We start from the raw sequence: 112,517 nt of genomic DNA, 5'->3' as shown, positions 1-112,517 counted from the left end.
GGTCCGCGATCCGTACGTCGTCCGAGGTGGCCCCCGGGGACCAGGGCAGATGCGCGGTGCGCGGATAGTGCGTACGCATGATCGATGCCCCTGATGACGACGGCGTGCCCGGCCGGCCACTGTAGGGGCGGGGTCGTACGACGCTCGACCGAATTACGAATGAGCGGTGCCCGGCACTGCTCCCGCTGCGCGCCCGCGTTTGACCGAGCGACCACGCGGGGTAAGATCCTCCGCCCGATTGGCCAGGCTCACGCCCCGTATGGCACACTGACCAGGTTGCTCGGTTGAGCGTCAATGCTGCGCGCCTCCCGCCGGGAGGACCGGAAGCGAGTCCCACAGTACTCGTCGACCCCCTGCGGGTCGGACGTACGGGAATCTTCCGGGAAGCGTCAGTGGGGCACCGGCCAGGCACCCGGTGGGTGTTCCGCCCCCGGTCTCGCGGTCCTTGGGCCCGCACCCCCTTGGTTGGGAAATCCTTCGGGAGATCTGCGTAGAGGGGATGCGACACGCCCGACCGCGTGGGTCGGAGACGGAGTCCTTAGAACCCCCGGGTTCCAGAGCGTTACGAGAGACAGGACTACTAGTAGCCATGGCGGGACAGAAGATCCGCATCCGGCTCAAGGCCTACGACCACGAGGTCATCGACTCCTCGGCGAAGAAGATCGTCGAGACGGTGACCCGCACTGGTGCGTCGGTCGCGGGCCCGGTGCCGCTGCCCACTGAGAAGAACGTGTACTGCGTCATCAAGTCGCCGCACAAGTACAAGGACTCGCGCGAGCACTTCGAGATGCGCACGCACAAGCGCCTCATCGACATCCTCGACCCCACGCCGAAGACGGTTGACTCGCTGATGCGTCTCGACCTGCCGGCGGGCGTCGACATCGAGATCAAGCTCTGAGGTGACGCGCGAGATGGCTAAGAACATTAAGGGCGTCCTGGGCGAGAAGCTCGGCATGACCCAGGTCTGGGACGAGAACAACCGGGTCGTCCCGGTGACCGTCGTCAAGGCCGGGCCCTGCGTCGTCACCCAGGTCCGCACCAACGACAGCGACGGCTACGAGGCGGTCCAGATCGCCTTCGGCGAGATCGACCCGCGCAAGGTGAACAAGCCCCTCAAGGGCCACTTCGCCAAGGCCGACGTGACCCCGCGCCGCCACCTGGTGGAGCTCCGCACCCCTGACGCCAGCGAGTACACGCTGGGCCAGGAGGTCACTGCCGAGGTGTTCGAGTCCGGCGTCAAGGTTGACGTCACGGGCAAGAGCAAGGGCAAGGGCTTCGCCGGTGTGATGAAGCGTCACAACTTCAAGGGTGGCAAGGCGTCCCACGGTGCCCACCGTGTGCACCGCATGCCCGGCTCCATCGGTGGCTGTGCCACCCCCGGCCGTGTCTTCAAGGGCATGCGCATGGCGGGTCGCATGGGCAACGAGCGTGTCACCACCCAGAACCTGACCATCCACGCGGTTGACGCGGAGAAGGGTCTGCTCCTCATCAAGGGCGCAGTCCCCGGTCCGAACGGCGGCCTCGTCCTGGTCCGTACCGCGGCCAAGGGGGCTTGAGGTAATGAGCACCATTGACATCCTTTCGCCGGCTGGCGACAAGGCCGGTACCGTCGAGCTCCCCTCGGAGATCTTCGACGCGAAGACCAGCGTTCCGCTGATCCACCAGGTCGTTGTCGCACAGCTGGCAGCTGCCCGTCAGGGCACGCACAAGACCAAGACCCGCGGCGAAGTCCGTGGTGGTGGCCGCAAGCCGTACCGCCAGAAGGGCACCGGCCGCGCGCGCCAGGGTTCGACCCGTGCGCCGCAGTTCGCCGGCGGTGGCGTCGTCCACGGCCCGCAGCCGCGTGACTACTCGCAGCGGACCCCGAAGAAGATGAAGGCCGCCGCCCTGCGCGGTGCCCTCTCCGACCGGGCACGCCACTCCCGTATCCACGTCGTCACCGGCGTGGTCGACGGTGCAGTCTCCACGAAGGCCGCGAAGACGCTGTTCGGCAAGATCTCGGAGCGCAAGAACCTGCTCCTGGTCGTCGACCGTGCCGACGAGGCCGCGTGGCTGTCCGCCCGCAACCTGCCCCAGGTGCACATCCTGGAGCCGGGCCAGCTGAACACGTACGACGTGATCGTCTCTGACGACGTGGTCTTCACCCAGGCCGCCTTCGAGTCCTTCGTGTCTGGCCCCCAGACCGCTGAGACCGAAGGGAGCGACGCCTGATGAGCGAGGCGACCGTTACCAGCAAGACCTACTCGGACCCGCGCGACGTTCTCGTCAAGCCGGTCGTTTCCGAGAAGAGCTACGCGCTGCTCGACGAGAACAAGTACACGTTCATCGTCGCGCCCGGCTCCAACAAGACCCAGATCAAGCAGGCCGTGGAAGCGGTCTTCTCGGTCAAGGTCACCGGGGTCAACACGATCAACCGGCAGGGTAAGCGCAAGCGCACCAAGACCGGTTTCGGCAAGCGCGCTGACACCAAGCGCGCCATCGTGACCCTCGCCGAGGGCGACCGTATCGACATCTTCGGCGGCCCGACCTCCTGACGGAGGTCGAGTCGTCCGGAATCGGACGAGGACTGAGAAATGGGTATCCGCAAGTACAAGCCGACGACCCCGGGCCGTCGTGGCTCCAGCGTCGCCGACTTTGTCGAGATCACGCGGTCCACGCCGGAGAAGTCGCTGGTCCGCCCCCTGCACAGCAAGGGCGGCCGTAACAACGCCGGTCGTGTGACCGTTCGCCACCAGGGCGGTGGCCACAAGCGCGCCTACCGAGTGATCGACTTCCGTCGTCACGACAAGGACGGCGTGCCGGCCAAGGTCGCGCACATCGAGTACGACCCCAACCGCACCGCGCGCATCGCGCTCCTGCACTACGCGGACGGCGAGAAGCGCTACATCATCGCGCCGCGTGGCCTGACGCAGGGCGACCGTGTCGAGAACGGCCCGGCCGCCGACATCAAGCCCGGCAACAACCTGGCGCTGCGCAACATCCCGGTCGGTACGACCATCCACGCCATCGAGCTGCGGCCCGGCGGCGGCGCGAAGTTCGCCCGTTCCGCGGGTGCCTCCGTGCAACTGCTGGCGAAGGAGGGCACCATGGCCCACCTTCGTATGCCGTCGGGTGAAATCCGCCTGGTCGACGCCCGCTGCCGCGCCACGATCGGCGAGGTCGGCAACGCCGAGCAGTCGAACATCAACTGGGGCAAGGCCGGCCGCATGCGCTGGAAGGGCGTTCGCCCGACCGTCCGCGGTGTCGCGATGAACCCGGTTGACCACCCGCACGGTGGTGGTGAGGGCAAGACCTCCGGTGGTCGCCACCCGGTCTCGCCGTGGGGTCAGAAGGAGGGTCGTACTCGCTCGCCGAAGAAGGCATCGAGCAAGTACATCGTCCGCCGCCGCAAGACGAACAAGAAGCGCTAGGAGCGGGTTTAGATGCCGCGCAGTCTCAAGAAGGGGCCCTTCGTCGACGGCCACCTCATCAAGAAGGTGGACGTACAGAACGAGGCAGGCACCAAGAACGTCATCAAGACCTGGTCCCGTCGCTCGATGATCGTCCCGGCCATGCTGGGTCACACCATCGCGGTGCACAACGGCAAGATCCACGTCCCGGTGTTCGTCACCGAGTCGATGGTCGGCCACAAGCTCGGCGAGTTCTCGCCGACTCGCACCTTCCGCGGCCACGTCAAGGACGACCGGAAGTCGAAGCGCCGCTAACCGCGGGGTGGAAACGACTATGACTTACACCGAAGGGACAACCATGGAAGCCAGGGCCCAGGCGCGGTACATCCGCGTCACGCCCATGAAGGCCCGCCGCGTGGTGGACCTCATCCGTGGCATGGATGCCACGGAGGCTCAGGCGGTCCTGCGTTTCGCCCCGCAGGCCGCGAGCGTGCCGGTTGGCAAGGTGCTGGACAGCGCCATTGCCAACGCCGCACACAACTACGACCACACCGACGCCTCTTCGCTGGTCATCAGCGAGGCGTACGTGGACGAGGGCCCGACCCTGAAGCGGTTCCGTCCGCGTGCTCAGGGCCGTGCCTACCGGATCCGTAAGCGGACCAGCCACATCACCGTGGTCGTCAGCAGCAAGGAAGGAACCCGGTAATGGGCCAGAAGGTAAACCCGCACGGGTTCCGGCTCGGCATTACCACGGACTTCAAGTCCCGTTGGTACGCCGACAAGCTGTACAAGGACTACGTCAAGGAAGACGTCGCCATTCGTCGCATGATGACGAAGGGCATGGAGCGGGCCGGCATCTCGAAGGTCGAGATCGAGCGCACCCGCGACCGCGTCCGCGTTGACATCCACACCGCCCGCCCGGGCATCGTCATCGGTCGCCGTGGCGCCGAGGCCGACCGCATCCGTGGCGAGCTGGAGAAGCTGACCGGCAAGCAGGTCCAGCTGAACATCCTCGAGGTCAAGAACCCCGAGGTGGACGCTCAGCTGGTGGCCCAGGCCGTCGCCGAGCAGCTCTCCTCCCGCGTCTCCTTCCGTCGTGCCATGCGCAAGAGCATGCAGAGCTCGATGAAGGCCGGCGCCAAGGGCATCAAGATCCAGTGCGGTGGCCGCCTCGGCGGCGCCGAGATGTCCCGCTCGGAGTTCTACCGCGAGGGCCGTGTGCCCCTGCACACGCTCCGCGCGAACGTCGACTACGGCTTCTTCGAGGCCAAGACGACCTTCGGCCGCATCGGTGTGAAGGTCTGGATCTACAAGGGCGACGTCAAGAACATCGCCGAGGTCCGCGCCGAGAACGCTGCTGCCCGCGCAGGCAACCGCCCGGCCCGTGGCGGCGCTGACCGCCCGGCCGGCCGTGGTGGCCGCGGTGGCGAGCGTGGCGGTCGCGGTCGCAAGCCGCAGCAGTCCGCGCCGGCAGCCGAGGCCCCCAAGGCCGACGCTCCCGCCGCCGCTGCTCCGGCTGAGAGCACCGGAACGGAGGCCTGACCGAAATGCTGATCCCCCGTAGGGTCAAGCACCGCAAGCAGCACCACCCGAAGCGCAGCGGTATGTCCAAGGGTGGCACGCAGGTTGCGTTCGGCGAGTACGGCATCCAGGCGCTGACCCCGGCGTACGTGACGAACCGCCAGATCGAGGCAGCTCGTATCGCGATGACCCGCCACATCAAGCGTGGCGGCAAGGTCTGGATCAACATCTACCCGGACCGCCCCCTGACGAAGAAGCCTGCCGAGACCCGCATGGGTTCCGGTAAGGGTTCTCCCGAGTGGTGGATCGCGAACGTCAAGCCCGGTCGGGTGATGTTCGAGCTGTCCTACCCGAACGAGAAGATTGCTCGTGAGGCGCTTACCCGCGCTGCTCACAAGCTTCCGATGAAGTGCCGGATCGTTCGGCGCGAGGCAGGTGAGTCGTGATGTCGGCCGGTACCAAGGCGTCCGAGCTGCGCGAGCTGGGCAACGAGGAGCTCCTCAACAAGCTCCGCGAGGCCAAGGAAGAGCTGTTCAACCTCCGCTTCCAGGCGGCGACGGGGCAGCTCGAGAACCACGGCCGGCTCAAGTCCGTCCGTAAGGACATCGCCCGGATCTACACCCTGATGCGCGAGCGCGAGCTGGGCATCGAGACGGTGGAGAGCGCCTGATGAGCGAGAAGACTGTGACTGAGACGAACACCGACCGCGGTTTCCGCAAGACCCGTGAGGGTCTGGTCGTCAGCGACAAGATGGACAAGACCGTCGTCGTCGCTGTCGAGGACCGTGTCAAGCACGCGCTGTACGGCAAGGTCATCCGCCGTACGAACAAGCTCAAGGCGCACGACGAGCAGAACGCCGCCGGCGTCGGCGACCGCGTCCTCCTGATGGAGACCCGGCCGCTGTCCGCCACGAAGCGGTGGCGCGTCGTCGAGATCCTCGAGAAGGCCAAGTAATTCCTGAGGGGCATTCCCCTCAGGCAAGTTCCGCCAGGCTCGGTGGGGGTCCGCTCCGGTAACGGAGTGGCCCCCGCCGGGAACCGGCAGACGATCAGGAGATAGACGTGATCCAGCAGGAGTCGCGACTTCGCGTCGCCGACAACACGGGTGCGAAGGAAATCCTCACCATCCGTGTTCTCGGTGGTTCGGGTCGCCGCTACGCGGGCATCGGCGACGTCATCGTCGCCACCGTCAAGGACGCGATCCCCGGTGGCAACGTGAAGAAGGGTGACGTCGTCAAGGCCGTCATCGTTCGCACCGTCAAGGAGCGTCGTCGTCAGGATGGCTCGTACATCCGCTTCGACGAGAACGCCGCCGTCATTCTGAAGAACGACGGCGACCCCCGCGGCACCCGTATCTTCGGCCCGGTGGGCCGTGAGCTGCGCGAGAAGAAGTTCATGAAGATCATCTCGCTCGCGCCGGAGGTGCTGTAAGCATGAAGATCAAGAAGGGCGACCTGGTTCAGGTCATCACCGGTAAGGACAAGGGCAAGCAGGGCAAGGTCGTCGTGGCCTACCCCGCTCAGGACCGCGTCCTCGTCGAGGGTGTCAACCGGGTCAAGAAGCACACCAAGGCCGGTCAGACCGCTCGCGGTTCGCAGACCGGTGGCATCGTCACGACCGAGGCCCCCATCCACGTGAGCAACGTTCAGCTCGTCGTGGAGAAGGACGGCAACAAGGTCGTCACGCGCGTCGGTTACCGCTTCGACGACGAAGGCAACAAGATCCGCGTTGCCAAGCGGACGGGTGAGGACATCTGATGGCTACCACCACCACTCCGCGTCTGAAGACGAAGTACCGCGAGGAAATCACCGGCAAGCTGCGTGAGGAGTTCTCGTTCGAGAACGTCATGCAGATCCCCGGCCTGGTCAAGATCGTGGTCAACATGGGTGTGGGCGACGCCGCCCGCGACTCCAAGCTGATCGATGGCGCCGTGCGCGACCTCACCACGATCACCGGCCAGAAGCCGGCTGTCACCAAGGCCCGCAAGTCCATCGCGCAGTTCAAGCTGCGCGAGGGTCAGCCGATCGGCTGCCACGTCACCCTTCGTGGTGACCGGATGTGGGAGTTCCTGGACCGTACGCTGTCGCTCGCGCTGCCGCGTATCCGTGACTTCCGTGGTCTGTCGCCGAAGCAGTTCGACGGCCGTGGCAACTACACCTTCGGTCTCACGGAGCAGGTCATGTTCCACGAGATCGACCAGGACAAGATCGACCGGGTCCGGGGCATGGACATCACCGTGGTCACCACGGCGACCAATGACGACGAGGGTCGTGCCCTCCTTCGTCACCTCGGCTTCCCGTTCAAGGAGAACTGACCGTGGCGAAGAAGTCCCTGATCGCTAAGGCCGCCCGTAAGCCGAAGTTCGGCGTTCGCGGGTACACCCGCTGCCAGCGCTGCGGCCGGCCCCACTCCGTCTACCGCAAGTTCGGCCTGTGCCGCGTGTGCCTTCGTGAGATGGCTCACCGTGGCGAGCTGCCGGGCGTGACCAAGAGCTCCTGGTAATTCTCCTTCGCCCTTTGGGCGTTGGGAATTGACGGAAGCTCTCGGTAAGCATCTGGTCGGCAGGAGCCCGCCCTCACATGCCGTAGGCTTGTGGGGTTGGGCGCCTGCCGCCCTAGACCGACTTACTACGCCGTAGGTCCCCGCACCGCACCCGTCCCGCCACTGAGTGGGGAGAGGGATGGCGCATACAGGAAACCCCGGCGAGAGAGGCCGAAGGCCAATTCATGACCATGACTGATCCCATCGCAGACATGCTCACGCGTCTGCGTAACGCGAACTCGGCGTACCACGACGACGTCGTGATGCCGCACAGCAAGATCAAGTCGCACATCGCGGAGATCCTCCAGCAGGAGGGCTTCATCACGGGCTGGAAGGTCGAGGACGCCGAGGTCGGCAAGAACCTCGTCCTCGAGCTGAAGTTCGGCCCGAACCGCGAGCGCTCGATCGCCGGCATCAAGCGAATCTCGAAGCCGGGTCTGCGTGTATACGCAAAGTCCACCAACCTGCCGAAGGTCCTCGGCGGCCTGGGCGTGGCGATCATTTCCACGTCCCACGGTCTCCTGACCGGCCAGCAGGCCAGCAAGAAGGGCGTAGGTGGGGAAGTCCTCGCCTACGTCTGGTAGTCGGGAACGGAGGAATAGCTCATGTCGCGAATCGGCAAGCTCCCCATCCAGGTTCCCGCCGGTGTGGACGTCACCATCGATGGCCGTACGGTCGCGGTGAAGGGCCCCAAGGGCACCCTCTCGCACACCGTTGCCGCGCCGATCGAGGTCACCAAGGGTGAGGACGGCGTTCTGAACGTCGCCCGCCCGAACGACGAGCGTCAGAACAAGGCCCTTCACGGCCTGTCCCGCACGCTGGTGGCGAACATGATCACCGGTGTGACCCAGGGATACACCAAGGCGCTCGAGATCAGTGGTGTCGGTTACCGCGTCCAGGCGAAGGGCTCCAACCTGGAGTTCGCCCTGGGCTACAGCCACCCGATCCTGATCGAGGCCCCGGAGGGCATCACCTTCAAGGTGGAGTCCCCCACGAAGTTCTCCGTCGAGGGCATCGACAAGCAGAAGGTCGGCGAGACCGCGGCCAAGATCCGCAAGCTGCGGAAGCCTGACCCGTACAAGGCCAAGGGCGTCAAGTACGCCGGCGAGGTCATCCGCCGCAAGGTCGGAAAGGCTGGTAAGTAGCGATGGCATACGGCGTAAAGATCGCCAAGGGTGACGCGTACAAGCGTGCCGCCCTCAAGCGTCGCCACATCCGCGTCCGCAAGCACATCTCCGGTTCGCCGGAGCGTCCGCGCTTGGTCGTGACGCGTTCCAACCGCCACATGGTCGCTCAGGTCATCGACGACATCGCGGGCCACACGCTCGCGTCGGCGTCGACCCTGGACGTGTCCATCCGTGGTGGCGAGGGCGACAAGAGCACCCAGGCCAAGCAGGTCGGCGCCCTGGTCGCTGAGCGCGCCAAGGCCGCAGGCGTCGAGGCCGTCGTGTTTGACCGCGGTGGTAACCAGTACGCCGGGCGGATTGCCGCTCTGGCTGACGCCGCCCGTGAAGCCGGGCTGAAGTTCTAAGCCCCGGTTCCTACGCACAGCGGACGTAACAGAGAGAGGTAAATCCAATGGCTGGACCCCAGCGCCGCGGAAGCGGTGCCGGTGGCGGCGAGCGGCGGGACCGGAAGGGCCGTGACGGCGGCGCAGCTGCCGCCGAGAAGACCGCGTACGTTGAGCGCGTTGTCGCGATCAACCGCGTCGCCAAGGTTGTGAAGGGTGGTCGTCGCTTCAGCTTCACCGCGCTGGTCGTGGTGGGCGATGGTGACGGCACCGTCGGTGTCGGTTACGGCAAGGCCAAGGAAGTTCCCGCGGCCATCGCCAAGGGCGTGGAAGAAGCCAAGAAGAGCTTCTTCAAGGTTCCGCGCATCCAGGGCACCATCCCTCACCCGATCACGGGCGAGCGGGCCGCGGGTGTCGTGCTGCTGAAGCCGGCTTCCCCCGGTACCGGTGTTATCGCCGGTGGCCCGGTGCGCGCCGTTCTGGAGTGCGCCGGCGTTCACGACATCCTGTCGAAGTCGCTTGGCTCGTCCAACGCGATCAACATCGTGCACGCGACCGTGGCGGCCCTCAAGGGCCTGCAGCGTCCCGAGGAGATCGCGGCTCGCCGTGGTCTGCCCCTCGAGGACGTCGCCCCCGCGGCTCTGCTTCGTGCACGTGCGGGAGCGGGTGCGTAATGGCTCGCCTCAAGATCACGCAGACGAAGTCGTACATCGGCAGCAAGCAGAACCACCGCGACACCCTTCGTTCGCTCGGGCTCAAGCGCCTGCACGACGTGGTTGTCAAGGAGGACCGCCCCGAGTTCCGCGGAATGGTGCACACCGTCCGCCACCTCGTGACGGTTGAGGAGGTCGACTGACATGGCGGAGAACAAGCCGCTGAAGGCCCATGACCTCCGGCCCGCCCCGGGCGCCAAGACCGCCAAGACCCGTGTGGGTCGTGGTGAGGCGTCCAAGGGTAAGACCGCCGGTCGTGGCACCAAGGGCACCAAGGCCCGTTACCAGGTTCCGGAGCGCTTCGAGGGTGGGCAGATGCCCCTCCACATGCGTCTCCCGAAGCTCAAGGGCTTCAAGAACCCGTTCCGCACCGAGTACCAGGTCGTGAACCTGGACAAGCTCGCGACGCTCTACCCCGAGGGTGGAGAGGTCACCGTGGCCGACCTGGTCGCCAAGGGTGCGGTGCGCAACAACCACCTCGTCAAGGTCCTCGGACAGGGCGAGATCTCCGTGGCACTGCAGGTTTCGGTTGACGCCGTCTCCGGCTCCGCCAAGGAGAAGATTGCCGCCGCCGGCGGCACCGTCACCGAGCTCGTCTGAGACAACTCGATGGCCTGAACATCCGACCGGGGATGCCTCTCATTTGGGGCATCCCCGGTTGGTCGTTCCTAGGTGGGCATGGTCGCCGGTAAGGTGGCGTGCGTTGTTGTGTGGTAACCCCCTGGGCGCCTGCCCGGGGACCTTTGACTGTTACGTATTCGTCGATCCTCAAGACCGTCACCTCTACGCATTGCGCGGGGGTCGCAGGAGGCACCGTGCTCACCGCGTTCGCCCGGGCGTTCAAGACGCCCGACCTGCGCAAGAAGCTGCTCTTCACGCTCGGCATCATCGTGCTCTACCGGCTCGGGGCACACATCCCGGTACCGGGAGTGAGCTACGAGAACGTCCAGACCTGTGTTGATCAGGCCAGCAAGGGCAACAACAGCCTCTTCGGCCTGGTGAACATGTTCAGCGGTGGTGCACTGCTGCAGATCACGATCTTCGCGCTCGGCATCATGCCGTACATCACGGCCAGCATCATTCTTCAGCTGCTGACCGTGGTGATTCCCCGACTCGAGGCGCTCAAGAAGGAGGGGCAGTCCGGCCAGGCGAAGATCACGCAGTACACGCGTTATCTGACCGTCGCGCTCGCCATCCTCCAGGGCACCGGCCTGGTGGCCACCGCCACCAGTGGCGCGCTGTTCAGCGGCTGCCCGGTCGCCGACCAGATCGTGCCGAACCAGTCGATCTTCACGACCATCGTCATGGTGATCACGATGACCGCGGGTACCGCGGCCGTCATGTGGCTCGGTGAGCTCATCACCGACCGTGGCATCGGCAACGGCATGTCGATCCTGATGTTCATCTCGATCGCCGCCAGCTTCCCCGGCGCCCTGTGGGCCATCAAGACCAGCGGCAAGCTGGCCGACGGCTGGATCGAGTTCGGCACCGTCATCCTGATCGGCTTCGTGATGGTGGGCCTCGTCGTCTTCGTCGAGCAGGCCCAGCGCCGTATCCCGGTGCAGTACGCGAAGCGCATGATCGGCCGCCGGTCGTACGGCGGTACGTCGACGTACATTCCGCTGAAGGTGAATCAGGCGGGTGTGATTCCCGTCATCTTCGCTTCTTCGCTGCTCTACATCCCGGCCCTGATCGTCCAGTTCTCCAACTCCACTGCGGGCTGGGCGACCTGGATCAAGGACAACTTCGTCAAGGGCGACCACCCGTACTACATCACGGCGTACTTCCTGTTGATCGTCTTCTTCGCCTTCTTCTATGTGGCGATTTCGTTCAACCCCGAGGAAGTCGCCGACAACATGAAGAAGTATGGTGGCTTCATCCCGGGTATCCGGGCTGGTCGACCTACCGCCGAGTACCTGAGCTACGTGCTCAACAGGATCACTTGGCCGGGCTCGCTGTACCTGGGTCTGATCGCTCTCGTGCCGACGATGGCGTTGGCAGGCTTCGGCGGTGCCAACGCGAACTTCCCGTTCGGCGGGACAAGCATCCTCATCATCGTGGGTGTGGGTCTGGAGACCGTGAAGCAGATTGAGAGTCAGCTCCAGCAGCGCAATTACGAAGGGTTCCTCCGCTGATGCGAATCGTCCTCGTCGGGCCGCCCGGTGCCGGCAAGGGAACGCAGGCTGCGTTCCTTGCCAAGAACCTGTCGATTCCGCACATCTCCACGGGCGACCTCTTCCGCGCCAACATCAGCCAGGGCACGGACCTTGGCAAGCAGGCCCGCGCCTACATGGACGCAGGACAGTTGGTGCCGGACGAGGTCACCATCGCGATGGCCAAGGACCGTATGTCCCAGCCGGATGCCGTGAACGGCTTCCTGCTGGACGGCTTCCCGCGCAATGTGGGTCAGGCCGAGGCTCTTGACGCGATGCTCAAGGACGAGGGCGTGAAGCTGGACGCGGTTCTCGACCTGGAGGTCCCCGAGGACGAGGTCGTCAAGCGGATCGCGGGCCGCCGGATCTGCCGCAACGACAGTGCGCACGTCTTCCACGTGACGTACAACCCGCCGAAGACGGAGGGCGTCTGCGACACCTGCGGCGGTGAGCTGTACCAGCGCGACGACGACTCCGAGGAGACGGTTCGCACTCGGCTGGAGGTCTACCACACGCAGACCGAGCCGATCATCGACTACTACAGGGCCCAGAACCTGGTGGTCACCATCTCCGCGCTCGGCAAGGTCACCGATGTGACCGAGCGGGCTATGGAGGCTCTCAAGTCCAACCAGGACTGAGAGAAAACCCCGCAGTACTTGTGCAGTCGGCCGCGGCGCCCATGGGCGCCGCGGCCGACTGTTTGCGCCGTATCGTTGAGTACGGCCGCACCCGTCACCGTTCGATGCAGTCCGATGCAGAGAGGCGCCGCGCAATGGTGCAGATCAAGACCCCCGAGCAGATCGCGAAGATGCGTGAGGCGGGGCTGGTGGTCGCTGCCATTCACGCGGCCACCCGCGAGGCGGCGGTTCCCGGCGCCACCACGCTGGACCTGGACCAGGTCGCCCGCAAGGTGATCGCCGATCACGGTGCGAAGTCGAACTTCCTCGGGTACGGCGGGTTCCCCGCGACCATCTGCACCTCGGTCAATGAGGTCGTCGTCCATGGCATCCCGGACGACAAGACCGTCCTCAAGGACGGCGACATCATCTCCATCGACGCCGGCGCGATCGTCGACGGCTGGCACGGCGACGCCGCATACACGGCCTTCGTCGGCACCGGTCACGCTCCGGAGCTTATCGAGCTCTCCCGGGTCACCGAGGAGTCCATGTGGGCCGGTATCGCCGCGATGAAGGTGAACAACCGCCTCGTCGACATCTCGAAGGCGATCGAGTCCTACATCCGCCGCCAGCCCCGCCCTGCCACAGGCAAGTACGGGATCATCGAGGACTACGGCGGCCACGGCATCGGTACCGAAATGCACATGGACCCGCACCTGCTGAACTATGTCGCCCGCAAGCGCGGCAAGGGCATCAAGCTCGTGCCCGGCGTCTGCCTGGCCATCGAGCCGATGGTCTCGCTCGGTACGGCGCAGACCGAGGTGCTCCAGGACGACTGGACCGTGATCACGACGGACGGCACCTGGTCCTCCCACTGGGAGCACTCGATCGCCCTCACCGAGCAGGGCCCGCTGGTCCTGACGGCCCCCGACTGCGGCAAGGCGAAGCTGGCCCAGTACGGGATCGAGGCGGCTCCGGACCCACTGGGCTGATCACTCGCCCGGCGGACGGAGTCCGTTGCAGCCGGCCGAAGCTTGTGAGGCGCCCTGGCGCCGAGCCCGCGAGGGCTGCGTGGGGGAGGGGTCGGGATCGAGGCCGCGCCGGCCCCTTCCCCAAGGTCTTAAGGACCAGGGGAGACCCCACAGGTCGATTTGCCCCCCTTGTGGAGGTCTAAGGATCTCCTGGGGTGGGCAAACTTGACGGATTCGTCTTTTGAGGTCCGCTGACGTAGACTGACTCGTCGGCTCTCGTGCATCAGTGTGTCCACATGTCCACATGCGATGCCGAAAGTCGATCAAGGTAGCCGATTCGAAAGGCGAAGCGTGGCCAAGAAGCAAGGTGCCATCGAAATTGAGGGCACCGTGATCGAGTCCCTCCCGAACGCCATGTTCAAGGTGGAACTCCAGAACGGTCACAAGGTCCTCGCGCACATCAGCGGCAAGATGCGGATGCACTACATCCGAATCCTTCCGGATGACCGGGTCGTCGTGGAGCTCTCTCCGTACGACCTGACGCGTGGCCGGATCGTCTACCGCTACAAGTAGATCTTGCCCGCACCTCGCTTCGGCGTGGTGATGGCACTGACCCGGAGAACCTGACATCCCATGAAGGTCAAGCCGAGCGTCAAGAAGATCTGCGACAAGTGCAAGGTGATCCGCCGTCACGGTCGGGTCATGGTCATCTGCGACAACCTGCGCCACAAGCAGCGCCAGGGCTGACGCACGACCCCCTGCATCTCGCAGCACTTCGCGCGACGCACGTAATACGTACATACGCAGAGTCCGTCCAAGCTTCGGCTGACGACACCTCCGGCGGGGGCCGGGGACCCGGGCGTACCACCTCTCGTCACGAGAGGTCGGCGATCGGGAGTGGCGCTGCGGAAGACCCCCGAATTAACAACTGGAGCCATTGAATGGCACGCGTTTCAGGTGTTGACATCCCGCGCGAAAAGCGCGTGGAGGTTGCCCTCACCTACGTCTTCGGTATCGGGCGCACCCGGTCCAAGGAGATTCTCGCCACCACTGGCGTGAACCCCAACACCCGCGTTCGCGACCTGGCCGAAGAGGACCTGGTCAAGATCCGCGAGTACGTGGACGCCAACCTCCGCACCGAGGGTGACCTCCGTCGCGAGATTCAGGCCGACATCCGCCGCAAGGTCGAGATCGGCTGTTACCAGGGTCTGCGTCACCGCCGCGGCCTGCCGGTCCACGGCCAGCGCACCAGCACGAACGCTCGTACCCGCAAGGGCCCGCGTCGCGCGATCGCCGGTAAGAAGAAGCCGGGCAAGAAGTAGTCCTCAGCGGACGCACTGCGGGCATCCGGGCCACCGGCCATCCGCAGCAACCAGCGGTCTTCGCTGTAGGACCGATCACCTCCCCTCTCCATCTGGAGTCAAGACATGCCCCCCAAGGGTCGTCAGGGCGCAGCCAAGAAGGTGCGTCGCAAGGAAAAGAAGAACGTCGCTCACGGCCACGCGCACATCAAGAGCACGTTCAACAACACGATCGTCTCGATCACGGACCCCTCGGGCAACGTGATCTCCTGGGCCTCCGCCGGCCACGTCGGCTTCAAGGGCTCGCGCAAGTCCACCCCCTTCGCCGCGCAGATGGCCGCCGAGTCGGCCGCCCGCCGCGCGCAGGAGCACGGCATGCGCAAGGTTGACGTCTTCGTCAAGGGTCCGGGCTCCGGCCGCGAGACCGCGATCCGTTCGCTCCAGGCCACCGGCCTGGAGGTCGGTTCGATCCAGGACGTCACCCCCACTCCGCACAACGGATGCCGGCCGCCCAAGCGCCGCCGCGTCTGATTCCGTCTGAAGCAACGGAGACAACTGGAAAATGGCGCGATACACCGGGGCCGACTGCAAGCGTTGCCGTCGGGAGAAGCAGAAGCTGTTCCTCAAGGGCAGCAAGTGCGAGAGCGCGAAGTGCCCGATCGAGATCCGTCCTTACCCCCCGGGTGAGCACGGACGCGGGCGCACCAAGGACAGCGAGTACCTTCTTCAGCTTCGTGAGAAGCAGAAGTGCTCGCGGATCTACGGTGTTCTTGAACGACAGTTCGTGAACTACTACAAGGAAGCGAACCAGAAGACCGGCAAGACCGGTGAGAACCTTCTGCGCATCCTTGAGACCCGCCTCGACAACGTGGTCTACCGGGCAGGCTTCGCCAAGTCCCGCGACCACGCCCGTCAGCTGGTGCGTCACGGACACATCGCTGTGAACGGCACGAAGACCGACATTCCGTCGGCCCGCGTCGCTGTGAACGACGTCATCGAGGTTCGTCAGAAGTCCAAGGCCCTGACCCCCTTCCAGGTGGCCCAGGCCGAGGCCGGCGAGCGCACCGTACCGGCGTGGCTCGAATCCGTGCCGTCGACGATGCGGATCCTCGTGCACTCCCTGCCCGAGCGCCAGGTGATCGACACCCAGGTGCAGGAGCAGCTGATCGTCGAGCTCTACTCCAAGTAGTAGTTCGTGGGTCCGGGCGGTACGGCTCTTTCGGGTCGTGCCGCCCGTACCCTTGTCAGTATCTGGGGGCGTCAAATAGTGGGCGCCCACGACTGAAGGAACGCAACATGCTTATCGCTCAGCGTCCGTCGCTGACCGAAGAGGTCGTTGACGAGTTCCGCTCCCGGTTCGTCATCGAGCCGCTGGAGCCGGGCTTCGGCTACACCCTCGGCAACTCTCTTCGCCGTACGCTCCTCTCCTCGATCCCCGGCGCTGCTGTCACCAGCATCCGGATCGACGGTGTCCTGCACGAGTTCACCACCGTGCCGGGCGTCAAGGAGGACGTCACCGACCTCATCCTCAACATCAAGCAGCTGGTCGTCTCCTCGGAGCACGACGAGCCGGTCGTGATGTACCTGCGCAAGCAGGGTCCCGGCCTGGTCACCGCTGCTGACATCGCCCCGCCGGCCGGTGTCGAGGTCCACAACCCGGACCTGGTCCTGGCCACGCTGAACGGCAAGGGCAAGCTGGAGATGGAGCTGACCGTCGAGCGCGGTCGCGGCTACGTCTCCGCCGTCCAGAACAAGCAGGTGGGCCAGGAGATCGGCCGTATCCCGGTCGACTCCATCTACTCGCCGGTGCTCAAGGTCACGTACAAGGTCGAGGCGACCCGTGTCGAGCAGCGCACCGACTTCGACAAGCTGATCGTCGACGTCGAGACCAAGCAGGCCATGCGTCCCCGTGACGCCATGGCTTCGGCCGGTAAGACCCTGGTCGAGCTGTTCGGTCTGGCGCGCGAGCTCAACATCGACGCCGAGGGCATCGACATGGGCCCGTCCCCGACGGACGCCGCGCTCGCTGCCGATCTGGCGCTGCCGATCGAGGAGCTCGAGCTCACGGTCCGTTCGTACAACTGCCTCAAGCGCGAGGGCATCCACTCCGTGGGTGAGCTCGTGGCTCGTTCCGAGGCCGACCTGCTCGACATCCGCAACTTCGGTGCGAAGTCGATCGACGAGGTCAAGGCGAAGCTGGCCGGTATGGGCCTGGCGCTCAAGGACAGCCCGCCCGGATTCGACCCGACGGCCGCGGCCGATGCGTTCGGCGCGGATGACGACGCGGACGCCGGTTTCGTGGAGACCGAGCAGTACTAGTACGCCTCCGGCTGGGGTGCCCGGGTTTGCTGGGTGCCCCGGACCGGGTGAGGCTTTGTCCTCAATCGCCGGACGGGCTTGATTTTGGGCTCGGGCGTGAGGGCGTTGTCCTCGAACGCCGGACGGGCTCGATTTCGGCCGATGACCGGCTTCATCTGCCGGATCGATTGCCCGATCGGCTCTTGATCTTCCGTGTGGCGTCCGCTGCACGGGAACTGACACCGGTACCTGATACGGCCGGTGCAGCACACAAGGAGAAAAACCATGCCGAAGCCCGCCAAGGGTGCCCGTCTGGGCGGCAGCGCTGCGCACGAGAAGCTTCTTCTCATCAACCTTGCGAAGTCGCTGTTCGAGCACGGCCGCATCACCACGACCGAGGCCAAGGCCCGCCGCCTGCGTCCGGTCGCCGAGCGTTTCATCACCAAGGCGAAGAAGGGCGACATCCACAACCGTCGCCTGGTGCTGCAGTCGATCACGGACAAGAGCATCGTGCACACGCTCTTCACCGAGATCGCCCCGCGGTACGAGAACCGCCCCGGTGGTTACACCCGCATCACCAAGATCGGCAACCGTCGTGGCGACAACGCCCCGATGGCCGTCATCGAGCTGGTCGAGGCGCTGACCGTGGCCCAGCAGGCCACCGGTGAGGCCGAGGCCGCGACCAAGCGTGCGGTCAAGGAAGACGCCCTCAAGAAGGACGAGGCTCCGGCCGAGGTCGTCGAGGACGCCAAGCCGGCCGAGGCCGACGCGGAGTCCAAGGACGCCTGAGCGTTCTGAGACCACTGGACGGGCCCGCATCACCCTTCGGGGCGGTGCGGGCCCGTTCCGTATGTACTGGCAGAAAAGGATCCTTCGGTGAGTGACGAGGTAGAGCCCGGCTTCGTACGGGTGCGGCTGGACCTGGCGTACGACGGCAAGGGCTTCTCCGGCTGGGCCAAGCAGACCGGCAGGCGAACCGTCCAGGGGGAGATCGAGGACGCGCTGCGGACCGTGACGCGGTCCTCGCGGACGTACGACCTGACGGTCGCCGGGCGCACCGATGCCGGGGTGCACGCCCGGGGGCAGGTCGCCCATGTCGATCTGCCGGACGAGGTGTGGGCCGAGCACGCGGACAAGCTGCTGCGGCGGATGGCCGGACGGATGGCGCCCGATGTGCGGATCTGGCGGATCGCCGAGGCACCCGCCGGGTTCAATGCCCGGTTCTCGGCGCTGTGGCGGCGTTACGCGTACCGTGTCGCCGATCGTCCCGGTGGGGTGGATCCGCTGTTGCGGGGTCATGTGCTGTGGCACGACCGGCCGTTGGACGTCGACGCCATGAACGAGGCGGCGGCCCGGATGGTCGGGGAGCACGACTTCGCCGCGTACTGCAAGAAGCGCGAGGGTGCGACGACCATCCGTACGCTGCAGAAGCTGAGTTGGGTGCGGGACGAGGCGTCCGGGATCATGACGGCGACCGTGCAGGCCGACGCGTTCTGCCACAACATGGTGCGGGCGCTGATCGGGGCCGCGCTGTTCGTCGGCGACGGGCGCCGCCCGGCCGAGTGGCCCGCACAGGTGCTGGCGGCACGGCTGCGGGACCCCGGCGTGCACGTGGTCCGCCCCCATGGGCTGACGCTGGAGGAAGTGGCCTACCCGGCCGACGAGTTGCTGGCCGCCCGCTCCAAGGAGGCGCGCAATGTGCGCACGCTCCCCGGAGCCGGCTGCTGCTGAGAACCGCGGGCCGGGCCGTCAGCGCTTGCGGGCGATCCGGACGACCCGGCTGAGCAGGCCCGGCTTGCGGGACGGCGTCGCGGGGGTGGCCGGCTTCGGCGGATTGGGGACCTCGACGCGCAGCGACAGGTCACGGTGCGGATCGGTCCAGTACGGGGTGATGCGGAGCAGCTGCTCGGTGAGGTGCGGTACGGCGGTGAGCACCTCGAACTCGTCCGCCCGGCATCGTCTGCCGCAGCATCGAGTCGACCAGTGCTTCGATGTGGCTCCCCGAGTTGTACGTCGGGGCCACCACCGTGACGGCCCTTGACCGCCATCCCACCCACGCCTTCAGCTGCGCACAACCCCGTCGCATCGGACCCGCAGACCCTGCGCGGGTGGGCTCGGAAGCGTCGACGCTCTCATTCCGAGGCTGCTGCGGCCCCGCCGCGTGCCCGGCGCCGTTGCCGCCAGGCGCTCGTCAGCCGGGCTGACGTGTACAGGGCCGCGAGTGTGGCCGTCGTCGTCCGGAGTGGGCGGTCGTCCGGGGTCGACCAGGCGTGGACCGCGGCTGCCGTGAACAGCAGCAGACCCAGGATGCGCAGCAGCCACCAGCTCGGTGGGCGGGGTTCGTGGCCGTCCGGGGCCGGCGGGTGTTCGCCGTCCTGGGTGGTCATCGTGGACCGCATGCCGGCCAGCAGGCCGCGGCGGGTGAGGACCCGGGCGTCGGGGAGGGTGTCGAGGACTTCCGGGCGGTCGCCGAAGCCCGGGGGCAGCGGGGGCAGGGACAGGGCCGCCAGGAGGTCGGACTGGTGGCGGGGCGGGTTGCCCGTGGAGCGGAGGATGTGGGTCAGCGGGCGGGGGTCGGTGAGGGCGAAGGCGCGGGACAGGGCTTCGGCCGTGGCGGCGACCGTGGCGTGGTCGGGGGCCGGGGACGTGGCGTTCCACTCGTGGGTGGCCAGGGGTCTGCCCTTGCGGAACAGGGTGAGCCCGCAGCGCTCGGGCGCGCGGCGCAGGACCAGCGTGGGCCACTTCTCGCCGGTGGTGAAGTTGTCGGCCGCCGTGGTCAGCGGGTCCTCCGTGGAGAGGACCGAGCGTTTGGCGGGCCGGGCTTCCGGGACGGCCTCGACGTAGGTGTGCGTGGCGGTCGCCGGGGCGGTGCGGAGCGAGACGCCGCACATCAGTGCCGCCTGTGCCACGTCCGCCGGGCGGGCCGCCGCTATCGCGACCGCGCACGGAGCGCCCGGTGTCCAGACGGGGGTGGCGGCGTGGGCGGTACGGGGCTGCGGAGGGCGGCCGAAGAACGGGGTCCGTGTCGCCACGTGGATACGGACGCCCGAGCGGGTCTCCAGGAACTCCTGGCGCGGATCGTCGCCGAAGTACCCCCAGGGGTACTTGGTGGCATGGACGCCGATACTGCGGAACGCGTCCAGCGCTTCGTCCCAGCGCTCCGTACGCAGCAGCATCAGGGCCAGGTGGTTGCGGAAGCCGGCCGCCTCATGGCTGCCCGGTCCGTACGCGGCCGAGAGGTCCAGTGCGCGGGCGACCGCCGCCGCGACGCGGGGCGCGTACGGGTCGGGGCCGGCGGGTGTGCCGGGAGTGGGGGACACGACCACGTACTCCAGCGCCGCGGACAGCGGCAGCGCGTGCAGCTTCGAACCGGGCGGAGCCGTATCGGCCGCGCTCTCGGCGAAGCCGAACATCTCCTCGTGCGAACCCCACCACTTCGCACACAGGTACTGGAGGGCCGCGGCATGGCATCCGTAGTGGTGCGGGTCGCGTGCCAGGGCCTGCGCCCAGTACTCGTCGAAGACATCGCGCGGGACCTGGCTGCCCCGGGCGTGGGTCAGGGCGATGCGCCACGGCACGGGGTCGGCGGGGTTGAGTTCGGCCGCCCTGCCGATCACCGGGGCCGCGTCCTCCAGCAGCGCGAAGAAGGCCCGGAACTGCTCGCGCGAGACATGCTTGGCGCGTTCTGCCGTACGTATCTCCCAGGCCCGGTCGATACAGAGGTCCGCCCGGACCAGAGCCGCGTCCGGGTCCTCGGGGGATTCGGTCAGCCAGGCGTCCAGCCAGCCGGGGTTGTGCAGGGCGGCCTCGGCGAGACGGGACACGTAACCGTCTCTCAGCTCCCACTGGGTGTGCTCACGGGTCGCGGCGAGCAGTTCGCGAGCGGGGCCGTGGTCGCCCTCCGTGGCCGAGGTCAGGGCGGTACGGAGTGCGGTGTCCGAGGCGTCGACGACCACGGCCTCGTCCGGCGGCAGATCGGCGCCGATGGCCGCGCTGTGGCGCAGCACGCGGGGCAGGGTGAGGAGGAACGGAAGGCGCACGAGAACCCCGGGCCGTGTCAGGCGGCGGGTGCGGCGGCCGCCGCCGATGCCTGGAGCTCGCCGCGGTGGCGGATCTGACGGAACGTGAAGTTCGTCAGGTCGTCACCGGTGGCGAAGGCGTTCTTGTCGGCCTTGGTGATGTTCTTGCCGCTGGTGAACCCGCTGATGGCGAAGTAGGCGTAGCGGCCGTAGGAGTTGGCGGTACGGCGGCAGACCGATCCGGTGGGGCAGAAGGCCGGCACACCCGCGCCGCTCAGCGTGGCGATGCTGCCGCTCGACTGCCGGGCCGCCTTCTTCGCCTGGGCTTCGGTCTCGAAGACCGCGAGGCCGACGGTGACGGCGACGCCGTCCTTGCTGTACGTGGCCCGGATGACCTGGTCGCAGCCGTTGTTGACGAGGATCGAGCCGAGCGCGCCCTTGGTGGTGGCGGCGCAGTTCTTCGTCTGCTGCGTCGCGCCCTTGGCGTAGACGCGGTCGCCCATCGTCAGCTTCTTGCCGGGGAAGAACGCGTCGACGGTGATCGGCGCCCTGTCCTTCTTGACGTCGGATATGTAGTCCTTCGGGTCCGGCGGGGGCGGTGGTGCCACCGAGGAGAAGGACGGCTCGGGCTCGGCGGTGTTGTTCGGCAGGTCGCTCGGTGCCGGCAGCTCGCTCCCGTTCTTGCCGGAGCCGGTGGAGCTGGTGCCGTTGTTGGTCGAGATGACCGCCGTCGCCACGATGGCGCCGACCGCCGCGGTGGCGAGCACGCCGCCTCCGATCAGCAGCCACTTCTTGCGGCGGCTGCGCGTGGCGGACTCGTCGGCCAGCGCAGCCCAGTCCGGAGTCTGTGTGCCCCCGGGCCCCCAGGAGGGCCCCCCTTGCCCAAAGCTCATGCGGCGAATCCTAGACGGAACACAAACCGGTTGGGCCAGGGCTGCGCGGCCCGTGACAATGCTGTGCATGGGACATCTTGAAGCAGGCCATCTGGAGTACTACCTACCGGACGGGCGGGTGCTGCTCGGCGATGCTTCGTTCCGGGTCGCGGACGGGGCCGTGGTCGCCCTCGTGGGGGCGAACGGCGCCGGAAAGACCACGTTGCTGAGGCTGCTCGCCGGGGAGCTCCAGCCGCACGGCGGGTCCGTGTCGGTGAGCGGCGGGCTCGGGGTGATGCAGCAGTTCGTGGGCTCCGTGCGGGACGACCGTACGGTCCGGGATCTGCTGGTCTCCGTTGCCCAGCCCCGTATCCGGGAAGCGGCGCTGGCGGTCGACAAGGCCGAGGAGCTGATCCTCACCGTCGACGACGAGGCCGCGCAGATGAAGTACGCGCAGGCCCTGAGCGACTGGGCGGAGGCCCGCGGGTACGAGGCCGAGACGGTGTGGGACATGTGCGCCATGGCCGCGCTCGGTGTCCCGTACGAGAAGGCGCAGTGGCGCGAGGTGCGCACGCTGTCCGGCGGTGAGCAGAAGCGGCTGGTGCTGGAGGCGCTGCTGCGCGGGCCGGACGAGGTGCTGCTGCTCGACGAGCCGGACAACTATCTCGACGTCCCCGGAAAGCGGTGGCTGGAGGAGAAGCTGAAGGAGACCCGCAAGACGGTCCTCTTCGTCTCCCACGACCGGGAGCTGCTGTCCAGGGCCGCCGAGAAGATCGTCAGCGTCGAGCCGAGCCCGGCGGGCAGCGACGTGTGGGTGCACGGCGCCGGTTTCGATACGTATCACCAGGCCCGCAAGGACCGGTTCGCGCGGTTCGAGGAGCTGCTGCGGCGCTGGGAGGAGGAGCACGCCCGGCTGAAGGCGCTGGTCCACCGGCTGCGGCAGCAGGCGGCGATCAGCCCCGACATGGCGTCCCGCTACCGGGCGATGCAGACCCGCTTCAAGAAGTTCGAGGACGCGGGACCCCCGCCGGAGCCGCCGCGCGAGCAGGACATCAAGATGCGGCTGCGCGGTGGCCGGACCGGGGTGCGGGCCGTGACCTGCAAGGGGCTCGAACTGACCGGGCTGATGGAACCGTTCGACCTGGAGATCTTCTACGGGGAACGGGTCGCCGTCCTCGGCTCGAACGGGTCGGGCAAGTCTCACTTCCTGCGGCTGCTGGCCGGGGAGCCGGTGGCGCACACGGGCGAGTGGAAGCTGGGCGCGCGGGTCGTGGCCGGGCACTTCGCGCAGACGCACGCCCACCCGGAGCTGATGGGGCACACGCTCGTCGAGATCCTGTGGACCGAGCACGCGAAGGACCGGGGCGGGGCCATGTCCGTACTGCGCCGGTACGAGCTCGAGCGGCAGGGGGACCAGCCCTTTGAGAAGCTGTCCGGCGGGCAGCAGGCGCGGTTCCAGATCCTGCTGCTGGAGCTGGCGGGGACCACTGCGCTGCTGCTGGACGAGCCGACGGACAACCTGGACCTGGAGTCGGCGGAGGCGCTGCAGGACGGTCTCGAGGCATACGACGGGACCGTGATGGCCGTCACGCACGACCGGTGGTTCGCGAAGTCGTTCGACCGCTACCTGGTGTTCGGGTCGGACGGGGTGGTGCGGGAGAGCGCGGAGCCGGTCTGGGACGAGCGCAGGGTCGAGCGGAAGCGGTAGGGCCGGCGCGTTTTGACCCGTCCCGGGCGGGGCGGGTACTGTCGGGGGTTGTTATACGTATCGGCTTCGTCGTTCTCACGCGAAGAGCCCTTACGTAGGTTCTCTGGAGCAGTTACCAGTGGCTCGCATACGGACAGCGTTCCCGGCATTGTGGGCCCCAGCTGCATGATCGCTTCAGGGGTGCCATGTGTCTGGACCTCATCCACTGAAGAAGCGAAGGCTACGAAGTGCGTACGTACAGCCCCAAGCCCGGCGATGTGACGCGCCAGTGGCACATCATTGACGCGCAGGACATCGTCCTGGGTCGTCTGGCCACCACGGCTGCGAACCTCCTCCGCGGCAAGCACAAGGCGATTTACGCCCCCCACATGGACATGGGCGACTTCGTCATCATCATCAACGCCGAGAAGGTTCACCTCTCCGGCAACAAGAAGACCCAGAAGATGGCGTACCGCCACTCCGGGTTCCCGGGTGGTCTCCGCTCCGTCCGTTACGACGAGCTGCTCGCCAAGAGCCCCGAGAAGGCTGTCGAGAAGGCCATCAAGGGCATGATCCCCAAGAACACCCTGGGCCGTCAGATGCTCTCGAAGCTCAAGGTCTACGCGGGCGACCAGCACCCGCACGCTGCTCAGCAGCCGGTCCCGTTCGAGATCACCCAGGTCGCGCAGTAGTTCCGGCCTCCCCCTAAGACCAAAAGAAAGATCTGAGGAGAATCGTGGCCGAGACCACTGTTGAGAACCCCGTCGAGGGCACCGAGGGCGAAGAGGTTTTCGCCGAGGTGACCACCTTCGAGTCCGAGGTTCCCGTCGAGGGCGAGTACACCAGCGAGTCGCTGGCTTCCCGCTTCGGCGACCCGCAGCCCGCCGCCGGCCTTGGCCGTCGGAAGAACGCCATCGCCCGCGTCCGGATCGTTCCGGGCACCGGCAAGTGGAAGATCAACGGGCGCACCCTTGAGGACTACTTCCCCAACAAGGTGCACCAGCAGGAAGTCAACGAGCCCTTCAAGGTGCTCGAGCTCGACAACCGCTACGACGTCATCGCCCGCATCTCGGGTGGCGGCGTCTCGGGTCAGGCCGGTGCCCTGCGCCTCGGTGTGGCCCGTGCGCTGAACGAGGCGGACGTGGACAACAACCGCGCCCCGCTGAAGAAGGCCGGCTTCCTCTCCCGTGACGACCGTGCGGTCGAGCGCAAGAAGGCCGGTCTCAAGAAGGCCCGTAAGGCCCCGCAGTACAGCAAGCGCTAAACCGCCTGCTCATCTGCTTTACACGTTCGCCCCGGCGGCACACCTTGTGCTTGCCGGGGCGTTCGTCTATCGGCACCCTCGGGCGTATAACGGCATAAGACGTTCATACGCTCGCGTACGCAGCGTTGTGTTGCGTTGCCCGGCGACGGACGAGCCGCGTTGTGCGCATCGTGTTGCTGTGTTGCGTCGGTTTGCTTTGGTTTGGTTTGCGGTTTCTGAGCATCTTCGGAGGACACCAGTGGGACGACTCTTCGGCACGGACGGTGTGCGCGGTGTCGCCAATGCGGATCTGACGGCTGAGCTGGCGCTCGGCCTCTCGGTCGCTGCGGCGCATGTGCTTGCCGAGGCGGGCACCTTTGAGGGGCATCGGCCGACAGCCGTGGTGGGACGCGACCCACGTGCGTCCGGAGAGTTCCTGGAGGCCGCCGTCGTGGCAGGCCTCGCCAGTGCGGGCGTGGACGTCCTGCGGGTCGGTGTGCTGCCCACCCCTGCGGTGGCGTACCTCACCGGCGCGCTGGGCGCCGACCTCGGTGTGATGCTCTCCGCCAGCCACAACGCCATGCCGGACAACGGTGTCAAGTTCTTCGCCCGTGGTGGTCACAAGCTCGCCGACGAGCTGGAGGACCGGATCGAGACGGTCTACGAGCAGCACCGCACCGGTGAGCCCTGGGCGCGTCCGACGGGTGCCGGGGTGGGCCGGGTCACCGATTACGCCGAGGGCTTCGACCGGTACGTCGCCCATCTCATCGCCGTCCTCCCGAACCGGCTCGACGGGCTGAAGGTCGTCCTCGACGAGGCACACGGCGCGGCCTCCCGGGTCTCGCCCGAGGCCTTCGCGCGAGCCGGCGCCGAGGTGATCACGATCGGTGCCGATCCGGACGGTCTGAACATCAACGACGGCTGCGGCTCCACCCACCTGGATCTGCTGAAGGCCGCAGTCGCCGAGCACGGCGCCGACCTCGGCATCGCGCACGACGGCGACGCCGACCGCTGCCTCGCCGTGGACGCCACGGGCGCGGAGGTCGACGGCGACCAGATCCTGGCCGTGCTCGCCCTCGCCATGCGCGAGGCCGGGCAGCTGCGCAAGGACACCGTGGTCGGCACGGTCATGTCCAACCTCGGCTTCAAGATCGCGATGGAGCGGGAGGGCATCCAGCTCGTCCAGACCGCCGTCGGCGACCGTTACGTACTGGAGTCGATGAAGGCCGAGGGCTTCGCGCTGGGCGGCGAGCAGTCCGGACATGTCATCGTCCTGGACCACGCCACGACCGGCGACGGCACGCTGACCGGCCTGATGCTGGCGGCCCGGGTCGCGGCCACCGGCCGTACGCTCGCCGAGCTGGCCGGGGTCATGCAGCGGCTGCCCCAGTTGCTGATCAACGTCCCCGACGTCGACAAGTCCCGGGTCGGGACCTCCCCGGAGCTGGCCGCGGCGGTCGCCGAGGCCGAGCGCGAGCTGGGCTCCACCGGGCGCGTACTGCTGCGCCAGTCGGGCACGGAGCCGCTGGTACGGGTCATGGTCGAGGCGTCCGACATCGACCAGGCGCGGGCGGTCGCCGAGCGGCTGGCCGACGTGGTGAAGTCCGCACTCGGTTAGTCGCGCGCGGCCGGCCTGTAGTCGGCTGGGCCGGAGTTGGCCGGTGCGGGCTCGGCAGGTCCCGGCCCGGCCGGGCCGTTCGTCGGACGGGTCCGGTTGGGTCGGCCGTGCCGCTCGCTGTCCGCGGACGGGCTCGCAACGCAGCCCGTCCGGCGGCGGTGCGCCGCCCACAGGACCTTCTGGACCAGCAGCGTCAACGTCCCCGCGACCACGATGCCGCCGAGGTTCGCCAGCAGCTGGGCCGTGGAGCCCGACATCTGGCTGTAGTCGCTGTAACTGAACGCCACCGCCGCATTGGCCGCGGCCGGCACGGTGGTCACCGAGATGGCGACCCCGATCAGCGCACCGGACTTCGCCGAGGTGAGCGAGAGCGTCCCGGCGATCCCGGCCAGGAACGCCACCACGAACGACATCGCGTCCGGCTTCCAGATGAACGCCGTGTTGGGCCGGGCCGCCTTGATCATGGAGCGGTTGAACAGCCCGAAGGCGTCCATCAGCCAGGCGAACCCGGCGGTCAGTATCATCGCGACGGCGAAGCCGCCGATCAGCGCCACGAGCGACCGCCACACCAGCCGCGGAGCGCGCTGCACCAGGGCCGTGGAGATCCCGGCCAGCGGCCCGAACTCCGGACCGACCGCCATCGCGCCCACGATCAGGATCGCGTTGTCGAGCATCACACCGCAGGCGGCGAGCATCGTCGCGACCGCGAGGAACGCCACATAGGTGATGCTGAACGTCGACTCCTCGTGGGTCGCCTCTGCCAGCTCCTCCCACAGCACCGCGTCCGCGCCCTCGCCCGGCGCCTCCTCCTCGGCCTTGTCGGCGTGCGCGGAGAGCGTCAGGTCCATGCTCTCGACGGTGATCGAACCGGACTTGTCGATGCCGAGCCTGCGCAGCGCGCCGATCAGCTCGTCGCCCGCCTCGCGGGCCACATCGCACAGCACCATGTCGCCCGCCGGGTCACGGGCGACCCCGGACATCACCACGAGATGCGTCGTACCGACGGTGCTCTCCAGCAGGTGCACCACCTCGTCCGTACGGTCGGTGGGGACGATCAGGCGCAGATGCAGCACGCGGTCACTCCCAGGAGTCTCGGAGAATCAGAGTTTGCGCAGGGACAGCCGCTGGACCTTGTGGTCCGGCCCCTTGCGCAGTACCAGAGTGGCACGGCCCCGGGTGGGCGCGACATTCTCCACCAGGTTGGGCTTGTTGATGGTCCGCCACATCGTCGCCGCGTACTCCATGGCCTCCTCCTCGGAGACCTGGGTGTACTTGCGGAAGTACGAGAACGGGTTCTGGAACGCGGTCTCGCGCAGTGTCCGGAACCGGTTGAGATACCAGGTCTCGATGTCCTCGGTCCGCGCGTCCACGTACACACTGAAGTCGAAGTAGTCGGCGAGTCCGACCCTGGTCCGTCCGTCCTTGCCGGGCAGCGCGGGCTGAAGCACGTTGAGCCCCTCGACGATCAGGATGTCGGGGCGGCGTACGGTGAGCCGCTCACCCGGCACGATGTCGTAGATCAGATGCGAGTAGACGGGCGCCGTCACCTCGTCCTTGCCGGCCTTGATGTCGGCGACGAAACGGGTCAGGGCACGCCGGTCGTACGACTCGGGGAACCCCTTGCGCGACATCAGCCCGCGCGACTGGAGCTCCTTCATCGGCAGCAGGAACCCGTCCGTGGTGACGAGCTCCACCCGGGGATGCTCGGGCCAGCGGGCCAGCAGCGCCTGGAGGATACGGGCGCTGGTGGACTTGCCGACCGCGACACTGCCCGCGACCCCTATGACGAACGGGGTGCCCCGCTGCGCACCGTGTCCGTTGCCCGCGTCCCCGAGGAAGGTGTTCAGGGCGCCGCGCAGGCCCGAGGTGGCCTGGACATACAGGTTGAGGAGCCGGGAGAGCGGCAGGTAGACGTCCCGTACCTCGTCGAGGTCGATGACGTCCCCGAGCCCGCGCAACTGCTCCACCTCGGCGGCGGTCAGCGGCAGCGGAGTCTTGTCGCGCAGGGCGCTCCACTCGGCGCGCGACAGGTCGACGTACGGCGTCGACGCGTGCTCGGTGCGTCGGTGGGTGCTCCGTGGCGGCGAAGTGATCACGTGTTCATTGTTGCGGGAGTTTTGACGGAGCGGGGGGTGGGGTCGGTCACGTGGGGGCGGTGCTCGTTCCGGGCTGCCGGTAGCGATTACGGCTGTGTGTTCACTTTCCTGAGCACACAGAGTTCTCCGCTGTCGGGGTCACCGATGAAGGTCCACACCCCTGAGTGCTGGGCCGGCGGGCCGACATCCGGCAGCGACATGATGCACCCGCTGGTACCTGCCGCTGTCGGTGGGGCCGGTGTCCGCACCCCTGTGGCGGACACCGGCCCCGGTTCGCGGCTACTGGTGGCGTCTCAGGGCTTCTCGCCCTTGGCGTCGACGACGGCGGCCTTGACCCGGGCTTCGCTGATCAGGATCTGCCCGGCCTTGAACTTCTCCGTCGGAAATTGCACCTTGCCGGCGGAGGGCGTGTACTCGTAGTCCTCGGTGACCACGAAGCGCATCCCGGCGTACCTGAAGTCGTGAGGGTCGAGGAGGATCTCCCGCTGTTCGTGGCGGCCGTCCTCCTTCCGGGTGATGGCGATGACCTCGCGTCCGGCGGCGTCCTTCACCAGGTGGTCGGTGACATGGACACCGGGGACGGTGGCCAGGGCCCGGTAGATCCGGGCGAGGGCGGCCGGTGCGATCGGGTACGCCTGGACCATCAGACTCATCGCGCGGAAGCTGTGCTGGGCCTCGGCCTCGGGCGGGCTCTCGGCGGTGTTGCCGGTCGGGTAGAACGAGCGGACCTTCGCCAGCAGCCGTGCGGGGTCGTCGGGCAGCTCATTGGCGGCCCGGTAGACCTGGCGGGACGTGCGGTAGTCGTCGTCCTTCCCGTTCTTGGCCGCGGCGGAGTTGTCGTACGGAACCCAGTTGTCGGGGTCGTACGTGAAGCGGCCGGCGGCCGAGCCGTTCTGGGGCGGCTGGGCCATCACCGTCTTCGTGTAGATCCACTGGTCGTCGCGCGGCTCCGGGGCCGCCTGCTGCTTCTCCAGCACGTCGGCGGCCCGGTTCAGCACCTCGGCCGGGCTGCTCAGCCGCAGGGTTCCGGTGGTCGCAGCGGGCCCTGAGCGGTCGGGGGCGGCGGCATCGACGAGCTGGGTGCCGAGCACGGCAGCCACGGTGATTGCCGCTGCCGCACCGATCGAGGCGATCCGCCAGTCTGCCTTCAGCCGACGGGCACGGCGGCCCGAGGCGACGGTCTCTGTAAGCCGCAGCCGGCCCGGAGCGAGTGCGGAACGGTCGGGAACGGGCGCGTCCGCGCGCAGCTCCCGCAGCTGGGTCATTTCGTCCATGACGGGGTCAGCTCCATGACGTCGGGCGTGAACGAGGGATCCATGCACAGCGCCTCACGGACCTTGCGGCGGGCGCGATTGAGCCGGGACCGCACGGTGCCGAGCGGGATGCCCAGCGCCTCGGCGACCTCCTGGTACCCGAGGTCGGCCCAGGCGACGAGCAGCAGCACATGGCGGTCACCGGGCGAGAGCGAGGCGAGCGCCCCGGCCAGCGGCGCCTGTGCGGCGATCCGGTCGTCGGAGCGGTCGCTCCAGGACGCGGCCACCGGGTCCTGACCGGTACGGGCCAGGGCCCGCAGTCCCCTCTCCTCGCTGCGCCGCTGCTTGCCGATGAGATTCGCGGCGATGCCGTACAGCCATGGGCGGGCGTTGCGATACGTGCGGTCGTAACGGCGCCGGGAGCGGAAGGCGATGAGAAAGGTCTCCGCCGTGATGTCGTCCGCCGCGCCCTCCCCGAGGCGGCGGGCGGCATAGCGGTGGATGTCCGGGGCGTGGCGGTCGTAGAGCCCGGCGAAGATCTCGGGATGCTCCAGCGACTGCGCGATGACCTCGGCATCGTCGTCGGGACTGGCTGGTGGTCCGGTCACATCGGCTCCTGGGGGCTCGGCGGATGAGCGTGTCATCCCTTGTTGCCCGCAGGGCCCGGAAAGGTTCACAGGATACGGAGAGCCTTGGCGCGAGGACTCCGGTGCGGCGGCCCGATGCCACGGCTCCGGCGACGCGGTGAGCCGGCACCGCTGCCGCAGCCGGCGATTTCGTCGGCGTGAGCGGTGCCGCGCCGGTGCCGTGTCGGTGTCGACCGGTCGCGGGGCGTCGGCACGGCAGACGGTGCTCCCGCCATGCCCCACCACGGGGTGTGTCGGGAGAACGGCCGTGCGAGCAGCGGGGTTGGGCTTGGGAAGTTTCTTCTCTCCAAAGCCTTAAAAGCCTTTGACGTCGGGGCCCGCCGGGTCGCGGTTCACCGGGACGTGACACACCGGGTCGCGACTGTCACGATCCGGTGAGGGCTACCTCCGCCGGGGGAAGGGCCCCACTTGCACGCCCCACCGAATGGCGATCGCCTCGACGAGCAACAGCCCGCGCCCCGCCTCGGAGTCGTCGTTCCGCTCCGGAAGGCGGGGCAGTACGTCTCCGCGAGCATCGGCAACTTCGATACGGAGCGTGTCCCCGGTGACGGTCAGCATGATGCGGAAGTCCCGCCCCGGCACGTACCCGTGCAGCGCGGCATTGGACGCCAGCTCGGCGATGACGTGCCCGGCGTCGTCCAGCGGCAGCCCCCAGGACCGGAGTTGCTCGGTCGCGAGGAGTCGGGTGAGTCGGGCACCCCGACGGGTGGCGGAGAGCTGCACGGCGAATTGGCCGCTGCGGGCACGCGGTTGGGTGATTTCTCGGTTCACGTCACTCAGCGTGGCCGGAGATGCCTACTCTGAACAGCAATGACGTGCGTACGGACAGTGACTGTCCAGTGGTTGTACGGGTCTGTCCATCCAGTACGGCGTCGAGCGCGAAACGGTGCGGGCACGGGTGGAGGCGGGTGTCGTATGGCGGACGAGGACATCAGGGGCAACGGAGACAACACGGCGGACGGCCCTGACTGGGAGTTCGACGTCGAGGACGACTCGGGCGCGGTGATCGCGGCGGTCGGCCGACAGATCCGGCTCTGGCGCGAGGCGGCCGGCCTGCGTGCGGCGGAACTGGGCACTGCGATCGGCTACGGGGAGAACCAGGTCTACAAGGTGGAGGCCGGGAAACGCATCCCCAAGCCGGAGTTCCTGGAGAAGGCGGACGAAGTCCTGGGAGCGGGCGGCAAACTCGCCGCGATGAAGAAGGACGTGGCAGAGGCGCGGTACCCGAAGAAGGTTCGAGATCACGCAAAGTTGGAGGCGAATTCGATCGAGTTGGGCGCGTACGCCAGCGTCGTCGTGCACGGTCTTCTCCAGACCGAGGAGTACGCCCACGCCCTGTACAAGGAACGACGCCCCCCATACACCGAGCACCAAATCGACCATTTGGTAGCCGCGCGCATGGCGCGGCAGTCGATCTTCGAGCGGCAGCCGGCCCCTCTGCTGACGTTCGTCCAGGAAGAAGCGACACTGCGGCGGCCGACCGGGGGCAGAATGGTGTTGCGACGCCAGCTCGAACACCTGCTGGAACTGGGCACGTTGCGGCACGTCGAGATCCAGGTCATGCCGACGGATGCGGAGGAGCATGCCGGGCTGGGCGGTTCGCATCAGGTGCTTAAGCTGATGGACGGCTCGGCTGTGGGGCACAACGAGGTACAGCTCACCAGCCGCCTGATCACCGATCCCAAGGAGGTCCAGATCCTTGAGATGCGTTACGGCATGATCCGGGCCCAGGCGCTCACGCCTCGGTTCTCACGGATCTTCATCACGAAACTGCTGGGAGAGACATGAGTGCCAAGCGCTCGGCCGGAAACACCTCCGGGCTGACCTGGTTCAAGAGCAGCTACAGCACGAACGACGGCCCTGAGTGCGTCGAGGTGGCGGAGACCGCGAGCACGATCCACGTACGCGACTCCAAGAACCTCCCCGGCCCGCACCTCGGCTTCGCGCCGCGCGCCTGGGCGGAGTTCGTCACGTACGCCTCCGGCAACTGACCACCGCGCCCACCGGCGCCCGCCTCGTTCCCCTTCCTCCTGGGGGAGCGGGGCGGTCATGCTGTCGGCAACGCCCCTGGTCCGACGACCGCCGCGAGTTCCCGCACTCCGGAGACTCTGGGGTGCCGAGAGATGAGCTCGCCAACGATTCGCGAGATTGCCGGGCGATCGCGGACTTCACCGTGACTGATACGGGCTGCAAGCAACAACTGCTGGGTGGCTTGTTCCGGCTTGCCCCACTGCCAGAACGCCCGCCCCAGGTCAGTGGGCAGCCGGGCTTGTCTCTCGGGTGTCTTGAACTGCCCGGCTCGCAGTCCGCGGCCGGCCTCCAGCGCCGCCCCGGCATCACCCAGCGCCCAGTGCACGCCCACGGCGTAGAGGCGAACAGCAGCCGGTGCAACGGGGAACAAGCGGCCTACAGGTGCTTCGTTCGGAAGGTCGCGAGCGGCGCGGCCTGCCTCGCTGATCATCGCCAGGGCGTCACCACGGTTTCCGGCCCGTGCCGCTGTGTACGACGTCGTGCACAGCATCTGCGCGTACGCGGATGCCTGCGCATCGGTCTTCAGGCCGGTGCTCTCGACACGAGTCACAGCATCGAGGATGTGCCGTTGCGCGGCGGTCGGCTGGTCCTGGTGGCGGAGCACGATGCTGAGCTCGCGAGCCGCCGCGGCTGCCACAAGGGGGGAACCGGACCAGTCGGCGTACAGCGTGGCTCGCTCCGCCGAAACTCTCGATTGCTCGTACCGCCCGATCTTCGTCAGCAACTGACTCGTCAGGCTGTACGTGGCCGACAGCCGGGCGAGCGCGATCTCCGAACGGTCTTCCGCGGCCTGGTGGCTGTCGGCCAGAAGCCCTGGAAGGGCCTCCAGGAGCTTTGCGTGCCGACCCCCGTCGAAGTAGCTGCGCGCCCTGGCGAGGCGCCCGTTCAGCGGAGCAGGAGACCCTGTCGGGTCGGGCGTACTCGCGAGCGCGGTCTCCAGACCCATGAGCAGCGTGGCGGGAGCCGCGAGGCCGGCGGCGGTGAGTAGCGTGCGGCGACGCATCGAGTCCTCCTCGGCACACGGTGGCCAATCCGTGGCAACCCTAGTGCTTGCGGAAGCGGACAACCCCAGAGCCGCCGCTAGGACATTTGTCGGCACTCCGACCTCGCGTGCCGCGCCCATGATCAAGGCGATAACTGCGGGACGGCCCTTCTTCTCCATCCTGGACACAGTCGAAGCCGAGCAGCCGATGCGCGCGCCGAGGTCTGCCTGTCGCCAGCCCCGCCTTTCCCGCCCCACACGGATGAGGCCGCCCGGGTCCTGTTGGGCGACGAACGATCGGACTGTGTCTGAGCTCCAGAGGTGATCAACGCGCATCCGGCCTCCCACCCGCCGGTAGCCGAAAGGGCTGCTGTCCACGGTATGGGCTGATGAGTCGCCCGTATATGGCGTGTGCAGAACCTGCAAGCGCCCTGCATGCGGGGGCAATTGATCAAAGAAACGCTGTGGCCGACAGTTCTCTGGAGGGGCGAGCCCCGCTGAGCGCGGCGGGGCGCCGACCACGGAGGACAGCATGGCTGCAGCAGTGGAAACCAAGGCGCGAGACCCGCGCGACTACGTGAAGCCCGATGTCTGGGACCGAGAGATCGCACTCCTCATGCGAGACCACCCCTTCGACGAGGTCATGGCCGAGCGGCTCTTCGGCGCTGCCATCTCCTACTTGGTCAGCGCGATCGAGCACTGGGGCCAGGGCTTGGAAATGTGCTGCGGCCGACTGGTGGACACGGCCGTGCACGTCTTCATCGTCGACACGCGGAACTACCGTGAGTGGTGCGCCGACCACTTCGACGGCAGGTTCTTGGAGCACATCCCCGAGGTCGAGTTCAAGTACGACGGATCGGTGGAGAGGACCGCGCAGATCATCGCCGCCAATGGCTTCGAGGTGGACTGGAAGCTCTGGGAGCGGGACTACGCCAAGTGCGGCCCCTGCCGCCCCGGTGAGAACTGCCACTGACATCGACGAGGCGGGGCTCGGCTGCGCGGATAAGCAGCCGGGCCTGGCCCGTGTACATAAGAGCGCGGCCGGGTGAAAACGCGTCAAGGGCACGTAGCGGCCGTCGCGCCTGGGTACGGTGTCCAGCCTGTCGGGCACCCCCAGGAGGCCAGCCATGCCGCGCGAGTCCACGAACCTCCCCGAGTACTGGGACACCTACAAGCCTCATCGCGGGGAAGGGGAGCAACCGGCCCCCGAAGCTGACGTGTTCGCATGGACCCAGTACGACGGCCACGGGCCGGGAGAGGAGTTCCTGGGCGCACCGCGCACCGCCCTGGAGCTGGGTGCCGCCGAAGGCAGGGAAGCCGTCCACCTCGCCCGTAAAGGTGTTGATGTGGTCGCCCTGGACTTCTCCGCCGCTCAGGTCGCGCGGGCCCGCCGATGGTGGGGGGAGGAACCGAACCTGACCTTCGTCCAGGCGGAGGCCGTCGACCACCTCACCCACACCGAGGCGACGTATGACGCGGTGTTCTCCATTTGGGGTGCGATCTGGTTCACCGATCCCGAGCCCCTGATCCCGCTGATCGCCGAGCGACTCAACCCCGGCGGCGTGCTCGCCTTCTCCCAGGCCGAACCGATCGAGGGCTTTTACGGCCCCCAGCCCATGTACGGAAACGGCCTTTCCGGTCGCAAGCTGACCTTGCTGCGCTGGTCCTACAGCCCGCAGTGGTGGGCGGATCTGCTGAAGCGTCACGGTTTCGCCGAGGTCGACGCCCAAGTTCTGGCGGCACCGAACCCCGAAGACGTGGGCACGCTCATAGTGCGTGCCCACGTTCCTCAGTAAAAAGGCGGGCAGCATCCCTGAAGTAGGAATGGTTCAAAGTTTGCGCCATTCCTACTTTACGGCTCACTGTCAGACCCCGACTGTGGGTTCGGCTGCCGAGCCGGCCCCCGCGCAAGGCCGAGAACGCCAACCGTTCCCGGCGCCGGCGGCTCATTTCCTGGCCCGCCACCCGGACCCGCCCGCTGTGGTCGATTTCGCGCAGGAGACCGCGGGGCGGATCGACGATGCCCGTCGACTGGTGGCGGTCCACGCCGCGCTGAGCCGGCTGGGCCGACAGGAGCGCGAGGCCCGGCCCTGCCCGAGGCGGCGTGGTGCCGCGCCCGGAACGGCAGGCGCGGCCGGCGGGTCCCCACGATTCCGATTTGCGGCTCGAGCGCCCGGCCGCACTCTGGACTGGGGGCCCGGCAGTACATCCGAGAGGACAACACGCATGCCCACGGTGACCACACGTGACGGTGTCGACATCTTCTACAAGGACTGGGGCCGCGGCCGCCCCGTCGTCTTCATCCATGGCTGGCCCCTGAGCGGGGACGCCTGGCAGGACCAGCTCAAAGCGGTGGCGGACAACGGGTTCCGCGGCATCGCCCACGACCGTCGCGGTCACGGCGGCTCCACCCCGGTCTGGGACGGCTACGACTTCGACACCTTCGCGGACGACCTCAACGACCTGGTCACCCAACTGGACCTGCGGGACGTCACGCTGGTCGCGCACTCGATGGGCGGCGGCGAACTCGCCCGCTACATCGGCCGCCACGGCACGGACCGGATCAGGTCCGCGGTGCTGCTCTCGGCGATCTGTCCGCTGATGCTCCAGGGTCCCGACAATCCCGAGGGCGTACCGCAGTCGGTCTTCGACGGCATCAAGAACGGCATCCTCGCCGAGCGTTCGCAGTTCTGGAAGGACACCGCGGTCGCCTTCTTCGGCGCCAACCGCGACGGCAACAAGGTCACACAGGGCAACCAGGACGCCTTCTGGTACATGGCCATGGCCGAGACCATCGAGGGCGGCGTCGCCTGCGTCGACGCCTTCGCCGCCACGGACTTCCACGAGGACCTGAAGAAGTTCGACATCCCCACGCTCGTCGTGCACGGTGACGACGACCAGATCGTCCCCATCGACGCCACGGGCCGCAAGACCGCCCAACTCATCCAGGACGCGACCCTCAAGGTCTACGAAGACGGCCCCCACGGCATCGCCGTTGTCCCGGGCTACAAGGAGAGGTTCAACAAGGACCTCCTGGAGTTCCTCAAGCGCTGAACCACAGGGTGTGGTCAGGGTGACCGCCACCGGCTCGGACGGGCCCGAGGCCGCGACAGCGGAGGCGATCTCCTGGTAGGTCGCGGTCCTCGCCGACCGAGTCCGCAACGCGCGCACTGCCCGCATCTGGCTCCCGCTCGGCCACGCCTCGTGGGAGGCGCACCACGCGAAGGAGTTCGGCATCAGCCGCGCCCAGGCGTACCGGCTCCTCGACGTCGCCCGCGCCCTGGGCGGAAGGTGGGGCCGCCTTCGATGCCTTCCGCATGCGGGCCCAGGTGTGGGCCCCCGCAGAGCTGGACGCGGCCATACGGGGGCCGGACACGCTACGGTCGGTCGTCGTCGTGGCCGCAGGCCCGGTGTCGTCCGCCGTGCACCGCCGCGTACGCCGCCGGGCGGGGCGCGGCGGCGGCCCGGTCGAGTCGCGCGACCGCGGCCCGGCCCGCCGAGGAGTGCGAGTCGTGGACGACCCGGCCGCCCACCAGGGTCAGCTCGACACGGGTGTCACTGATGTCCGCCACCGGGCATTCCGTCACATCACGGTCGAGAACGATCAGATCCGCCGCCAGTCCGGGCCGGACTGTTCCCGTCAGCCGGTCCATGCGCAGCTGCCATGCCGTGCCGTGCGTGTGCATCCGCAGCGCCGAAGTACGGCTCAACCCCTCCAACTCCCGGTAGAGCGGCCCCTCGCCCTCCGCGCCCGTGCGGTCGATCGCCGTGCGGATCTGGTTCCACACCTGGAGCGGGTCCACCGGCCAGTCCGAACCGCCCGAGAGCCGGGCCCCGTGCCGCTCCAGGGAACGGGCAGGGTACATCCACCGGTGCCGCTCGGGTCCGATGTATGGCAGGAGCGCCTCCATCGTCCACGTGTCCTGTTCCGCCCACTGGAGCTGCATGCAGGCCACCACGTCCAGTGCGGCGAACCGCCCCAGATCCGCCGGGTCCACCAGCTGGAGGTGAGCGATGGTGTTCCGGGCACCGCGCAGCCCGGTCGCGCGCCGGGCGTACGCATACCCGTCGAGCGCCGTGCGCACCGCGCGGTCACCGAGCCCATGGGCATGCATCTGCCAGCCGGCCCGGTTGAAGACCGCGGTCAGCCGCCCGTAATCCTGTCCAGAGACATACAGCTCACCGCGGTTGTCCGTCGGGTGCCCCGAGTCGTCCAGATACGGCGCCAGGAGCGCCGCCGTGTGCGCCGGGTACTCGATCACCCCGTCGAGGAACACCTTGATCGTCCCGAACCGCAGCCCAGGTACGTTACGGAAAGAGCGCTGCAGCCCGCGCGCATACGCAAGCGCCGCCTTCGGGTCCTTCGCCAGGTCTGCGTCGATCCTGATCGCGGGGACGATCCGCTGCGGCAGCGTCCCCGCGTTCGCCAGAGCCTGATACGTCGCCAACTCGCTCTGCCCGACCATCGCGTCCATCATCGTGGTTACCCCGGAGGCCGCCGCCTGGGCGAGGACCCGGGAGCAGGCGGCGACCAGCTCGACCTCGCTCGGCTCCGGGATGTGGCGTGTCACCAGGGGCTGGGCGTCGTCCTTGAGCACCCCGCTGGGCTGCCCGTCCGGCCCCTTCACGATCTTTCCACCCACCGGATCGGGGGTCGCCGCGGTGATGCCGGCGATCTCCAGGGCGCGGGCGTTGACCCAGATGTTGTGGCCGTCGCCCCCGAGGAGGGCGACCGGGCGGCGGGTGGGAAGAGTGTCGAGCAGGGAGTGGTGGGGGAGGGTGCCATGCGGCAGCAACCCGATCGGGTTCCAGTCCGAGACCACCAGCCAGCCGTCGGGCTCCTGGCCGGGCGTGTCCTGGAGGAAACCGGTGAGGATCGCGAGGAGTTCCTCGGCGGTCGTCTCGGCGCCCTCCAGGGAGGGGCGCAGTGAGCGGTCGCCCGCGCCGAGCGGGTGCACATGGCCGTCGTGGATGCCGCTCATCACGGTCGCCCCGCGCGCGTCGACGATTTCGGTGTCCCGTCCGGCGAGGCGGTGCAGTTCGCGGCCCCGGCCAGTGGCGAGAATCCGGCCATCGTGCCCGACGGCCACGGCCTCGACGGGGCGGGCGCCGGGGAGCCCGGTGAACACCCGTGCGTTGTGGATGACCAGGGCCGCGGCACGGTGGTGCGCGGCGCCCCGCTGCGCGGCGGCCGCGGGGCCTGCCGCCGCACCCACCAGTCCGGCCGCGCCCGCGGCGAGCACGCTCCGCCGAGCGAAAGAAGAAGTCATGACCACTCCAAGGGTTGGGCTGCGTTGCTGTGGCCGGACCCTCATTGATTAACGCCGTAACCAGAACCCACCCTGGACGACGGAATCCGCACCGCAATCCATACGATGGCGCCATGTCAGGGCCCACCCTCGCCGATGTCGCCCGCGCGGCGGAGGTCTCCACCGCCACCGTCTCGCACGCTCTCAACGAAACCGGCCGGCTCGCCCACGCCACGCGCCGCCGGGTCCGTGAGGTGGCCACCGCGCTCGGCTACGGCGCCAGGCGGACCCCGCGGACCGGGGGGACCCTGGGCGTGGCCGTCACGACCTACGCCGGATCGGCTTGGAACTTCATCGAAGTCCCGTACTTCGCCCGGTTCTTGACCGCCGCCACCACCACCGCGCACGCCCATGGCTACGCCCTGACCATCCTCCCCGCCGCCCGCGGGGCCGAGACGCCGTGGCACACCCTCACCGTGGACGGCATGCTGCTCCTCGACAGCCCCACGGACGACCCTGTGCTGCGTGCGCTGCGCGCCCGGGGCATCCCGCTCGTCTTCGACGGCCGCCCCGTCGACCCGAGGCCCGGGGACGTCTGGGTCGACAACGACCACATCGCCACCACCCGCGAGGTCCTCGGCCACCTGGCGGCCTCGGGCGCCCGGCGGATCGCCCTGCACGCCGGGTATGGCGACGAGCACTACACCCGGGCCGTGACCCGCGCGTACGAGCAGTGGTGCCACGAGCACGGCCGGACGCCACTGCTCCTCACCTTCGACCCGTACGACGCCCCGGGCCACGGCTTCGACGCGGTCTTCGCCGCCCGCGCCTGCGACGCGGTCTACACGGTCTACGACCCCGGCGGCCGCCAGGTCCTGGCCGCAGCGGCCCGCCATGGCCTGCGGATCCCCGACGACCTCCTCCTCGTCTGCGCCAGCGAAGACCAGGCATACGCCGAGAACGATCCGCCGGTGAGCACCGTGACCCTGCACCCCGCGACGATCGCCGAGACCGCGGTGACGGCCCTGGTCTCCCGCCTGACTCCCACCGCCCCGCCACCACCCCCTGGCGCCCTGATGGTCCCGGCGGTCCTCCACCCCCGCCGCTCCTCACGCCTCCGGGCCCGGCCCGGCTGTACTCGGCCGGGAGACCGGTGAGACACCCACGTCGGTTGTCGGCCATGGAAGGACCTACGGGCGTAGTGCCTTCTCCGCGCCGAGATCAGCAACAGCTTCCCGGCCTCCGTCACAGGACCCGACTCCCCAGCAGGCAGGCAGCCTCGATCGCCGGAGGGGCTCGATTTTCTGCCGCCCCGTTCACCTTCTGCGACGATGCGGAGAAGAGGGGCGGGCGACCAGGAAGGGAACGGTATGTGCGGAATCGTCGGATACGTCGGTGGACAGTCGGCGCAGGACGTCGTTGTCGCGGGTCTCAAGCGCCTCGAATACCGGGGCTACGACTCGGCGGGAATCGCCGTCCTCGCGGACGGCGGGCTGGCCGCCGCGAAGAAGGCCGGGAAGCTCGTCAATCTGGAGAAGACGCTGGCCGAGGCGCCGCTCCCGGCCGGGACCACCGGGATCGGGCACACCCGCTGGGCCACTCACGGCGCCCCCACCGACGCCAATGCCCACCCGCACCTCGACAATGCGGGCCGCGTCGCCGTCGTGCACAACGGGATCATCGAGAACTTCGCCGTCCTGCGCGCCGAACTTGCCGAGCGCGGCCACGATCTGGCCTCCGAGACCGACACCGAGGTCGTCGCCCATCTCCTCGCCGAGGCGTTCTCGTCCTGTGCCGACCTGGCGGAGGCGATGCGGCAGGTCTGCCGGCAGCTGGAGGGCGCCTTCACCCTCGTCGCCGTGCACGCGGACGCGCCCGACGCGGTGGTCGGGGCCCGGCGCAACTCGCCGCTCGTGGTGGGGGTGGGGGAGGGCGAGTCGTTCCTGGCCTCCGACGTGGCCGCGTTCATCGCGCACACCCGATCCGCGATCGAGCTGGGGCAGGACCAGGTGGTGGAGCTGCGCCGGGAAGGTGTCACCGTCACCGGCTTCGACGGGCGGCCCGCCGAGGTCCGTGAGTACCACGTGGACTGGGACGTCTCCGCCGCCGAGAAGGGCGGCCACGCCTCCTTCATGCTCAAGGAGATCGAGGACCAGCCCAAGGCCGTCGCCGACACGCTCCTCGGGCGGATCGACGGCGCGGGCCGGCTCCACCTCGACGAGGTACGGATCACGCCCCGCGAGCTCCGGGAGGTCGACAAGGTCGTCATCGTCGCCTGCGGTACCGCGTTCCACGCAGGGATGATCGCCAAGTACGCCATCGAGCACTGGACCAGGATTCCCTGCGAGACCGAGCTGGCCAGCGAGTTCCGCTACCGCGACCCGATCCTCGACCACCGCACCCTCGTCGTCGCGATCTCCCAGTCCGGCGAGACGATGGACACTCTGATGGCCCTGCGGCACGCCCGCGAACAGGGCGCGAAGGTCCTCGCCATCTGCAACACGAACGGCTCCACCATCCCGCGGGAGTCCGACGCCGTGCTCTACACGCACGCCGGGCCCGAAGTCGCCGTCGCCTCCACCAAGGCGTTTCTCACCCAGCTCGTCGCCTGCTACCTCGTCGCCCTGTATCTGGGACAGATCTGCGGTACGAAGTGGGGAGACGAGATCCGGACCGTCATCCGCCAGCTCTCCGAGATCTCCGGGGCGGTCGAACGGGTCCTTGCGACCATGGAACCCGTACGCGTACTCGCCCGCTCCCTGGCCGACCACGACACCGTGCTCTTCCTGGGCCGCCATGTCGGCTATCCCGTAGCCCTGGAAGGCGCGTTGAAGCTCAAGGAACTCGCGTACATGCACGCCGAGGGCTTCGCCGCCGGTGAGCTCAAGCACGGGCCGATCGCGCTCATCGAGGACGATCTGCCGGTCGTCGTGGTCGTGCCCTCACCTCGCGGCCGGTCGGTGCTGCACGACAAGATCGTGTCGAACATCCAGGAGATCCGGGCCCGCGGCGCCCGCACCATCGTCATCGCCGAGGAGGGCGACGAGGCGGTCGTCCCGTACGCCGACCATCTCATCCGGATTCCCGTTACGCCTACGCTGCTTCAGCCGCTGGTGTCGACCGTGCCGCTGCAGGTATTCGCCTGCGAACTGGCGACGGCCCGCGGCAACGATGTGGACCAGCCGCGCAATCTGGCGAAGTCCGTGACCGTGGAGTAGCGAGCAGTGAAGGAACACGCGTGATCATCGGGGTCGGGATCGATGTGGCCGAGATCGAACGGTTCGACGCGGCGCTGGAGCGTACGCCGCAGATGGCCGACCGGCTCTTCCTGAAGAGCGAGTTGCTGCTGCCCAGCGGCGAGCGGCGCGGTATCGCCTCGCTCGCCGCGCGGTTCGCAGCGAAGGAGGCCCTCGCGAAGGCGCTCGGCGCGCCGAGCGGCCTGCTCTGGACGGATGCCGAGGTGTACGTCGAGGACAGCGGGCAGCCCCGGCTGCGGGTGATCGGCACGGTTGCCGCGCGCGCGGCCGAGCTGGGCGTACGGCACTGGCATGTGTCGCTCAGCCACGACGCGGGGGTGGCGTCGGCCGTGGTGATCGCGGAGGGTTGAGCACATGCGTACTGCGTACAGCGTCCAGACCGTACGGGCCGCCGAACGGGCCCTGATGGCCAAGCTGCCCCAGGGCGCCCTGATGCAGCGGGCCGCGGCGGGGCTCGCGGCGGCCTGCGCCGATGTGCTGCGGCGGCGCGGCCGGGTGTACGGGTCCCGGGTCGTCCTGCTCGTCGGCAGCGGCGACAACGGGGGCGACGCGCTGTACGCGGGCGCCCGGCTGGCCCGCCGCGGCGCGGGCGTGCGCGCCGTGCTCACCTCCCCGGGGCGCGCCCATGAGAGCGGGCTCGCGGCGCTCCGCGCGGCGGGCGGGCGCGTGGCGGAGGGGGACGCGGCCACGAGCGCCTGGGGCGGACACATCGATCTCGTCGTGGACGGAATCACCGGCATCGGCGGGCGCGGGGGGCTGCGTGCGGAGGCCGCCGAGCTGGTGCGGGCCTTCGAGGCGACCGGTGCGGCCTTCGTCGCCGTCGATCTGCCCAGCGGGGTCGAGGCCGACACCGGTGAGGTGCTCGGTCATGCGGTGCGCGCCGACGCGACCGTCACCTTCGGAACGTACAAGCCGGGGCTGATCATCGACCCGGCCGCCGACCTGGCGGGCGCGCTGCACCTCGTCGACATCGGGCTCGGGCCCGAGCTGCCCGACGTACCCGACCTGGAAGCCCTGCAGTACGCGGACGTCGCCGCACTTCTGCCGGTTCCCAGCAGCGAGAGCGACAAGTACCGGCGTGGTGTCGTCGGCATCGTTGCCGGGTCGGCGCGGTACCCGGGGGCGGCGGTGCTGGCCGTCTCCGGGGCGCTGCGGGGCGGTGCCGGGGCCGTGCGGTACGTCGGTCCCGGCGCCGGCGCGGTGATCGCCCGCCATCCGGAGACGCTGGTCCATGCGGGGCCGCCGTCGAAGGCGGGTCGGGTGCAGGCATGGGTCGTCGGGCCCGGGCTCGGTGACGGTACGGAGGCCGTCGAGGCGGTCCGTGGCGTGCTGGCCGCGGACGTTCCGGTGCTCGTCGACGCGGACGGGCTGCGGCTGCTCGACGCCACCGCCGTACGCTCGCGCACCGCGCCGACCGTCCTCACCCCGCACGCCGGTGAGGCCGCAGCCCTGCTCGGCGTCCCGCGCGAGGAGGTCGAAGGGGGGCGGCTCGCCGCCGTACGGGAACTGGCCGCCCGCTACCGGGCCACGGTCCTGCTCAAGGGGTCGACGACCCTGGTCGCCACCGACACCGGAGACACTCCCGTACGGGTCAACTCGACCGGCACCGCCTGGCTGGCCACGGCCGGCAGCGGCGACGTCCTCTCCGGCCTGACCGGCTCCCTGCTGGCCGCGGGCCTCGCCCCGCGCGACGCCGCGTCCGTCGGTGCGTATCTGCACGGTCTGGCCGCCCGCCACGCCTCGAACGGTGCTCCCGTCGCCGCGCAGGACGTCGCCGAGGCGATGGCGGCGGCGTGGCGCGACGTACGGGCCTGAGTGATCCTGGGCGCAGGCAGACGCCGACACGGGCTGACAGGGGTCGACAGGAGGGCCGATCGTGGGCAGCAGCAGCGATGTGCGTGTACGCCGGGTGTACGACCCGCAGGAGGACGGCGACGGCACCCGCGTCCTCGTCGACCGGCTCTGGCCGCGCGGTGTGGCCAAGGACCGGGCCCGGATCGACAAGTGGCTCAAGGACGTCACCCCGTCGAACGAGCTGCGCGCCTGGTACCACGAGGACCGCACGGGCACCCGCTACGACGACTTCGTCGACCGTTACCGGGCCGAGCTGGCCGACCCCGCCCACACGGCGGCCGTCGGGGAGCTGATGGAACTGGTCCGCGCGGGCGGCCCGGTGACGCTGGTCACGGCGGTCAAGGACGTACCGCACAGCCATGTCCCGGTCCTCGTCGACCATCTGGAACACGAGCTGCGCCGCCACTGAGGTGTACACACCCAGCACGGCGGGCGACCCCGGCTGCGGGCCCTTCCCGACCCGCCGCCCGAGGGCCCTGTCGTACGCCTCTGAGAGACTGGGCGCGATGAACGAGACAGCGTCCTTGAGAGCCCGTGCCGAGATCGACCTCGCCGCATTGCGCGCCAACGTGCGTGTACTGCGCGCGCGGGCGGCCGGCGCGCAACTCATGGCCGTCGTCAAATCCGATGCGTACGGGCACGGGGCGGTGCCCTGCGCCCGGGCCGCACTGGAGGCCGGGGCGACCTGGCTGGGCACCGCGACGCCGCAGGAGGCGCTCGCCCTGCGGGCTGCCGGGCTCGGTGGCCGGGTGATGTGCTGGCTGTGGACGCCGGGCGGCCCCTGGCGCCAGGCGATCGAGGCCGACATCGACGTGTCGGTGAGCGGGATGTGGGCCCTGCGCGAGGTCGTGGCCGCGGCCACGGAGGCCGGCATTCCGGCCCGTGTCCAGCTCAAGGCCGACACCGGCCTCGGGCGCAACGGCTGCCAGCCCGCCGACTGGCCGGAGCTGGTCGCCGCCGCCCGCGCCGCAGAGGACGCCGGCACTGTCAGGATCACCGGCCTCTGGTCCCACTTCGCCTGCGCCGACGAGCCCGGCCACCCCTCCATCGCCGCCCAGCTGAACGTGTTCCGGGACATGGTCGCGTACGCGGAGAAGGAGGGCGTCGACCCCGAGGTGCGCCACATCGCCAACTCCCCGGCGACGCTGACGATCCCCGAGGCGCACTTCGATCTCGTCCGGACCGGGATCGCGATGTACGGCATCTCGCCCAGCCCCGAGCTGGGCACCGCGGCCGACTTCGGGCTGCGCCCCGTCATGACGCTCGTCGCGTCGGTCGCCCTGGTCAAGCAGGTGCCGGCCGGTCACGGGGTCAGTTACGGACACCACTACACGACCTCCGCCGAGACCGTCCTGGGCCTGGTACCGGTCGGCTACGCGGACGGCATCCCGCGCCATGCCTCGGGCCGTGCACCCGTCCTGGTCGGCGGTGTGCGGCGGCGGATCGCGGGCCGGGTGGCCATGGACCAGTTCGTCGTCGACCTCGACGGGGACGAGATCGAGGTGGGCACCGAGGCGGTGCTCTTCGGCCCGGGGGACCGGGGCGAGCCGAGCGCCGAGGACTGGGCGCAGGCCTGCGACACGATCGCGTACGAGATCGTCACCCGGATCAGCAGCCGTGTTCCGCGCGTCCATCTGAATGGAACCCCGGCCGAGTCCTGACCGATCAAGCGCCCCTGACCAGGCACGATCTGAGCACGACCGGAACAGACCAGCCCTGACCTGACGGATACGACCGACGAGGAGCGCGGCACGGTGAGCGAGATCGGTGCGGGGGACGCGGTGACGTCGGCCGCTACGGCGGTCGGCTGGCGCCGGGCAGGGATCGCCGGAGCCGCCATAGGTGTGATCGCGGCAGGTGCGGCCGCCGGCGTCGCGGTCGAGCGGCTGACCGTGGGCCGTGGCATGCGCAGAAGGGCGAGGCTGGCGCTGGACGCCTCGGGGCCGTACGGCTCGCTGCGCGGGCTGCCCGGCCGGGCCGCGGCAGACGACGGCACCGAGCTGTACTACGAGGTCGACGAGGTCGAACCGGACGGCGGTACGGGGGCCGCCGGGGGCGGCGAGAGCGGTACCAGCGCCTCCGGTACCGCCACGGGGGCCGGTACGCGCCGCCGCCGGCTCTTCGGCCGCAAGGCACCCGCGCCCGTCACCGTCGTCTTCAGCCACGGCTACTGCCTGAGCCAGGACTCCTGGCACTTCCAGCGGGCGGCGCTGCGCGGCCTGGTCCGCACCGTCCACTGGGACCAGCGCAGCCACGGCCGCTCCGAGCGGGGCCGGGCACAGGCGGACGGGGTGACGGTCGGTATCGACCAGCTCGGCCGTGATCTGAAGGCGGTCATCGACGCGGCCGCCCCGGAAGGCCGGCTGGTGCTGGTCGGGCACTCGATGGGCGGCATGACGATGATGGCGCTCGCCGAGCAGTACCCCCAGCTCATCCGGGACCGGGTCGCCGCCGTCGCCTTCGTCGGCACATCGAGCGGAAAGCTCGGCGAGGTCACTTTCGGGCTGCCGATCGCGGGCGTGAACGCCGTGCGGCGGGTGCTGCCCGGGGTGCTCAAGGCGCTCGGCTCCCAGGCCGAGCTGGTGGAACGGGGCCGGCGGGCGACCGCCGATCTCTTCGCCGGGCTGATCAAGCGGTACTCGTTCGGTTCGCGGGACGTGGACCCGGCGGTCGAGCGGTTCGCCGAGCGGCTCATCGAATCCACCCCGATCGATGTGGTCGCCGAGTTCTACCCGGCCTTCACCGAACACGACAAGAGCCACGTCCTGCCCGCCTTCCGTGACCTCCCGGTGCTGATCCTGGCGGGCGACAAGGACCTGGTGACGCCCAGCTCGCACAGCGAGGCCATCGCGGACCATCTCCCGGACGCGGAGTTGGTCATCGTCCCGGACGCGGGTCATCTGGTGATGCTGGAACACCCGGAAACGGTGACGGACCGGCTGGCGGACCTGCTGGTACGCGTCGGCGCGGTGCCGGCAGCGGCTAACGTTGGCGGGCATGGAAGCACCGCACAACAGCCTGGCGGCTGAGGTGGACGAGAGCGCCGCGCCGGGCACCGTCACCGTGAGCCTCGCCGTCGAGTCCCCCGAACAGATGCAGGCCCTCGGCCGTCGGATCGCGGGCGTACTGCGCCCCGGCGACCTCGTGATGCTCACCGGTGAGCTCGGCGCCGGAAAGACGACGCTGACCCGGGGGCTCGGCGAGGGCCTCGGGGTGCGCGGCGCCGTCACCTCTCCCACCTTCGTGATCGCCCGCGTCCACCCGTCGCTGACCGGCGGTCCCGCGCTGGTCCACGTCGACGCGTACCGCCTCGGCGGCGGGCTGGACGAGATGGAGGACCTGGACCTCGATGTGTCGCTGCCGGAGTCGGTGGTGGTCGTGGAATGGGGCGACGGCAAGGTCGAGGAACTGTCGGAGGACCGGCTGCAGGTGCTGATCCACCGCACGGTCGGCGACACGGACGATGAACGGCGCTCGGTGACGCTGGTGGGGATCGGGGCCCGCTGGGCGGGCCTGCGGGGTGCGCGAGGGACGCTGGAGGGCTGAGCGCGAGTGCGCTTTCCGACAGTGTGTCGGCAAATTGTTGCGCCGGGCGGGGCGGGCGTGGTCACATGGATGGCGAGAGCGGGTTAGGTCTGCCTAACCATGCCTTCCATCGGAGCCTCAGGAGGCATCCATGACGACGTCCGCCGAACGTGAAGTGCCGCCGCCGCCATCGATGAGAGATCTGCTGGCGGCTTGCGCCGCCGCCACGGCGGTCTCGACGCCGCCGCCGTCCACGGACCGGGCTCCGGCCGCTGTCTCGCCCTCCGGCGCCGACCACGCCGAGTCCGCCCTGGAGCGCCGGGCAGGCTGAACGGACGGGCGGCGCCGCGGCGTGGGGAACGCGAGCCGTGTGGGCGGAATCCAGGCCCGTCCGGCGGTTGTGGACACCCCCGGGGTTACGGGACGACGACCACGTTCGTGCGCACCGCCGCGAACCCCCACATCGCATCCCCGTCGGCCCGGGACATTCGCACGCCGCCCGTCTTCAGCGACGGGTCCGGGCTCTCCATCGAGCCGTCCAGTGCCGCGCTGAATCCCACGGCCACGCCGTCCGCCATCGCGAACCGCACCACGTGCTCGATCATCACGCCGTCCGAGCCCTTGGTGGCGGGCCCCGAGCGCGTAGCCACCTGGTACGTCCCGGGCTTCGGACTCAGCGCGCTCGGCATGACCTCGAAGGTCCTGGTCACATCCCCGGTCGCGTCGACGAGCCATACCTGACGGTCCTCCAGGGCGTACACCACACGCTTTCCGGAACCGGAGACGGCAGGGAGCGCGGCCGGAGGCTTCTTGGCCTTCGGCTTGTCATGGGCGGCGGCAGGGGCGCTGCTGGAAACCTTCGGCTTGGGGGCGGCGACGGAGTCGGGGGCGTTCGCCGATGCCTGGTAGGCCAGGAAACCGACCGCGGCGAGAGCCGCCGCAGTGAGCCCGGCCACGATTCCCGAGCTGCCCCTAGACACCGTGCGCGCCCCTTTCACTTCTGTATGTAGTACAAGCGTTTACGTCGTACCCGCGTGTACACGGTGACGGTAGCAGCCGGGACCGGTCGTACCAGGACGCCGTACGGGACGCCGTGCCCGGTCGGAGGAGCCGTAGGCTGTTTGCGTGCTCTTGCTCGCCGTGGATACCGCCACCCCCGCCGTCACCGTCGCCCTTCACGACGGGACCTCCGTCGTCGCCGAGTCCGGCCAGGTCGACGCCCGAAGGCACGGGGAGCTGCTGCTGCCCGCCGTCGACCGGGTCCTCGCCGAGGCCGGGGTGAAACTCGACGCAGTGACGGACGTGGTCGTGGGCGTCGGCCCCGGACCGTACACCGGGCTGCGGGTCGGCCTGGTCACGGCCGCGACCTTCGGCTCCGCGCTCTCCGTACCCGTGCACGGGCTGTGCACCCTGGACGGTCTCGCGTACGCCGCCGGACAGGACGGCCTGGAAGGCCCGTTCGCCGTGGCGACGGACGCCCGCCGCAAGGAGGTCTACTGGGCGAGGTACGAGGACTTCCGCACGCGCGCCACGGAGCCCGCCGTCGACCGGCCCGCCGACATCGCCGAGCAGCTCGCCGGACTTCCCGTCGTCGGGGCGGGCGCGGTGCTCTACCCCGAGGCGTTCCCGGACGCCCGGGGCCCGGAGCACGTCTGCGCAGGTGCGCTGGCAGCCCTCGCCGCCGAGCGTCTCGCCGCGGGCGCGGAACTGCTGCCGCCGCAGCCGCTCTACCTCCGCAGGCCCGACGCCCAGGTCCCGAAGAACTACAAGGTGGTCACCCCGAAGTGACGACCATGACTTCCGTACTGCGCGAGATGCGCTGGTGGGACATCGATCCGGTGCTGGAGCTCGAACATGAGCTGTTTCCGGACGACGCCTGGTCGGCCGGCATGTTCTGGTCCGAGCTGGCGCACTCCCGCGGCCCGCAGGCCACCCGCCGCTACGTCGTCGCCGAGGACCCCGCCACCGGCCGGATCGTCGGCTACGCCGGGCTCGCCGCGGCCGGTGACCTCGCCGACGTACAGACGATCGGTGTCACCCGCGACCACTGGGGCGGCGGCCTCGGCTCCGAACTGCTCACCGATCTGCTGAAGCACGCCACGGCCTTCGAGTGTGCCGAGGTGCTTCTCGAGGTCCGCGTCGACAACACCAGGGCGCAGAAGCTGTACGAACGCTTCGGCTTCGAGCCGATCGGCTTCCGACGCGGCTACTACCAGCCGGGCAACATCGACGCACTCGTCATGCGCCTCCACGTGCACGAACACGATCACGTACAAGAGCTCGTACAGGAAACAGAGACTGACTGATGGCTGACGAACCGCTCGTACTCGGCATCGAGACCTCCTGCGACGAGACCGGCGTCGGCATCGTCCGCGGTACGACGCTGCTCGCCGACGCCGTCGCGTCCAGCGTCGACACACACGCCCGCTACGGCGGCGTCGTCCCCGAGATCGCCTCCCGCGCGCACCTGGAGGCGATGGTCCCCACCATCGAGCGCGCCCTGAAGGAGGCCGGGATCAGCGCCCGCGACCTCGACGGCATCTCCGTCACCGCGGGTCCCGGGCTCGCGGGCGCGCTGCTCGTCGGCGTCTCGGCGGCGAAGGCGTACGCGTACGCGCTGAACAAGCCGCTCTACGGGGTCAACCACCTCGCCTCGCACATCTGCGTCGACCAGCTGGAGCACGGCCCGCTGCCCGAGCCGACGATGGCGCTGCTGGTCAGCGGCGGCCACTCCTCGCTGCTGCTCGCGCCGGACATCACCAATGACGTACGGCCGCTGGGTGCGACCATCGACGACGCGGCGGGCGAGGCCTTCGACAAGATCGCCCGGGTGCTGAACCTCGGCTTCCCCGGCGGTCCGGTCATCGACCGGCTGGCGAAGGAGGGCGACCCGAAGGCGATCGCGTTCCCGCGCGGTCTGAGCGGCTCGCGCGACCCCGCGTACGACTTCTCCTTCTCCGGCCTGAAGACCTCGGTGGCCCGCTGGATCGAGGCCAAGCGCGCGGCGGGCGAAGAGGTGCCGGTACGGGATGTGGCCGCGTCCTTCCAGGAGGCCGTGGTGGATGTGCTCACCCGGAAGGCCGTCCGGGCCTGCAAGGACGAGGGCGTCGACCACCTGATGGTCGGCGGCGGTGTCGCGGCCAACTCGCGGCTGCGGGCGCTGGCCGAGGAACGGTGCGAGCGTGCCGGCATCCGCCTGCGGGTGCCGCGGCCGGGGCTCTGCACGGACAACGGGGCGATGGTCGCGGCGCTGGGTGCGGAGATGGTGGCCCGGGGCAGGCCGGCGTCGGACCTGGAGTTGTCCGCGGACTCGTCGCTGCCGGTGACCGACACCCACGTCCCCGGTGCCCACGCGCACGACCACGACCATGTGCACGAGATCAGCAAGGACAACCTCTACTCATGAGCGGTACGACCGTTGCGCTGATGTGGGAGGCCCGCGCCGCCGACGGCAGGGGCCTCGAACTCCTGGAGTGGGCGCGCGCCCGGTCGGCCGAGCTGGCCCGCGAGCCGCTGCGCCGCGAGCTGCTGCGCGCCCCGCAGGACCGGGTCCTGGTCATCACCTGGTGGGAGGGGGCGTACGGCGACGAGCTGCCCGAGCTTCCCGAACCGGCCGCCGAGCTGATCACTCGTCCGGTGCACCGCTGGCGTTTCGAGTCCCTGGGGGCCGTCGGGTCCCTCGGCTGAGGCGAGCCGCAGAGTCCCGGGGAATCTCCAGCCCCGGGAAGTCCCTAGCCCCGGGAAGTCTCTAGCCCCGGGAAGTCCCTAGCCCCCGGAAGTCCCTAGCCCCGGGAAGTTTCTCGGCTGATCAGCCCCTCGATGATCGCGTCGAGTTCCTCCGCCACCTCGTATTCGGCGGCGTACTCGCGCCACCGGTCCTTGACCTCCGTCAGCCGGGGCAGCGCGGCCGCGTCCTCCTCGGTGATCATCTCGGGGAAGTACCGCCTGCTCGGCGGGTTCTCCGCGCGGCGCTCGGCCGCCCTGCGGAAGACCAGGTCGCCGTAGACGTAACTCCAGATCGTCCGGTACGCGCGTACCGCCCGGGCGGGGGAGAGGCCGCAGGCGAGCGCGGAGCCGATGATCTCCTCGACCATCCACAGCGCGTTCTTGTCGGTGAGCTCGCCCAGCGCCAGGATGTCCAGCACCCAGGGGATTTGCTCCAGGATGCCGTGCATGTGCACCGCCACCGCGAGCAGCCGCTCGCGCGGGTCCTCGGGCAGTTCGGGGCGCGGGAAGGCGGCCGCGGTGCCCGACAGGGTGAGCATCAGCAGCTCGTCCTTGTCCTGCACATAGTGGTACAGCGCCATCGGCGTGGAGCCGAGCTCCTTGGCCACCCGCCGCATGCTCAGGGCGTCCAGGCCCTCTTCCTCGATGATGCGGCGCGCGGTGGCGACCATCGCGTCCGGGTCGAGCCTGCGCGGCCGCCCGACGGACCGTTTCGCCGCCGTCTGCTTCTTCGCTGTTCCTGACGCCTCTTCTGTCCCTGACACCCGGGCATTGTCTCCCGTCCCCATGCCCCCGCCTCTTCACCGGTCCTCTCGCGGCTAATTTCTATACGCGTATAGTAATGGCTCGACCGAGTGACCGCGAGGGAAGGGGAAGTCATGAACGACCAGTCACGGCACGTGCGTTGGCTGCTGATGGTGGCTCTCGTCGTGCAGTTCATGGTGGCGTTGGACATGTCCGTGGTGAACGTCGCGCTGCCGGACATGCGCCGCGATCTCGGCTTCACCCCGGAGGGGCTCCTCTGGGTGGTGAACACCTATGCGCTGGCGTTCGGCGGGCTGTTGATGCTCGGCGGGCGTCTCGCCGACCTGATCGGCAGCAGCCGGGTCCTGACGGCGGGCCTGGTGCTGTTCGGCGTGGCGAGCCTGGCCGGGGGACTCGCGTGGTCGCCCGGTGGGCTGATCGCCGCACGGGCGGTTCAGGGGATCGGCGCGGCCGCGCTCGCCCCGGTCGCCTTCGCCCTGATCGCCATCGCCTTCCCGGCCGGGCCCGCCCGCTCCCGCGCCCTGGGGCTGTGGGGCATGGCGGGTGCGGCGGGCGGCGCGGTGGGCGTGCTCGCCGGCGGGGTGCTCACCGATGCGGCGAGCTGGCGTGCGGTGATGCTGGTGAATGTGCCGATCGTGGTGTTCGCGCTGGTGGGAGCCGTACGCTCCGGGCTGGAGAGCCGTCCTGTCCGGACCGGCGCCCGGCTCGATGTGGCCGGAGCGCTGCTGGCCACCGCCGGTACGTCACTGCTGGTCCTCGGGCTCGTACGCACATCGACCCACCCATGGGGGTCGGCCCAGACGCTGAGCACGCTCGGCGCCGCCGTGCTCCTGCTGGTCGCCTTCGCCGCCGTCGAGCTGCGGGCCGCGACTCCGCTGCTGCGTCTCGGTCTGCTGAAGGGAAGGCCGGTCCTGACCGCGAATCTCTTCTGCCTGCTGCTGAGCTCGGGGCAGTTCGCCGCGTTCTACTTCGCCTCGCTCTACATGCAGCAGGTGCTCGGTTACGGGCCGACCGCCGCCGGTGTCGCGTTTGTTCCGTTCTCGGTGGGCGTCGTCGCGGGCTCGCTCGTCGCCACCCGTACGGTCGCGGCGCTCGGCACCCGGCGGCTGCTGGCGGCGGGCGGTGCTCTTGCCGCGCTCGGCCTCGCCGGGTTCGCGGCGACGGCGCAGGCGGACGGCAGCTTCCTGTACTCGATCCTCGGCCCGTCCCTGGTCTGCAGCGCCGGCATCGGGATGTGCTTCGTACCGCTCGGCACCGCGGCCACGACCGACGTCGCATCCGATGAGACGGGGATGGCCTCCGGGCTGCTGAACAGCGCCCGCCAGGTCGGCGGCTCGCTGGGGCTCGCGGTCCTGGTCACCGTGGCCGCACAGGTCACCGGCGAAGGGGGCCGGCCGGCCGATCTGGCGGCGGGGTACGCGGTGGCGTTCTGGGTCTGCGCGGGACTGCTCGCGGCGGCGGCGCTGGTGGCCCTGGTGCTGCTCCCGGCACCGGAACGGACGGCTGCGGTGGCCGTTCCGGAAGATTCTCAGAAGAATTCCGGTGGAGCTGTCGATCCGGCCGTCTCCCGTTCGACGCAAGGGTGAGAGGCGGGGAAGGACCCCGCCCTTCCGACCGAGGAGTCACCATGCCCCGCTTCATGTCGCTGATCCGCATCGATGAGCAGAACCTCCCCTCCGAGAACCCGGGCCCCGAGTTCGAGAAGCGCATGGGCGCCCTGTTCGAGGAGATCACCAAGGCCGGGGTCATGCTGGAGACGGCCGGGCTCACCCCGACCGCGCAGGGCACGAGGGTCACCTGGTCCGGTGGCAAGCTCAGCTGCACCGACGGTCCCTTCACCGAGACCAAGGAGGTCGTCGGCGGCTACGCCATCCTCCAGGCCAAGGACAAGGCCGAGGCCCTGGAATGGACCAAGCGGTTCCTGCAGATTCACCCGGCGAACTGGACCGTCACCTCCGAGGTCCGCCAGATCGACGAGGCCACGGGCCTCTGACCGGTCGCGCTTGCCGCTTCCCGGCACGGCTGCTCTGATGAGTGACCGTGACAGCAGCAAGTGCGAGGACGGCGGTCGAAGCGGTCTTCAGGATCGAGTCCGCGCGGATCATCGCAGGTGTCACCCGCATCGTGCGGGACGTGGGCATCGCCGAGGAACTCGCGCAGGACGCCCTGGTGGCCGCGCTGGAACAGTGGCCGGAGTCAGGTGTCCCGGACCGGCCGGGCGCCTGGCTCATGGCCACCGCCAGACACCGCGCGATCGATCTCGTACGCCGCAAGGAGACGTACGCGCGCAAGCTGGCCGAGGTCGGGCGGGCCCTGGAGGACGTGCCGCCGCCCGAACCCGCCGAAGCGGACGACATCGACGACGACCTGCTCCGGCTGATCTTCACCGCCTGCCATCCGGTGCTCTCCACCGCGGCCCGGATCGCCCTCACCCTGCGGCTGCTCGGCGGGCTCACCACCGATGAGATCGCCCGTGCGTCCCTGGCCCCCGAACCGACCGTCGCCCAGCGCATCGTCCGGGCGAAACGGACCCTGGGCCGGGAGGGCGTCCCCTTCGAGGTGCCCTACGGACCAGAGCGCGCCGCCCGCCTCGATTCCGTGCTCGAAGTCATCTACCTGATCTTCAACGAGGGGTATGCGGCGACCGCGGGCGACGACTGGCTGCGCCCGGCGCTGTGCGAGGACGCGCTGCGGCTGGCCCGGGTGCTCGCGGGCCTGATGGAGCAGGAGTCCGAGGTTCACGGCCTGGTCGCGCTGCTGGAACTCCAGGCCTCGCGCACCGCCGCGAGGACCGGGCCGGACGGTGCGCCGGTGCTGCTCGCCGACCAGAACCGGGCCCGCTGGGACCACCTGCTGATCCGGCGTGGTGTCGCGGCCCTGGAGCGGGCCGTGGCCGCGACCGAGGAGGGCGCCGGTCTCGGCCCGTACGCCCTGCAGGCCGCGATCGCCGCGTGCCACGCCCGGGCGGTGACGTACGAGGACACGGACTGGGCGACCATCGCCGCCCTCTACGACCGCCTCGCCGTGATCGCACCGTCCCCGGTCGTCGAGCTCAACCGGGCCGTGGCGGTCTCGATGGCGCAGGGCCCGGCGGCCGGTCTCGCCCTGGTCGACGCGCTGGCCGACGACCCGGCGCTCAAGGACTACCACCTGCTGCCCAGCGTCCGCGGCGATCTGCTGGCCAGGACGGGCCGTACGGACGAGGCGCGGGCGGAGTTCGTACGGGCGGCCGGACTGACCCGGAACGAACGGGAACGCGCGATGCTCCTGGACCGCGCGGCACTTCAGGACCGCACCGACCGATGAGTTCCGGGCGCCGGACAAGTCCACCCTGCAGAGGCTTCGGCACCATCCGACTCCGCCCCGCCCCCGGCACCGGCCCCCTCAGGGCGCGGCGACGCCCATCGAGTCGGCACCCATCGGCCTCGGCGCGCCCTTCTCGTAGAACACGTCCAGGTCGACGATCGTGAACCCCGCGGCCGTCAGCATCCCGGCGATCGGCCGGGTCAGACGGCACCCGGCGAAGAGCCGCCGCTCCAGCGGATCGAGGCGGCGCTGCCAGCGGCGTACGTTCTCGTCCTCCTCCGGCGCCAGCCCGTGCTCCAGGAAGTGCAGGGTCGCGCCGGGCTTGAGGACCCGCCGCACCTCGCGCAGCGCCGCATCGGCGTCGGGGATGGTGCACAGCGTCCACGTGGACAGGGCGCCGTCGAACGTGTCGTCCTCGAACGGCAGGTACCGGCTGTCCAGACAGGCACGCCGCACCGGGGTGTGCCCCGCGTCGATACGGTCATGGGCCAGCTTCCAGCCGAGATCGGACGGCTCGACCGCGGCCACGTCGGTGACGGCATCCGGGTAGAACGGAACGTTGTGCCCGGAACCGAACCCGATCTCGATGATCTCGCCGTACAGGCCTTCGCAGACCCGGCGCCGCAGCGGCTCGACCGACTTCATTCCGCCGACGGCATCGGCGATCCGGGGCACGATCCGCTCGACATAGAACCCCATCGCGAACCTCCGTGTGTCCCTTCCCAGCATGGCACTCCGGCGGCCCCGACGCACTGTGCCCGCCCGCAGGGGGAGGAGGCCCGGTCGGTAGGGTCGGGTCCATGTTCAGCCCTGCACAACTTCCGCCGCCCCCACCGCCCGTGGAGATACGTGCCTGGCCCGACCGTGAGGCGCTGCTCGCCGACCGGGCCGTGGTGCTCGGGGAGTTGGTGAAGATGCATGTCTCACCGGGGCGGCTGGCGGTGCTGTGGCTGTGGGGAGCGCTCTGTGCGGTGGGCTGGTCGCTGGTGGGCTCGGCGATCGTCACGTTCGAGCAGTCGTACGACATCTTCAGCACCGTGCTCGGTGTGATCCTCGTCGGCATGGGCGCCTGCTGCATGGTGCCCGCGATCATCCTTGTCGTCATCGGTCTGCGCCGCGATCGCCACATCCGCCTACTGCTCGCCGCCTGGGGCGAGTTGGACCGCGACCCGGCACGCGATGCGCGGTTGCGGATGCCGGGCGTCAGCCTGGTCTGGCTGCTGATGTCCTTCGCGCTGTGCGCACTCGGGCTGTACGCGTGCATCGTCGTCCCGGCGACCGCCGAAGCGGGCCGGGGGGCCTACGGCCTGGTCGCCCTGGCCATGGGACTCGGGATGACCGGTTGGATCGTCGGACTGATCGGCATCACCAAGGCGTTCGCCCACCGCCGTTGGGTGCTGCGGGTACTGATCGGGGCCACCGCTCCGGAGCCGCTGTTCTCCGTCGGGGGTGGCGCGCACCGCTGACCCCGGACCTATCCTGACCGGATACATGAGTCACGCAGGGGGAGGAGTGCCACATGGAGTGGTACTGGTGGGTGCTCATCATCTTCTGGACGGGCGGCTTCGGATGGGCCGTCGACAACGTTCGTACCACGCTGCGCAACCGGCACACCCGCAAGCTGGAGCTGCTGGAGGCGGCCAAGCAGGAGCGGCTGGCCGTCGAAGCGGCCCACAGGCCGCCGGAGCCGGTCTGTGGCTGCACGCACCATCTCGCCAAGCACGACAAGCAGGGCAAGTGCCATGAGCGGGTCGAGGTGCCGACCGCCTGGGACGAGTCCAAGAAGCCGGTCCGATTCGAGTCGGGGCAGTGCAACTGCCAGCAGTACGTGGGTCCTCAGCCGCTCTCGCAGGTGTACGCCGAGGACCTGACCGACCTGGCCTGATGGCCGCCCCCGGCGGTCAGGCGGGTCCGCTCAGGGGGTGGCCGAGCAGCATCGTCGGGGCTCCGGCCACCCGGGTGAGGAAGACCGTCGCGGCGTTCGGTCCCTGGAGCCTCATCCTGCGGCGCAGTTCCTCCGGTTCGACGGCCGAGCCGCGCTTCTTCACCGTCAGGACGCCGACCTTCCGCTCCCGCAGCAGCGCCTTGAGCTTCTTCATGTTGAACGGCAGCCGGTCGGTGATCTCGTACCCGGCGGTGTACGGGGAGTCGTACGGCTGGTCGCTCGTGACGTACGCGATGGTCTCGTCGACCAGCCGCCCGTCGCACCGCGCCACGATGTCGGCGACCAGATGGGCGCGGATGACGGCGCCGTCCGGCTCGTAAAGATAGCGGCCGACCGGGCCGACGGGCGGGGCGGGCAGCGGGGCGCCGGACCACAGGGTGGCGCGGGCGGGAAGCACGGTGGCGCGGTAGGAGCCGGCCGTGAAGCCCTCGCCGAACCAGAGCACCGCCTCCTTCACATCGCCGCCGTCCGAGATCCACTCGGCCTCCGCCTGCGCCGGGATCGCCTCGTGCGGGATGCCGGGGGCGATCTTCAGCGCGGCACGGGGCGCCCCGAGCGCGGCGCCGGTCGCCCAGGAGAGCGGCGGTGAGTATGCCTCGGGGTCGAAGATCCTGCCCCTGCCGCCGCGCCGGGCCGGGTCGACGAAGACCGCGTCGTAGGGCGAGGTGTCGATCTCGGTGACATCGGCGCACCGCACCTCGATCAGCCCGTCCAGGCCGAGTGCGGCGGCGTTGGCGCGGGCCACCTCGGCGGTCAGCGGGTCGCGGTCCACTGCGAGTACGGAGATGCCCGCCCGTGCGAGCGCGATCGCGTCGCCGCCGATCCCGCAGCAGAGATCGGCGACGCTCCGCACTCCGCCCGCCGCCACGAAGCGCTGTGCGCGATGGGTGGCCACCGACGTACGCGTCGCCTGCTCGACGCCGTTCGGTGTGAAGAACATCCGGTACGCGTCCTCGGCACCGAATTTCGCCACCGCCCGCTGCCGCAGCCGCGCCTGCCCCAGCGCCGCTGAAACCAGCGAGGCCGGGTGGGTGCGGCGCAGCCGGGTGGCGGTGGCGAGCTCCTGGGCGGGGTCGTACGACCGCAGCCCGTCCAGGAGCGCCGCGCCCTCGGGGGTGCGCAGGGCCATGAAGGCGGCGAGGGGGTCGGACGGGTCGGGGGCGTCGGACGGGTCGTTCGGGGCGAAGGCGTTCACGCGCCCATTGTGAGCCAGCCGGGTTGACCGGCGGGTCCGGTGGCGGTGTCGGGCCGAGGCGCCCCTCACGTGCTGGCAGGATGCGACGCCATGCAACTTGTACGACAAAAGGAAAAATTAACCATGAAAAGGAGCGGATCGGGCAAGCCTGAACCGGGGGGCGGGCGGGGCTCCGGCAGGCATCGGCCGGCCTGCGCGGCCCTGGCCGCACTCCTGGTCGCCGCGGTCTGCTCCGGCTGCGCCTCCCAGGCCGGCGGCCGGTCCGGCGGCGGTGACGGGCGCCGGGCCCGGCCTGCCGCCGGACCGCCGGGCCTTCCCGGACCGGGGGCGGGCCCCGGACAGCTTGCCGGCCAGGGCGGCGCACCCGCCGGGCTCCGTGAGAACGCGAGGTTCAGCCCGGCCGTACGGGCGGCCCTCGCCAAGAAGTGGGGGCTGGGCAGGCCACCGCTGATCGCACCCCCGCCGCCCGCCGTGAAGCCGCACATCACCACCCGCGAGGGGTTCGAGGTCAACGGCGGCGACGACTCGCTGCCGCCGGTCTTCACCACCGTCCCGACCAAGGACCGGGTCGTCTTCCTGACGATGGACGACGGTGCCGAGAAGGATCCCGAACTGCTGCAGATGATGGACGAGCTGGACATCCCGTACAGCGCGTTCCTCAGCGACTACCTGGTGCGCGACAGCTACGGGTACTTCCTGGAGATGCAGCGGCTGGGTGTCGGCCTCAACAACCACACGCTCAACCACCCCTACCTGCCCGGACTTTCGTACAGCGAGCAGAAGAGCGAGATCTGCGACCAGCAGGCCGTCATCGAGGAGCAGTACGGGCAGCGGCCCACCCTCTTTCGCCCGCCGTACGGCAACTACAACGCGGACACGCTCCGCATCGCGAAGTCCTGCGGCATCAAGGCCGTACCGCTCTGGAACGCGGAGGCGTTCCCGGACCACATGAAGTGGCGCGAGGCGGACCAGGACCTGCACCCCGGCGACATCATCCTCACGCACTTCCAGGGCCGGAAGGGCTGGGGCGGCAGCATGGCCGACATGGTCCGGGCGGTCATGAAGACCATCACGGACAAGGGGTACGCCGTGGCCCGGCTGGAGGACTACGTATGAGAAGGGCGCATCGGCTGCTCGCCGGGCTGCTGACCGCCGGTGCGCTCCTGGCCGCAACCGCCGGGTGCGCACAGTCGGTGGACCCGATCGAACGGCTGGGCCGCAAGGCCGCACAGAAGGTGACCCGCCCGAAGCCGGCCCCCGCGGCGGGCCCGCAGGCGCATCCGCACGGCGATCACGGGGCCCCGGGGTCGCTGGTCGTCATCGCCTGCCCTCAGCCGCCGGAGTCCAGGCACTCGCGGGTGTCGCCACGGCTGAAGCACTGGTGGCCGGACCGGCCGGGACCGTACGGAGGAGCGGAGGCCGGCGCCGGGTGCGAGCGGCGGTAGTCCTCGTGCCCGATCAGTGCCGCCACGACGCACAGCAGGAGCACGGCCAGGACCTGGGCCACACCCGCCCAGGGCCGGTTCGCGCGGATCAGCACCACGGTGAACGGGCAGATCACCGCGGCGATGCCGACGAGGACGAGGACGGGCGCCCAGCCCATCGGCGGCGGCTCCGTCGGCTCCTGGCAGCCGGGGTCCCACCGCGAGAAGGCCGGGCAGTGGGCGGCGGCCGCGCAGATCAGTCCCTCCAGGGCCACCAGCAGCAGGCCCGGCAGCACGTCGAGTCAGCCGTTCACGGGGCGCGAGGAGTCCTGCGCGGCCGAGGGGCGATGCGGGAGCGGGTTCGACGGCTGGTACGGAGGTTCGAGCATGAACCACGGTCGTACGGAACGGTGCGGTCCGTCCCCGCGTTGTCCCTATGTTGTCCGGACCATTGCGTTGTCCGGACTGTCGCATGCGACAGGCGCCCCGTCGCGCCGTGTGCGGGCGGGTCCGCATGACGCCACGACTGGCTGAATTGGCACTCCGCTTGACCGAGTGCTAATCCCGGTCATAGTCTCGGTGCTGGCACTCACCACTGGAGAGTGCCAGCAGTACTGTGCGACTGGCAGGTCCGGCACCCGCGACGACGGATCCACCTGGTCGCCATCCAAAGACTCTTAACCCCGTGAGATCTCCGAAGGGGGAGACCGGATCGTGTCGACCGCCAGCACCAAGGTTGCGATCAAGCCGCTCGAGGACCGCATTGTGGTCCAGCCGCTCGACGCCGAGCAGACCACGGCCTCCGGCCTGGTCATTCCGGACACCGCCAAGGAGAAGCCCCAGGAGGGCGTCGTCCTGGCCGTGGGCCCGGGCCGCTTCGAGAACGGCGAGCGCCTTCCGCTCGACGTCAAGACCGGCGACGTCGTGCTGTACAGCAAGTACGGCGGCACCGAGGTGAAGTACAACGGCGAGGAGTACCTCGTCCTCTCGGCTCGCGACGTGCTCGCGATCATCGAGAAGTAATTCACCCACGTTTGCTTCTGTTCTGCGCCCCTGGCCCCCTGCGAATAACCAGCCGGGCGGTCGGGGGCGCAGTTCGTTTGAGAGGAATGCTCAGCTGCCATGGCGAAGATTCTGAAGTTCGACGAGGACGCCCGTCGCGCCCTTGAGCGCGGCGTCAACAAGCTTGCCGACACGGTCAAGGTGACGATCGGCCCCAAGGGCCGCAACGTCGTCATCGACAAGAAGTTCGGCGCTCCCACCATCACCAACGACGGTGTCACCATCGCGCGCGAGGTCGAGCTCGACGACCCGTACGAGAACCTCGGTGCCCAGCTGGTGAAGGAGGTGGCGACCAAGACCAACGACGTGGCGGGTGACGGTACGACCACCGCCACCGTGCTGGCCCAGGCGCTCGTCCGCGAGGGTCTGCGCAACGTGGCCGCGGGTGCTTCCCCGGCCGCCCTGAAGAAGGGCATCGACGCCGCGGTCAAGGCCGTGTCCGAGGAACTCCTCGCGACCGCCCGCCCGATCGACGACAAGACCGACATCGCCGCCGTGGCCGCGCTCTCCGCGCAGGACCCGCAGGTCGGCGAGCTCATCGCGGACGCGATGGACAAGGTCGGCAAGGACGGTGTCATCACCGTCGAGGAGTCCAACACCTTCGGTCTGGACCTCGACTTCACCGAGGGCATGGCCTTCGACAAGGGCTACCTGTCTCCGTACATGGTGACCGACCAGGAGCGTATGGAGGCCGTCCTCGACGACCCGTACATCCTGATCCACCAGGGCAAGATCGGCGCGATCCAGGAGCTGCTCCCGCTGCTGGAGAAGGTCATCCAGGCCGGTGGCTCCAAGCCGCTGCTGATCATCGCCGAGGACGTCGAGGGCGAGGCGCTGTCGACCCTCGTCGTCAACAAGATCCGTGGCACCTTCAACGCCGTCGCGGTGAAGGCCCCGGGCTTCGGTGACCGCCGCAAGGCCATGCTCGGCGACATCGCCACCCTCACCGGTGCGACCGTCATCGCCGAGGAGGTCGGCCTCAAGCTCGACCAGGCCGGTCTGGACGTGCTGGGCACCGCCCGCCGCGTCACCGTCTCCAAGGACGACACGACGATCGTGGACGGCGGCGGCGAGCCCGGCGACGTCAAGGGCCGGGTCAACCAGATCAAGGCCGAGATCGACGCCACGGACTCCGACTGGGACCGCGAGAAGCTCCAGGAGCGCCTCGCGAAGCTGGCCGGCGGCGTGTGCGTGATCCGTGTCGGTGCCGCCACCGAGGTGGAGCTCAAGGAGAAGAAGCACCGTCTGGAGGACGCCATCTCCGCGACCCGCGCCGCGGTCGAGGAGGGCATCGTCTCCGGTGGTGGCTCCGCTCTGGTCCACGCCGTCAAGGTTCTTGAGGGCAACCTCGGCAAGACCGGCGACGAGGCCACCGGTGTCGCGGTCGTGCGCCGCGCCGCCGTCGAGCCGCTGCGCTGGATCGCCGAGAACGCGGGCCTCGAGGGTTACGTCATCACCTCGAAGGTTGCCGACCTCGACAAGGGCCAGGGCTTCAACGCCGCGACCGGCGAGTACGGCGACCTGGTGAAGGCCGGCGTCATCGACCCGGTCAAGGTCACCCGCTCCGCGCTGGAGAACGCCGCGTCCATCGCGTCGCTGCTGCTCACGACCGAGACGCTCGTCGTCGAGAAGCCGGCCGAGGAAGAGGCCGAGGCCGGTCACGGCGGCCACGGCCACTCGCACTAGCGTGTAGCTCTGCTCAGCCACTGAGGCCCGGTACCCCGACGAGGGGTACCGGGCCTCGGCACGTGCGGCCGAATCGAGCACGCCCGCCCGGTGTTCGAGGGCATCTTTCAGCCCGTCCGGTGATTGAGGACCGGGCGCCGGGGCGGAGCCCGCGTCACGCCGAGCGCGGCAGCGCCCCCGCCCGGACCGGGTCCGCGAAGGGCAGGCCGGCCGCGAACCGCTCCATCTCGTCCAGCGCCTGGTCGGCCATCCGGTGCAGCTCATCGCCCAGCGAACCCGCGACATGCGGAGTGAGCAGCACATTCGGAAGGTCGTACAACGGCGAGTGCGCAGGCGGAAGTTCGGGCTCCGTCACATCCAGCACCGCGTGCAGCCGGCCGGTGGTCAGCTCGTGCAGCAGCGCCTCCTCGTCGATCAGCGATCCCCGCGCCGTGTTGATCAGCGTCGCCCCGGTCGCCATGGCCGACAACTGCGCGGCGCCGATCATGTGGTGCGTCTCCGGGAGCTGCGGCGCGTGCACCGATACGACCGAGCTGCTCGCGCACAGCTCGTCGAGCGAGGTGAGCCGTACACCGAGCCGCGCCGCCTCCGGACCGTCCACGTACGGGTCGTACAGCAGGACGTCCAGGTCGAAGGGGCGCAGCAGCTCGATCACGCGCCGGCCGATGCGGGAGGCGCCGACGATGCCGACCGTACGGCGGTAGTTGCCGGAGCCGTCGAGCTCCGCGAGCCAGTCGTGGTCGGCGCGCAGGGCGCGATAGCGATGCGCGGAGTGCAGGATGCGCTTGCCGGCGAAGAGGATCGCGGCGAGAGTGAACTCGGCGACCGGCAGTGCGTTGGCCCCGGCCGCCGAGGTGACGGCGATCCCGCGCTCCCAGCAGGCGTCCGTGATGTGGTGCTTCACGGAACCGGCCGCGTGCACCACGGCCCGCAGCCGGGGTGCGGTCGCCAGCACCTCGGCGGTGAGCGGCGTCGCACCCCAGCAGGTGAACAGCACCTCGGCATCGGCGAGCGCGGCGGCCACCTCGGGCGTCGGGTCGGCCAGGTCGTGGGCGACGAGGTGCGGATCGGTACGGGTGAGGGTGGCCAGCCGGGTGCGGTGGCGGTCGGCGAGGAGGCGTCCGGCGATGCCGGGGCCCATCGCGAGGAGGGCCGTCGGCCGGTTGTCAGTGGCGTGGGGCATGGTGGAACTCGTACTCCTCAGGTCTCGCGTGAGAGTCACTTGACGCTGCCGGCGGTCAGACCGGCCTTCCAGTGCCGCTGCAGCGAGACGAAGGCGACGATCAGGGGGATGACGGCGAGGAGGGAGCCGGTGACGACGAGCGGATAGAAGCTCGGCTCGCCGTGGGTGTTGGTGTTCCAGGAGTACAGACCGAGGCTCAGCGGGAAGAGCTTGCGGTCCGAGAGCATCACGAGGGGGAGGAAGAAGTTGTTCCAGATCGCGGTGAACTGGAAGAGGAAGACGGTCACGAAGCCCGGCATGACCATGCGCAGTCCGATGGACCAGAAGACGCGCAGCTCGCCGGCCCCGTCGATACGGGCGGCCTCCAGGGCCTCGTTCGGTATGTAGCCGGTGCTGAACACCCGGGCGAGATACACGCCGAACGGATTGACGAGCACCGGGATCAGCACGGACCAGTATGTGTTGACCAGGCCGGTCTTGGAGGCCAGGAGATACATCGGCAGCGCGAGTGCGGTGGTGGGGACGAGCACGCCCATCAGCACGAGGCCGAACAGCTTCTCCTTGCCCCGGAATTCGTACTTGTCGAAGGCGTACCCCGCGGCGACACAGATCAGCGAACAGACGATCGCCCCGCCGCCCGCGTAGAAGAGGCTGTTGAGGTACCAGCGGAAGTAGATGCCGTCGCCGTAGGAGGCCAGGTTCGACAGATTCTCGCCGAGGTTGAAGCCCTCGAAGGAGAAGGCGTTGCCCGCGAGCAGACCGCCGGTGTCCTTCGTGGCGGCGGTGACCAGCCAGACGAGGGGGAAGAGCATGTAGACGACGGCGAGCAGAAGGAAACCGTTGACCGCGGTCTTCGACATCCAGCGGCCGCGGGAGGCGGGGGAGTTCATGCTTTCTTGCCCTTCCGGCCGGTGAAGCGGGTGACGACGAAGGACAGCAGCGCGGCCGTGAGCGCCAGCAGGATGGAGGCGGCCGCGGCGAGACCGTAGTCGTTGCGTTCGAAGGCCGCGGTGTACGCGTACATGTTCGGCGTCCAGGTGGAGGAGACGGCGGAACCGGTCCCCTTGTTGAGGATCAGCGGTTCGGTGAACAGCTGGAGCGAGCCGATGACCGTGAACAGCGCGACCATCACGACCGAGGCGCGGATCAGCGGGACCTTGATGCTGAGTGCGACGCGCCAGGCGCCGGCCCCGTCGACCGTGGCCGCTTCGAGTACGGAGCGGTCGATCGCCTGCAACGCGGCATAGAAGATCACCATGTTGTAGCCGAGCCACTCCCACAGGGCGATGTTGACGACGGAGGGGAGGGCGCCCTCGGGCGAGAAGAAGTCGAAGCCGATTCCGCCGGACTCCATGGCGCTGACCACCGGGCTGAGCTGGGGTGTGTAGAGGTAGACCCAGATCAGCGCGGCGATGATGCCGGGCACGGCATGCGGCAGGAAGAGCGCGAGCTGGAAGAACCGGCGGGCGCGGGCCAGTGCGGAGTCCAGCAGCAGGGCGAGGGCGAGGGCCCCGATGAGCAGCAGCGGAATGTAGAACAGGCAGTATCCGAGGAGTACGCCGAAACCCTCGCGGAACGCCCGGTCGCCCAGGGCCGCCGTGTAGTTGTCGAGTCCGCTGAAGACGGTCTCGGTGCCGCCGAAGCCCAGGCCGGACTGTTTCTCGGTGAACAGGCTGAGCCAGACCGCGTATCCGATCGGCAGCACCATGGCCACGGTGAACAGTACGAAGAAGGGCCCCAGCAGGATGGCGGCGGCTCTGGTCGTCCGGGCGCGCTTCATCAGCCTGCGTCCTCGACCTTCAGACCGCGCTTCTTCAGCTCGGCGACCGTGGCGTCGTGCCCGGCCTTCACCGCGTCCTTGATGGTGGTGCCGCCGCTGGCCACCTTGCCGAACTGGTCCTTGATGGTGGTGTTCGTCGTGCCGGTCGTCGGGCCCCAGTTCCAGTCGGGGCCGATGGACGTCGCGGCGTCCTCGAACACCTGGTAGATGTCCTCGCCACCGTAGAAGTCCGCGTCGAAGGCCTTCTTCGCCACCGGGCGCAGCGCCGCCGCGGCCGGGAAGGCGCTCGAGGTGCCGGACTCGATCCGGGCCTTGATGCCTTCCTCGGTGGTCGACATCCAGGTGGCGAACTCGACCGCGGCCTCGGCCTTCTTGCTGGTCTTCGTCACCGCGAAGGTGGAGCCGCCGAGCATGCCGCTGGCCGGCTTGCCGTCCCAGCTGGGCATCGGGGCGACGGCCCACTTGCCGCTCTGCTCGGGCAGCGTGCCCTTGAGGACGCCCGCGCCCCAGGCGGCGCCGAGGTAGCCGACGGTGCCGCCGTTCTTCAGGGAGTTGGTCCACTCGGGGCTGAACGAGGCGTTGGCGCGGATCAGGTCGTCGTCGAGCAGGCCCTGCCAGTAGTCGGCGACCTTGTTGGTGGCCGCGTCGGCCGTGCTGACCTTCCAGGTGTCGCCCTCGGGCTTGTACCACTGGGCGCCGGCCTGCCAGGCCATCGCCTGGAACGTGGTCGGGTCATCGGGGAAGAAGGTGCCGATACGGGCCTTCTTGTCGGCCTTCTTGATCTTCTCGGCGGCCTTGCGGAACTCGTCCCAGGTCTTGGGGACCTCGACGCCGTACTTCTCGAACAGGTCCTTGCGGTAGTAGAAGGACTGCGGCGAGGCGTCGAACGGGACGGCCCAGTTCTTGCCGCCGAGCGTCGTCAGCTCGACCGCCTGCGGCAGCAGCTTCTTCTTGATGTCGTCGGTGAAGTACTGGCCGATGTCCTGGAGCGCGCCCTGACTGACGTACTCCGGAAGCTGTGGGTACTCGATGGAGACCAGGTCGGGGGCGTTGCCCGCCTTCACCGCGTTGGAGATCTTGGCGTAGCCGCCCGCGTTGCCGGACGGGATCTCCTCGTACACCACCTTGATGTTCTTGTGCGAGGCGTTGAACGCGTCAACGACCTCCTTGGACCCCTTGGCCCAGCCCCAGAAGGTGATGCTGACGGGCTTGCCGTCGCTTCCGGCGGCGGCACTGTCGTCGCCGCTGCCGCCACAGGCCGTGAGAACGGCGAGGGCGGTGGCGGCGCCGACTACGGCGAGGGACGTTCTGCTCGAACTGCGGCTCACAGCGAGGCTCCTGAACAGGCGACGACATTGGCGTTGGCCGTGATCCTTGGACCAGCCGTGACCGAAGTCAAGAGCGAAAGAGCGATTGATCGAAAAAAGATCAAATAAGTTATGTACGGAAGCGTACGGAATGCCCTGCGGGAGGGGGTCGCGAGGCCGCGAGCACGCCTGCTTCAAGCGGGCTTCAAGGCCCACTTCATCGCCTGCTCCATCGCCTACGAGAGGGGTGCTCCGCACGAGTTCCGGACCCGCAGCTGCGGGAGCAGCGTCAGATGACGCCGGGGCGTGTCCGCGCCCTGGCCGAGCCGCTCCACCAGCAGTTCCGTCGCATGACGGCCCACTTCGCGCTTGGGTGGTGCCACCGCCGTGAGCGGGGTGTCCGCGAGGGCCGCCACCTCGTCGTCGTACGCGATCAGCGCCAGATCGTCCGGCACCCGTACGCCCAGCTCGGCCAGGCGCTGCACCACCTGGATCGCGTCCACGTCGTTGTGGATCAGCGCCGCCGTCGCCACCCCCGAGCGGACCGCCTCACGCAGCGCCTGCACGGCCTGTTCGAACGCGTCCGGGGCGAGTTCGGCCGGTACGGAATCGATCACGTCCTGCGGTGCGCGCAGCCCGAGCACGGCCAGGGCCTCCTCGTACCCGGACCGCACCGCGACGGCGGTCGGGGAGTCCGCCCGGGCCATCAGCAGCGGCGCCCCGTGCCCGAGATCCACCAGGTGGCGTACGGCGAGCAGTACCCCGTGCGCATGGTCCGAGCAGACCCGGTCCAGGCCGTCCAGCGGAGAGCCCGCGCTGGGCCTGCGCTCCAGCAGGACGGTCGGCACGGGCAGCGAGGCGATCCAGCCGCCGAACGCGGCGGGGTCGCCGGGGTGCTGCCAGCCCGGCGCGACCAGCAGCCCCTCGGCGCCCGCGGAGAGCAGGCCCTCGGTGCGGGCGTGGTCCTCCTGCGGCCGGTAGTCGGAGATCCGCAGGATCAGCCGGGCACCTGCCCTGGCTGCGGCCTCGTGAGCCCCACGGATGACCTCGGCGAAGTAGTACGTCGACGAGGGCGCGAGCATGCCGAGGACCAGGCCGGTGCCGGTGCCGCCGGCCCCCGCGGCGGCGGGGGCGGCGTCCTGCGGCCAGGACACCGAGCCGTGGACGCGGTCGAGCAGGCCCCGGCCTGCCAGCTCCTCCACGTCCCGGCGCACCGTGACGGGCGATACCCCCAGCTGCGAGGCCAGATCCGAGACGCGGGCCGAGCCCCGTTCCCGTACCAGCCCCAGCAGGCGGTCATGGCGTTCAGCAGCACTTTCGCGCACGGCAGCAGTCCCCTCGCAGTGTGTGGCCCGGCCCCCGGTCCGGCCGGTGCCGGGGCCGTTGTCCGACCCTAGACCAACGTGATCGAACGATGGGAGTTTCGATCATTCAAATGCAATCCGTTGACGTTCGATCAATCCGAGTCCAGGATTCCGGCGATGCCGACTCGTCCCGTCCCTGACTGTTCGTACGGAGGAATTGTGAGACATCGCGTCACTGCTGCGACGCTCGCGGCCCTGACGGCCGCCGCCGGTCTGACTGTCGCCGGCCAGAGCGCCGCACAGGCCGCACCCACCGGCCGTACCTTCCACGTCGACTGCACAGCCGCCCCGGCCGGCGCCACCGGCAGCAAGCAGCACCCCTGGACCACGCTCGCCGAGGCCAACGCGCACACCTACGGCCCCGGCGACCGGCTGCTCTTCAAACGCGGCGCCACCTGCACCGGCACCCTCGCCCCCAAGGGCACCGGCTCCGCCCGCGCACCGTTCACCATCGCCGACTACGGCGAGGGCCCGGCCCGCGCCAAGCTGGACGGCGCGGGCGCCCACGATGTCGTGCTGCTCTCCAACATGCAGTACGTGCACCTCAAGTCCCTGGAGATCACCAACGCCGACAACCCCGGCAGCGAGCGCAACGGCGTCCGCCTCCGCCTCACCGACTACGGCACCGCCCGCGGCTTCGCCATCTCCGGCCTCTACATCCACGATGTGCGCGGCGGCGACTACAAGACGGTGTCCGGCTCCAGCGCGATCCACATCGCGGTCGAGGGCAAGGCTAAGGCGAGCCGGTACGACGGCCTGGACATCGGGCACAACCGCATCGAGGACGTCGACCGCGAGGGCATCTACTTCAAATCGACCTTCTCCAAGCGTGATCTGGTCGGCCAGCAGCAGGACCCGAACGTCTACCCGGGGGAGTGGACGCCGAGCACCGGAGTCCGCATCCACCACAACACGCTGAAGTCCCTGGCCGGCGACGGCATGAAGCTCGACACCACCAGCGGTGCCCGCGTCGACCACAACCGGGTCGACGGCTTCCAGTTGCGCTCGCCCTCCGCCAACGCGGGCATCTGGACCTTCAACACCGACGACACGACCGTCGAGTACAACGAGGTCTCGGGCGGCGGCAACACCCACGACGGAATGTCCTTCGACGCCGACGGTGCCTCGCAGAACACGGTCTTCCAGTACAACTACAGCCACGACAACAAGGGCGGCTTCCTGCTGATCTGCCCGTACAGCGGCGCCAAGACCATCGGCACGGTCGCCCGCTACAACGTCAGCCGCAACGACGGCGCCCGCCTGATCCAGAACTGCTGGGGCCCGATCCTCGGCACGGAGATCTACAACAACACCTTCCACAACAAGGAGCAGATCCCCGGCTACCTCGTCCAGGACGACGCCGGCAGCCCCGCCACCACCCAGCACGAACTGTCCATCCGGAACAACATCTTCGTGAGCGAGGGCACCGGCGGCTACGCCTTCAAGAACCCGACGCCCGGGCTCTCGTTCGACCACAACGCCTTCTACGGCATCGACATGACCCGCCCCGACCCCGGCGGCATCACGGCCGATCCGAAGCTCCGGCCCGACTTCCGGCTCGGTGCGGGCTCTCCCGCCCTCGCCGCCGGAGCCGTCATCGAGAACAACGGCGGCAAGGACTACTTCGGCAACGAGCTGAAGCCCGGCGCCCCCAACATCGGCGCCTACGCGGGCCGCGGGCTGAGGTATCAGCCCATTCGGCAACCGCCCACCCGGTAACCCACTCACTGAGGCCCGTACTTGCGGCCTGTCTTGGAGGTGACCCCTCCGAGCAGGCCGCGCGGCGTCACCTTCACGAGCCCCATCAACGCCTTGTACCGCGGGTCCGGGATCGAGACCGACTTACCGCGTGCCAGGTCCGCCAGGGCCGTCGCCACCAGCTTGTCCGCGTCGAGCCACATCCAGCCCGGGATGTTGCCGGTCCCCATTCCGGCCCGCTCGTGGAACTCGGTCCGTACGAAGCCGGGGCACAGCGCCATCAGCCGCACCCCCGAACCGGCCAGGTCCTTCGCCGCGCCCTGGGTGAACTGCACGACCCAGGCCTTGGACGCGCCGTACGTCCCGCGCGGCACGAACGCCGCCACCGAGGCCACATTGACGACCCCGCCCCGGCCGCGCTCCCGCATCCCGGCCGCGGCCGCAGAGGTCAGCCGCAGCACCGCCTCGCAGTGCACCTTCAGCATGTTCAGTTCATCGGCCATGGGCACATCCAGATAGCGGCCCTTGTTGCCGAACCCGGCATTGTTGACCAGCAGGTCGACCGACTGGTGACGGTCCGTCAACCGGGACTCGACCGCGGCGATCCCCTTGTCCTCGGACAGGTCGGCCGTCAGTACCTCGGCCTCGATGCCGTGCCGGTCGTGCAGTTCGGTCGCCTGCTCGCGCAGCCGCTCGGTGTTGCGCGCCACCAGCACCAGGTTGTGCCCATCGGCCGCGAGCCGCCGCGCGAATGCGGCTCCGATCCCTGCGGTCGCGCCCGTAATCAGTGCAGTCGTCATACGCGGCACGTTAGTGCCTGTCCGGCACGCCGCGATCAGTCGTCCGCCGCCTCCTTCTCCACGTACTTCAGAGCGGCACGCAGCGCCTCGGGATGCAGCGCGTCCCGCGCCGGGAGCAGCCTCGGGAGCAGCTCCCGGCGCGTCATCGAGGCCAGGAAGGCCAGCTCCACGGTGACGTCGTGGTCCGGCCGGTGCACGATCTCGACCGGGTCCCCGGAGCGGATCTCGCCCGGCTCGATCACCCGCAGGTAGGCACCCGGGGCAGCCGCCTGTGTGAACCGCTTGACCCAGCGCTTCTCGTCGACATGGCCGGCGAACGTACGGCAGGGAATCCGGCTCGACGTGACCTCCAGGACCAGGTCGCGGCCGATCCGCCAGCGCTCGCCGATCTTCGCGCCGCTCACGTCCAGACCGCTGGTCGTCAGGTTCTCGCCGAACGTGCCATTGGCCAGCGGGCGGCCGAGCTCCCGCTCCCAGGCGTCGAGTTCCTCGCGGGCGAATGCGTACACGGCCTGGTCGGAGCCGCCGTGATGGCGCAGATCGCACACCGTGTCCCCGGCCAGGCCGCTGCCGCCGGTGCCCTTGGGGCCGGGGTCGGTGACGCGTACGGGGCCGTCGGCAGGCTGCTTGTCGATCCCGGTCACGCCGCCGGGGGCGTCGGTGCAGTCGACGGCCTTGGGCCGTCCCACATTCACAGTCAGCAGCTTCATCGGCTTCATACGGAGAACGCTAACCACTCCACCCTCAAAGATGTGCGCCAACAACTCGCACGCAACCCAAGAATCGCTTATGGTTGAGTGGTGATCGAAGCCCGTCATCTCCGTGTCCTGCGCGCCGTGGCCACCACCGGCTCGTTCTCCGCCGCCGCCCGCGAACTGGGCTGCACCCAGCCGGCGGTCAGTCAGCAGATGAAGGCCCTGGAAGCCTCTGCGGGGACCACCCTGCTGATCCGTACGGGACGCGAGATGCGGCTCACCCAGGCGGGCGAGGCCCTCGTCCGGCACGCCTCCGGAATCCTCGCCGGGCTCACCGCCGCCGAGGAGGAGGTCGCCGCGATCGCCGGGCTGCGGGCCGGCCGGGTCCGGCTCGTCTCGTTCCCCAGTGGCAGTTCCACGCTGGTCCCCGGCGCCCTCGCGGCGCTGCGCGCGGCCCACCCCGGCACCCGGGTCTCCCTGGTCGAGGCCGAGCCGCCGCGCTCGGTCGAGATGCTGCGAGAGGGCGACTGCGACATCGCGCTGGCGTTCCGTTACGGCGCCTCCGGTGCGGAGTGGGACGACCTGGTCGTACGCCCGCTGCTCGCCGACCGGCTGATCGGCCTGGTCCCCGAGGGGCACCGGCTGGCCGGTTCGGCCGCCGTCGGCATCGCGGAGCTGGCCGACGAGTCGTGGATCGCGGGCTGCCCGCGCTGCCGTAGCCAACTGGTGGAAGTCTGCGAGGAGTCCGGCTTCACGCCCCGGATCGACTTCGCCACCGACGACTACCCGGCAGTGATCGGCCTGGTCGGCGCCGGTCTGGGGGTGGCCGTACTGCCGGAGCTGGCGATCGAGTCGGTACGCCCCAAGGGGGCCCGCACGGTGACGGTGGAGCCGGCCGTCGAGCGCGAGATCGTGGCCCTGACCCTGCCCGACCTGGCCCAGGTGCCGGCGGTGGCGGCCACCCTCGACCAGCTGTCCCTGGCGGCCGCCCGCTGAGCGGGGCCTGCCTGTGGCCCGGCCCCCCTCGGTGGCCGGGTGAAATGCGGAAACGTTTTTGTATTTGTTGTGCCGGGTGGGGTGGGATCAGCCGTGCCCCGACGGGGACGGAAGGCCCGACGGCGCCGCTGCCGCGATCAGCCGGTTGCGGGCCCGTCCCATGAGCTCCTCGCGTTCGTCCTCGGTCAGTCCGCCCCACACTCCGTAGGGCTCTCGCACCGCCAGTGCGTGTGCTGCGCACTCGGCACGTACCGGGCATCGCATACAGACCTCTTTCGCCGAGTTCTCGCGGGCGCTCCGTGCCGCCCCGCGTTCACCCTCCGGGTGGAAGAACAGCGAGCTGTCGACCCCGCGGCAGGCCGCCAACAGCTGCCAGTCCCACAGATCGGCGTTGGGTCCGGGAAGCCGGGAGAAATCTGCCATTGCTTGTCCCCTCGAAACCATGCTGAGTCGGAATCGTCGTTGTCGTCCGTTGTTGACCGTGCCCATGACATTTACATCTACGGTGTAAGTAGATGTAAATATGACTGATTGCGAATCTAGCCACAGACACCAGTAAAAGGGAAGAAAACCCGCCAAATAGGGCATACCTTCATGTGAAGTTTCCGTTGACGGTTGGATGATTCGCGCCGCTCTCCTCCGTGTGCGGGTCCTCACGTAGAGTGCCGAACCCGGCCGTCCGACCCGTAACTCTTTCGAGTGACCATCGTTGAGAGGGCGGAGGCGGTTGACAGAAAAAGCGATCGGGCAGATGTCCGAGAGCGTCAACCGCTCAGGTGACGACTTGTAACAGCCTGGAGGCTCAAGGTGACGCGCATCAGCTGCGGAGGACGGTCATGACATCCGTCCTCGTCTGCGACGACTCCCCGCTTGCCCGAGAAGCGCTCCGTCGCGCGGTCGCGACCGTGCCCGGCGTCGAGCGTGTGACGACGGCGGCCAACGGCGAGGAAGTCCTCCGCCGCTGGGGCGCCGACCGTTCGGATCTGATTCTGATGGACGTACGCATGCCCGGTCTGGGGGGTGTGGAGACGGTCCGGCGGCTGCTCTCCGCCGACCCCGGCGCCAGGATCATCATGCTGACCGTCGCCGAGGACCTGGACGGTGTCGCGCTCGCGGTCGCCGCCGGTGCCCGCGGCTATCTGCACAAGGACGCCTCCCGCGCGGAGCTGCGGGCCACCGTCACCCAGGCGCTGGCCGATCCGACGTGGCGGCTCGCCCCCCGCCGGCTGCGGTCGGCCGAGATGGGCGCGGCGCCGACGCTCACCGCGCGTGAGATCCAGGTGCTCGAAGGAATGAGCCACGGCCGCTCGAACGCCGAGATCGGCCGTGAGTTGTTCCTCTCTGAGGACACGGTGAAGACGCACGCCAGGCGTCTGTTCAAGAAGCTCGGCGCCTCGGACCGGGCGCACGCCGTCGCGCTCGGCTTCCGCTGGGGCCTGGTCCGCTGAGGGCCGGCCATGGCCGGCAGTCGATCGATTCCCCGTCCGCACACCGGCGGACGGGGCGATGTGACCGACGTGCGCGGGGAGGGCTCCACCCCGCCGGTGGCGCCCTCCGCGCCGGCGGTATGTGACGCTTCCCGGCCGATGCCGCATCCTTGAGATGTGGAGTTCCTCGGGAACGATTCGGTCGAGCGGAAGGGGAGGGCGCAGGACATGACTTCCGGCGCACCCGCTCATAACGCTTCGGTGCACAACTACGGACGCGGCGGCACGGATGACGCGGCTCCGGGGCACCATGGTCCGATGCGCGACGACGGGACGACGGTGATCGGTGCACTGGTGCACCGTGCTGTCGAGGGCGACGCGCAGGCCACCCATGATCTGCTGGCCCATGTCCACCCCCTCGCGCTGCGCTACTGCAGGTCCCGGCTGAACCGGCTGCCCGGTGATGCTCGCCACTTCGTGGAGGACCTGGCGCAGGAGGTCTGTGTCGCGGTGCTGATGGCGCTGCCGCGCTACAAGGACACCGGCAGACCCTTCGAAGCCTTTGTCTTCGCCATCGCGGGCCACAAGGTCGCCGATCTCCAGCGGGCCGCCATGCGGCACCCGGGATCGACGGCCGTGCCCTCCGACGAGATGCCCGAGCGGCCGGACGATTCGCTCGGGCCCGAGGAGCGCGCGCTGCTCAGCAGCGATGCGGCCTGGGCCAAGAAGCTTCTTGCCAACCTCCCGGACAACCAGCGTGAGCTGCTCGTTCTGCGGGTCGCGGTCGGCCTGACCGCCGAGGAGACCGGACAGATGCTGGGCATGTCTCCGGGTGCGGTCCGGGTCGCCCAGCACCGGGCGCTCAGCAGGCTGCGGGCCCTCGCGGAGCAGTGAGCCGGGCCCCGTCCAGGTTCCGTACGAAGCTACAGAACCTCTAGGTGATCTTGCTCGTGGAATGAGACACCCCCGGAGGCCGTTAGCATGGACATCCGCACCGATCAAGGCCATTTGGGGAAGGTGTCATGACTGCAAACGTCGACGGAGTGCCCGAGAAATTCGCGACGCTCGGGCTGACATACGACGACGTGCTGCTGCTGCCCGGCGCGTCCGACATGACGCCCGACCAGATCGACACCTCCTCGTACATCTCCAAGAACGTGCGGGTGAACATCCCGCTGCTCTCCGCTGCGATGGACAAGGTCACCGAGGCCCGCATGGCGATCGCCATGGCCCGGCAGGGCGGCGCCGGTGTGCTGCACCGCAACCTCTCCATCGCCGACCAGGCCAACCAGGTCGACCTGGTGAAGCGCTCCGAGTCCGGCATGGTCACCGACCCGATCACGGTGCACCCGGACGCGACGCTGCGCGACGCCGACGAGCTGTGTGCCAAGTTCCGCATCAGCGGTGTCCCGGTCACCGACGGCGCGGGCAAGCTGCTCGGCATCGTCACCAACCGTGACATGGCCTTCGAGTCGGACCGCACGCGCCAGGTGCGCGAGGTCATGACGCCGATGCCGCTGGTCACCGGCAAGGTCGGCATCTCCGGCGTGGACGCCATGGAGCTGCTGCGCCGCCACAAGATCGAGAAGCTTCCGCTGGTCGACGACGCGGGGGTCCTCAAGGGCCTCATCACCGTCAAGGACTTCGTCAAGGCCGAGCAGTACCCGAACGCCGCCAAGGACAAGGAAGGCCGGCTGCTGGTCGGCGCCGCCGTCGGTGTCGCGGGCGACGCGTACGAGCGGGCCCAGGCGCTCATCGAGGCGGGCGTCGACTTCATCGTCGTCGACACCGCCCACGGTCACTCCCGGCTGGTCGGCGACATGGTCGCCAAGATCAAGTCGAACTCCTCGGTCGACGTCATCGGCGGCAACATCGCCACCCGTGACGGCGCCCAGGCGCTGATCGACGCGGGCGTCGACGGCATCAAGGTCGGTGTCGGCCCCGGCTCCATCTGCACCACCCGCGTCGTCGCCGGCATCGGCGTCCCGCAGGTCACCGCGATCTACGAGGCCTCGCTCGCCGCCAAGGCGGCCGGTGTCCCGGTCATCGGCGACGGCGGCCTGCAGTACTCCGGCGACATCGCCAAGGCCCTGGTGGCCGGTGCGGACACCGTGATGCTCGGTTCGCTGCTGGCGGGCTGCGAGGAGTCTCCGGGCGAGCTGCTCTTCATCAACGGCAAGCAGTTCAAGTCGTACCGCGGCATGGGCTCCCTCGCCGCGATGCAGACCCGTGGCGACCGCAAGTCGTTCTCCAAGGACCGCTACTTCCAGGAGGGCGTCGCCTCCGACGAGAAGCTGGTCCCCGAGGGCATCGAGGGCCAGGTTCCCTACCGCGGCCCGCTCTCCGCGGTCGTCCACCAGCTCACCGGCGGTCTGCGCCAGTCGATGTTCTACGTCGGCGGACGCACCGTCCCGGAGCTCCAGGCCAACGGCCGGTTCGTCCGGATCACCTCGGCGGGTCTCAAGGAGAGCCACCCGCACGACATCCAGATGACGGTCGAGGCGCCGAACTACAGCAGGAAGTAACGCAACAGCGCAGCTGAGGGGCGGCCCGGGGTTCCCGGGACCGCCCCTCAGCCGTGTGTCGGGGATACTGGACAACGCAGACGTAGAGGGAAAGGCCACACCATCGTGACTGAGATCGAGATCGGGCGCGGCAAGCGCGGCCGCCGGGCGTACGCATTCGACGACATCGCCGTCGTTCCGAGCCGTCGTACCCGCGACCCGAAGGAGGTCTCGATCGCCTGGCAGATCGACGCCTACCGTTTCGAGCTGCCGTTCCTGGCGGCTCCCATGGACTCCGTGGTCTCCCCGCAGACCGCGATCCGCATCGGTGAGCTGGGCGGCCTCGGTGTCCTCAACCTCGAGGGCCTGTGGACCCGGCACGCCGACCCGCAGCCGCTGCTCGACGAGATCGCCGAGATGCCCGTGGAGTCGGCTACCCGCCGCCTCCAGGAGATCTACTCCGCTCCGATCCAGGAGGAGCTGATCGGGCAGCGCATCAAGGAGGTGCGCGACTCCGGTGTCGTCACCGCCGCCGCGCTCTCCCCGCAGCGCACCGCGCAGTTCTCCAAGGCCGTCGTCGACGCGGGTGTGGACATCTTCGTCATCCGCGGTACGACGGTCTCCGCCGAGCACGTCTCGGGTGCGGCCGAGCCGCTCAACCTCAAGCAGTTCATCTACGAGCTGGACGTCCCGGTGATCGTCGGCGGCTGCGCCACGTACACCGCCGCCCTGCACCTGATGCGTACCGGTGCGGCCGGTGTCCTCGTCGGCTTCGGCGGCGGCGCCGCGCACACCACGCGCAACGTCTTCGGTATCCAGGTCCCGATGGCGACCGCGGTCGCCGATGTGGCCGGTGCCCGGCGCGACTACATGGACGAGTCCGGTGGCCGGTACGTGCACGTGATCGCGGACGGCGGCGTCGGCTGGTCCGGCGACCTGCCGAAGGCCATCGCCTGCGGTGCGGACGCCGTGATGATGGGTTCCCCGCTGGCCCGTGCGACGGACGCGCCGGGCCGCGGCCGCCACTGGGGCATGGAGGCCGTCCACGAGGACGTGCCGCGCGGCAAGCTGGTGGACCTGGGCTCCGTCGGCACGACCGAGGAGGTCCTCACCGGTCCTTCGCACACCCCCGACGGTTCGATGAACATCTTCGGTGCGCTGCGCCGGGCGATGGCGACGACGGGGTACAGCGACCTCAAGGAGTTCCAGCGCGTCGAGGTGACGGTGGCGGACTCGCAGCACCGCCGCTGATCGCTCTCGGCAGCACGGAGGGAGGCCCGGACCGCAGGCGCGGTCCGGGCCTCCTCCCCTGTCCGGGCAGGCGTTACGCGGCCTTCTTGGCGCCACCGAACGCGGCTACGGCGCCGAGCAGCAGGAAGAGGTAGGTCTTGAAGTCCGCTGCCTTGCTCCACGCCTTCGTCAGCACGTCGAAGTGGCCGATGAAGAAGCTGGAGGCGGACTGGTGGGCCAGGTCGGAGAAGATGATCGAGATGCCCACGAGCTGGCCGAGGTAGACGGCGCCCACCGACAGAACGGCGCTGACGACGGGGAGCACCGGGTTCTGTCCGCCGACCTTGCTCGCAGCGAAGCCGACGAGGAAACCGACGCCGACCGCGATGAAGCCGACCTCGCGCTCGATCGCGCCGGCGATGACGCCGTACAGGAAGGCCGCGACGAGTGCCGTGACCACTGCCGTCAGCAGCCCCAGGCCCAGGTTGTCGCGGGCGGGGGCCGGCGGGGCGAACGGTGCGCCACCGAACGGAACGCCGGGCTGACCGGGCTGGCCGTACGCGCCGGGCTGCTGGCCCGCGAACGGGTTGCCGCCGGCGGGCTGGCCGGGCTGCTGGCCCGCGTACGGGTTGCCGCCGGCGGGCTGGGCGTCGTTCGGCTGGTTCGCCGGCGGCATGGACTGGCTCATGGTGGAATCCCCCCTGGGACGAAAGCGCACGACTGTGCGAGAAGTGACGCCGCAGGCTAGCAGCCGTCTACGACATCGCCCACCGAAATCCTTGGGGAGATCTTCACCGACCTTGGGAACCCCTTTCTCACAACCGGTGTGCGGCCCCCGCCGGGGTCGCGCCCCGGGTGTCCAGGAGGAGCTGGGCCTTCACGGCGAGGCCCTGGAGGTCGTACGTACGGTGGTGCTGGAGCAGCACCGTGAGGTCGGCGCTCGATGCCGCCTCGTACAGCGAGTCGGCGCGCGGGACCGGGAGTTCACGCACCCGCCAGTCCAGGACATGCGGGTCGTGGTAGCCGATCTGGGCGCCCATGTCCATCAGCCGGGTCGCGATCTCCCGGGCGGGGGAGGCCTCCTGGTCGGCGAGGTCCGGCTTGTAGGTGACGCCGAGGAGCAGCACCCGGGCGCCGCGCACGGACTTGCCGTGCTCGTTCAGGAGGGTGGCGCAGCGCTGGATCACGTACTGCGGCATCCGGTCGTTGATCTCCTGGGCGAGCGAGACCATGCGCAAGGGGTGGCCCGGGGTGCGGCTGTTGTACGGGAGGTAGCCCGGGTCGACGGGGGCGCCGTGGCCGCCGACGCCGGGGCCCGGACGGAACGGCTGGAAGCCGAAGGGCTTGGTCTCGGCGCATCTGATGACGTCCCAGAGGTCGACGCCGAGATCGTGGCAGAGCACCGCCATCTCGTTGACCAGAGCGATGTTGACGTGCCGGAAGTTGGTCTCCAGGACCTTCGTCATCTCGGCCTCGCGCGGCCCGCGGGCCCGGACGACCTTGTCGGTGAGCCGGCCGTAGAAGGCGGCGGCGGATTCGGTGCAGGCGGGGGTGAGGCCGCCGATGACCTTGGGGGTGTTGGCGTAGACGTGGGTCCTGTTGCCGGGGTCGAGGCGGTTGGGGGAGTAGGCGAGGTGGAAGTCGCGTCCGGCGCGCAGCCCCGAGCCCTCTTCGAGGAGGGGCAGTACATAGCTCTCGGTGGTGCCGGGCTGCACGGCCGATTCCAGCAGGACGGTGGTGTGCGGGCGCAGCCGGGCGGCGAGCGCGCGGGCCGCGTCGCCGACGGCGGTGAGGTCGAGGGTGCGGTCGGCGCCGAGCGGGGTGGGCGCGCAGATCACCGCGGTACGGACCCGGCCCAGTTCGGCCGGGTCGGTGGTGGGCCGGAAACCCCCCGAGAGCATCCGGCGCACGTCCGAGGCGGTGAGCGATCCCTCGACGAGGGTGTGGCCCGCGGCGAGTTCCGCGTAGGCGCGTGGGTCGGTGTCGTAGCCGACGGTCTGGACGCCGGCGGCGGTGGCGGCTTGGGCGAGGGGCAGGCCGAGGTGGCCGAGTCCGATGACTGCGAGGTCTGCGGGCATGTGGCTGGGCCGTCCTTCCCTTGGACCGACCGGCAGATGGAGGGCGCCACCCTCCGTTTGCCGGTCGGTCCAAGACCATGAGAGCGGAAAGCGCAACCGCTGGGGACAGCGCAATGTCAGACTAGGCGTAAATATGACCTATATGTCGCATTGTGGGGCCGCGGCCGTCCTGGTGTTGTCCACAGGCGGTGGCCGAAGTCGTGTACGGCGGACAGAATCGAGAGGTGGGCACGGGTCGCCCGACCGGTCGGTCGGGTCGCGCCGCGTGCCGGACCACCCCGATCTACCCGGGAGGCAGCGGTGAGGACAGCGACACTGGGACCTGCGGAGCGTGCCGAGGCGCTTGCCGCGATGGCCGAGCGCGAACTGGACGTGCTGGTCGTGGGGGCGGGCGTGGTCGGCGCCGGTACGGCGCTGGACGCGGCGACAAGGGGACTCTCGACCGGCCTCGTCGAGGCGCGCGACTGGGCCTCGGGCACATCGAGCAGGTCGAGCAAGCTGATCCACGGCGGGCTGCGGTATCTGGAGATGCTCGACTTCGCGCTCGTCCGGGAGGCGCTGAAGGAGCGCGGGCTGCTCCTGGGGCGGCTGGCCCCGCATCTGGTGAAGCCCGTGCCGTTCCTCTATCCGCTGCAGCACAAGGGCTGGGAGCGGCTGTACGCCGGTTCCGGCGTGGCGCTCTACGACGCGATGTCGGTGTCGTCGGGGCACGGCCGCGGCCTGCCCGTCCACCGGCATCTCTCCCGCCGCCGCGCCCTGCAGGCCGCCCCGGCGCTGAGGAAGAACGCCCTGGTCGGGGCGTTGCAGTACTACGACGCGCAGATGGACGACGCCCGCTATGTGGCGACCCTGGTGCGCACCGCCGCCGGATACGGAGCCCATGTGGCGAACCGGGCACGGGTGATCGGCTTCCTCCGGGAGGGCGAGCGGGTCGTCGGCGCCCGCGTGGAGGACGTCGAGGCGGGCGGGGAGTACGAGGTCAGGGCCAAACAGGTGGTCAACGCGACCGGGGTCTGGACGGATGACACCCAGGCGCTGATCGGGGAGCGCGGGCTGTTCCACGTCCGGGCGTCCAAGGGCATCCACCTGGTCGTCCCGAAGGACCGCATCCACTCCTCGACCGGCCTGATCCTGCGGACCGAGAAGTCCGTCCTCTTCGTCATCCCGTGGGGACGGCACTGGATAGTCGGGACGACGGACACGGACTGGGACCTGGACAAGGCGCACCCGGCGGCGTCCAGCGCCGATATCGACTATCTGCTCGAACACGTCAACTCGGTCCTGGCCACACCCCTGACCAGGGACGATGTCCAGGGTGTCTACGCGGGGCTGCGGCCGCTGCTGGCCGGCGAGTCGGATGCGACCAGCAAACTCTCGCGTGAGCACACGGTGGCGCACCCGCTGCCGGGCCTCGTGGTCGTGGCGGGCGGCAAGTACACGACGTACAGGGTGATGGCGAAGGATGCCGTGGACGAGGCGGTGCACGGCCTCGACCAACGGGTGGCGGAGTGCGTCACCGAGGACGTTCCGCTCCTGGGGGCGGAGGGATACCGCGCGCTGTGGAACGCCCGGGCGAGAATCGCGGCCCGTACGGGGCTCCATGTCGCCCGGGTGGAGCATCTGCTCAACCGCTACGGCTCCATGACCGAGGAGCTCCTCGATCTGATCGTCGACGATCCGGCGCTGGGTGAGCCGCTGCCGTCGGCGGACGACTATCTGAAGGCCGAGATCGTCTACGCCGCCTCGCACGAGGGGGCCCGCCACCTCGACGACGTACTGACCCGCCGGACCCGGATCTCCATCGAGACCTTCGACCGGGGCACGCTCAGCGCCCGGATGTGTGCGGAGCTGATGGCGCCGGTGCTGGGCTGGGACGAGGGGCAGATCGACCGGGAGGTCGAGCACTACGAGAAGCGGGTGCAGGCGGAGCGGGAGTCGCAGCGGCAGCCGGACGACCTCACGGCGGACGCCGCGCGGCTCGGGGCGCCGGACATCGTGCCGCTCTAGGAGGGTGCTGAAGATCTTGGCCGGGCTCGCGACGCCCGGCACGCACATCTGCGGCGTTGCCGAAACGCCCTAATAGCTCCTTCCCCAAGCTCTCAACTTCGTTCGAGCAGGGGAGACCCCACCTGAGGACGCTCCGGCGCCTTGCAGCTGCACGCACCGAACGCCGCTCCCTGATCCGGCCAAGATCTTCAGCACCCTCCTGGGCCACGTCAGGGGCGGGGTGCGCGGCCGCAGAATTCCGCGTCGAGGAGAGCCGGTTCGAGTGTCGTCGCAGCGGTCAGGGTGTCCGTGTCGATGCGGTACGTCAGGGTGTGCCGGCCGTCGCGCGTGGCGGCGGTCCGGACGTAACTGCCCGCTATATGGCCGTTGTGGCCCCAGACGGTGGTGCCGCAGGAGAGTTTCTGCGGATAGATGCCCAGGCCGTAGACGCCGCGCGTGGCACCGGTGTTCAGCAGGGTCGCAAGCTGGGCGGGCGGGAGGAGGCGCCCGCCCAGCAGGGCCGCGTAGAAGCGGTTCAGATCGGTGAGTGTGGAGATCAGCTCCCCGGCCGCACCTGCCGTGCGCGGGTCGAGCGCGGTGACATCGCGCAGGCTGCCGTCGGCCGGGTCGCGGGCATAGCCGCGGCCGTGCGGGGCGGGCAGGGCGGTACAGGCGCCTGGCAGGGAGGTACCGGTGAGACGCAGGGGGGTGATGATGCGGTGGCGGATCTCGGTGGCGTAGTCGTGTCCGGTGACGCGCTGAACGACGAGTCCGAGGACGACGTAATTGGTGTTGGAGTAGGCGTAGCCGCCGGGGGCGTTCGTCGGACGGTGGGCCAGGGCGACACGGACCGCGGCGGTGGCGGAGACGGGGTGGGCGGAGGTGTCGGCGGTGTAGTTGTAGAGGCCACTGGTGTGGTTGAGCAGGGCACGCAGGGTGATGCGGCGGCCGTCGTTGCCGTTGCCCTGGATCAGCCCCGGCAGCAGCCGGTCGACGGGGTCCGAAAGCTGCAGCCTTCTCTCCCGGGTGAGTTGGAGTACGACCGTCGCGACGAAGGTCTTGGTGACGCTGCCGGCCCGGAACCGGTCCGTCCTGCGGATACCCGGGCCCGTCGAGCGGTAGGTGTCGTACGGTGCGGAAGAGGCGCTATGGGCCAGCAGTGCCGCCGTGGGAGCACCGCCCTGGGCGACGAGCCGGGGAAGATAGGCCGCTGCGGGCGTGAGGTGTGGTTCGCTGGGCAGGGTCGCTGTTCCCAGGCCGAGCAGCGCCAGCAGCAACGGGGCGACGAGCAGCGCCCTGAGTGTCGGCATGGCAGGGAATCCCTTCCTCGGGCCACATCATGACGGGCCCGTGGACCCGGCACCAAGACCGGTCCCGGGGTGAGGGACAATGAACGCTCTGCCAGGGCGGGTTGATCGCAGAGGGGACGCATGTCGGAGGCGGAGCAGGCACGGGAGCCCCAACGGGACAAGGACGGACGTCTTCTTGCGGGGCGGTACCGGCTCGGGGAGGTGCTCGGCCGGGGCGGTATGGGCACGGTCTGGCGTGCCGTCGACGAGACGCTGGGCCGCACGGTCGCGGTCAAGGAACTGCGGTTCCCTTCGGCCATCGACGAGGACGAGAAGCGCCGGCTCATCACGCGGACGCTGCGTGAGGCGAAGGCGATCGCCAGGATCCGCAACAACGGCGCGGTGACGGTCTACGACGTGGTCGACGAGGACGACCGGCCGTGGATCGTGATGGAACTCATCGAGGGCAAGTCCCTCGCCGAGGCCATCCGCGAGGACGGGGTGCTGACGCCGAAGCGCGCCGCCGAAGTCGGCCTCGCCATCCTCGACGTGCTGCGATCGGCGCACCGCGAGGGCATCCTGCACCGCGATGTGAAGCCGTCCAACGTACTGATCGCCGAGGACGGCCGGGTCGTGCTGACCGACTTCGGCATTGCGCAGGTCGAGGGCGACCCGTCGGTCACCTCGACGGGCATGCTCGTCGGCGCCCCGTCGTACATCTCCCCGGAGCGCGCCCGCGGGCACAAGCCGGGACCGCCCGCCGACCTGTGGTCGCTCGGCGGTCTGCTGTACGCCAGCGTCGAGGGCTCCCCGCCGTACGACAAGGGGTCGGCCATCGCCACCCTGACCGCGGTGATGACCGAGCCGCTCGACCCGCCGAAGAACGCCGGTCCGCTGGAGGAGGTCATCTACGGCCTGCTCGCCAGGGACCCCGACCAGCGGCTCGACGACGCCGGTGCGCGCGCCCTGCTCAACGACGTGATCCACGCTCCCGAGAAGCCGGACAAGGTGGTGCCCCCGCCCGCCGACGCCACCCAGGTCATGGCGCTGCCCGGCCAGGCCGCCGAACCGGGCACGAAGGCGGCGTCGAAGTCCGGAGAGTCGGGCGAGGGCGCCCGGGACCGGCTGCGGGGTGCACTGCGCTCCGTACGGAACTCGAAGGCGGCACCCGCCGCAGCGGGGGGTGCGGCCGCAGCCTCGACCACCGCGCCGCCCCCTCCCGCGCCCCCTTCGTCGACCGCTCCCTCGACTGGTTCCTCGAAGCCTGCCCGGCCTTCGACTCCGGTGAAACCGGCCGCGGCCTCCGCCGCCGTACCGTCGCCGCGTCCCGCCACGTCGCCGACCACCTCGCCCCGTGCGTCCATCACGGACGTGGTGCCACGCCGCACCCTGGCGATCATCGCGGCCGTGATCGTGCTCGCCGTGATCGGCACGGTCCTCGCCCTCACGCTCGACGGAGACGGCAAGGGCGATACGAGCGGCGGCAAGGGCAAGGACGGCAAGTCCACCTCGGCCGGGGCCTCGACGACCGGCGGCTCCGCGGACACCGACAGCGGCAGTGGCGGCGACAAGGCCCAGGACCAGGGCGGCAATCAGGACCAGGGCAAGGGCAAGGACGACAACTCGGACAAGGGGTCGGACGGTTCGAAGGGTGACGCCCCGGACGCCGCTGACGCGCTGCCCGCGGGATACGGAACCGTCAAGAACCAGCAGTTCCATTTCGCGATGGCGATGCCCAAGAACTTCACGCGATACAAGATCGCGGGCAGTAACTCGGGCCAGATCTACAACGTCGACGGTGGTTTCCCGCGCGTCCAGGTCGACTACAACAGCTCACCCGGGGAAGACGCCGCCGCCGCCTGGAACGCCGCGAGGAGCGCAGTCGAGGCCAGCAGCGACGGCTACCGGCACCTCGGCATAAGAAAGGTCGAGTTCAACGGCTACCCGACCGTCGCCGACTGGGAGTTCGAGCGTACGCAGCAGGGCCAGCGGATCCGGGTGCTGAACCGTGGTTTCAGGGCCGACGCCACGCACGGCTACTCGATCATGATCAGCTGCAAGGCGAGCGAGTGGGACAGCAAGGAGTGCCGGACGCTGCGCAAGACCGCGTTCGACACGTTCGAGCCCACCGACTGATCCATGGGGCGAAAAGGGCCGGGATGCGCCGACCCCGGCGCACGGCCGTCACTTGCCACGTATCGTGAGAGCCTGAAGAGCGTACGCAGCCAGAACGGTGGGTCAATTGCACGCTGAGTGACCGCAATTGATGGATTCGTGCGGTCTTCGTGGCCGGGGGGAACAGCGCGCTCTGGGGAGGCGTCGTGGATGACTATGCGGGTCGGGTACTTGCCGACCGCTATCGCCTTCCGCTGCCCCCGTCCGATGAGTACGAACTGGTCGTGACCCGGGCGTTCGACACCTACAGCGGGCAGGAAGTCCTGGTCCGGCAGGTGCCGTTGCCCGAGGTGGTGGACGCCGAGGTGCTCGATGCCGACGGTCCGGCCCCGGCGGCCGGACGGGTCACCGGGCGTGCCGTGCGACGGTCCACGGACCCGGCGGTCCGGCGCGCCATCGAGGCGGCGCAGGCGGCGGCGCAGGTTCCCGACCATCCCAGGCTCGACCAGGTCTTCGATGTGTTCGCCGAGGCCGGCTCGCTCTGGATCGTGAGTGAATTCGTCATGGCCCGCCCGCTCGCGGCCCTGCTGGCGGAGCGCCCGCTCAATCCCTTCCGGGCCGCCGAGATCGGCTCCGACGTGCTGACGGCGCTGCGGGTGCTGCACGCCCATGGCTGGACCCACCGCAACATCACCGTCCGCACGGTGCTGGTCTGCGACGACGGCCGCGTCGTGCTGACCGGTCTGGCGGCCGGAGCGGCGGAGGAGGCGCTCTGCGGGTACGTACCGACGCCTCAGCCCGACGACGAGGACGACGGCGGGTACGACGACGGACACGGCGGCCGCCCGGCGTACGGGACGGGCCCGGCCGGGCCGTACGCACCGCCGCCCGCGCCGGCCCCGCCCGCCGCTCCGGCCGAGGTGCCGGCTGCGCGCGGTCCGGCGGCGATCGAGACGGGCCGGGTGGCCGTTGATCCGTACGGCGGTGATGATCCGTACGCCGACGATCCGCACCCCGACGACCGGTACGCCGATGACCCCCATGACGGTGTGCCGGGCGAGCTGGAGGCCGTACGGCGGCCGGTGAATCCCGCCCTCCCCGCGCCCGCCCCCGCAGCGGCCGGCGCCGCGCAGTCGCGGGCCGAGCGAGCCGGAGCCATTGCCGCCTACCGTGCGGGCGCCCGCGCCGCCGACCGCGTCGGCGAGGACCGGCGCCGGGCCGGGGCGGGCGAGGCGGAGGACACCGGCAGCCTCCCGGTCCAGCGCCCCGGGCGGTCGGAAGGCGCAGGGCCGCCCGGCCCGGACCACGGCCACCCGCAGCCGACCGGCCTCTGGAGCCGGCCCGCCGAGGATCCGTACGAAGACGACCCGTACGACGACGAGGACGACGACGGCTACGGAGACGACGGCCAGTCGCCGCCCGGCCGACGGCTGCATCTCACCGGCACCTGGAGCGACGGCCCGGGATCCGGGCGCCCCGTCCCCGCCGGAGGCTCGGGCGAGGATGCCCTGCGCGCCGATGCCCGCCGCCACGGCAACTCCCCGGCGCTGCCCGTGCACCGGCCCGAGCCGCAGCAACAGCCGGGCCGCTGGGACGAGATCGTCGCGAGCGGCCGTACGGGCCCCGCCTACCGCGGCCCCGCCACCACCCTCGCCGCCGAGCGCGCACGGCAGGCCCGGATCGCCGTCGTCGGCGCGGTCACCGAGCGCTGGGCGCCCGAGCAGGCCGGGCCCGTCCACGAGAACTGGCAGCTGGCGCCGCCGATCGGCCCCGCCACCGACCTCTGGGCGCTGGGCGCGCTGCTCTACCGCGCCGTCCAGGGCCACGCCCCGTACCCCGAGGAGGACGCGGCCGAGCTCGTCCAGATGGTGTGCGGGGAGCCGCCCGCCTTCGCCGAGGAGTGCGGTCCGCTGCGCCCCGTCGTCGAGTCGCTGCTGCGCCAGGACCCCACCGAGCGGCCGGACTTCGAGGAGCTGCGAGGCTGGCTGCGCTCCCTCGTACGGTCGGCGCCCGAGCCCGAGGCCGGTCTGGACGTCGTGCCGCTGCCGTCCGTCGACAGCGCCCGGCTTCCCGTCGTACGCCGCCGGGGCGAGCTGGTCCGCAGGCGCCGCGGCCGCATGGGGCAGAGCGCGGCCCACGGCCGCCACCGCCACACGAAGGAGAAGTCCGACCGCCACGACAGACCCCGGGCGGAAAAAGCACCCAGGGCGCCGCGCGAGCCCAAGGGCCCCAAGGCGCTGCGCACCCCGTCGTCCCGTCCCCGGCCGGGCGAGGAGCGGGCGCCGCGACGGCTCGGGCGGCTGCTTCTGGTGCTGATCCTGCTGGCCCTGGTCGCGGCCATCGCGTACGCCGTGATGTTCATGCCCGAGGCGGACAGCGGCTCCGGCACCCGCTCCTCGGGCCCGGCGTCGTCGACGTCCGGTTCGCCGGAGCCCGGCGCCGGTGCGTCCGGCGGACAGTCGCCCTCGCAGCCGTCCGGCGCGCAGCAGCCGCAGACCAGCCGCTCCGCCGTCGCACTGGCCCCCGGCTACGCGCTGCGCAAGGACCCGGAGGGTTTCGAGGTCGGCGTGCCCAAGGGCTGGCAGCGCAGCCCCGCCAACGCGGACCGTCAGATCCGGTACGGCAGCGACGGCTTCAGCCTGCTGATCGTCCCCGGACGCGACACCGTCAAGGCCAACGGCAACGACCCGCTGGCGTACCAGGCCGACAAGGAGCTGGAGTTGCAGCCGTTCCGCGAATCCAGCTGGTCGGGGTCGAGCGGGCTGCGCCGGATCGATGTCGGCCGACAGGCCATGGCCGAGGGACAGTTCACCTGGCAGGACGCCTCCGGCCGCGAGGTGTACGCCCGTAATCTCGCGATGATTGTGGACGGCCGCTACCACATTCTCCAGGTCATCGGCCCGGAGGACCGGCGGGACAAGGTTTCGGACATCTATGAACAAGCCATCGCCTCTTACCGCGTGACGCCCTGAAGCATCCCGGTTCGTCAACCGAAGGGTGGCGGAGCGACAAGCATCACAGTGCGGTCTCTTGGGGGATGCGAGGTTCCGTGGCCTACATCCCCTCCGTAATCTGGCCTCCGAAGGAACGGGGCGGGGATACGTGGATCGATCACAGGGCACGGACGCGGGACTGGTACTGGCCGGGAGATACCGGCTCGGCGAAGTCCTCGGGCGCGGCGGCATGGGCAAGGTCTGGCGCGCCCACGACGAGGTGCTGCACCGCACGGTCGCGGTCAAGGAGCTGACCGCCGGACTGTACGTCGCCGAGGCCGACCGGGTCGTGCTGCACGCCCGCACGCAGAAGGAGGCCCGCGCGGCCGCCCGGATCACGCACCCGGGCGTGGTCACGGTCCATGACGTGATCGAGTACGACAACCGGCCCTGGATCGTCATGCAGTACGTCGACGGCCCGTCACTCGCCGACGCGGCCAAGGAGTCCGGCGAGATCGAGCCGCGCGAGGCCGCCAGGATCGGCCTCCATGTGCTGAGCGCCCTGCGCGCCGCGCACGGGGCGGGGGTCCTGCACCGGGACGTGAAGCCCGGCAACGTACTCCTGGCCAGTGACGGGCGGGTGCTGCTCACCGACTTCGGGATCGCGGCGATAGAGGGCGACTCGACCATCACCAGGACCGGTGAACTGGTCGGCTCCATCGACTATCTGGCGCCCGAGCGGGTACGCGGCGGCGATCCGGGCCCCGCCTCCGACCTGTGGTCCCTCGGTGCCACGCTCTACACCGCGGTCGAGGGGCGCTCGCCGTTCCGTCGCACGTCCCCGATCTCGACCATGCAGGCTGTCGTCACCGAGGAACCGCCGCCGTCCGGGCGGGCGGGCCCGCTGGCGCCCGTGATCACCGCGCTGCTCCGCAAGGACCCGGAGGACCGGCCTTCGGCGGCGGAGGCGGAGCGGATGCTGCTGGAGGCCATGGAGGGCCGCGAGCCCCGGGCCGCTCAGGCGTACGTACCGACGCAGCGCGTCCCGGGCGAGGTTCTGCGTTCGCTGGGCCCGGACGGCATGTCGGGGGCGGGTACGGATCAGCTGCCCCACCCTGTGGCCGCTTCCACCGCCCCGTTGTCGCCCCCGGTGACCCGGCGCAGCCGGGGCCGGTGGCGTACGGCGGTGCTGGTCATCGCCGCAGCCGCGCTGGTCGGCGGCGGCGCGGGGCTCGCCGCGATGAAGTACGGGGACCGTGCGGACAGTACCGCCGAACGGAGCCGCACGGGCACGCACACGACCGACACCCCCAAGAGGCCCGGATCACCTCCGGCGGCCGCGCCGAAGCCCGATCCCTTGGGGAACGGCGTACCCAAGGGCTGGCACCGGGTGGACGACCCCGAGGGCTTCAGCCTGACCGTGCCCGACGGCTGGGAGCGCCGGGCGGACGGCAATCAGATCGACTACACCCCGGACAACGGTGTGCATTACATCCGGATCAGCATCGACCCGGCGCCCGACTTCGAGAACTCCTACATGCACATGCTGAACCTGGAGAAGCAGCTCGCCAAGCGGCTGCCCGGGTACCAGCGCAAGACCCTGCACTCCAATACGTACCGCGACCGGGAGGGCTCGCTCTGGGAATTCACCTGGACCGAGACCAAGGACCATCCGGGCCCGCGCCATGCGATCGACCAGATGTACTACGGGGAGACGGGCGGCCCGGAGTACGCGATGTACATGACGGGTCCGGCTTCGGACTGGGACACGACCCGGGAACAGTTCGACACGATACTGCGCGGATGGCGTGCGCCTGGCAGCTCCGACTGAGGTTGCCGGACCGCGCCGGCGACCACAGGGGTCCTGATCAGGGGCTTTGTTGCCAGTGATCACTGGCTTGTTTGTGGGGACTGTGAAAACTCGTTACTCACGGGTACCCAAAGCGTGCGGCTGGACGTACTCTCGCCCTCATGACGGACTCGCAGGCCTCCACGTCCACCTCCGCAGCCCCGGTCGGCACCAACCCCGTGGCCCCCGCCCCAGCGGGCGCGCGCACCGCCGCCGATGTGGTGACACCCGAGGTGATCGCCCAGCTGACCCGTGGTGTGGTCGGCTCCGGCCGTACGGCCAACCACACCCCCTTCACCGGGGAGAAGCTGGCCGATCTGCCCGAGTCCACGCCCGAGGACGTGGCGACGGCCTTCGAGCGGGCCCGTGCCGCCCAGCCGGCCTGGGCCGCGACCTCCGTCGGCGCCAGGGCGGCCGTCCTGCTCCGCTTCCACGACCTCGTGCTCCAGCGGCAGGCGGAGGTCCTCGACCTCATCCAGCTGGAGACCGGCAAGGCCCGACTGCACGCCCACGAGGAGGTGCAGGCCGTCGCCGTCGCGGCCCGCCACTACGGCCGCAGGGCCGGCTCGTATCTGAAGCCGAAGCGGCACACCGGAGTCGTACCGACCCTCACCAAGGTCACCGAGCTGCGTCAGCCGCGCGGTGTCATCGGCCAGATCGCGCCGTGGAACTACCCGTTCGAGCTGTCCGTCGGCGACGCGCTGCCCGCGTTCGTCTCCGGCAACGCCGTCGTGATGAAGCCCGACACGGAGACCGCGCTGACCGCGCTGTGGGCCCGGGACCTGCTGATCGAGGCCGGGCTGCCCGCCGAGGTGTTCCAGGTGGTCCTCGGCGACGGACCGGTCGTCGGCCCCGAGGTCGTCAAGCACGCCGACTACGTCTCGTTCACCGGTTCCACCCGCACCGGCCGCGAGGTCGCGCAGGGCGCCGCTGCCCGTCTGGTCGGCGTCTCGCTGGAGCTCGGCGGCAAGAACGCCATGCTGGTGCTCAGGGACGCCGATGTGGAGAAGGCCGCCGCGGGCGCCGTCCGCGCCTGCTTCTCCTCGGCCGGTCAGCTCTGCATCTCGATCGAGCGGCTGTACGTCCACGAGTCGGTCGCCGACGACTTCGTGGAGCGGTTCGCCGCCCGCACGAAGGCCATGCGGCTCGGCAACTCCCTCGCCTACGGCGCCGACATGGGCTCCCTGGTCGGCGAGCGCCAGCTGGAGACCGTCACCCGGCATGTCGCGGAGGCCGTCGAGAAGGGTGCCACGCTCGTCGCGGGCGGGGTCGCCCGTCCCGACATCGGCCCGCTCTTCTACGAGCCGACCATCCTCGACGGCGTCGAGGCGCCGATGGCCGTCTGCAACGAGGAGACCTTCGGCCCGGTCGTCTCCATCTACCGCTTCACCGACGAGGACGAGGTCGTCGCCCTCGCCAACGCCACCCCGTACGGCCTGAATTCGAGCGTCTGGACCAAGGACTCGAAGCGCGGTCACCAGGTCGCCGCCCGGCTGCGGACCGGCACGGTCAACATCAACGAGGGATACGCCCCCGCGTACGGCAGCGTGCAGTCCCCGATGGGCGGCATGAAGGACTCCGGTCTCGGCCGGCGGCACGGCTCCGAGGGCATCCTCAAGTACACCGAGGCCCAGACCGTCGCCCAGCAGCGGCTGATCCCGCTCGCCCCGTCCTTCGGCATGGACGACGAGAAGTACGCGGCGTTCATGACCCGCAGCCTGAAGGCGATGAAGGCGTTCCGCCTGCGCTGAACCCCGTAACACGGCAGCACGTTCTGCCCTTTTCGTACCGAGGAGAGCCATGTCCCAGGACAGCCCTGCCCAGAATCAGGCCGGACCGGCCGGTGAGACCGACGACGACGCGGCGTACGACTACGACGTCCTGGTCGTCGGCTCGGGCTTCGGCGGTGCGGTGTCGGCCCTCCGGCTGACCGAGAAGGGGTACCGGGTCGGCGTCCTGGAGGCGGGCCGCCGCTTCGGCCCCGGCACCCTCCCCAAGAACTCCTGGGACATCAAGAACTACTTGTGGGCCCCCGCACTCGGGCTCTACGGCATCCAGCGCGTGCATCTGCTCGGCAATGTGATGGTGCTGGCCGGTGCGGGCGTCGGCGGTGGCTCGCTCAATTACGCCAACACGCTGTACGTACCCCCGGCGCCGTTCTTCGAGGACCGCCAGTGGGCGTCCATCACCGACTGGCAGGACGAGCTGAAGCCGTACTACGACCAGGCCAAACGGATGCTCGGGGTCCGGCTCAATCCGACGATGACCCCCTCCGACGTCCATCTGAAGGCGGCCGCGCAGGCCATGGGCGTCGGTGACACCTTCCATCTCGCCCCGGTCGGCGTCTTCTTCGGTGACGGCAAGGACGCCGACGGTACGGCGAGGGCGAAGCCCGGTGAGACGGTCGCCGACCCGTACTTCGGGGGTGCGGGTCCCGCCCGCAAGGCCTGCACCGAGTGCGGCGAATGCATGACGGGCTGCCGCCACGGCGCGAAGAACACCCTCAACGAGAACTACCTCCACCTCGCCGAGAAGGCCGGAGCCGTCATCCACCCGATGACCTCCGTCGTCGCGGTCACGGACGACCCGGAGGGCGGCTACCGCGTCACCACCGTCCCGACCGACCGCCGCAGGAAGGCGGAGCCCAAGCTGCTGCGCGCCCGCAAGGTGGTCGTCGCGGCGGGCACATACGGAACGCAGACCCTGCTGCACACCATGAAGGACCGAGGGCTGCTGCCCCGGCTCTCGGACCGGCTCGGCGAGCTGACCCGTACCAACTCCGAGGCGCTCGTCGGCTCGCAGACCAGCGACCGGCGCTACCGCAAGAAGCACGGCACCGCGAAGGCCGACTTCACCCAGGGCGTCGCGATCACCTCCTCGGTCCACCCCGACGAGAACACCCACATCGAGCCGGTCCGCTACGGCAAGGGCTCCAACGCGATGGGCGCGATGTCGATCCTCCAGGTGCCGTACGGCAGTCGCCGGGTGCTGGGCTGGCTCGGCAACGTGGCCAAGCACCCGACGCTCGCCGTGCGGTCGCTCTCCAACCGCCGCTGGTCGGAGCGGACCATCATCGGGCTCGTCATGCAGTCGCTGGACAACTCCCTGACGACGTACCGCAAGCCGGGCGGCATGGGGAAGGGCCTGCTCACCGCCCGGCAGGGGCACGGCACTCCCAACCCGACGCAGATCGAGGAGGCGACGCGCAGCGCCTCACTGCTCGCCGACGAGATCAACGGCTTCGCCGGCTCGAACGTCGGCGAGCTGATGGGCACCCCGCTCACGGCACACTTCCTCGGCGGCTGCCCCATCGGTGCGAGCGCCGAGGACGGGGTGATCGATCCGTACCACCGGCTCTACGGACACCCCGGCATCTCGGTGGTCGACGGTTCGGCGGTCTCCGCGAACCTCGGCGTCAACCCGTCGCTCACCATCACCGCACAGGCCGAGCGCGCGATGTCCTTCTGGCCCAACAAGGGCGAGGCGGACCCGCGTCCGGAGCAGGGCGAGGCGTACGAACGGCTGGCCGCGGTCGAGCCGCAGGCACCGGCGGTGCCGAAGGAGGCATTCGGTGCGCTGAAACTGCCGTTCCTCGGGCTGCCGACCGTCCCGCCGAAGAAGAAGTCGTAGCAGCCACAGCGAATCGGGACAGCAGAAGGGGCTGCACCCCCCTCCGAGTGCAGCCCCTCCATGCTTACGGTGACCAAACGCCTTACGCGCCGGTGTCACCGTTCCTGCGGCGCCGCACGATGAACATCGCGCCTGCGCCGAGCACTACGGCCGCGCCGCCCGCCGTGGCGAACACCGGCACAGCGGAGAGCGAACCCGTCTCCGCGCGTCTGCCGGAGACCAGGCCCGTCGGGTTGTCGGCCGGCTTCGCGGCCCGCGCAGCCAGGACCGCGGCAGGGGCGATCACTGCCGTGGCGGCGGTGAGCGCCATGGCGCCGCGAAGCTTCATGTGACCTCAGAAGTCCGGCGTACCGCTGTGAGCAGTACGGCTGTCGGGACGGGCCTGCCGTGCCGGGGCACGGGTGGGGCCGGTGGTTCCGCATGGTTGACCCGTGGCCCGCCGCAATGGTTGTCCGGATGCTCACAGAACCTTTATGTGATGCCGCTCACGTTTCCCTCCGTGCTCAATCCGTGACCTGAGGCCGCGCAACTGTTCACCGGGCCACGCGGTCGAACTCGTATCGCTGTCACAGCGGTCGCACCGCCCCCACCGACCTCAGAGAGTCCGCGATGAGAACCATTTCCCCGCGAGCCGCGCTGCGCCGCGCCGCCGGCGGTTTCGCCGCCGTCGGTCTGCTGGCCGCCGGCTCGCTCGCCCTCGGCACCCCCGCGCAGGCCGCCGGCCCGGAGCTGGTGATCGGCGGCCCCGCCGCGACCGCCCTGCACCCCTACCCGGCGAGCGGTCCGCCGCGGAAGTCGACGGTCGGGATCACGGTCGACAACCCGTCGCGGAACGGAGAGCCCGGCACCTTCGACGGGGACTTCACCGTGACCTTGGACCTGACCGGGATCGCGGGCATCGCCGATGCGGCCTTCGGCGAGACCGGCGGCGCGGACTGCGAGGTCACCGGCCCCACGGCCGTCTGTCGCGGCCATGACCTAGGGCCCGGCCTGAGCGCGCTCGCCGAACTCGACCTCTCCGCCGCCGAGGGCAGCCGCATCGGCGGCTCGGGCACCATCCGGGCCACCGGCAAGGCGGACGGGGCGACGTTCACCGCCTTCTCCACCGAGGTGGTCATCGGTGGCCCCGACCTGGTGATGGAGCGGCTCCCGCTGAAGCAGAATCTGAAGCCCGGCGAGACCCAGCCGGTCCCCGTCACCTTCACCAACAACGGCACACGGGCGGCCGACGGTGTCCTGCTCACCCTGATGTACACGCGGGGCCTGGACTTCATCGAGCGCTACGCGAACTGCGAGTACAGCGAGGGCGAAGCAGGCCGGGGCTTCCCCGCCGGAACCACCGCCCACTGCTCCGTCCCCGGCACGTACGAAGCGGGGGCGACCTACCGGCTCGCCGTACCGCTCTCCCTCAAGGCCACCGAGCACGCCTTCCACGACACATTCGTCTACCGCATCGACGAGGACGTACCGGGGCGGGGCGCGCACCGTTCAGCGGCGAGCGCCGGCGCGGGCAAGGGCGCCGCGCTCACCCTGAAGGAGGCCGCCACCGTACGGGGCGTGGACCTCGATCCCCGGGACAACCAGCAGGAGACCGACTTCGTCACCGCGAACTCCGCCGACTTCGTGGCCTACGGCACCCGGGCGCGGGGCGCCGCGGGCGAGACCGTCGCGGCCACGATCGGCTTCCGCAACAAGGGCCCGGCCTGGGTCGGCCACCCGAGATCCGGCGAACCCGTCGCCACGGTCGACTTCACCGTCCCCGAGGGCGCCTCGGTCACCGGCAGCCCCGCCGCCTGCCGTGGTGTGACGGCCGACGGTCAGTACCGCGAGAGCCGGAGCGGAGCGCCCCGCTATGTCTGCGACACACCCATGGCCGTACGGGACGGCGCCGACTTCGCCCTGCGCTTCCGTCTGAGGATCGACAAGGTGGTGACGGGAGCCTCCGGCGCGGTCACAGTACGCACCCCGCGCCTCGCCGAGTCCCCGAAGCTGCCTTTCGACCCGAAGCCGGGCAACAACACCGCACTGCTGGTCCTGAACAGCGACAACGGCGACGGCGGCTCCGGATCCACCGCCTCGGGCGGGGCCTCCGGCTCCGGATCGGCCGGCCCGGCCACCGCCGGCGGCCCGACCGGCGGCTCCGGCGCCACGTCCGACGGCTCGACCACCTCGGGAGCCGCAACGGGAGGTTCCACCACGGCCGGTTCCACCGGCGGCTCCCTGGCATCGACCGGCACCGTCGCGCTGCCGGTGGCCGCCGGTGCGGCGGTCGCACTCGCGGCGGGCGGCGTGCTGTACGCGACGGCTCGCCGCCGCCAGCGGGGCTGACGTCCGGCCGGGGACCGGGCAACAGAGGCGGCATGGGCAAGGGCCCTGTGGACCGGGAGGCGGTCCACAGGGCCCTGCGCGATCAGCACCTGGACGCGGCCTCGGTACCGAGCTGGACGGCTGCGCCCCGCGCAGACCGTTCGACCGGATACGGCCGGCTCCGGGCGTCCCCGGAGCCGGCCGTTCTTGGGGTGACCGGGCTGCTGTCCCCTGCCGACCGGTCACGCACGCTGGGGCGCGGTCCCACGGCGTACCTGCAGTACGCCACACGCTCCAGCGGAGCCACGCGTGGTTTCTTTCCAAAGCCGCCCCTGGCTGGCACGGACACCGGGACCAACGAAGCCACGGCGGACCCGGTCACGCGCCGTACGGGTGAGAGTCGGACCGAACTGGGATACGCCCGGGCACCTCCTGCCCGGGGGGTGTCAGGCCCGGCCGCGGCAGAGTTCGAGCAGCGTCATGGCGAGGGAGGTGCCGGGCTTGCCGAGCGCGTCCCGGTACTGGCCGAGGATCTCCATCTCGCGCGAGAGGTTGATCCGGCGGCCGCCGGAGGTGATCCGGGCCTCCTGGATGACCGCGGAGATGGCCATCCGCTCCTGGACGAGTCCGATGATCCGGTCGTCGAGGGCGTCGATGCGGGACCTCGCGTTGTCGATCAGCGCGGCGGCCTCATCGGTGTGCGCGCCGGTCTTCTCGGCGGTGGTCTTCGCAGTGCCGGTCTTCGCGGTGCTGCTCTGCACAGGGGCGGTGCTGGTCATGGTGGTGACTCCTCGTGGGGTGCGGCCCCCGAATCCGACCGGTCCGGAACGCCAGAACGCCCCGGGCCTTTCGGCCCGGGGCGCCTGGAACGTTGCTTGTCAGTGGATCAAGCAGCACGACCATGGCAGCCGGCGGGCCGGATGCCATAGGTAAAGACGAAGGTCGTGTGCTGTCGCATGGAACTCAGTATGGCCCTGCCTGTGCGGGCGGGCCAACACGGGGACCGGATGCTGAGACACCGCCCGGCCCCGGCCCGAGGCCTGCGCTTCCCGCAGCCCCGTCCGGGCGTGACGACGGCCGCCTCCGCAACCCCGGTAGAATCGACAAAACCGACCCCCTTTCACCGCCGGAAGGCCGCCCCGTGCCAGCAGCACCCCCCGCCGCCGCCCCCGACATCGCCACCGACGTGGTTCTCGTTGTCGACTTCGGGGCGCAGTATGCCCAGCTCATCGCCCGACGCGTCCGTGAGGCCCGGGTCTACAGCGAGATCGTCCCGTCCACGATGCCGGTGGCCGAGATGCTGGCCAAGAACCCCCGGGCGATCATCCTGTCCGGCGGCCCCTCCTCGGTGTACGCGGAGGGCGCACCTTCGCTCGACCGTGCAATCTTCGAGGCCGGGGTTCCGGTCTTCGGCATGTGCTACGGCTTCCAGCTGATGGCCACCACGCTCGGCGGCACCGTCGACGACAACGGTGCCCGGGAGTACGGCCGCACCCCGCTCGCCGTCTCCAAGACCGGCTCCACGCTCTTCGAGGGCACCCCCACCGAGCAGTCGGTCTGGATGTCGCACGGCGACGCCTGCTCCGCCGCCCCCGAGGGCTTCACCGTCACCGCGTCCACGGACGTCGTACCGGTCGCCGCCTTCGAGAACGACGAGAAGAAGCTCTACGGCGTCCAGTACCACCCCGAGGTCCTGCACTCCACGCACGGCCAGCAGGTCCTGGAGCACTTCCTCTACCGCGGCGCCGGCATCGAGCCGACCTGGACCACGACCAATGTGGTCGAGGAGCAGATCGCGCTGATCCGTGAGCAGGTCGGCACCAAGCGCGCCATCTGCGGCCTGTCCGGCGGCGTGGACTCCGCAGTCGCCGCAGCCCTCGTACAGAAGGCCATCGGCTCGCAGCTGACCTGCGTGTACGTCGACCACGGCCTGATGCGCAAGGACGAGACCGAGCAGGTCGAGAAGGACTTCGTGGCCGCGACCGGCGTCCAGCTGAAGGTCGTCGACGCCGAGGAGCGCTTCCTGAACGCGCTGGCCGGGGTCTCCGACCCCGAGCAGAAGCGGAAGATCATCGGCCGCGAGTTCATCCGTGTCTTCGAGCAGGCCCAGGCCGAGCTCGTCGCCGAGGCGGGCGCGGCCGGCGAGGACGTCGCCTTCCTCGTCCAGGGCACGCTCTACCCGGACGTCGTCGAGTCCGGCGGCGGCACCGGCACCGCCAACATCAAGTCCCACCACAATGTCGGCGGCCTCCCCGACGACATCGAGTTCCAGCTCGTCGAGCCGCTGCGCCAGCTGTTCAAGGACGAGGTCCGGATGGTCGGCCAGGAGCTCGGCCTGCCGGAGGAGATCGTCCAGCGCCAGCCGTTCCCCGGCCCGGGTCTCGGCATCCGTATCGTCGGCGAGGTCACCAAGGAGCGGCTCGACCTGCTCCGCGAGGCCGATGCCATCGCCCGCGAGGAGCTGACGGCGGCCGGCCTGGACCGCGACATCTGGCAGTGCCCGGTGGTCCTGCTCGCCGATGTCCGCTCGGTCGGCGTCCAGGGCGACGGCCGCACCTACGGTCACCCGATCGTCCTGCGCCCGGTCTCCTCCGAGGACGCCATGACGGCCGACTGGTCGCGTCTGCCGTACGAGACGCTCGCCAAGATCTCGACCCGCATCACCAACGAGGTCGCCGACGTCAACCGCGTCGTGCTCGACGTGACGAGCAAGCCGCCGGGCACCATCGAGTGGGAGTGACCTTCCCGACGGGCCCTGCCTGACACCCGGTCGACGCCGATGCCGTCGCTCATTCACCTGGGCGGCGGCATCGTCGCGTACCCGGACCCGTGCCCGTGCCCGAATCGAGTCCCGATGCCTCTGGCCACCTGCGGCAACCGGCGGTAACTTCCGATCCCGTACGCCCTGGGAGCCCCGAGGAGTCGCCATGCCCGAGCCCACACCCATACCTGTGGACCAGCTCCACTTCGCGATGCCGCCCGTCCACGAGTCGGTGGCCGACGAGCGCGCTTACCTCAAGGAACGACTGGCCGGGGCGCTCAGGCTGTTCGGGGAGTACGGGTACGAGGACGGCGTCTCCGGTCACATCACCGCGCGGGACCCGGAGTTCACCAACTGCTTCTGGGTCAACCCCTTCGGGGCCCCCTTCGACGGGCTCACGCCGGACGAGCTGATCCTGGTCAACGGGGAAGGACAGGTCGTCGAGGGGCGGCACCACGTCAATCAGGCGGCGTTCGCCGTCCATGCGCAGGTGCACCGGGCCCGTCCGGACGTCGTCGCCGTCGCGCACACCCACTCCGTGCACGGGCGGGCCCTGTCCGCGCTCGGTGAGCTCATCGAACCGATCACCCAGGAATGCTGTGCCTTCTACGAGGACCATGTCCTGTACGACGCGTACACCGGGGTCGTCGTGGACGAGGAGGAAGGGCGCCGGATCGCCGCCGCGCTCGGCGGCCACAAGGCGATCGTGCTGCGCAACCACGGGCTGCTGACCGTCGGCGACTCGGTGGACGCGGCCACCTGGTGGTTCATCGCGCTCGAACGCTCCTGCCAGGTGCAGCTGGCCGCACGGGCAGCCGGGAAGCCGGTGCTGATCGAGCACCGGGACGCGGTCACCACCCGTGAGCAGCTGGGCAGCGATCTGGTGGCCTGGATCAACTACCAGCCACTGTGGCGCCGGATCAGTCGCACATTCTGACGATACGCGCCGACGGGCCGCCCCGATGCGGGCCCGAGCCCTTCCGTACGGCACAATTCGCAGCAATCGCAGCCGAGTTGGCTGGACCGGGGCTTGAAAGGGCGGCGTTCTCCGTGGCGTTGGACGAGGCGAGGGCGAGCAGCACGCACGGCGGCGGCTGCACGTGCGGCGACTGCCCGCACGGGGCGCGCGAGGGCCACCGGCGTGCGGTGGCCGCCTTCCTGGCCAAGCGGGACGAACTCGCCGCAGGTCAGGGGCTGCCGCCCGGGGTCGCCCACTCCGCCTCCGCGACCCGCCAGTGGGTCTCGGACGAGCTGACCCAGTCCGCCAGGACCGTCGCCGAACGGGGCCGGGAGGCGGGCGACGCCTGGCTGTACCGGGTGTGGCGGCGCACCCTGATCGCGGTGTGGGGGAGCGTCGCCGTGCTGGTCGTCGCCGAGGCCGCCACCGCCATCGGTGCGGGCTGGACCAACGCCCGTACGGCCGGACTGGTCGCCGGACTCGTCACCGCGGGCCTGCTCACCGGCGCCGCCCATGTCCACCGGGCCCGCGGCGGCCTCCTCGCCCCGGTGATCGGCGAGGACAACCGGCTCTCCACCTCCCGGGCGGTCGCCGCGTCCTGGGTGCTGCTCGCTGTCTTCTCCGTACTCGTGCTGGCGCTCCAGCTGGCGGGCGCCTCCGGACACGCCGAGCGCGACGAGCTGATCGAGGGACTGGACCTGGCCAGGGGCGCCGGGGTGGTGACCGTGCTCGCGCTGGTGTGCGCCGTCGCCGTGGTCGTGCGCCGGGTGGTGACCATACGGGCGCTGTCCGGGCGGCTGCAGAAGCTGCGGGCCGACCGGCCGCGCGCCGCCGATCTGCTCACCGACGACTCCGGGCGGGGCAGCTTCACGGATGTGCAGTACGTACTGGTGAGCACCGTCGCCGTACTGTTCGCCGCGGTCCGCCTCGCCCGCAGGCCCGAGCAGCTGCCCGACCTGCCCTGGGGTCTGGCGCTGCTGGTCACCGTCTCGGCGCTCACGTACTTCGCAGGGAAGTACGCGGAGGGCGGGCGCCCTGTGGTGCTCTCGGTGGTCCGGGCCCGGGAGGCCGGGGACCTGGACGCGTCGATCCGTACCGGCGACGACATCGAGATCCGTGGTGCGGGCTTCGTGCCGCCCGGTGCCGGGGCGCCGGACCGGCTGGCCCGCATGGTCGTCCGGATCGGCCGGGTCCATGTGCATGTGCCGCTGATCCCGGTGACCGGCGGCTTCGCCAACCCGACCGACAGCGTGCTCACCGTGCCGGTACCGGTGGAGGTGGAACCGGGGCTGGTGGAGGTGCAGGTCGTGACCGCTGCCGGGGTGGAGACGAACCGGGTCGAGATCGATGTGACGGACTGACTGCCGCAGCCCGTGTCCGGCCGAGGGGTGACGGATACCGGCCGACCGGACGCCTCACCGGGTGAGCCGGGCGTCCACCGCGTACGTATGGTCTGTCGACGGGTCTACGGAAGGTTGGGGCAGCCACATGCAGGACATTCAGGGTTACGGCACGGCCGTACGCGGTCTGGGTGAGCCGAGAGGGCTCAAGGAGCTGGCGCGGGAGCATGCCCTGCTGCCGCTGCGGATCTTTCTCGGTGTCACCTTCATCTACGCCGGGCTCGACAAACTGACGGACAATTCCTTCTTCCGCGCGAGCGGTGCCGGCTCCATCGGCGAGATGATGCACGCGGTACGCGACTCGTCCGCGATCCCGGCCCTCGTCGATCTCGCGCTGAAGAACCCCGGCGCCTTCGGGTACGCCATCGCCATCGGTGAACTCGCCGTCGGCATCGGCACCCTCATCGGGCTGTGGGCACGGCTCGCCGCGCTCGGCGGGGCGCTGATCTCGCTGAGCCTGTGGCTGACCGTGAGCTGGCAGGTCAAGCCGTACTACTTCGGCAACGACCTGGCCTACCTCATGGCCTGGCTGCCGCTGCTGCTCGGCGGGGCCGCGGCGTTCTCCGTGGACGCCTTTCTCGCGTCACGACGGCGACGGATCGTGTAGTTCACCCAGGTCGCGGTGGCGGCCAGCCAGAGGCCGCCGAAGAACAGCGGGAAGAAGAAGACCCACGGGGCGTCCCAGACCCCCGCGGCGTCCGCCGCGTATCCCGCTGCCAGAGCGAGCATGACCAGGCCCGCCACCGCCCGCCCCGGACGGATCTCATGACGCAGCACGGGTGACCTCCACCTGTCCGATGCCGACTTCGAGAGTGAGCTCGACCGTGCCGGCCGGTTTGCTGCCCGGGGGTGGTGGAAGCGTCCTGCGCTCCTGCTGCGACGGGTTGACGTCCACATCGCGCTGCCGGCTGTCCGGCGCCTCGCCCGTTTGGTCGACCGGCAGTGTGATGTCGCCGAGGCCCGCCCGCGCGTCCACCTTCAGCGTCACCGCCTTCGGTACGACGACGACCGCGCGGCCCGCCCCGACGTTCACCCCCGTACGGACGGTGTCGCCCCGGGGGACCGTGATCTCGGTGAGGTCCAGCCGTGCCACCCCGGAGCCCAGTTCGTAATGCGGCCGGACCGCCGCCACCGAGGCCGGCTGCCAGCCCTCGCGCACCCACTGGGTGGTGATGTCCTTCGGCAGCGCGGACGCACCCGCCAGCAGGGCCGCCGTGATCATCGACAGCATGACCGTGCCGAACCCGGTCCGTCCCAGGAACGCACTGACCAGCATTCCGAGCCCGAACACCGCGAGCGCACCGGCCAGACCGATCTGCAGACTCGTGCCGAACGGATGGGAGTCCCAGCTCAGCCCCGTGCCCAGACCGCCCGCGATCAGCGCGAACAGGAATACGAGACCGCCGATCGAGGCCGGGCCCCGGGTACCGGCCTCCTGCGGTGGCGCGCGGAACGGGTCCTGAGGCGTCGCCCCCCGGGGGCGTACCGCCCGGCCGTCGAGCGCCGCATCGGCCGGACCCCACAGATAGCCGGGGCCCACCGGACCCGAGGTGCCGTCCTTGATGATCGGATCCCGCCACCACGACGGGCTGCCCGGCGACGGCGGAGCCTTCACTTCGGGCGGCGCGTCCGCCACCGCCTGCGCGGTCGCCGGATGCAGCGGGTCCTCGGGCGCCGCCGTCCTGCGGTTCTGCGTCCAGACGGCGAAGCCGACAACCGCGAGCGACAGCATCGCGGAGAACGCCAGCGTGCCGCCGTTGCCCAGCATGGAGAGGAACAGCCCGCAGCCGATCAGCGCGAGCAGCACCGCGATCAGCGAGGCACCCTCGACGCGGCCGGACAGCAGCCGGCGCGCCTCGTTCTCGTCCTCACTTTCCAGAGGGATCAGCAGCCAGGCGAAGCCGTAGAAGATCAGCCCGATGCCGCCGGTGACGGACAGCACACCGAGCACGATCCGGAAGATCACCGGATCGACGTCGCAGTACCGGCCGAGCCCGCCGCACACCCCGGCCACGACTTTGGGCCGCGGGCTGCGCCGCAGCTGCGGTCCCGGTCCGGCGGGCGGTGCGACACCGGGGGAGGCGTCCTGGGGAACGGTCATGGCTCCATGGTGACGGGCCCGGCGCCCGTCCGGGACCCGCACCGACCCTGGCCGATCCCTGATATTGGCCCGGCGGTCCCCTGGGGGGAGACAACCCGGTACCGGTCCGGTGGCCCTGAGGGAGGCGCTCCGGTACCGGCCCGGCGGCTCCTGCGGGAGGCGCCCCGCGCACACTCAGGGTCGAGTCGGGGGCGGACCCTGATGCCGTCGCCCGTACGGACATGTGACGATCGGGTCATGCCAGCCGCCACGCCCCGAGCCACAAGCTCTCTCAACGCCGACCCGGAGGAGCCATCACTGCGCAAGCTGTACCGCAGCGCCGACGGACGGCTGCTCGGCGGCGTCGCGCGCGGTCTCGCCGGGCATCTCGGTCTGCCCGTCGCCTGGGTGCGGTTCGTCTTCCTCGGTCTGTTCTTCGCCGACGGCCTCGGCGCGCTGCTCTACGCCGTGTTCTGGATCGTCGTCCCGCTCGGTGTCGGTGGTGTTGAGGCGCCGCGTTCCGTCTTCGAGACCGCCCCGGACGGCAGACGCCGGCTCCGTAAACCCGACAAGGGCCAGGTCTTCGCCCTCATTGCGCTGTTCATCGGCGCCATCATCTTCGTCGGCAACGTCGACATGGGCAGCAAGGCGGACCGCTACATCTGGCCCACACTGCTGATCGGCGCAGGTTCCGTACTGGTGTGGCGCCAGGCCGACAACGCCCGGCGCGCCCGCTGGATGGAGGTCGGCAGCCGCCGCCGGGTCCTGCATCTGGCCCGGGGGCTTGCCGGGGTGGCCCTGGTCGGCCTGGGCCTGGCCGTCTTCATGGTGGTACGCGGGTCCGCGGCCCAGCTCGGCAACGTCCTGACCGCCGCGATTGCCGTCCTCACCGGCATCGCGCTGCTGGCCGGCCCCTACCTCGTCCGCATGACGCAGGACCTCTCCGAGGAGCGCACGATGCGCATCAGGGCCCAGGAGCGCGCCGAGGTCGCCGCCCATGTCCATGACTCGGTGCTGCACACCCTCACCCTGATCCAGCGCAACGCGGAGGACGCGGGCGAGGTCCGCAGACTGGCCCGCGCCCAGGAGCGCGAACTGCGCAACTGGCTGTACAACCCCGAGGGCACCGGCAAGGACGAGGACGACGAACCCGGGACCCTCGCCGAGGCGGTCAAGCGCGCCGCCGCCGAGGTCGAGGACAAGCACGGCGTTCCGCTGGAGGTCGTCGTCGTCGGCGACTGCCCGCTGGACGAGAAGCTGGCCGCGCAGATGCAGGCCGCACGCGAGGCGATGGTCAACGCTGCCAAGTACGGTGGCGAGGGCGGCGCCGTGCAGGTCTACGCCGAGGTCGAGGGCCGCACGGTCTTCGTCTCGGTGCGCGACCGGGGCCCGGGATTCGATCTGGATTCCGTACCGGGGGACAGAATGGGCGTACGAGAATCAATCATCGGCCGGATGCAGCGCAACGGCGGTACGGCGCGGCTGCGTTCGGTGCCCGGCGGGGGCACGGAAGTCGAGCTGGAGATGGAGAGGGCGAGCGATGACCAAGACCACTGAGGCGACAGGGGGCCCGGAGCGCCGGGTACGGGTCGTGCTCGTCGACGACCACCGGATGTTCCGCACCGGTGTCCAGGCCGAGATCGGCCGCACCGAGGAGACGGGCGTCGAGGTGGTCGGAGAGGCCGCCGATGTCGACCAGGCGGTCACTGTCATCACGGCGGCCCGCCCCGAGGTCGTCCTCCTCGACGTCCATCTGCCCGGCGGCGGCGGCGTCGAGGTACTGCGCCGCTGCGCCCCGCTGATGGGCGCCGCCGAGAACCCGGTGCGGTTCCTGGCACTGTCCGTCTCGGACGCCGCCGAGGACGTCATCGGCGTCATCCGCGGCGGCGCCCGCGGCTATGTCACGAAGACCATCACCGGCACCGACCTGGTCGACTCGGTCTTCCGGGTCCAGGACGGCGACGCGGTGTTCTCGCCCCGGCTGGCCGGCTTCGTCCTCGACGCCTTCGCCTCCACGGACGCGCCGCCGGTCGACGAGGACCTGGACCGGCTCACGCAGCGCGAGCGCGAGGTGCTGCGGCTGATCGCCCGCGGCTATGCGTACAAGGAGATCGCCAAGCAGCTGTTCATCTCGGTGAAGACGGTCGAGTCGCATGTCTCGGCGGTGCTGCGGAAGCTCCAGCTGTCGAACCGGCACGAGTTGACCCGGTGGGCGACGGCGCGGCGGCTGGTCTGAGTCAGCCGGCCGTGGGGTCGGGGCCGAGCGAGATGTTCAGCTTCTCGCCGACCCGGCGGTAGCCGATCCCCGCGTAGATCCGCTCCACGTCCGCGTCGCCCGGCTCCAGCCACACCACCCGGCAGCCCCGCTCGAAGGCGGTCGCGGTCAGGTGGGCACAGAGCGCGGCGCCGATGCCGCGGCGGCGGAAGGTGTCGGCGACGGCGAGGCCGGCCAGTTCGGTGAGGCCGTCGACCGGGACCGAGCAGCCGCCCGCGCCCGCCGGGACGCCGTCGACCGTGGCGAGGGCCGCGACCCCGCCGCCCCCGGCCGCCGCGCGCAGCCAGGCAGCCTCGCCGCCCTCGGGCTCGCCGGTCCCGCCGTATCCGTGGTGCTGGACGAGCGCGGCGGCGTCGAACTCCGCGTCGGTGACCGGTTCGGCGATCGTGAGGGAGTCCACCGGCTTCGGCGGCAGCAGGTCGCCCGGGGCGCAGGCCAGGACCGGGGCCCGGTTCTCGACGGTGAACCCGGCGGCGAGCAGCGCGGGTTCGACCGCGGGTGCCCAGCCGGGCAGAAACTCCAGCCGCGGCATCCGGTCGTACTCGCAAAACGCCGCGATCAGGGCGTCGAGGTCCTCCGTCGTCGGCTCGGCGTCCCGGTCGGGTATCGCGTAATTGGCGTACTTGATCGACCAGTTCGGGTTGTACCGCACGGTGAAGGGGCCGACCCGGAGATGGTCGGGGGAGCGCAGGGCGAGCGTACGGGCATGGGTCTGGACCTCGACGTCCATGGGCATGTGCGGTTGTCCTCCGGCCGGTTGATCAGAAGTCGGGAGCCTATGCCACCCGGGTCGCTCCGGCGAAGGGCATCTGGTCGATCGGCGCGATCCGGACCGGCGCTCCCGGGCGCGGGGCGTGGATCATCTGGCCGTTGCCGATGTAGAGCCCGACGTGGCTGACGCCGGAGTAGAAGAACACCAGGTCGCCCGGGGCGAGTTCGGAGCGCGGGATGTGCCGGCCGGCGCTGATCTGGGTGTACGTGGTCCGGGGGAGCGAGACACCGGCGGAGCGCCAGGCGGCCTGGGTGAGCCCGGAGCAGTCGAACGAGGACGGGCCGGTCGCGCCCCAGACGTACGGCTTTCCGAGCGCCCCGTACGCGAACGCGATGGCCTCGGCGGCACGGGCGTTGGGAGCCTGGACGGGACCACGTGCGGTGCTGCGGTCGGCACGCTCGGCGGAGCGCGCGCTGTCCGAGCTCTCGTAGGCGGCGCGCTCGGCCGGGGACAGGGTGGCGAGGAGCCGCTGCGCATCGGCCAGTTTGGTCCTGATCGTCGCCTTGTGCTTCTTCAGCTCGGCCTGGCGGGATGCCAGCGCAGCCAGCTTTCCCCTGGCCTGCGAGCGCAGCTGGGCGATCCGGGCGACCTGCCGCTCCACCCCGTCGACCTCGGCGGCCTGGCGGTCGCCGATCCGGTCCACGTACGAGGCCCGCTCCAGGTACTGGTCGGGGTCGGAGGAGAGCGCCAGCTGTACGGCCGGGTCCAGGCCGCCGGTGCGGTACTGCGCGGCGGCGAGGGAACCCAGTGCGTTGCGCGAGGCGTTGAGGCGCTCGGTCCTGCGGGCCGCCTCGTCGCGCAGGGTGTCGACGGCATCGGCGGCGGCGGTCGCCTTCTCCTTCGTGCCGTTGTACTGCTCGGTGGCGGCTTCCGCGTCGTGGTACAGCCGGTCCACCTCCGCCCTGACCTGGGCGGGGGTGAGCTGGGGATCGGCGTGTGCGGAACCTGGCAGAGCGGCAGCGGTGGCGGCTCCGGCGATGGCGAGGGTGGCTGCGGTGCGGGCAGCAGAGCCGGTGTACGGGCGCTGCTTGGGTTTCCGGTGCGCTGCCACGGGGGCGTGCGTCCTTCCTGGCGACTGCCCGTCGGGGACTACCGGCGGGCCCGCCCGAGGTCCGGCGGCGGGTCGCCAACAGGGGGAGCGGCCCGCCGCCGGATCTCTCGGCGGGGTGACCGGTTCGCCGTCCGGGTGCGGAGCGGCGGTGAAGCCGGTCACCTGGGTAGGGACGCTAAACCCGGGGCGTGGGGAAGAGTCGTAATGACGCCTATTGCCCGAATTTGGCGCGGCGCTGTCGTCGATTGCTCGGAAAATTGCACCAGAGCCAGGCAATTGGTGCAGGCGCGAGTGAACAGGAAGTCGCACCTGCCTGCGGAGTGGTGATATGGCCGGGGCTAGGCTGCGGACCATGGACGTACTCATCAATGTCTTCGTCGCCCTGCACATCATCGGTATCGCCTCTCTGCTGGGCGGTTTCCTGACCCAGATGAAGGCGATGGGCGCGGGCACGGCCCGATTCGTCCCGGCGATGCTGCACGGCGCTCTGACGATGCTGGTCACCGGTGTCGCGCTGGTCGGGCTCAACGAGGCCGACGGCCACCACGTGAACAACATCAAGATCGGGGTCAAGTTGCTGCTCCTGGTCGTGATCCTCGCGCTCGTCTACGTCAAGCGGGACGAGGAGAAGGTCGACAAGGGCGCCTTCGCGGCGGTGGGCGGGCTGACGCTCGCCAACATCTTCATCGCCACGCTCTGGACCTGAGCCGGTCCGTGCCGCCCACGCTGCCGGACGGGCGTGGAATTCAAGCCCGTCCGGCAGCTGAAGGCATAAGGGCGTGAGCCGCTACGACGGCCGCACGCTGCCGTAGATCGGCATGTAGTAGATCGACTCCTCGCGCACGTTCGCCCCCGGCTTCGGCGCGTGGATCATCATTCCGTCGCCCTTGTAGATGCCGACGTGGCTGATGTCGTCGTAGAAGAAGACGAGGTCGCCCGGCTGCAGATCGGCCGTCGCGATCCGGGTGCCTGTCTTCACCTGGTCCCAGGTGGTGCGCGGGATGTCGACACCCGCGGCCTTCCAGGCGGCCTGGGTGAGTCCGGAGCAGTCGTACGAGGACGGGCCCGTCGCGCCCCATACGTACGGCTTGCCGATCTGGGCCGTGGCGAAGGCGAGGGCCTTCTCCGCCTTGGTGGTGGCGCTGCTGTCCGAGCCGGTTCCGGTGCCCGTGCCCGTACCGCTGCCGGATTCCGCCTCCTTCGCCGCTTCCGCGGCCTTGCGGTCCGCCTCCGCCTTGGCGGCGGCCTGCTGCCGCGCCAGCTCCTGCGCCTTGCGCTTGGCCTCCGCCTCCTTCTCGCGCTCCAGCGCCGCGAGCCGCGCCTTCTCCTCGGCGGTCAGTTTCGACAGCATCGCGCGCGCCTCGCCCAGCTTCTTCCGGACGTTCTGCTTGCTGGTGCGCAGCGTGCTCTGTGTCGAGGTCAGCGTCTCCAGGCTCTGCACTGCTTCGGCACGCTTCTTCGACGCCTTGGCCTGCTGCGTACGGAAGTCCGTGACTGCCTTCTGCTGCTGACCGGTCATCCGGCTCATCAGCTGGCTCTGGTCGAAGTACGACTGCGGGTCGTCGGCCAGGAAGAAGGTGGTGCTCGGCGCGATGGAGCCGGTGCGGTACTGCGCGGCCGCGTAGGCGCCGAGCGTCCTGCGGGCTTCGTTGAGCTTGTCGGCGCGCTCGGCCACGTCCTCCAGCAGGGCGTCGGCCTTGGCGCGCTGGGTGGCGGAGGCTTCCTTCGCCCGGTTGTACTGCTGGGTCGCGGTGCCCGCCTGCCGGTAGAGGTCGTCGACCTTCTTCTGGACGTTCTCGATGCTGGGCTTCGGGGCGGGGGCGGCCGTGGCGCTCTGTGTGGAGAGCAGGGTCACGGACGCCAGTGCCGCCGTGGTGAGCCCTACGGCCGGTGTGGTGGTGCGCACCCGGGTGCGCGGTTTGCGATGCGACGCCAAGGCCGGCATCTCCTTCCGTGGACCGCCTACCGGGTTAGCTGTCGGGTTCGGGCGGAACGGAAGGCTGCCCTACGGTCCGAGTGGGGGATAAGGACCGATTCACCCCGGTGCTGCGTGTGGGTCCCCGGCTCCGAACTCCCACGAGGGCAGGCCGGATTCGGCGCGGGCGCCCGCTCGGCGTGGTTCGCCTCAGGGGGTACGGGCCGCCCGGTCGAGCACGCTAGCCAACCCGTGGTGCTGCTGTGAAGGCCGATGTTCGATATGCCCGATACGTTTTCGTGACCTTGATGAAGTGGGGCGGCAAGGGCCGGCGAGGGCCCGAATTCCCTTACACGGAGTGGGTGGCTGCTGCCTTTGTGTGCCCGGCCGTCGGGTGCGGTTCGCCATGCGGCCGTCGTGTGTCGTTGCGGCGGCCTAGACTCGACAAGCGATGAGCAGCCTCTTTGACGACAGCTTCCTGGCCGGCCTCCAGCACTCGGAGGAAGAGCCCCCGCCGCCCCCCGAGGACTCCGCACCCGAAGCGGTGCCGGAGGACCTCTTCGCGGGCGTATTCGACGGGCCCCCGCCGCCCAGGGACGCGTACTACCGCGACGGCGCGCACCGCCCCGTCATCGACTCCGCGGCGCTCCTCGACGGGCTGAACACCGAGCAGCGCGCCGCCGTGGTCCACGCGGGCTCCCCGTTGCTCATTGTCGCCGGGGCGGGCTCCGGGAAGACCCGGGTGCTGACCCACCGGATCGCCCACCTCCTCGCCGAGCGCGGGGTGCACCCCGGCCAGATCCTGGCGATCACCTTCACCAACAAGGCCGCGGGCGAGATGAAGGAGCGCGTCGAGCAACTCGTCGGACCGCGCGCCAACGCCATGTGGGTCATGACGTTCCACAGCGCGTGCGTACGCATCCTGCGCCGCGAGTCGAAGAAGCTCGGCTTCACCTCGTCGTTCTCGATCTACGACGCCGCCGACTCCAAGCGACTGATGGCCCTGGTCTGCCGCGATCTCGACCTCGACCCGAAGCGCTTCCCGCCGAAGGCGTTCACGGCCAAGGTCTCCAACCTGAAGAACGAGCTGATCGACGAGGAGACCTTCGCAGGCCAGGCTGCGGACGGCTTCGAGAAGACCCTCGCCCAGGCCTACGCGATGTACCAGTCCCGGCTGCGCGAGGCCAACGCGCTGGACTTCGACGACATCATCATGACGACGGTCCATCTGCTCCAGGCCTTCCCCGACGTCGCCGAGCACTACCGCCGCCGCTTCCGGCACGTCCTGGTCGACGAGTACCAGGACACCAACCACGCCCAGTACACCCTCGTGCGCGAACTGGTCGGCCCGGCCGGCGAGGGCGACGCCCCCGCCGAGCTGTGCGTCGTCGGTGACGCGGACCAGTCGATCTACGCCTTCCGCGGCGCGACCATTCGCAACATCCTCCAGTTCGAGGAGGACTACCCGAACGCGACCACGATCCTCCTGGAGCAGAACTACCGCTCCACGCAGACGATCCTGTCCGCTGCCAACGCGGTCATCGAGCGCAACGAGAGCCGCCGCCCCAAGAACCTCTGGACGAACGCCGGCACGGGCGCCCGGATCACCGGCTATGTCGCCGACACCGAACACGACGAGGCGCAGTTCGTCGCCGACGAGATCGACCGGCTGACCGACGCGGGCGACGCCAAGGCGGGCGACGTCGCGATCTTCTACCGCACGAACGCGCAGTCCCGTGTCTTCGAAGAGATCTTCATTCGCGTCGGACTGCCCTACAAGGTCGTCGGCGGCGTGCGCTTCTACGAGCGCAAGGAGGTCCGGGACGTCCTGGCCTACCTCCGGGTCCTCGCCAACCCCGAGGACACCGTCCCGCTGCGCCGCATCCTCAATGTGCCCAAGCGCGGCATCGGCGACCGTGCCGAGGCGATGATCGACGCGCTCTCCATGCGCGAGAAGATCACCTTCCCGCAGGCGCTGCGCCGGGTCGACGAGGCGTACGGCATGGCGGCCCGGTCGGCCAACGCCGTCAAGCGGTTCAACACGCTGATGGAGGAGCTGCGCACGATCGTCGACTCCGGCGCGGGCCCGGCGGTGGTCCTGGAGGCAGTGCTGGAGCGCACCGGCTACCTCGCCGAGCTCCAGGCATCCACCGACCCGCAGGACGAGACCCGCATCGAGAACCTTCAGGAACTCGCCGCCGTCGCCCTCGAATTCGAGCAGGAGCGCGGGGAAGAGGAAGGCGCGGGCACGCTCGCCGAATTCCTGGAGAAGGTCGCGCTCGTCGCCGACTCCGACCAGATCCCCGACGAGGACGAGGACGGCTCCGGTGTCATCACGCTGATGACGCTGCACACCGCGAAGGGCCTCGAATTCCCGGTGGTCTTCCTGACCGGCATGGAGGACGGCGTCTTCCCGCACATGCGCGCGCTGGGACAGGTGAAGGAGCTGGAGGAGGAGCGGCGGCTCGCGTACGTCGGGATCACACGGGCCCGCGAGCGGCTCTATCTGACCCGGGCGGCGATGCGCAGTGCGTGGGGGCAGCCCTCGTACAACCCGCCGTCGCGGTTCCTCGAGGAGATCCCGGACCAGCACCTGGAGTGGAAGCGGACCGGGCCGATGTCGGCCCCGGCCGGACCGACATCGGGGATCACGTCGTCGCTGTCCTCGTCGCGCGCCCGGTCGGGCCCCTCCGGCTTCGCGACCCGGCGCACCTCGGACAAGCCGACGGTCACGCTGGTGGTCGGGGACCGGGTCACGCACGACCAGTTCGGGCTCGGCACGGTCACGGCGGTCGAGGGCGTCGGCGACCAGGCGAAGGCGACGGTCGACTTCGGGGACGAGCGGCCGAAGAAGCTGCTGCTGCGGTACGCGCCGGTCGAGAAGCTGTAGTCCGGTAGCCGGACAGGCGGCCGGGGCAGTCGCACCGGCCGCCGGGCGGCTCAGGTCGGGTCGAGGCCGTGGCTGCGGAGCCAGGGCAGCGGGTCTATTGCCGCTCCACCCCCGGGCCGTACCTCGAAGTGCAGGTGCGGGCCGGTGGAGTTCCCTGAATCCCCGGAGTACGCGATCACATCGCCGGCCTTCACCGGGCCGGAGCGGATCTTGGTGCTGCTGAGGTGGCAGTACCAGGTCTCGGTGCCGTCGGCCATGGTGACGATGGCCATGTTCCCGTAGGCGCTGTTCAGCTGGGTGCGTACGGTGCCGTCGGTCGCGGCCATCACGGGCGTGCCGTACGAGACGGGGAAGTCGATGCCCGTGTGCACGGACATCCAGTTGACGCCCGCCTGGCCGAAGGACGCGCTGAGGCCGTGCTGCGCGACCGGCAGGAGGAATTTGGGGCGCAGCGCCTCCTTGCGGGCGGCCGCTTCCTCGCGCTTCTTCTTCTCGGCGGCCTGCCGCTCCCTCAGGTCGATGCGTTCCTGGGTACGGCTGGCGCGGTCGGCGAAGTTCTCCGCGTCGGCGCTGAGGTTGGCGAGCTGGGTGTCCAGCTTGTTGTTGGCGGCGACCGGCTTGACGGAGCCGGGGTCGGCGGCCGCCATCGTGGTGTTGTTGTCCTTCTTGTCCTCGCCGCCCAGTCCGCTGACGGAAGCCGCGGCGATACCGGCCACGCTCATCACGCAGGCGGAGGGAACGGCGATGGTGAGCAGCGCGGAACGCTTTGCGGGGGAACGCCGCCGACTG

The 112,517-nt window shown here is 69.8% G+C and carries 117 protein-coding genes and 1 riboswitch (2 of these 118 running past the window's edge); of the genes, 83 read left to right on the top strand and 34 right to left on the bottom strand.

Annotated features, from left to right (window positions below; translation table 11 throughout):
* Positions 1-79: the beginning of an RNA ligase family protein gene (locus NRF20_RS18900; RefSeq protein WP_398632663.1), read on the bottom strand. It extends 1,592 nt beyond the left edge of the window; only the first 79 of its 1,671 coding nucleotides appear in the window; the start codon lies at positions 77-79; its stop codon lies beyond the left edge, outside the window.
* Between the two features lie 510 nt (positions 80-589).
* On the opposite strand from NRF20_RS18900, the gene rpsJ reads away from it, so the two are divergent.
* From rpsJ to truA, 32 genes are all read left to right on the top strand, one after another.
* Positions 590-898 carry a 30S ribosomal protein S10 gene (rpsJ, locus tag NRF20_RS18895; protein ID WP_003948644.1) on the top strand — a complete coding sequence of 103 codons (309 nt, stop codon included), beginning with the start codon at positions 590-592 and terminating at the stop codon, positions 896-898.
* Between the two features lie 13 nt (positions 899-911).
* Positions 912-1,556, top strand: a complete 645-nt coding sequence (gene rplC, locus NRF20_RS18890; RefSeq protein ID WP_093897290.1) for a 50S ribosomal protein L3 — start codon at positions 912-914, stop codon at positions 1,554-1,556.
* A gap of 4 nt (positions 1,557-1,560) precedes the next feature.
* Positions 1,561-2,211, top strand: coding sequence for a 50S ribosomal protein L4 (rplD, locus tag NRF20_RS18885; RefSeq protein ID WP_093897249.1), 651 nt, complete (start codon positions 1,561-1,563; stop codon positions 2,209-2,211).
* Positions 2,211-2,534: a 50S ribosomal protein L23 gene (gene rplW, locus NRF20_RS18880; protein ID WP_014154589.1), complete on the top strand. Its 324-nt coding sequence runs from the start codon at positions 2,211-2,213 to the stop codon at positions 2,532-2,534. Before rplD ends, rplW begins: the two co-directional genes overlap by 1 nt.
* A gap of 39 nt (positions 2,535-2,573) precedes the next feature.
* Positions 2,574-3,410: a 50S ribosomal protein L2 gene (gene rplB / locus NRF20_RS18875; protein ID WP_093773282.1), complete on the top strand. Its 837-nt coding sequence runs from the start codon at positions 2,574-2,576 to the stop codon at positions 3,408-3,410.
* Between the two features lie 12 nt (positions 3,411-3,422).
* Complete coding sequence (gene rpsS, locus NRF20_RS18870) at positions 3,423-3,704, top strand: 30S ribosomal protein S19 (RefSeq protein WP_003966956.1); 282 nt, start codon at positions 3,423-3,425, stop codon at positions 3,702-3,704.
* Between the two features lie 43 nt (positions 3,705-3,747).
* Positions 3,748-4,095 carry a 50S ribosomal protein L22 gene (rplV, locus tag NRF20_RS18865; protein ID WP_004571827.1) on the top strand — a complete coding sequence of 116 codons (348 nt, stop codon included), beginning with the start codon at positions 3,748-3,750 and terminating at the stop codon, positions 4,093-4,095.
* Positions 4,095-4,931 (top strand): 30S ribosomal protein S3, encoded by an 837-nt coding sequence (rpsC, locus tag NRF20_RS18860; protein WP_037688007.1) that lies wholly within the window; start codon positions 4,095-4,097, stop codon positions 4,929-4,931. Before rplV ends, rpsC begins: the two co-directional genes overlap by 1 nt.
* A gap of 5 nt (positions 4,932-4,936) precedes the next feature.
* Positions 4,937-5,356, top strand: coding sequence for a 50S ribosomal protein L16 (rplP, locus tag NRF20_RS18855; protein WP_014047785.1), 420 nt, complete (start codon positions 4,937-4,939; stop codon positions 5,354-5,356).
* Entirely contained in the window at positions 5,356-5,580 is a 225-nt protein-coding gene (rpmC, locus tag NRF20_RS18850) for a 50S ribosomal protein L29 (RefSeq protein ID WP_015035581.1), read from the top strand. The genes rplP and rpmC overlap by 1 nt, the downstream gene beginning before the upstream one ends.
* Entirely contained in the window at positions 5,580-5,864 is a 285-nt protein-coding gene (gene rpsQ, locus NRF20_RS18845; protein WP_030977953.1) for a 30S ribosomal protein S17, read from the top strand. The genes rpmC and rpsQ overlap by 1 nt, the downstream gene beginning before the upstream one ends.
* A gap of 107 nt (positions 5,865-5,971) precedes the next feature.
* On the top strand, positions 5,972-6,340 hold the full coding sequence (gene rplN / locus NRF20_RS18840; RefSeq protein ID WP_003966950.1) for a 50S ribosomal protein L14: 369 nt from the start codon (positions 5,972-5,974) through the stop codon (positions 6,338-6,340).
* A gap of 2 nt (positions 6,341-6,342) precedes the next feature.
* Positions 6,343-6,666: a 50S ribosomal protein L24 gene (gene rplX, locus NRF20_RS18835; RefSeq protein ID WP_398632662.1), complete on the top strand. Its 324-nt coding sequence runs from the start codon at positions 6,343-6,345 to the stop codon at positions 6,664-6,666.
* Entirely contained in the window at positions 6,666-7,223 is a 558-nt protein-coding gene (rplE, locus tag NRF20_RS18830) for a 50S ribosomal protein L5 (RefSeq protein ID WP_398632661.1), read from the top strand. The genes rplX and rplE overlap by 1 nt, the downstream gene beginning before the upstream one ends.
* 2 nt (positions 7,224-7,225) lie before the next feature.
* Positions 7,226-7,411 (top strand): type Z 30S ribosomal protein S14, encoded by a 186-nt coding sequence (locus NRF20_RS18825; RefSeq protein ID WP_024491590.1) that lies wholly within the window; start codon positions 7,226-7,228, stop codon positions 7,409-7,411.
* A gap of 224 nt (positions 7,412-7,635) precedes the next feature.
* A complete protein-coding gene (gene rpsH, locus NRF20_RS18820; protein ID WP_030351444.1) occupies positions 7,636-8,034 on the top strand; it encodes a 30S ribosomal protein S8 in 399 nt (132 codons plus the stop codon).
* Positions 8,035-8,055: 21 nt separating this feature from the next.
* Complete coding sequence (gene rplF, locus NRF20_RS18815; RefSeq protein WP_266358727.1) at positions 8,056-8,595, top strand: 50S ribosomal protein L6; 540 nt, start codon at positions 8,056-8,058, stop codon at positions 8,593-8,595.
* Positions 8,596-8,597: 2 nt separating this feature from the next.
* Positions 8,598-8,981 carry a 50S ribosomal protein L18 gene (rplR, locus tag NRF20_RS18810; RefSeq protein ID WP_093540756.1) on the top strand — a complete coding sequence of 128 codons (384 nt, stop codon included), beginning with the start codon at positions 8,598-8,600 and terminating at the stop codon, positions 8,979-8,981.
* Positions 8,982-9,028: 47 nt separating this feature from the next.
* Positions 9,029-9,634: a 30S ribosomal protein S5 gene (gene rpsE, locus NRF20_RS18805; RefSeq protein ID WP_266913326.1), complete on the top strand. Its 606-nt coding sequence runs from the start codon at positions 9,029-9,031 to the stop codon at positions 9,632-9,634.
* On the top strand, positions 9,634-9,816 hold the full coding sequence (gene rpmD, locus NRF20_RS18800; RefSeq protein WP_018550611.1) for a 50S ribosomal protein L30: 183 nt from the start codon (positions 9,634-9,636) through the stop codon (positions 9,814-9,816). Before rpsE ends, rpmD begins: the two co-directional genes overlap by 1 nt.
* A gap of 1 nt (position 9,817) precedes the next feature.
* Positions 9,818-10,273, top strand: coding sequence for a 50S ribosomal protein L15 (rplO, locus tag NRF20_RS18795; protein ID WP_018550610.1), 456 nt, complete (start codon positions 9,818-9,820; stop codon positions 10,271-10,273).
* 215 nt (positions 10,274-10,488) lie between these two features.
* Positions 10,489-11,808: a preprotein translocase subunit SecY gene (gene secY, locus NRF20_RS18790; RefSeq protein WP_093540755.1), complete on the top strand. Its 1,320-nt coding sequence runs from the start codon at positions 10,489-10,491 to the stop codon at positions 11,806-11,808.
* Positions 11,808-12,464: an adenylate kinase gene (locus NRF20_RS18785; protein ID WP_266358726.1), complete on the top strand. Its 657-nt coding sequence runs from the start codon at positions 11,808-11,810 to the stop codon at positions 12,462-12,464. Before secY ends, NRF20_RS18785 begins: the two co-directional genes overlap by 1 nt.
* 134 nt (positions 12,465-12,598) lie before the next feature.
* Positions 12,599-13,435, top strand: coding sequence for a type I methionyl aminopeptidase (gene map, locus NRF20_RS18780; RefSeq protein WP_327273498.1), 837 nt, complete (start codon positions 12,599-12,601; stop codon positions 13,433-13,435).
* A gap of 330 nt (positions 13,436-13,765) precedes the next feature.
* Entirely contained in the window at positions 13,766-13,987 is a 222-nt protein-coding gene (gene infA, locus NRF20_RS18775; RefSeq protein ID WP_003956442.1) for a translation initiation factor IF-1, read from the top strand.
* 60 nt (positions 13,988-14,047) lie between these two features.
* Complete coding sequence (gene rpmJ / locus NRF20_RS18770; RefSeq protein ID WP_003956441.1) at positions 14,048-14,161, top strand: 50S ribosomal protein L36; 114 nt, start codon at positions 14,048-14,050, stop codon at positions 14,159-14,161.
* 194 nt (positions 14,162-14,355) lie between these two features.
* Positions 14,356-14,736, top strand: a complete 381-nt coding sequence (rpsM, locus tag NRF20_RS18765; protein ID WP_018519286.1) for a 30S ribosomal protein S13 — start codon at positions 14,356-14,358, stop codon at positions 14,734-14,736.
* 105 nt (positions 14,737-14,841) lie between these two features.
* A complete protein-coding gene (rpsK, locus tag NRF20_RS18760) occupies positions 14,842-15,246 on the top strand; it encodes a 30S ribosomal protein S11 (protein ID WP_003956432.1) in 405 nt (134 codons plus the stop codon).
* Positions 15,247-15,277: 31 nt separating this feature from the next.
* Positions 15,278-15,904, top strand: a complete 627-nt coding sequence (rpsD, locus tag NRF20_RS18755; protein WP_398631344.1) for a 30S ribosomal protein S4 — start codon at positions 15,278-15,280, stop codon at positions 15,902-15,904.
* Positions 15,905-16,011: 107 nt separating this feature from the next.
* On the top strand, positions 16,012-17,034 hold the full coding sequence (locus tag NRF20_RS18750; RefSeq protein ID WP_003966937.1) for a DNA-directed RNA polymerase subunit alpha: 1,023 nt from the start codon (positions 16,012-16,014) through the stop codon (positions 17,032-17,034).
* A 264-nt stretch (positions 17,035-17,298) separates the two neighbouring features.
* Positions 17,299-17,802, top strand: a complete 504-nt coding sequence (gene rplQ / locus NRF20_RS18745; protein WP_189275024.1) for a 50S ribosomal protein L17 — start codon at positions 17,299-17,301, stop codon at positions 17,800-17,802.
* Between the two features lie 87 nt (positions 17,803-17,889).
* Positions 17,890-18,744 carry a tRNA pseudouridine(38-40) synthase TruA gene (gene truA / locus NRF20_RS18740; protein ID WP_266358723.1) on the top strand — a complete coding sequence of 285 codons (855 nt, stop codon included), beginning with the start codon at positions 17,890-17,892 and terminating at the stop codon, positions 18,742-18,744.
* A gap of 18 nt (positions 18,745-18,762) precedes the next feature.
* Here truA and NRF20_RS18735 read toward each other — a convergent pair whose 3' ends face one another.
* The 3 genes from NRF20_RS18735 to NRF20_RS18725 all read right to left on the bottom strand — a co-directional run bounded on the left by NRF20_RS18735 (position 18,763) and on the right by NRF20_RS18725 (position 21,925).
* The gene (locus NRF20_RS18735; protein ID WP_413752945.1) at positions 18,763-18,948 is read right to left on the bottom strand and encodes a hypothetical protein; all 186 of its coding nucleotides are present in this window, start codon (positions 18,946-18,948) and stop codon (positions 18,763-18,765) included.
* 197 nt (positions 18,949-19,145) lie between these two features.
* On the bottom strand, positions 19,146-21,020 hold the full coding sequence (locus tag NRF20_RS18730; protein ID WP_413752944.1) for a hypothetical protein: 1,875 nt from the start codon (positions 21,018-21,020) through the stop codon (positions 19,146-19,148).
* A gap of 50 nt (positions 21,021-21,070) precedes the next feature.
* Entirely contained in the window at positions 21,071-21,925 is an 855-nt protein-coding gene (locus NRF20_RS18725; RefSeq protein ID WP_413752943.1) for a hypothetical protein, read from the bottom strand.
* A gap of 58 nt (positions 21,926-21,983) precedes the next feature.
* On the opposite strand from NRF20_RS18725, the gene NRF20_RS18720 reads away from it, so the two are divergent.
* From NRF20_RS18720 to glmM, 4 genes are all read left to right on the top strand, one after another.
* Complete coding sequence (locus NRF20_RS18720; protein WP_413754580.1) at positions 21,984-23,612, top strand: ABC-F family ATP-binding cassette domain-containing protein; 1,629 nt, start codon at positions 21,984-21,986, stop codon at positions 23,610-23,612.
* Between the two features lie 227 nt (positions 23,613-23,839).
* Positions 23,840-24,283 (top strand): 50S ribosomal protein L13, encoded by a 444-nt coding sequence (rplM, locus tag NRF20_RS18715; protein ID WP_114246110.1) that lies wholly within the window; start codon positions 23,840-23,842, stop codon positions 24,281-24,283.
* 44 nt (positions 24,284-24,327) lie between these two features.
* A complete protein-coding gene (rpsI, locus tag NRF20_RS18710) occupies positions 24,328-24,855 on the top strand; it encodes a 30S ribosomal protein S9 (protein ID WP_030914197.1) in 528 nt (175 codons plus the stop codon).
* A gap of 238 nt (positions 24,856-25,093) precedes the next feature.
* Positions 25,094-26,452, top strand: a complete 1,359-nt coding sequence (gene glmM / locus NRF20_RS18705) for a phosphoglucosamine mutase (protein ID WP_398631340.1) — start codon at positions 25,094-25,096, stop codon at positions 26,450-26,452.
* Here the strand turns inward: glmM and NRF20_RS18700 are convergent.
* The 5 genes from NRF20_RS18700 to NRF20_RS18680 form a co-directional block, all read right to left on the bottom strand.
* Positions 26,449-27,525, bottom strand: coding sequence for a DUF389 domain-containing protein (locus NRF20_RS18700; RefSeq protein ID WP_413752942.1), 1,077 nt, complete (start codon positions 27,523-27,525; stop codon positions 26,449-26,451). The two genes, glmM and NRF20_RS18700, sit on opposite strands and share 4 nt — an antisense overlap.
* 27 nt (positions 27,526-27,552) lie before the next feature.
* Complete coding sequence (gene coaA / locus NRF20_RS18695) at positions 27,553-28,548, bottom strand: type I pantothenate kinase (RefSeq protein ID WP_266358712.1); 996 nt, start codon at positions 28,546-28,548, stop codon at positions 27,553-27,555.
* A 293-nt stretch (positions 28,549-28,841) separates the two neighbouring features.
* Positions 28,842-29,822 carry a CU044_5270 family protein gene (locus NRF20_RS18690; RefSeq protein WP_413752941.1) on the bottom strand — a complete coding sequence of 327 codons (981 nt, stop codon included), beginning with the start codon at positions 29,820-29,822 and terminating at the stop codon, positions 28,842-28,844.
* Entirely contained in the window at positions 29,810-30,409 is a 600-nt protein-coding gene (locus NRF20_RS18685) for an RNA polymerase sigma factor (protein ID WP_413752940.1), read from the bottom strand. Before NRF20_RS18685 ends, NRF20_RS18690 begins: the two co-directional genes overlap by 13 nt.
* A 420-nt stretch (positions 30,410-30,829) precedes the next feature.
* A complete protein-coding gene (locus NRF20_RS18680; protein WP_413752939.1) occupies positions 30,830-31,219 on the bottom strand; it encodes an ATP-binding protein in 390 nt (129 codons plus the stop codon).
* A gap of 144 nt (positions 31,220-31,363) precedes the next feature.
* On the opposite strand from NRF20_RS18680, the gene NRF20_RS18675 reads away from it, so the two are divergent.
* Together NRF20_RS18675 and NRF20_RS18670 are read left to right on the top strand one after the other, a co-directional pair.
* Positions 31,364-32,236, top strand: a complete 873-nt coding sequence (locus NRF20_RS18675; RefSeq protein ID WP_398631335.1) for a helix-turn-helix domain-containing protein — start codon at positions 31,364-31,366, stop codon at positions 32,234-32,236.
* Positions 32,233-32,439: a DUF397 domain-containing protein gene (locus NRF20_RS18670; protein WP_398631334.1), complete on the top strand. Its 207-nt coding sequence runs from the start codon at positions 32,233-32,235 to the stop codon at positions 32,437-32,439. Before NRF20_RS18675 ends, NRF20_RS18670 begins: the two co-directional genes overlap by 4 nt.
* Before the next feature lie 56 nt (positions 32,440-32,495).
* On the opposite strand, the gene NRF20_RS18665 is transcribed toward NRF20_RS18670, so the two are convergent.
* Positions 32,496-33,797, bottom strand: coding sequence for a helix-turn-helix domain-containing protein (locus NRF20_RS18665; RefSeq protein WP_413754579.1), 1,302 nt, complete (start codon positions 33,795-33,797; stop codon positions 32,496-32,498).
* A gap of 196 nt (positions 33,798-33,993) precedes the next feature.
* Here NRF20_RS18665 and NRF20_RS18660 point away from each other — a divergent pair, with 196 nt between their 5' ends.
* From NRF20_RS18660 to NRF20_RS18650, 3 genes are all read left to right on the top strand, one after another.
* Entirely contained in the window at positions 33,994-34,434 is a 441-nt protein-coding gene (locus tag NRF20_RS18660; protein WP_398631333.1) for a hypothetical protein, read from the top strand.
* A gap of 154 nt (positions 34,435-34,588) precedes the next feature.
* Positions 34,589-35,257, top strand: a complete 669-nt coding sequence (locus NRF20_RS18655; protein WP_413752938.1) for a class I SAM-dependent methyltransferase — start codon at positions 34,589-34,591, stop codon at positions 35,255-35,257.
* 430 nt (positions 35,258-35,687) lie between these two features.
* Positions 35,688-36,515, top strand: a complete 828-nt coding sequence (locus NRF20_RS18650) for an alpha/beta fold hydrolase (protein WP_413752937.1) — start codon at positions 35,688-35,690, stop codon at positions 36,513-36,515.
* Between the two features lie 323 nt (positions 36,516-36,838).
* On the opposite strand, the gene NRF20_RS18645 is transcribed toward NRF20_RS18650, so the two are convergent.
* A complete protein-coding gene (locus tag NRF20_RS18645) occupies positions 36,839-38,731 on the bottom strand; it encodes an amidohydrolase (protein ID WP_413752936.1) in 1,893 nt (630 codons plus the stop codon).
* Between the two features lie 113 nt (positions 38,732-38,844).
* Here NRF20_RS18645 and NRF20_RS18640 point away from each other — a divergent pair, with 113 nt between their 5' ends.
* From NRF20_RS18640 to NRF20_RS18600, 9 genes are all read left to right on the top strand, one after another.
* A complete protein-coding gene (locus tag NRF20_RS18640) occupies positions 38,845-39,867 on the top strand; it encodes a LacI family DNA-binding transcriptional regulator (protein WP_413752935.1) in 1,023 nt (340 codons plus the stop codon).
* A 213-nt stretch (positions 39,868-40,080) separates the two neighbouring features.
* A complete protein-coding gene (gene glmS / locus NRF20_RS18635) occupies positions 40,081-41,928 on the top strand; it encodes a glutamine--fructose-6-phosphate transaminase (isomerizing) (protein WP_413752934.1) in 1,848 nt (615 codons plus the stop codon).
* Between the two features lie 20 nt (positions 41,929-41,948).
* The gene (locus NRF20_RS18630) at positions 41,949-42,317 is read left to right on the top strand and encodes a holo-ACP synthase (protein WP_093897275.1); all 369 of its coding nucleotides are present in this window, start codon (positions 41,949-41,951) and stop codon (positions 42,315-42,317) included.
* 4 nt (positions 42,318-42,321) lie between these two features.
* The gene (locus NRF20_RS18625) at positions 42,322-43,782 is read left to right on the top strand and encodes an NAD(P)H-hydrate dehydratase (RefSeq protein ID WP_398631327.1); all 1,461 of its coding nucleotides are present in this window, start codon (positions 42,322-42,324) and stop codon (positions 43,780-43,782) included.
* A 61-nt stretch (positions 43,783-43,843) separates the two neighbouring features.
* Positions 43,844-44,230 (top strand): DUF488 domain-containing protein, encoded by a 387-nt coding sequence (locus NRF20_RS18620; RefSeq protein ID WP_398631326.1) that lies wholly within the window; start codon positions 43,844-43,846, stop codon positions 44,228-44,230.
* 97 nt (positions 44,231-44,327) lie between these two features.
* Positions 44,328-45,482, top strand: a complete 1,155-nt coding sequence (gene alr / locus NRF20_RS18615) for an alanine racemase (RefSeq protein ID WP_413752933.1) — start codon at positions 44,328-44,330, stop codon at positions 45,480-45,482.
* A gap of 93 nt (positions 45,483-45,575) precedes the next feature.
* Positions 45,576-46,850 carry an alpha/beta fold hydrolase gene (locus NRF20_RS18610; RefSeq protein ID WP_266358696.1) on the top strand — a complete coding sequence of 425 codons (1,275 nt, stop codon included), beginning with the start codon at positions 45,576-45,578 and terminating at the stop codon, positions 46,848-46,850.
* The gene (gene tsaE, locus NRF20_RS18605) at positions 46,819-47,367 is read left to right on the top strand and encodes a tRNA (adenosine(37)-N6)-threonylcarbamoyltransferase complex ATPase subunit type 1 TsaE (RefSeq protein ID WP_266358695.1); all 549 of its coding nucleotides are present in this window, start codon (positions 46,819-46,821) and stop codon (positions 47,365-47,367) included. Before NRF20_RS18610 ends, tsaE begins: the two co-directional genes overlap by 32 nt.
* Positions 47,368-47,497: 130 nt before the next feature.
* Complete coding sequence (locus NRF20_RS18600; RefSeq protein ID WP_398631323.1) at positions 47,498-47,677, top strand: hypothetical protein; 180 nt, start codon at positions 47,498-47,500, stop codon at positions 47,675-47,677.
* Between the two features lie 85 nt (positions 47,678-47,762).
* Here NRF20_RS18600 and NRF20_RS18595 read toward each other — a convergent pair whose 3' ends face one another.
* Positions 47,763-48,326 carry a hypothetical protein gene (locus NRF20_RS18595; RefSeq protein ID WP_398631322.1) on the bottom strand — a complete coding sequence of 188 codons (564 nt, stop codon included), beginning with the start codon at positions 48,324-48,326 and terminating at the stop codon, positions 47,763-47,765.
* A gap of 145 nt (positions 48,327-48,471) precedes the next feature.
* On the opposite strand from NRF20_RS18595, the gene tsaB reads away from it, so the two are divergent.
* The 4 genes from tsaB to NRF20_RS18575 are packed head-to-tail and all read left to right on the top strand — an operon-like array spanning position 48,472 to position 51,033.
* On the top strand, positions 48,472-49,134 hold the full coding sequence (gene tsaB, locus NRF20_RS18590; RefSeq protein WP_383045861.1) for a tRNA (adenosine(37)-N6)-threonylcarbamoyltransferase complex dimerization subunit type 1 TsaB: 663 nt from the start codon (positions 48,472-48,474) through the stop codon (positions 49,132-49,134).
* Positions 49,131-49,652: a ribosomal protein S18-alanine N-acetyltransferase gene (gene rimI / locus NRF20_RS18585; RefSeq protein ID WP_398631321.1), complete on the top strand. Its 522-nt coding sequence runs from the start codon at positions 49,131-49,133 to the stop codon at positions 49,650-49,652. Before tsaB ends, rimI begins: the two co-directional genes overlap by 4 nt.
* Positions 49,652-50,752 (top strand): tRNA (adenosine(37)-N6)-threonylcarbamoyltransferase complex transferase subunit TsaD, encoded by a 1,101-nt coding sequence (tsaD, locus tag NRF20_RS18580; protein WP_093893479.1) that lies wholly within the window; start codon positions 49,652-49,654, stop codon positions 50,750-50,752. The genes rimI and tsaD overlap by 1 nt, the downstream gene beginning before the upstream one ends.
* Complete coding sequence (locus tag NRF20_RS18575) at positions 50,749-51,033, top strand: hypothetical protein (RefSeq protein ID WP_398631320.1); 285 nt, start codon at positions 50,749-50,751, stop codon at positions 51,031-51,033. The genes tsaD and NRF20_RS18575 overlap by 4 nt, the downstream gene beginning before the upstream one ends.
* Positions 51,034-51,128: 95 nt before the next feature.
* On the opposite strand, the gene NRF20_RS18570 is transcribed toward NRF20_RS18575, so the two are convergent.
* On the bottom strand, positions 51,129-51,836 hold the full coding sequence (locus tag NRF20_RS18570) for a TetR/AcrR family transcriptional regulator (RefSeq protein ID WP_413752932.1): 708 nt from the start codon (positions 51,834-51,836) through the stop codon (positions 51,129-51,131).
* Between the two features lie 114 nt (positions 51,837-51,950).
* Between NRF20_RS18570 and NRF20_RS18565 the strand changes: the two genes are divergently transcribed.
* Genes NRF20_RS18565 through NRF20_RS18555 form a run of 3 tightly spaced genes read left to right on the top strand, consistent with a single transcriptional unit; the run spans position 51,951 to position 55,143 of the window.
* Positions 51,951-53,423 carry an MFS transporter gene (locus NRF20_RS18565; protein WP_413752931.1) on the top strand — a complete coding sequence of 491 codons (1,473 nt, stop codon included), beginning with the start codon at positions 51,951-51,953 and terminating at the stop codon, positions 53,421-53,423.
* 41 nt (positions 53,424-53,464) lie between these two features.
* Positions 53,465-53,830, top strand: coding sequence for a YciI family protein (locus NRF20_RS18560; protein ID WP_266358684.1), 366 nt, complete (start codon positions 53,465-53,467; stop codon positions 53,828-53,830).
* Positions 53,831-53,871: 41 nt separating this feature from the next.
* On the top strand, positions 53,872-55,143 hold the full coding sequence (locus NRF20_RS18555; RefSeq protein WP_398631318.1) for an RNA polymerase sigma factor: 1,272 nt from the start codon (positions 53,872-53,874) through the stop codon (positions 55,141-55,143).
* A gap of 78 nt (positions 55,144-55,221) precedes the next feature.
* Here the strand turns inward: NRF20_RS18555 and NRF20_RS18550 are convergent, their stop codons facing one another.
* Positions 55,222-55,842, bottom strand: a complete 621-nt coding sequence (locus NRF20_RS18550; RefSeq protein WP_398631317.1) for a class I SAM-dependent methyltransferase — start codon at positions 55,840-55,842, stop codon at positions 55,222-55,224.
* A gap of 101 nt (positions 55,843-55,943) precedes the next feature.
* Between NRF20_RS18550 and NRF20_RS18545 the strand changes: the two genes are divergently transcribed.
* Together NRF20_RS18545 and NRF20_RS18540 are read left to right on the top strand one after the other, a co-directional pair.
* Positions 55,944-56,609 (top strand): hypothetical protein, encoded by a 666-nt coding sequence (locus NRF20_RS18545; protein WP_398631316.1) that lies wholly within the window; start codon positions 55,944-55,946, stop codon positions 56,607-56,609.
* 53 nt (positions 56,610-56,662) lie between these two features.
* On the top strand, positions 56,663-57,028 hold the full coding sequence (locus NRF20_RS18540) for a hypothetical protein (RefSeq protein ID WP_398631315.1): 366 nt from the start codon (positions 56,663-56,665) through the stop codon (positions 57,026-57,028).
* A 16-nt stretch (positions 57,029-57,044) separates the two neighbouring features.
* Here the strand turns inward: NRF20_RS18540 and NRF20_RS18535 are convergent, their stop codons facing one another.
* On the bottom strand, positions 57,045-58,217 hold the full coding sequence (locus NRF20_RS18535; protein ID WP_413754578.1) for a THUMP-like domain-containing protein: 1,173 nt from the start codon (positions 58,215-58,217) through the stop codon (positions 57,045-57,047).
* 156 nt (positions 58,218-58,373) lie between these two features.
* Here NRF20_RS18535 and NRF20_RS18530 point away from each other — a divergent pair, with 156 nt between their 5' ends.
* Positions 58,374-59,399 carry a polysaccharide deacetylase family protein gene (locus NRF20_RS18530; RefSeq protein ID WP_413752930.1) on the top strand — a complete coding sequence of 342 codons (1,026 nt, stop codon included), beginning with the start codon at positions 58,374-58,376 and terminating at the stop codon, positions 59,397-59,399.
* Between the two features lie 214 nt (positions 59,400-59,613).
* On the opposite strand, the gene NRF20_RS18525 is transcribed toward NRF20_RS18530, so the two are convergent.
* Positions 59,614-60,003 carry a DUF6234 family protein gene (locus NRF20_RS18525; RefSeq protein WP_398631312.1) on the bottom strand — a complete coding sequence of 130 codons (390 nt, stop codon included), beginning with the start codon at positions 60,001-60,003 and terminating at the stop codon, positions 59,614-59,616.
* A 418-nt stretch (positions 60,004-60,421) separates the two neighbouring features.
* On the opposite strand from NRF20_RS18525, the gene groES reads away from it, so the two are divergent.
* Together groES and groL are read left to right on the top strand one after the other, a co-directional pair.
* Positions 60,422-60,730 (top strand): co-chaperone GroES, encoded by a 309-nt coding sequence (gene groES / locus NRF20_RS18520; protein WP_093540722.1) that lies wholly within the window; start codon positions 60,422-60,424, stop codon positions 60,728-60,730.
* A 99-nt stretch (positions 60,731-60,829) separates the two neighbouring features.
* Positions 60,830-62,455, top strand: coding sequence for a chaperonin GroEL (gene groL, locus NRF20_RS18515; protein ID WP_398631311.1), 1,626 nt, complete (start codon positions 60,830-60,832; stop codon positions 62,453-62,455).
* A 154-nt stretch (positions 62,456-62,609) separates the two neighbouring features.
* Here groL and NRF20_RS18510 read toward each other — a convergent pair whose 3' ends face one another.
* The 5 genes from NRF20_RS18510 to NRF20_RS18490 form a co-directional block, all read right to left on the bottom strand.
* The gene (locus NRF20_RS18510) at positions 62,610-63,638 is read right to left on the bottom strand and encodes a hydroxyacid dehydrogenase (protein ID WP_413752929.1); all 1,029 of its coding nucleotides are present in this window, start codon (positions 63,636-63,638) and stop codon (positions 62,610-62,612) included.
* A gap of 35 nt (positions 63,639-63,673) precedes the next feature.
* Positions 63,674-64,528: a carbohydrate ABC transporter permease gene (locus NRF20_RS18505; RefSeq protein WP_093893467.1), complete on the bottom strand. Its 855-nt coding sequence runs from the start codon at positions 64,526-64,528 to the stop codon at positions 63,674-63,676.
* Positions 64,525-65,418, bottom strand: a complete 894-nt coding sequence (locus tag NRF20_RS18500) for a carbohydrate ABC transporter permease (protein WP_266358671.1) — start codon at positions 65,416-65,418, stop codon at positions 64,525-64,527. The genes NRF20_RS18505 and NRF20_RS18500 overlap by 4 nt, the downstream gene beginning before the upstream one ends.
* The gene (locus NRF20_RS18495; RefSeq protein WP_266358670.1) at positions 65,418-66,746 is read right to left on the bottom strand and encodes an ABC transporter substrate-binding protein; all 1,329 of its coding nucleotides are present in this window, start codon (positions 66,744-66,746) and stop codon (positions 65,418-65,420) included. The genes NRF20_RS18500 and NRF20_RS18495 overlap by 1 nt, the downstream gene beginning before the upstream one ends.
* Positions 66,747-66,961: 215 nt before the next feature.
* A complete protein-coding gene (locus NRF20_RS18490; RefSeq protein WP_398631309.1) occupies positions 66,962-68,050 on the bottom strand; it encodes a substrate-binding domain-containing protein in 1,089 nt (362 codons plus the stop codon).
* A gap of 198 nt (positions 68,051-68,248) precedes the next feature.
* Between NRF20_RS18490 and NRF20_RS18485 the strand changes: the two genes are divergently transcribed.
* Positions 68,249-69,808, top strand: coding sequence for a right-handed parallel beta-helix repeat-containing protein (locus tag NRF20_RS18485; RefSeq protein ID WP_398631308.1), 1,560 nt, complete (start codon positions 68,249-68,251; stop codon positions 69,806-69,808).
* A 5-nt stretch (positions 69,809-69,813) separates the two neighbouring features.
* On the opposite strand, the gene NRF20_RS18480 is transcribed toward NRF20_RS18485, so the two are convergent.
* Complete coding sequence (locus tag NRF20_RS18480; RefSeq protein WP_413752928.1) at positions 69,814-70,587, bottom strand: SDR family NAD(P)-dependent oxidoreductase; 774 nt, start codon at positions 70,585-70,587, stop codon at positions 69,814-69,816.
* A gap of 35 nt (positions 70,588-70,622) precedes the next feature.
* Positions 70,623-71,297: an MOSC domain-containing protein gene (locus NRF20_RS18475; protein WP_413754577.1), complete on the bottom strand. Its 675-nt coding sequence runs from the start codon at positions 71,295-71,297 to the stop codon at positions 70,623-70,625.
* 90 nt (positions 71,298-71,387) lie between these two features.
* Here NRF20_RS18475 and NRF20_RS18470 point away from each other — a divergent pair, with 90 nt between their 5' ends.
* Positions 71,388-72,278 carry a LysR family transcriptional regulator gene (locus NRF20_RS18470; RefSeq protein WP_398631306.1) on the top strand — a complete coding sequence of 297 codons (891 nt, stop codon included), beginning with the start codon at positions 71,388-71,390 and terminating at the stop codon, positions 72,276-72,278.
* An 87-nt stretch (positions 72,279-72,365) separates the two neighbouring features.
* Here the strand turns inward: NRF20_RS18470 and NRF20_RS18465 are convergent, their stop codons facing one another.
* Positions 72,366-72,701 carry a WhiB family transcriptional regulator gene (locus NRF20_RS18465; protein ID WP_093893461.1) on the bottom strand — a complete coding sequence of 112 codons (336 nt, stop codon included), beginning with the start codon at positions 72,699-72,701 and terminating at the stop codon, positions 72,366-72,368.
* A 413-nt stretch (positions 72,702-73,114) separates the two neighbouring features.
* Here NRF20_RS18465 and NRF20_RS18460 point away from each other — a divergent pair, with 413 nt between their 5' ends.
* The 4 genes from NRF20_RS18460 to NRF20_RS18445 all read left to right on the top strand — a co-directional run bounded on the left by NRF20_RS18460 (position 73,115) and on the right by NRF20_RS18445 (position 77,460).
* Entirely contained in the window at positions 73,115-73,726 is a 612-nt protein-coding gene (locus tag NRF20_RS18460) for a response regulator transcription factor (RefSeq protein ID WP_003948568.1), read from the top strand.
* 297 nt (positions 73,727-74,023) lie between these two features.
* Positions 74,024-74,599: a sigma-70 family RNA polymerase sigma factor gene (locus tag NRF20_RS18455; protein WP_266365316.1), complete on the top strand. Its 576-nt coding sequence runs from the start codon at positions 74,024-74,026 to the stop codon at positions 74,597-74,599.
* A 128-nt stretch (positions 74,600-74,727) separates the two neighbouring features.
* A complete protein-coding gene (gene guaB, locus NRF20_RS18450; RefSeq protein WP_093893460.1) occupies positions 74,728-76,230 on the top strand; it encodes an IMP dehydrogenase in 1,503 nt (500 codons plus the stop codon).
* Positions 76,231-76,335: 105 nt separating this feature from the next.
* Positions 76,336-77,460, top strand: coding sequence for a GuaB3 family IMP dehydrogenase-related protein (locus NRF20_RS18445; RefSeq protein WP_072486665.1), 1,125 nt, complete (start codon positions 76,336-76,338; stop codon positions 77,458-77,460).
* A 73-nt stretch (positions 77,461-77,533) separates the two neighbouring features.
* Here the strand turns inward: NRF20_RS18445 and NRF20_RS18440 are convergent, their stop codons facing one another.
* Positions 77,534-78,127 (bottom strand): hypothetical protein, encoded by a 594-nt coding sequence (locus NRF20_RS18440; protein WP_398631305.1) that lies wholly within the window; start codon positions 78,125-78,127, stop codon positions 77,534-77,536.
* A gap of 127 nt (positions 78,128-78,254) precedes the next feature.
* Positions 78,255-79,517 carry a nucleotide sugar dehydrogenase gene (locus tag NRF20_RS18435; protein WP_398631304.1) on the bottom strand — a complete coding sequence of 421 codons (1,263 nt, stop codon included), beginning with the start codon at positions 79,515-79,517 and terminating at the stop codon, positions 78,255-78,257.
* Positions 79,518-79,817: 300 nt separating this feature from the next.
* Between NRF20_RS18435 and NRF20_RS18430 the strand changes: the two genes are divergently transcribed.
* Positions 79,818-81,524: a glycerol-3-phosphate dehydrogenase/oxidase gene (locus NRF20_RS18430; RefSeq protein WP_413752926.1), complete on the top strand. Its 1,707-nt coding sequence runs from the start codon at positions 79,818-79,820 to the stop codon at positions 81,522-81,524.
* A 209-nt stretch (positions 81,525-81,733) separates the two neighbouring features.
* Here NRF20_RS18430 and NRF20_RS18425 read toward each other — a convergent pair whose 3' ends face one another.
* Positions 81,734-82,813: a serine hydrolase domain-containing protein gene (locus tag NRF20_RS18425; RefSeq protein WP_398631303.1), complete on the bottom strand. Its 1,080-nt coding sequence runs from the start codon at positions 82,811-82,813 to the stop codon at positions 81,734-81,736.
* Between the two features lie 120 nt (positions 82,814-82,933).
* Here NRF20_RS18425 and NRF20_RS18420 point away from each other — a divergent pair, with 120 nt between their 5' ends.
* From NRF20_RS18420 to NRF20_RS18400, 5 genes are all read left to right on the top strand, one after another.
* The gene (locus NRF20_RS18420; RefSeq protein ID WP_413752925.1) at positions 82,934-84,928 is read left to right on the top strand and encodes a protein kinase domain-containing protein; all 1,995 of its coding nucleotides are present in this window, start codon (positions 82,934-82,936) and stop codon (positions 84,926-84,928) included.
* Positions 84,929-85,113: 185 nt separating this feature from the next.
* Positions 85,114-87,879, top strand: coding sequence for a protein kinase (locus NRF20_RS18415; protein WP_413752924.1), 2,766 nt, complete (start codon positions 85,114-85,116; stop codon positions 87,877-87,879).
* Positions 87,880-88,009: 130 nt separating this feature from the next.
* A complete protein-coding gene (locus NRF20_RS18410) occupies positions 88,010-89,671 on the top strand; it encodes a serine/threonine-protein kinase (RefSeq protein WP_413752922.1) in 1,662 nt (553 codons plus the stop codon).
* 140 nt (positions 89,672-89,811) lie between these two features.
* Positions 89,812-91,440, top strand: coding sequence for a succinic semialdehyde dehydrogenase (locus NRF20_RS18405; RefSeq protein ID WP_398631299.1), 1,629 nt, complete (start codon positions 89,812-89,814; stop codon positions 91,438-91,440).
* 49 nt (positions 91,441-91,489) lie between these two features.
* Positions 91,490-93,319, top strand: coding sequence for a GMC oxidoreductase (locus tag NRF20_RS18400; RefSeq protein WP_398631298.1), 1,830 nt, complete (start codon positions 91,490-91,492; stop codon positions 93,317-93,319).
* Positions 93,320-93,401: 82 nt separating this feature from the next.
* Here NRF20_RS18400 and NRF20_RS18395 read toward each other — a convergent pair whose 3' ends face one another.
* A complete protein-coding gene (locus NRF20_RS18395) occupies positions 93,402-93,647 on the bottom strand; it encodes a hypothetical protein (RefSeq protein WP_413752921.1) in 246 nt (81 codons plus the stop codon).
* Positions 93,648-93,928: 281 nt separating this feature from the next.
* Here NRF20_RS18395 and NRF20_RS18390 point away from each other — a divergent pair, with 281 nt between their 5' ends.
* Positions 93,929-95,647 carry a peptidase gene (locus NRF20_RS18390; protein WP_413752920.1) on the top strand — a complete coding sequence of 573 codons (1,719 nt, stop codon included), beginning with the start codon at positions 93,929-93,931 and terminating at the stop codon, positions 95,645-95,647.
* 425 nt (positions 95,648-96,072) lie between these two features.
* Here the strand turns inward: NRF20_RS18390 and NRF20_RS18385 are convergent, their stop codons facing one another.
* Positions 96,073-96,405 (bottom strand): chorismate mutase, encoded by a 333-nt coding sequence (locus NRF20_RS18385; RefSeq protein WP_266358647.1) that lies wholly within the window; start codon positions 96,403-96,405, stop codon positions 96,073-96,075.
* Between the two features lie 362 nt (positions 96,406-96,767).
* Between NRF20_RS18385 and guaA the strand changes: the two genes are divergently transcribed.
* The 4 genes from guaA (at position 96,768) to NRF20_RS18365 (ending at position 101,352) form a co-directional block, all read left to right on the top strand.
* Entirely contained in the window at positions 96,768-98,366 is a 1,599-nt protein-coding gene (guaA, locus tag NRF20_RS18380) for a glutamine-hydrolyzing GMP synthase (protein WP_266358646.1), read from the top strand.
* 187 nt (positions 98,367-98,553) lie between these two features.
* Entirely contained in the window at positions 98,554-99,324 is a 771-nt protein-coding gene (locus NRF20_RS18375; RefSeq protein WP_398631295.1) for a class II aldolase/adducin family protein, read from the top strand.
* 113 nt (positions 99,325-99,437) lie between these two features.
* Complete coding sequence (locus tag NRF20_RS18370; protein WP_413752918.1) at positions 99,438-100,706, top strand: hypothetical protein; 1,269 nt, start codon at positions 99,438-99,440, stop codon at positions 100,704-100,706.
* 136 nt (positions 100,707-100,842) lie between these two features.
* The gene (locus tag NRF20_RS18365) at positions 100,843-101,352 is read left to right on the top strand and encodes a DoxX family protein (protein WP_398631353.1); all 510 of its coding nucleotides are present in this window, start codon (positions 100,843-100,845) and stop codon (positions 101,350-101,352) included.
* A 156-nt stretch (positions 101,353-101,508) separates the two neighbouring features.
* On the opposite strand, the gene NRF20_RS18360 is transcribed toward NRF20_RS18365, so the two are convergent.
* Positions 101,509-102,846: a PspC domain-containing protein gene (locus NRF20_RS18360; protein ID WP_413752917.1), complete on the bottom strand. Its 1,338-nt coding sequence runs from the start codon at positions 102,844-102,846 to the stop codon at positions 101,509-101,511.
* 237 nt (positions 102,847-103,083) lie between these two features.
* On the opposite strand from NRF20_RS18360, the gene NRF20_RS18355 reads away from it, so the two are divergent.
* Both NRF20_RS18355 and NRF20_RS18350 read left to right on the top strand, forming a co-directional pair.
* A complete protein-coding gene (locus tag NRF20_RS18355) occupies positions 103,084-104,382 on the top strand; it encodes a PspC domain-containing protein (protein ID WP_398631292.1) in 1,299 nt (432 codons plus the stop codon).
* Complete coding sequence (locus NRF20_RS18350) at positions 104,366-105,061, top strand: LuxR C-terminal-related transcriptional regulator (protein WP_266358639.1); 696 nt, start codon at positions 104,366-104,368, stop codon at positions 105,059-105,061. Before NRF20_RS18355 ends, NRF20_RS18350 begins: the two co-directional genes overlap by 17 nt.
* Before the next feature lies 1 nt (position 105,062).
* On the opposite strand, the gene NRF20_RS18345 is transcribed toward NRF20_RS18350, so the two are convergent.
* Complete coding sequence (locus tag NRF20_RS18345; RefSeq protein WP_398631291.1) at positions 105,063-105,836, bottom strand: GNAT family N-acetyltransferase; 774 nt, start codon at positions 105,834-105,836, stop codon at positions 105,063-105,065.
* Between the two features lie 40 nt (positions 105,837-105,876).
* The gene (locus NRF20_RS18340) at positions 105,877-106,923 is read right to left on the bottom strand and encodes an NlpC/P60 family protein (RefSeq protein WP_413752915.1); all 1,047 of its coding nucleotides are present in this window, start codon (positions 106,921-106,923) and stop codon (positions 105,877-105,879) included.
* A 352-nt stretch (positions 106,924-107,275) separates the two neighbouring features.
* Here NRF20_RS18340 and NRF20_RS18335 point away from each other — a divergent pair, with 352 nt between their 5' ends.
* The gene (locus tag NRF20_RS18335) at positions 107,276-107,629 is read left to right on the top strand and encodes a hypothetical protein (RefSeq protein ID WP_114246172.1); all 354 of its coding nucleotides are present in this window, start codon (positions 107,276-107,278) and stop codon (positions 107,627-107,629) included.
* Positions 107,630-107,710: 81 nt separating this feature from the next.
* Here NRF20_RS18335 and NRF20_RS18330 read toward each other — a convergent pair whose 3' ends face one another.
* Positions 107,711-108,868 carry an NlpC/P60 family protein gene (locus NRF20_RS18330; RefSeq protein WP_398631289.1) on the bottom strand — a complete coding sequence of 386 codons (1,158 nt, stop codon included), beginning with the start codon at positions 108,866-108,868 and terminating at the stop codon, positions 107,711-107,713.
* A riboswitch (cyclic di-AMP (ydaO/yuaA leader) is annotated at positions 108,867-109,032 on the bottom strand. (Overlaps the previous gene by 2 nt.)
* Before the next feature lie 257 nt (positions 109,033-109,289).
* Between NRF20_RS18330 and pcrA the strand changes: the two genes are divergently transcribed.
* Positions 109,290-111,728, top strand: a complete 2,439-nt coding sequence (gene pcrA, locus NRF20_RS18325; protein ID WP_398631288.1) for a DNA helicase PcrA — start codon at positions 109,290-109,292, stop codon at positions 111,726-111,728.
* A gap of 50 nt (positions 111,729-111,778) precedes the next feature.
* Here the strand turns inward: pcrA and NRF20_RS18320 are convergent, their stop codons facing one another.
* Positions 111,779-112,517, bottom strand: the end of a protein-coding gene (locus NRF20_RS18320) for a M23 family metallopeptidase (RefSeq protein WP_398631287.1). The gene runs 824 nt beyond the window's last position; 739 of the gene's 1,563 nt are visible here — the last part of the coding sequence; its start codon lies beyond the right edge, outside the window; its stop codon occupies positions 111,779-111,781.

This window comes from Streptomyces sp. R-74717 (genome assembly GCF_047305335.1).
Lineage (GTDB): Bacteria > Actinomycetota > Actinomycetes > Streptomycetales > Streptomycetaceae > Streptomyces > Streptomyces atratus.
This window is presented reverse-complemented; position numbering and strand designations above follow the sequence as displayed.

Coding starts and splice junctions, on each gene's coding strand:
- rpsJ (WP_003948644.1), top strand. CDS start 590: ATGGCGGGACAGAAGATCCGCATCCGGCTCAAGGCCTACGACCACGAG.
- rplC (WP_093897290.1), top strand. CDS start 912: ATGGCTAAGAACATTAAGGGCGTCCTGGGCGAGAAGCTCGGCATGACC.
- rplD (WP_093897249.1), top strand. CDS start 1,561: ATGAGCACCATTGACATCCTTTCGCCGGCTGGCGACAAGGCCGGTACC.
- rplW (WP_014154589.1), top strand. CDS start 2,211: ATGAGCGAGGCGACCGTTACCAGCAAGACCTACTCGGACCCGCGCGAC.
- rplB (WP_093773282.1), top strand. CDS start 2,574: ATGGGTATCCGCAAGTACAAGCCGACGACCCCGGGCCGTCGTGGCTCC.
- rpsS (WP_003966956.1), top strand. CDS start 3,423: ATGCCGCGCAGTCTCAAGAAGGGGCCCTTCGTCGACGGCCACCTCATC.
- rplV (WP_004571827.1), top strand. CDS start 3,748: ATGGAAGCCAGGGCCCAGGCGCGGTACATCCGCGTCACGCCCATGAAG.
- rpsC (WP_037688007.1), top strand. CDS start 4,095: ATGGGCCAGAAGGTAAACCCGCACGGGTTCCGGCTCGGCATTACCACG.
- rplP (WP_014047785.1), top strand. CDS start 4,937: ATGCTGATCCCCCGTAGGGTCAAGCACCGCAAGCAGCACCACCCGAAG.
- rpmC (WP_015035581.1), top strand. CDS start 5,356: ATGTCGGCCGGTACCAAGGCGTCCGAGCTGCGCGAGCTGGGCAACGAG.
- rpsQ (WP_030977953.1), top strand. CDS start 5,580: ATGAGCGAGAAGACTGTGACTGAGACGAACACCGACCGCGGTTTCCGC.
- rplX (WP_398632662.1), top strand. CDS start 6,343: ATGAAGATCAAGAAGGGCGACCTGGTTCAGGTCATCACCGGTAAGGAC.
- rplE (WP_398632661.1), top strand. CDS start 6,666: ATGGCTACCACCACCACTCCGCGTCTGAAGACGAAGTACCGCGAGGAA.
- rpsH (WP_030351444.1), top strand. CDS start 7,636: ATGACCATGACTGATCCCATCGCAGACATGCTCACGCGTCTGCGTAAC.
- rplF (WP_266358727.1), top strand. CDS start 8,056: ATGTCGCGAATCGGCAAGCTCCCCATCCAGGTTCCCGCCGGTGTGGAC.
- rplR (WP_093540756.1), top strand. CDS start 8,598: ATGGCATACGGCGTAAAGATCGCCAAGGGTGACGCGTACAAGCGTGCC.
- rpsE (WP_266913326.1), top strand. CDS start 9,029: ATGGCTGGACCCCAGCGCCGCGGAAGCGGTGCCGGTGGCGGCGAGCGG.
- rpmD (WP_018550611.1), top strand. CDS start 9,634: ATGGCTCGCCTCAAGATCACGCAGACGAAGTCGTACATCGGCAGCAAG.
- rplO (WP_018550610.1), top strand. CDS start 9,818: ATGGCGGAGAACAAGCCGCTGAAGGCCCATGACCTCCGGCCCGCCCCG.
- NRF20_RS18785 (WP_266358726.1), top strand. CDS start 11,808: ATGCGAATCGTCCTCGTCGGGCCGCCCGGTGCCGGCAAGGGAACGCAG.
- map (WP_327273498.1), top strand. CDS start 12,599: ATGGTGCAGATCAAGACCCCCGAGCAGATCGCGAAGATGCGTGAGGCG.
- rpmJ (WP_003956441.1), top strand. CDS start 14,048: ATGAAGGTCAAGCCGAGCGTCAAGAAGATCTGCGACAAGTGCAAGGTG.
- rpsM (WP_018519286.1), top strand. CDS start 14,356: ATGGCACGCGTTTCAGGTGTTGACATCCCGCGCGAAAAGCGCGTGGAG.
- rpsK (WP_003956432.1), top strand. CDS start 14,842: ATGCCCCCCAAGGGTCGTCAGGGCGCAGCCAAGAAGGTGCGTCGCAAG.
- rpsD (WP_398631344.1), top strand. CDS start 15,278: ATGGCGCGATACACCGGGGCCGACTGCAAGCGTTGCCGTCGGGAGAAG.
- NRF20_RS18750 (WP_003966937.1), top strand. CDS start 16,012: ATGCTTATCGCTCAGCGTCCGTCGCTGACCGAAGAGGTCGTTGACGAG.
- rplQ (WP_189275024.1), top strand. CDS start 17,299: ATGCCGAAGCCCGCCAAGGGTGCCCGTCTGGGCGGCAGCGCTGCGCAC.
- NRF20_RS18725 (WP_413752943.1), bottom strand. CDS start 21,925: ATGAGCTTTGGGCAAGGGGGGCCCTCCTGGGGGCCCGGGGGCACACAG.
- NRF20_RS18720 (WP_413754580.1), top strand. CDS start 21,984: ATGCTGTGCATGGGACATCTTGAAGCAGGCCATCTGGAGTACTACCTA.
- NRF20_RS18690 (WP_413752941.1), bottom strand. CDS start 29,822: ATGGACGAAATGACCCAGCTGCGGGAGCTGCGCGCGGACGCGCCCGTT.
- NRF20_RS18675 (WP_398631335.1), top strand. CDS start 31,364: ATGGCGGACGAGGACATCAGGGGCAACGGAGACAACACGGCGGACGGC.
- NRF20_RS18670 (WP_398631334.1), top strand. CDS start 32,233: ATGAGTGCCAAGCGCTCGGCCGGAAACACCTCCGGGCTGACCTGGTTC.
- NRF20_RS18665 (WP_413754579.1), bottom strand. CDS start 33,797: ATGCGCGTTGATCACCTCTGGAGCTCAGACACAGTCCGATCGTTCGTC.
- NRF20_RS18660 (WP_398631333.1), top strand. CDS start 33,994: ATGGCTGCAGCAGTGGAAACCAAGGCGCGAGACCCGCGCGACTACGTG.
- NRF20_RS18655 (WP_413752938.1), top strand. CDS start 34,589: ATGCCGCGCGAGTCCACGAACCTCCCCGAGTACTGGGACACCTACAAG.
- NRF20_RS18650 (WP_413752937.1), top strand. CDS start 35,688: ATGCCCACGGTGACCACACGTGACGGTGTCGACATCTTCTACAAGGAC.
- NRF20_RS18645 (WP_413752936.1), bottom strand. CDS start 38,731: ATGACTTCTTCTTTCGCTCGGCGGAGCGTGCTCGCCGCGGGCGCGGCC.
- NRF20_RS18640 (WP_413752935.1), top strand. CDS start 38,845: ATGTCAGGGCCCACCCTCGCCGATGTCGCCCGCGCGGCGGAGGTCTCC.
- glmS (WP_413752934.1), top strand. CDS start 40,081: ATGTGCGGAATCGTCGGATACGTCGGTGGACAGTCGGCGCAGGACGTC.
- NRF20_RS18625 (WP_398631327.1), top strand. CDS start 42,322: ATGCGTACTGCGTACAGCGTCCAGACCGTACGGGCCGCCGAACGGGCC.
- alr (WP_413752933.1), top strand. CDS start 44,328: ATGAACGAGACAGCGTCCTTGAGAGCCCGTGCCGAGATCGACCTCGCC.
- tsaE (WP_266358695.1), top strand. CDS start 46,819: ATGGAAGCACCGCACAACAGCCTGGCGGCTGAGGTGGACGAGAGCGCC.
- NRF20_RS18600 (WP_398631323.1), top strand. CDS start 47,498: ATGACGACGTCCGCCGAACGTGAAGTGCCGCCGCCGCCATCGATGAGA.
- tsaD (WP_093893479.1), top strand. CDS start 49,652: ATGGCTGACGAACCGCTCGTACTCGGCATCGAGACCTCCTGCGACGAG.
- NRF20_RS18575 (WP_398631320.1), top strand. CDS start 50,749: ATGAGCGGTACGACCGTTGCGCTGATGTGGGAGGCCCGCGCCGCCGAC.
- NRF20_RS18565 (WP_413752931.1), top strand. CDS start 51,951: ATGAACGACCAGTCACGGCACGTGCGTTGGCTGCTGATGGTGGCTCTC.
- NRF20_RS18560 (WP_266358684.1), top strand. CDS start 53,465: ATGCCCCGCTTCATGTCGCTGATCCGCATCGATGAGCAGAACCTCCCC.
- NRF20_RS18550 (WP_398631317.1), bottom strand. CDS start 55,842: ATGGGGTTCTATGTCGAGCGGATCGTGCCCCGGATCGCCGATGCCGTC.
- NRF20_RS18545 (WP_398631316.1), top strand. CDS start 55,944: ATGTTCAGCCCTGCACAACTTCCGCCGCCCCCACCGCCCGTGGAGATA.
- NRF20_RS18540 (WP_398631315.1), top strand. CDS start 56,663: ATGGAGTGGTACTGGTGGGTGCTCATCATCTTCTGGACGGGCGGCTTC.
- NRF20_RS18535 (WP_413754578.1), bottom strand. CDS start 58,217: ATGGCCCTGCGCACCCCCGAGGGCGCGGCGCTCCTGGACGGGCTGCGG.
- NRF20_RS18530 (WP_413752930.1), top strand. CDS start 58,374: ATGCAACTTGTACGACAAAAGGAAAAATTAACCATGAAAAGGAGCGGA.
- groL (WP_398631311.1), top strand. CDS start 60,830: ATGGCGAAGATTCTGAAGTTCGACGAGGACGCCCGTCGCGCCCTTGAG.
- NRF20_RS18510 (WP_413752929.1), bottom strand. CDS start 63,638: ATGCCCCACGCCACTGACAACCGGCCGACGGCCCTCCTCGCGATGGGC.
- NRF20_RS18505 (WP_093893467.1), bottom strand. CDS start 64,528: ATGAACTCCCCCGCCTCCCGCGGCCGCTGGATGTCGAAGACCGCGGTC.
- NRF20_RS18500 (WP_266358671.1), bottom strand. CDS start 65,418: ATGAAGCGCGCCCGGACGACCAGAGCCGCCGCCATCCTGCTGGGGCCC.
- NRF20_RS18480 (WP_413752928.1), bottom strand. CDS start 70,587: ATGACGACTGCACTGATTACGGGCGCGACCGCAGGGATCGGAGCCGCA.
- NRF20_RS18475 (WP_413754577.1), bottom strand. CDS start 71,297: ATGAAGCTGCTGACTGTGAATGTGGGACGGCCCAAGGCCGTCGACTGC.
- NRF20_RS18465 (WP_093893461.1), bottom strand. CDS start 72,701: ATGGCAGATTTCTCCCGGCTTCCCGGACCCAACGCCGATCTGTGGGAC.
- NRF20_RS18460 (WP_003948568.1), top strand. CDS start 73,115: ATGACATCCGTCCTCGTCTGCGACGACTCCCCGCTTGCCCGAGAAGCG.
- NRF20_RS18455 (WP_266365316.1), top strand. CDS start 74,024: ATGCGCGACGACGGGACGACGGTGATCGGTGCACTGGTGCACCGTGCT.
- guaB (WP_093893460.1), top strand. CDS start 74,728: ATGACTGCAAACGTCGACGGAGTGCCCGAGAAATTCGCGACGCTCGGG.
- NRF20_RS18440 (WP_398631305.1), bottom strand. CDS start 78,127: ATGAGCCAGTCCATGCCGCCGGCGAACCAGCCGAACGACGCCCAGCCC.
- NRF20_RS18435 (WP_398631304.1), bottom strand. CDS start 79,517: ATGCCCGCAGACCTCGCAGTCATCGGACTCGGCCACCTCGGCCTGCCC.
- NRF20_RS18425 (WP_398631303.1), bottom strand. CDS start 82,813: ATGCCGACACTCAGGGCGCTGCTCGTCGCCCCGTTGCTGCTGGCGCTG.
- NRF20_RS18420 (WP_413752925.1), top strand. CDS start 82,934: ATGTCGGAGGCGGAGCAGGCACGGGAGCCCCAACGGGACAAGGACGGA.
- NRF20_RS18405 (WP_398631299.1), top strand. CDS start 89,812: ATGACGGACTCGCAGGCCTCCACGTCCACCTCCGCAGCCCCGGTCGGC.
- NRF20_RS18400 (WP_398631298.1), top strand. CDS start 91,490: ATGTCCCAGGACAGCCCTGCCCAGAATCAGGCCGGACCGGCCGGTGAG.
- NRF20_RS18395 (WP_413752921.1), bottom strand. CDS start 93,647: ATGAAGCTTCGCGGCGCCATGGCGCTCACCGCCGCCACGGCAGTGATC.
- NRF20_RS18390 (WP_413752920.1), top strand. CDS start 93,929: ATGAGAACCATTTCCCCGCGAGCCGCGCTGCGCCGCGCCGCCGGCGGT.
- NRF20_RS18385 (WP_266358647.1), bottom strand. CDS start 96,405: ATGACCAGCACCGCCCCTGTGCAGAGCAGCACCGCGAAGACCGGCACT.
- NRF20_RS18375 (WP_398631295.1), top strand. CDS start 98,554: ATGCCCGAGCCCACACCCATACCTGTGGACCAGCTCCACTTCGCGATG.
- NRF20_RS18360 (WP_413752917.1), bottom strand. CDS start 102,846: ATGACCGTTCCCCAGGACGCCTCCCCCGGTGTCGCACCGCCCGCCGGA.
- NRF20_RS18355 (WP_398631292.1), top strand. CDS start 103,084: ATGCCAGCCGCCACGCCCCGAGCCACAAGCTCTCTCAACGCCGACCCG.
- NRF20_RS18350 (WP_266358639.1), top strand. CDS start 104,366: ATGACCAAGACCACTGAGGCGACAGGGGGCCCGGAGCGCCGGGTACGG.
- NRF20_RS18345 (WP_398631291.1), bottom strand. CDS start 105,836: ATGCCCATGGACGTCGAGGTCCAGACCCATGCCCGTACGCTCGCCCTG.
- NRF20_RS18335 (WP_114246172.1), top strand. CDS start 107,276: ATGGACGTACTCATCAATGTCTTCGTCGCCCTGCACATCATCGGTATC.
- NRF20_RS18330 (WP_398631289.1), bottom strand. CDS start 108,868: ATGCCGGCCTTGGCGTCGCATCGCAAACCGCGCACCCGGGTGCGCACC.
- pcrA (WP_398631288.1), top strand. CDS start 109,290: ATGAGCAGCCTCTTTGACGACAGCTTCCTGGCCGGCCTCCAGCACTCG.